Source organism: Marinobacter sp. SS5-14b (assembly GCF_030541005.1).
In the GTDB taxonomy this organism is placed as follows: domain Bacteria; phylum Pseudomonadota; class Gammaproteobacteria; order Pseudomonadales; family Oleiphilaceae; genus Marinobacter.
This window is the reverse complement of the sequence record NZ_JASSVM010000002.1, coordinates 346,030-461,372: the sequence shown is the minus strand read 5'-3', so window position 1 is coordinate 461,372 and position 115,343 is coordinate 346,030. Positions and strand designations below refer to the sequence as shown.

Below are 115,343 nucleotides of genomic sequence, written 5' to 3'. Positions count from 1 at the left end.
TCGCCAGCATCAGCGTAATCACGGCCCCCCAGCCTGCGGCAACCACCACGCCGGTCAGTAAAAGGCGCGAGGGTGTCCAGCTGCCGGTTCCGTGAGCCAGGCCGAACACCATTAGAGTGGCCAACATCGCCCCGGCAAACGCCGAGCCGGAAACAATGACACCACCAAGCCCTGCCAACATGGCAAGCAAAGCCCCCACCGCCGCGCCACCGGACAGTCCCAGAACGTAGGGGTCAGCCAGCGGATTGCGCAGCAACACCTGCATCAAAGCGCCGGCCACCGCCAGTAAGCCTCCGGTTGCAAAAGCCGAGAGGGTTCGGGGCAGTCGGAGCTCAAGCACCAGGGTGCGCTGCAGGTCGGCCCCTTCTCCCATAAAAACGGACACAACCTCCATAGGAGCGATGGCGACGCTGCCAACACCGACCGAAATCACCATAGCCAATATACTGGCCAGTGCCAGCAGCAGGAGTGGCAGGGCGATCGGTCTGATCACAGAATCACTCCACTAGGGTCGACGGCCACGGGCCACCTCCAGTTTGTCGCAGAACAGTCGCGTTCCTTCCAGCATTCTCGGCGTTGGCCGTTGTACCAGTGATGGCGGAATAAAAAACAAGTTATAGCGAGCCGTCGCCGTCAGGCTCGGAAAGTTCTGCCAACGGGTCAGCCAGTGGCGGTTCTCTTCGCCCATACCACCCGCCAGTATCGCTTCCGGGTTGGCCGCAACCACCGCTTCGGCGCTGATTCTTGGCACCAGCCTGCCCAGGTGACCAAACACATTGTCACCACCACAGAGCTGGATCATTTCGCCAATCAGGTGTTGGCTGTTTACCGTCATCAGCGGCTCGTCCCATACCTGGTAAAACACCGGCACAGGATCGGCCTTTTCGAACTGCGCCCGCAGTCCGGCAATGCCTTGGCGAAACCGCTCCGCCTCTGCAAAGCCCTCGCTTTCAGTGCCTGCCAGCGTAGAAAGACGCTCAATGGTTTGAGAGACCGCCTCGAAGCTGCGGGGTTCGATGGAAAAAACCGGGATATCCAATGCCTTGAGCGTCGCCAGCTGCTCGGTGGGATTGCCGGTCACCCAGCCAATCACCAGATCCGGCCGCAACTGCAGCAACCGTTCCATATCCATTCGGGTGTGACTGCCGACTGACGTGACTTTCCGGGCCGCAGGCGGATAGTCGCTGTAGGCAACCACCGCCACAACCTGATCACCCGCACCGGCGGCCCAGGCCAGTTCGGTGGCTCCGGGTGAAAGTGCAGCGATGCGCTTTGCCGGGCGATCGAGGCAGATTTCTTCACCCAGATCATCTGTGGCACAGACCGAAGCCCCCAGCACCGGTGAGGCGAGCAGCATCCACCCCAGCATCGCGACCACAATCTTCAGCTTTACCACAGGCACCTCTCCGGCATGGTTTTCGCGGTTATCGGATATCGTAACGAACCGTCAACATGGCGGTGCGCCCGGCAGCAATGTAGTCCAGATCATTGCTGCTATCGTAGCGAGCCGTGCTGTATTCCTTATCCAGCACGTTAGCCAGTGTCAGCCGGGTTGACCAGTCCGAAGCAAAGCGCCAGCCTGCCCGTAGGTCCAGGGTGGCAAAGCCCGGTAGCCGGTCGTTGTTGCTGCGATCATCATAACGATAGCCTTCGGCAACCACCGTACCACCGAAGTCCCAGGTGCCTACCTGCTTGCTCAGGTCCAGCCGCAGGGTTTTACCACTTCGGCGCTGGAGCCGGTTTCCGCTTTCCCGATCTTCGGGATCAAGCAGGGTTAGAGCGGCATCGGCACGCCAGCCGTCCGATTCGAAACCGGCACTTAGCTCCGCGCCGCGAATCCGGGCCTCATTCACGTTCATCGGGGTCCAGAGGCCACTGGGCGTTGGGCTCCAGGCAATCAGGTTGTCCACATCCAGCTGGAACAGAACGGCATCCCAGAACCAGTTCTGGTAGTGGCCACTGGCACCCAGTTCAACGGTGCCTGACTCTTCCGCTTTCAGGTCCGGATTAGCACCAGGGAAGTACAAGTCATTAAACGTGGGTGCACGGAAAGCGGTGGCATAACTGACACGCACACGGTGCGAACGATCCAGGGCGTGGCCCAGGGCGATCCCGCCGGTTTCATTTTTGCCGTAGGCTTCGTTGTCATCGCCACGCAGGCTGAGTTGCAGGTCTGTCGGGCCAAAGTTCAAACGAAGCTGACTGTACAAGGCCGAGTTGGTTCGGCTGCTTTCGGCGTAGTCCGTGGTTCCGCTGACTTCATCGGTCATCAGTTCAGCACCGACCACCAGTTCGTGCACGTTCCAGGTAAAGGTGTTGTCCCAACGGGCTGCCCGTGAGCGGGTGTTGAAGGCGGCAAAATAGGTAGGCGTGATGTTGTCTGTATCATCACGTGATTCGGAGAACTGCAGTGACTGCCGCCAGTACTCGCTCACGGGCGTTTCGAGGCCGAAACCGATGGTACGGATCATGAAATCGATGTCGCCGCCTTCGTATTCGGTGCTGCCCTCACTCTGCACCATCACCAGGCTGGCTTCTCCCCCGGACTCCAGCTCATGAACCACCCGGCCGATACCGGCGGTGTTCCGGAACCCTCGGTCTTTGCCACCGGTAATGACCGCCGTGCCGTCGGTTTCCTTGTGCAAACCACTCAGGCTGACTCGTGTGTTACCGGCGCTGGCCGCAATACCGGCGCTGCCTTTTTGCGTGTTGAAATTACCCGCGCCGGCTTCTACCCAGCCTGTCGGTGTCTCTTCCGGGTCCAGGGTAAAGGCCTGGACCACGCCACCTACGGCATCGGAACCGTATAGGGAGCTCCGTGCGCCCCGGACGATTTCTACCCGCTCAATCAGTTCAACTGGAAAATATTGCCAGGAAGGGCCTCCGGACGTGGCTGAGCGCAGGCGCACCCCGTCAACCAGCAGCAACGTTGAATCGTTGGCTGTACCGCGGGTATACACGCTGGTGGTTTTACCAAACGATCCATTACCGGTGACATTGATCCCGGCCTGACCTCTCAACAGCTGGCTGAACTCCGAGGGGCTCTGTTGCCGGATGGTTTCCTCATCGATCACGGTCACCGAAGACAGGCTTTCACCAGCCGTTAGCGGTCCCAGTGTGGCGGTCACCACGATGGGTTCAAGTCTGCGATCTTCGGCTTTTGTTTCGGCGGCACCGGCAGAGAAGGCCAGCGGCACCAGCATCAGGGCAGGAAGGGCCTTAGAATATGTCATGTCTTCACTCGCTGTTCACCGCACGCACCCGCACGGCTGATTTTGGTTACTGCGGAGGAAGACTGCTGGAAATAACGGAGGGTGGAGGGGCGATGTTCAGTTGAAAAGGCCGGATTCACCCACCGCCGCTGCCCTCCGCAACGTCTGGTGTCTGGAACCGTCAGGCTCCGTGCGTTCAGGCCGGTCTCCGGGCTGGCAGGTGGAGCCTTTGCTCCGGGGCAATCACCTTCCCATGCCGTGGGCACAGTGGCGCATTGGATTGCCTTTGACCTGCTTACCGTTGCGGGGGCAGCGCCGGTTTCTCACCGGCTTCCCGTTTCACTCCGTATATCCACACGACTATCGCCAGCCTGCGCGGACAGGGGAGCACCTGAAAGCGGGGGCAAGGCTATCAACCGGCCTCCGATTGGTCAATGAGATACGACAATTCCTTCAACTGGCGGCTCAGTTTCTGCCAGCCGGCTTCATCGGGCGGCAAACCAAAACGCAGCGCCGGGGGCGAATCAAACTGGCGTACCAGTATGCCGCAGCGGGCAAGCCCGGCGCTGATCTCAGCGGCGTTTTGGGCGCAAATATACCGGAATAACAGCGTGCCGGAGGGTACGGGGAAACCCGACGCCTGAAGCAAGTCATTCATCCTGATACTGGCCGCCTGCAGTTTTGCAATGGCAGCTGTCTGCCAGTCAACGTCCGCCAGCGCTCGGGCCATCAGATAACGGGCCGGCCCGTTAACCGGCCAGGGGCCAAGCTGCCATGCCAGCTGTTCAGTCAACTCCGGTTCGGCCAATACAGCCCCGGCCCGTACACCGGCCAGGCCGAAGAACTTGCCCAGTGAGCGCAGTACGATAAGACCCGGCACGCCAGCCCGGAAATCCAGGGAGTGGTCCGGATTGCCCTCAATAAACGCCTGATCCACCACCAGCCAGCCACCTCGCTGCTGGAGGCGCTCGCACCACGCCAATAGATGCTCCGACGACAGCAACTGCCCGCTCGGGTTGTTCGGGTGAATCCATACCACCACATCGAACCGGTCCAGCCAGGATAAATCCTGTGCTGCGGCCTGCCCAGGAGTGATACCCGCCACCTCGAAGCCGGCCCGAGCCCAGGCTTGGCCATGTTCACGATAGCCCGGCATAGGGATCGCCACCCGGCCCAGGCTATAAAGCCGGGCCCGCACCATCGGCAACGCCATGATCGCAGCCTGACTGCCCGCCACGGGCAAGCAACCGGCGCCTTCCGATGCCCCGGCCCAGACACGAACAACCTCTTCCAACCCATCATCCGGCTCTGGCAGGCGCTGCCAGACCTCTGGCGGAATCTCCGGAACCGGCCAGGGAATCGGGTTGATGCCGGTGGAAAGATCCAGCCATTGCTCCCGTGGAATGCCCCAACGCTGAACCGCCGCCTGCAGCCGGCCACCGTGCTCGGGCGGCTCAGAGGAAATGAACGGTATCATCCTGCACCTCCGGGCCAGAGTCCTTTCAAGGCCAGCGCCAACGCCATCAACACCAGTAACCAGAGCCATACACCACGCCGGACAAGCGCAATGGCGCCATCCACCGTCTGCGCGGAAGCCGCAGCCCCATCACCCAGCAACGGGCGATGTTTGATACCGGAGGCGTAAGGCGCTGGACCACCCAGGGTGACCCCCAAAGCACCTGCACCTGCCGCCATCACCGGCCCGGCATTCGGGCTGTCCCAGGTTTTTGCCTGGCTGCGCCAGCAGCGCAGGGCCAGTCGGGTATGGCCCAGCACTGCGTAAGTGATTGCCGTGAGCCGGGCCGGCAGCCAGTTCATCAGGTCATCGAGCCTTGCCGCACATCGTCCGAAATAGAGAAACCGGTCATTCCGGTAGCCCCACATGGCATCCAGAGTGTTGATCATACGGTGCAGTACCACACCGGGCAGCCCGGCCACCAGGAACCAGAACAGGCTGGCAAACACCGCATCGGCACCGTTTTCAAGCATGGACTCGGTCGCAGCGGCCGCCACACCGCTATCCGACAGGGCCGCAGCGTCCCGGCTGACAATACGGCCAACCGCCGCACGCGCTCGCTCGCCATCGGCTTGTTGCAAGGCTCCAGACACCGCCTTGCCATGTTCGGCCAGCCCACGCAAAGACAGAGCCGACCAAAGCACAATCACCTGCACCGCCAGCCACAACCCGCCATGCAGAACATTCGGTAGCAACCCGATCAACGCCACTACCGGCGCCGTCAGCAGAACCACGCCAAGCAAACCGCCAGCCAGGCTGCGACCGGGCTGTTTCGGCTGGCGGTTCAGCCAATGTTCCAGCACCGCGGCCCCACGCCCGAAACCCACCAGCGGATGCCACCGACGCGGCTCACCCGCCACCAGATCCAACAAAACGGCGGCCAAACAAACCGCCACGGCCACCAGAAATGTGTCCAAACCCGACCCCCCTGCACCAAGTGCCGGCAAGTCTAACCGACAGACCGGTAACCTTGACACCATTCCGCCACAGATAGACCATCCTCGCTTTCCGCCACAAGGAACACTGCCATGACCCTGCCCAACAGCTGGACACAACAACCGCCCCAACCCTCCAGCAAACACTCCAGCCTTGCAGTGAGTCGTCAGCAAGTACTCACCAAGCCGCCGGGCTCACTGGGCAAGCTGGAGCAGGTTGCGATCACCCTGGCAGGTCTTATGGGTACCGAGACCCCCACGATTGACCCCATTCGCATGGTGGTTTTCGCCGGTGATCATGGCGTGTGTGCCGAAGGCGTTTCCGCGTTTCCCCAGGAGGTCACTGCGCAAATGATCGCCAATTTCGCCAGCGGTGGCGCCGCCATCAGCGTGATGGCAAAAGAGCTCGACGCCAGCCTGGAAGTGGTCAACCTGGGTACAGTCGGTGAGGTACCTGAACTTCCCGGCGTGGTTCATCAGGTCATCGCGCCCGCTACGGCCAATATGGCGGAAACCTGCGCAATGACCAACTCTCAAGTCGAAGCCGCACTCAATAGCGGCGACAAGGCTGCCGAGCGGGCCGCCCAATCCGGCAGCCGGTTGTTTATCGGTGGCGATATGGGCATTGGCAATACCACCAGCGCAGCCGCCATCGCCTGTGCGCTGCTGGGCCACAGCCCGCAACAACTGGTCGGTCCCGGCACTGGCCTGAATGCAGAAGGCGTAGCCCGAAAAATCACCGTCGTTGAAAAAGCACTGGCTCGCCATGGCAACCGTAAAACGCCACTGGAGGTGTTGGCCTCACTGGGCGGGTTTGAAATTGCCGGTCTGGCGGGTGCGATCATGGGCTGTGCCGCCCGGGGTATTCCGGTTCTGGTGGATGGTTTTATTGTGTCGGCAGCGGCGCTGATTGCAGTGAATCAGCAACCCGGCGTCAGGGACTGGCTTCTGTTTGGCCACCGTTCCGCCGAGCCGGGGCACAATGCTGTCCTTGAAGCCCTGGATGCTTCACCGCTGCTGGATCTGGGCATGCGCCTGGGCGAGGGCAGTGGCGCCGCCGTTGCGGTGCCCCTGCTGCGTTCGGCCTGTGCACTCCACAACCAGATGGCCAGCTTTGCTGATGCCGGTGTCAGCAACCAATCCGCGGAGTGATCCTGTGACAACAACCCTCATTGACCTGATTCGCCATGGCGAGCCCGAAGGTGGCCAGATGTTCCGGGGCAGCCAGGATGACCCGCTGAGCGCCCGAGGCTGGCAACAAATGGAAGCGGCCGTGACGTCCGATGACGGCTGGGATGCCATTGTCAGCTCGCCGATGACAAGATGCCGGCTTTTCGCTGAAAAACTGGCCGAAAACCGGGAAATTTCGCTGCATATCGAAGACGATCTTCGCGAAATCGGCTTCGGCGCATGGGAAGGCCTCACCGCGGAACAGGTGCAGCAGCAGTATGGCGACCACCTGAACCGCTTCTGGCAGGATTCGGTGAACTTCATCCCGCCCGGAGGTGAGCCCATTCCCGATTTTTACCGGCGGGTCACCCAAGGCTTTAACCGGTGGCAGGAAAAACTCGCCGGGCAACGGATTCTGGTGGTTTGCCACGGCGGTGTTATCCGCATGGTGCTGGCGGATGTGTTGGGCATTCCTCTGGAAAAGTCATTCACTGGCTTTGCTGTACCTTATGCTTGCCGCAGCCGGTTACAGGTCGATCAATCCGACTTTGGCGTATTTCGCAGCCTGATCAGCCACCAGCCTTGAGCACCAGTGGCAGGCCGGCCACCGACATCACCACCTCATCACACAGCCGGGCCAGATCCTGATTCAGCCAGCCCAGCTCATCCGCAAAGCGGCGGGTGAGCGGGTCCATACCGATGGTGCCAAGCCCTACCTCATTGGTGACGATAATCAATGAACCCGGATAGGCCTCCAGCTGATCCAGAAGTGCCTGTCGCTCCTGCGCGAAAACATCGTCACCCGCAATCAGCAAGTTACTTAACCATAGGCTCATACAATCAATCAGCAGCATCGGCGTTTGCGCTGCCTGTACTCGAAACCCTTTCAGCACCTGCGCCAGCCGAACCGGTTCCTCAACCAGCCCCCAGTCTTCGGGCCGAAGACTCTGATGACGCTTGATTCGATACGCCATTTCATCATCACCGGCGGTCGCCGTTGCAACGTATACAACCTTGGACGTCGCTGCCAGTGCCCTCTGCTCCGCCACGCCGGTTTTACCGGAACGAATGCCGCCGGTGACCAGTAACTTATTTACCATACTCAATCTCCGCCAAGCGCTCGATAAAATGTCAAAGGTACACCATCAAAACAGACAACTGCTATAGTTTGCCCAGACCACGCACTAGCTGGAGATAGCATGCAGGCCGAACTGCTGGACATCCGCAATCACATGACCCAGTACGCCCCCTTTGACGAATTGCCAGACGAATTGCTGGACCGCATCGTCGCGAGCATTGAGGTGGTGTATTTTCGAGCCGGCACTCAAATTGTGGAGCTGGGCCAACAGGCACTCTGGCTGCACTACATTCGAAGTGGTGCGGTCGAAATCTTCCGCCGCTCCGGCGAACTCTACAGCCGGGTGGGGGAAGGTGAAATTTTCGGCCAGTTCGGTTTGCTGATGCACAAAAAAGTGCGTTTTCCGGTCAAGGCCATTGAAGATTGCCTGATTTACAAAATTCCGGCAGAGGTCTTCCAGTACCTCTGGGAGCAGGACGAAAGCTTTGCCGATTTTGTTGAGATCGAAGACCGCAGTCGCCTGCGCTCGGCGGTCTCACGCCGGGAAAAATCCAATGAGCTGATGACCGCCAAGGTCACCCGGCTGATCTCCCGTGAGCCCATTTCCGCGCCGACAACCGTTCGGCTTCAGGAAGCGGCACGAATCATGACCGAAAACGGCGTCTCGGCTCTGCTTTTGATGGACGAAACCGGAGACCGCCCCAGGCTTAAGGGCATCATCACCGACCGCGACCTGCGCACCCGCGCCGTCACCCATGCCCTGGCCTCGGAAACCCCGATCAGCGAGATCATGACCGAAGGCCTGATCACCATCAGCGCTCGCTCATTCATTTTCGAAGCCATGCTCACCATGCTGCACAACAACGTGCACCATCTGCCGGTGATCGATGGTGACGAGGTGCGCGGCGTGGTGGCCTTGTCTGATATCGTCAAATACGAAAGCCAGAGCAGCCTGTTCCTGGTCAGCCACATCTATCAGCAGAAAGACGTGAAAGGCCTTAAAAAGGTCAGCCAGGACGTGCGCGACAGCTTTGTGCGCATGGTCAACGAAGACGCCAACTCCCACATGATCGGCAGCGCCATGGCGGGCATTGGCCGCAGCTTCAGCCAGAAGCTCCTGGAGCTGGGCGAAGAAAAGCTCGGGCCGCCGCCCGTGCCCTACTGCTTCATGGCACTGGGCTCTATGGCCCGGGACGAACAGCTGGTGGTGACCGACCAGGACAACGCCATGATCCTGGACGACAGCTTCATTCCCGAAGAGCACGACGACTACTTCCTGGCACTGGCAAAATTCGTTTCCGACGGACTGGCGGAATGCGGGTACACCTACTGCACCGGCGACATCATGGCCACCAACCCCCGCTGGCGCCAGCCCCTCAGCGTCTGGAAAGGCTATTTCACCGAGTGGATCGACAGCCCTAACGCCCAGACCTTGCTGAACAGCAACATCTTCTTTGACCTGGACGGCATCCACGGCCAGACCGACCTGGCGGAACAGCTGAAAACCCTGATTACAGAGAAGGCCTCCAACAGCCAACGCTTCCTGACCCTGTTAGCCCGCAATGCCCTCAACCGCACGCCGCCGCTGGGTTTTTTCCGCACCTTCGTACTGGAAGAAGACGGCAAGCACCAGAAAACATTCAACCTCAAACGCCGGGGCACCGCACCTCTGTCGGATCTGATTCGCGTCCACGCGCTGGCCTGTGGTGCCCGCTCCCAGAACTCGTTTGAGCGCCTGAAAGACATCGCCAAAACCAAACTGCTGGTCGACGACGATGCCGGCAACCTGCGCGACGCTCTGGAATTTATCTCCATCGTGCGCATCCGTCATCAGGCCCTGGCCATCGAAGAAGGCCGGGATCCGGACAACAACGTGCGCCCGGAAGATCTCTCGCCCTTTGAGCGCAGCCACCTGAAAGACGCCTTCCAGGTGGTCAGCAACGCCCAGAAGTTTCTGAGATTCCGTTATAACGCCGGGACCTCCAGAAATGTCTGACATCAAAAGCCGGAACAACCGACAGAACTGGCCCGAGAACTATCGCCAGCAGGCTGAAATCGCCACGGACCCAAGAATCCGGGCGTTTTACCAAGCGGGCTGCCCAGCGCCGGAAACCCCGATTCAGGACGTGCCACTGCTCGCTCTGGACTTCGAAACGACCGGGCTGGAGGCCGACAAACACTCCATTGTCAGCATCGGCCTGGTTCCATTTACCCTTGAGGGCATTCAGCTTGGCAACTCCTGGCACCAGGTTGTCCGCCCAAAACTGCCACTGCACCAGACCTCAATTACCATCCACGGCATCACCCACGCCGAAATCGACCAGGCGCCGGACCTGGAAGACGTGCTCGACCCACTCTTCCAGCACCTCACCGGCCGAATTCCGGTGGTGCACTTCCGCAACATAGAGCGCCCGTTCCTCAACGCGGCTCTGCAGTGGCGCCTGAAAGAACAACTCAGGTTTCCGGTGATCGACACCATGGCGATAGAGGCCCACCTACACCCCCACCGAAATCCCAGCCGCTGGCAGCAACTGATGGGCAAGCAGCCTGTCTCCATCCGGCTGCCAGACAGCCGAACACGTTACGGTTTACCCCATTACGCCGGCCACAACGCCCTGATCGACGCCATTGCCACCGCCGAACTGTTCCAGGCTCAGGTGCTGCACCATTTCAGCCCGGACACGCCCATCGGCAATTTGTGGGTATAAGGGCCCATAGCCCCGGCTGCCCGCAACCGCTAAAATGACGGCAAACCTACTAAAGAGCTTAAAGTGACGGGAAACATCAGCAAAACCACACCACTGGACGCCTTCAAACGCGCCCGCCGAATGTGGTTGAAAGGCGAAAAAATCAGCCTGGCCGCCCTCGCCGACGATCTCCACATCGGCCGCGCCACCCTGTTCCGCTGGGTAGGCAACCGGGATCTGCTGATTGGTGAAATCCTGTGGTCCCTGTACGAACCCCTTTACAAAGAAGCCCGGGCGATTACCCCCGGCCAGGGCGTCGACTACGTTGTGGGCGTATTCCGCCACATCAACACCACCATCCTGCACTTTTCACCGCTGCGGACATTCCTGCATCAGGATCCTGAATACGCCCTGAAGATGCTCACGTCATCCCACTCCACGCTGCACGCCCGCACCGTCGAAGTGAATACCCGCTTACTCAAAGACGAAGTGCGCGCCGGCCACCTGAGCCCGCCGATGAACGTGCAGAGCTTGTCCTACTTCATGGTCCGCATTGCCGAATCCTGCCTTTACAGCGACATCATCGGCGGCCGCGAACCCCAGGATGACGAACTGGAAGACGCCTGTACTGCCGTGCGGATACTGCTGGGCGGAAAGGTCTGAGAGGCTCATTGAGCTGGAAACCTGGCCGGTCTGAGATTACTCTTTGCTAACATTCACAGGAAATTATCAGCAAGGAGCGCACCATGAATATCCGGAATCCCCAACCCCATTCAGGGTTTCTGCAAGCAGGCCTTTTACTACTCAGTCTGGCTCTGGCGCCATTGGCCCACAGCGAGAACCTCACCGAAGGCGATGTCACCTCCTTTATCGCCAGCATGGAAGCCATGCAACCGCTGATTGACAAGCATCAGGACTTTATTGAAGCCCTTGAAGATCCGGCCGACAAAGATCCGGAAGTGGATTTCTCGCGGGTAATGTCGTCCATGGTAGACGACGTGAAAGGCCATGAAATGTACGACGATCTGGACAACCTGGTGGATGACTTCGGCTTCTCCAGCCCGGAAGCATGGGCCCGCAAAGGCGACCGCATCGTCAGCACCTGGTTTGCCATTGAAATGGAAGCCCAGCCGGACATGGCTCCGGATATGGCGGAAATGGAGCGTGCCATCGCCGAGATGGAGAACAATCCGGACATGCCCGAAGCCGCCAAAGCCCAGATGCGCGAAATGATGGATCAGATGATGTCCACCGTTGGCAGCGCCGCCCGGGCCGCCGAGAACGTCAGCGAATCCGACAAACAAGCCGTAAGGCCCCACGTCGAACGCCTCAAGGCGGTGATGGAATCCGAAGACAACGAGTTCGAATAAAGCATACGCTCAGAAATAGAAAAACCCCGGCACGGATCAAATGCCGGGGTTTTTGTTAGCAGGTTCCCGGTATCACACCCGGAACTGCCCCACCTGAGTACTGAGGCCCTCGGCCAGCTTGGCCAGTTCCTCACTGGCGGCAGACACCTGCTCGGTTGAGGTGGCACTCTGCTCGCCCACATCGCGAATCAGCGTAATGTTCTGATTGATGTCCTCGGCTACAGAGCTCTGCTGCTCGGCCGCGGTAGCGATCTGGCTGTTGTACTGGCGAATTTCTTCCACCGCCTCCGCCATTTCACGGATCGTGCTGCCTGCCATTTCGGCTTTCTCCAGCGTCTGCTCGGCCAATTTGGTGCCGGCCTCCATGTTGTTGACGGAGCTCTCAGCACTGCTCACCAGATTGTTGATGAGTGTTTCGATCTCCTGCGCAGAGGTCTGAGTTCGCTGGGCCAGCGAGCGAACTTCATCGGCCACCACGGCAAAGCCCCGGCCCTGCTCGCCAGCACGAGCCGCTTCAATCGCCGCGTTCAACGCCAGCAGGTTGGTCTGCTCCGCCACCGATTTGATGACATCCAGCACAGTCACAATATTCTGGGTATCACTCTGCAGGCCACGGAGTTTCGCCATGACTTCGCCGTTTTTGGTATTGAGGTCGGTCACGTATTCCAGAGTCTGATTAACCGCAGACTGGCCTTCACTGGACTTCTGGCTGGCGCGCTGGGCCGCCTCGAAGGCTGCCTCAGCGCTCTTGGCCACATCGTTGACGGTAGCCACCATTTCGTTCATGGCAGTGGCCACCTGGTCGGTCTGGTCGCGCTGCTCTGCAACACCTTGACGGGTCTGGTCAGTCACCGCCGACAACTCCTCGGACGAGGAGGCAATGTTGGAGGCACCGGTGTCGATCTGCTGGATCAGGTCACGGAGTTTGGTGACCATGGTAGAAAACGCGGCCAGCAGAGTACCAAACTCATCACTGCGATCGGCTTTAACCTCGACCGTCAGATTGCCAGAAGCCACTTCGTTCGCCACCTCAACGGTTTGACGGATCGGGCCGGTAATAGAGCGGATCATGAACCAGGCAATGCCAACCGCAACAATCAACGCAATGACCGTTACCGTAATCAACAGAGCGACCGCGCTGCTGAACTGCTCTTCCATTCGCTCGACCTGGACTTCCTGCAGCTCAACGGCCTTGTCCACCATAGCCCTGGCCGTTTTCCGAAGCTCTTCCTCTGCTGCCAGTATGCCATCCGGCCGACCATCCAACGCCCGTGAAAGCGCTTCGAGCTGGCTTTTATAGATCCTGACGTTCTCAATGATAAATTCGACCCGCTCATGGTCCGCAGGCACCACCAACACGTCTTTCAGGGGCAAAACGGTTTCGGCCGCTTTATCCGCCAACTGTTCCGCCGCCTCCAGATACCGGGTCTCGCGCCGAAGCTGGAAGTTTTTCTCGTCCGTACGAGCGTCCAACAGATAACTTTCCGCTGAACTGGCAGCAGCAACGATCAACGAGCGCTCGTTGTAGGCGTTCAGAGTGTTTATCGCGATGATCGCAACCGCGGCAGTAAGAAGCACCAGCACCGCAAAGCCGGCACCGAGTTTCTTTCCAACCGAGACGTCGTTCAGCTTGGCGAGGATCGACATGCACGATTCCTTAATGTCTGTGGTTATTGAGTTTGAGCAGGCAAAGTAGAACCCATAACTGTTTTACGGTCTCGGCGCCTGAACCTTTAGATAAAAGATGTAAATGTGACCAATATCAATGCAATTCTGGTGACAAATGGTTTTTTTGGCAAAAACAAAAACCCCGATGCCGTCTCCAGCACCGGGGTTCTTGTTGCCTGCCTAAGCAGGTTTGCTGTCAGCTATCAGGCCATCAGGTTGTAAACAAACACTATCGCCACAGCAACCGGGGTTACAAACCGAATCAGGTTGAACCACAGGCTGAACGCACCACCCTGCAGCGCCAGGTCGCTCTTCAGCGATTCCTTGGCCACAAACCAGCCCACGAACACGGCGGTCAGCAGGCCAGACAGCGGCAGCATGACGTTGGCGGTGAAGTAATCGAGCAGATCGAACATGGTCTTGCCTTCAAAGGCCGCAAACATACCCAGTGGTGCTACGTCAGACCATACGTTGAGCGACAGAATCGACACAATGCCCAACGCCCAGCACAAGCCGCCAGCCACAATGGCGCTGCCGGTGCGGGACATGCTGGTTTTTTCTTCCACCCACTCCACCACGGGTTCCAGCAGAGAAATGCCGGAGGTCCAGGCCGCAAACAGCAACAGCACAAAGAACAGGGTGCCGAACAAATCGCCCATCGGCATGTTGCCGAACGCCAGCGGCAGGGTGACGAAGATCAGGCCCGGGCCCTCGCTGGCCTCAAGGCCATTGGCGAACACAATCGGGAAAATGGCAAGGCCAGCCAGCAGCGCAACCACGGTATCCATAATGGCCACGCTCACTGCCGTGCGGCCGATGGAGATGTCACGGCCCAGGTAGGAACCGTAAGCCATCATAATCGCCATACCCAGGCTGAGGGTAAAGAAGGCATGGCCCAGCGCCACCAAAACACCTTTCATGGTCAGGGCGCCAAAATCCGGGGTAAACAGGAAGCTGACCGCCTGCCCAAAGTGCCCGGTGGTGGTGGCATAACCCACCACAAGCAACAGCAGGATAAACAGCGCCGGCATCAGAATCGTAACGGCGCGCTCAAGGCCGCCTTTCAGGCCTTGTGACACCACCAGGATCACCAGTGCCATAAAGATGCTGTGCCAGGCCAGCAGCTTCATAGGGCTGGCCAGGAGGCCGCCAAACAAGGCTCCGACGGACTCCGCCGTCGCACCGGCAAAATCGCCCATGGCCGCATGGCCAATGTAAGACGCAGCCCAGCCCCCAATCACCGAATAGAACGACAGAATAATGAACGCGGCCAGCATGCCGACAATGGCGGATATACGCCAGCCAGGGGATGACAGGTTGCGCTCGGCGACCAGCCTGAAACTGGTAATCGGGTTATGGCGGCCATTCCGGCCAATGAAGACTTCCGCCATCATGATGGGAATACCGATGATGGCAATGCAAAGCAGATACACCAGAACGAAAGCCCCGCCACCGTTTTCACCGGTGACATAAGGGAACTTCCATACGTTACCCAGGCCAACGGCCGACCCGGTGGCGGCCAGAATAAACGCCAGCCGGGACGACCAGAGCCCGCGAGCCCCGTTTTCGGCGGATGCGGAGTTAGACTGTGTCATGTGTTTTCTTCCTGTGCTTTTGGCTGAGGAAACTACGAACGTTGGGCGCCGGAGCGGTGACTCCGGGCAGTTGGGGCGGGATTCTGCCAGCACAGGCGCCGTGATGCCAGTGCCGGGACACGGTTCAGAGTTCCGGTACAGGGCCGTTTCCGGCCCAACTCTTGGTCATTTAACGGCTTTTGCTGATGAACCGGGAAATCAGATCTTTTAGCCCCTGGGCCATGCCACTGAGGGTATCGCTGCTGGTACGGGCGGCCTCGGCCTGCTCATTGCTCTGATCGGCCAGGCCCGCGATGTTCACAATCTGTTGATTGATTTCATCGGACACCTGACTTTGCTGTTCAAACGACGCAGACATCGTAATGAAGCTGTCGGAAATCGCGTCCACCGAGCTGACAATGGCATTGAGTGAATCCGCGGCGCCTTTCACCTTTTCCAGCCCTTCACCAGCAATCGTTTCGCCGGTACGCACCGCGTTGATGGTCTCGTCCACTTGCGTCCGGAAACCCTCCACCACCTCATGAATTTTCACTGTCGATTCCCGGGTTCGCAGCGCCAGTGAGCGTACTTCGTCAGCCACCACGGCAAAGCCACGGCCCTGTTCGCCCGCCCGGGCGGCTTCAATCGCCGCATTCAACGCCAGTAGATTGGTCTGCTCTGCAATACCGGAAATCAGATCGGCCGCCTCACCAATGGTCCGGGTCGACTCACCCAGCCGGGTGACCGACTCACCAATGCTACCCACCCGCTGCACCAGCTGCTCAATAGCGGCCAGCGCCTCACCGCTGCGTGCACTGCCATCGTGGGCCAGGCGATTGGCCTGCTCCGCTTCCCGGGCATTGTCCACCACCGCGCCTGCCACTTCCTGGATAGACGCGGTCATTTCATTGATGGCCGAAGCGGTCTGATCGGTTTCCGCCCGCTGCCGGGCAATGGCGGCCGCGCCTTCGGTGATGTAGCGGTGAGAGGCCCGGGCCTGCTCAGACAAATGCTCGGCCTGGTCATCAATTCTGGCCAGCGCTGTTCGGATGCGCGCCTCTTCGCTGAGCATCACCAGCCCCAGCCGGGACATGAAGCCCCGCTCATCGCTGTAGGTTCGGGCTATGATCGGGTCCTGGAAGGCATCCGGGCGGAGCGCCAGCAAATTGCCCAGCCGCCGGGACAAAGACCCGAACACCAGCCCGAACGCCAGCGCATGCCCGCCCACCACCAGGGCAGGCGACCAGACCGGAGACGCCAGTTGCAGCGCAACCAGCGTCAGCAACAACGACACCACAAACGGCCAGCCGGAGCGCAGCATGGAAACCGCTCGAGTCCCTAATGACGATGGCACCGCACCCTCAGAAAGTTTGGCGTACAGGCGCTCTGACCGGGCGATCTGATCACGGGTTGCGGCGACACGAACAGACTCATAGCCCACCATCTGATTGTTCTCCCAGATGGGTGTGACATAGGCACTGACCCAGTAATGATCGCCGGATTTTGCCCGGTTCTTCACCACGCCCATCCAGGCCTTTCCCGCCTGCAGATACTCCCACATGTTCGCAAACGCCGCCTGGGGCATATCCGGGTGGCGAATCAGGTTATGAGCCTGGCCAATCAGTTCGTCCCGCGAGTAGCCGCTGATGGTCACAAAATCATCATCGCAGTAGGTAATCACCCCTTTCAGGGAGGTGGTGCTGATCAATCGCATACCGGCAGGTATGTTGATTTCCCGCTGGGTAACAGGCAGGTTCTTGCGCATGAAAATGAGTATCCGCTGGGCTTGGAGTTATTTATCCAGTGATAGGGTACGTCTGGATATATATCAAGGAAATATAGAAAGGTAACGCCGTGTCACTGAGATGTAACGGCGCCCTGGGCGGAATCTTTAGCCTGCGACCGATCAGGCAGGGGCGTGCAACCGGGCACGGGGATGGAATCGGGCATTTACCCACAATGAAAAACCGATCACCACACCGCCAAGCGCCAGGCGTAGCAAGTCTGCATCCCGATTCCAGATCAACAGATTCACCAACAGGCCGGCAGGCACCAGCGCATTGTTCATCACCGCCAGCGTGCCGGCATCCACTTCACAGGCACCCCGGTTCCATAGGTACAATCCGAGACCCGAGGCCGCCAGGCCCAGCCAGGCCAGAATGCCCCACTGTAGGGCGGTCGCCGGTAATTTTTCCGGGTTGCCGAAGATCAGGAACGAGGGCAGGGCTATCACCAGCGCACCGAAGAAGAAATAGCCAAAGGTGCGATAACCCGGTATTTCCAGCGGGTAACGGCGCATCACATGCTTGTATCCCACCTGGCCCGCTGCGAAGGTCATGTTGGCCACCTGCAACAGCAGGAATCCGATCAGAAAATCCTCACTCAGGCCATCGTAACGAATGATCCCGGCGCCCAGGGTGGCAATCACCGCGGCAAGCAGTGCAACGGGTGAAAAGCGCCGGAACAGCGCATCATCCACCAGGGTGACGTACAACGGGGTGAAAATCGTAAACAGCAGTACTTCCGGCACACTGAGGTAGGCAAAAGAGCGATACAGGCAAAGATAGGTAATCCCGAACTGCAGCATACCGGTGACCATAATGCCCAGCTTCAGACCGCCGGGCACGCCACGCCAGCGGGTGAACGGCAAAAACACCAGCGCCGCCAACAGCACCCGGCTCAGTACGGCAAAGTCACTGTCCACTCGCCCAGCAAGAAATTCGCCGATCAAACTGAACGAGAAGGCCCACAGCACGGTCACCAGAATCAGAAACGCCATATCACCACACCTGAAAATATCCGGGCCGATACTGTACTCGTTTTACCGGGCCAATGCAGCGCCTGACGCCGTGCAAACCCCTATAAGCCAGTGCCGGGTGAATCGAGTAAGATGACCGGTCACATCAGACCGATATGTTCCATACACCCGCAGCCAAAGCCCTGAATGCCATGGATGAAACCCACCAGCCATTACCGGAAGTGCGCAAACCGCTGATCAGCCGCACGCTGACTGAATGGAAAACCCTCGCCATTCTGGGTGGCCCCATTCTGATTGCCCAGGTAGCGCAAATGGCCAACGGCGTCATCGACACCGTGATGGCGGGCCATGCCAGCGCAGAAGATCTTGCGGCGGTGGGTATCGGCAGCAGCTTGTGGATGCCTTTGTTTCTGTTTTTCATGGGCATGCTAGGCGCCCTTCAGCCCATCATTTCCGGCTATAACGGCGCCCGCACCACCCACAAGATCATGCCCGCGACCTGGCAGGGCATCTACATTTCGGCGGCAGGCACCCTGGTGATGGTGCTGTTGTTGACCAACGTACATCCGGTGCTTGCTCTACTGAACATGGAAACCAACACCGCCGGCATCACCCAGGGCTATCTGAACGCCTTCGCCTGGGGTATTCCGGCCATGCTGCTGATGAACTCGCTGCGCGGACTGACCGACGGCCTTGGTCACACCCGGGTGATTATGGCGTTTTCGGTCCTCAGCACGCTGATCAATCTGCCGCTGAACTACATCTTCATCTACGGCAAACTGGGGTTGCCTGCTATGGGTGGCGTTGGCTGTGGCTGGGCAACCTCCGTGTCGAACGGCGTCGCCGCCCTGGCCTTGCTGGTCTATCTCAACCACAGCAAAACCTTCCGGCAATTCCACTTAATTGAGGATTGGGTGAAGCCCAATCTGGAAGGCATCCGTTACATACTTCGAATTGGCGTACCCATCGGCTTCACCATTTTTGTCGAAGCCAGCATGTTCTCGGTGATTGCCCTGTTCCTTGCACCGCTGGGGCCGGTGACCGTTGCGGGCCATCAGATCGCCCTGAATGTCGTGTCGCTACTGTTCATGCTGCCACTCAGTATCGGCATGGCGCTGACCTTGCGGGTCAGTTTTCTGATCGGAGCCCGGGCACCGGATACCGCGCGGCTGATTTCTCGCAGCTCCCTGCTGCTGGCGTCAGCGGTAGCGCTGATTTTTGCCACCCTCCTGTTTGTATTTGCCGGCCAGATTGCCGCCCTGTACACCATTGATCCGGAGGTGCGGGCGGTTACTATTCGGCTGCTCACCTTTGCCGCCATGTTCCAGATTGCCGATGTTATCCAGGTGACCTGCATCAGTGCCCTGCGAGGCTACAAAGACACCCGCATCCCGATGTTCATCATGCTGTTCTCATTCTGGGGTGTAGGGCTGCCACTGGGCTACCTGCTGACATTTACCGACTGGCTTCTGCCTGCACTTGGCGCCGCTGGCTTTTGGGTAGGGCTTACTGCCGGGCTGACGTCCGCCAGCCTGTTGCTCGGCTGGCGACTGTTCCGCTTCCGGCCTGAGGACGGCGGCCGCGGCAACAGGAACAACAAAGCCATTGCTCAGGCCGGTGCCGCAACAACCTGACCCGACTCGTCCGCAAAGATAATCCGGTCCCGGCCGGCTTCCTTGGCTTTGTAGAGCGCTTCATCCGCCCGGGTTAACCAGCTCTCAACGCTTTCACCGTGGCGCAACAAAGCCACGCCGAACGAAGAGGTAACCGGGCCTCCGGGGTACTTCAGGCGCTTGCGTAGCACCTGCTGCAGGTTATTCATGACCGACTGCAGACCGTCGCCGTCCACGCCGGGCAACAGCAGCACAAACTCCTCACCGCCGTAGCGAAAGAGCTGATCAGACCTGCGAGTATTGTGTTCGATCAACGACACCAGGTCGGTCAGTACATTGTCGCCAACGCCGTGGCCGTACACGTCGTTAATCTGCTTGAAGTGATCCAGGTCCAGCATCACCAGGGCATAGGGCAAACCGGTCCGTTCGGCGTTCGCCGCAGCCAGATCCAGCTCCTCATCCATCGAGCGCCGGTTCTTGACTCCGGTGAGGGGATCAATAGTGGCCAGGTGCTCCAGCCGTTCCCGCTGATCCTGATTGCGGTAGGCAAACACGTAAGCACAGGCACTGACGACCGTCGCCGTGGCCGCGAAGGTCCACATCTGCACAGGCGAGCTGTACGCGGTTTCAATGGACATCAGCGCCAATACCGACCCAAGGTTCAGAACCGCGGCAACCCAGCTCGATACCAGAAAAAAAGTGGTCACCAGGCAGGGAAACAGCCAGAACAGCCCGGCCTCGCCCATCACCGCCCCCACCACCACGGCACCGGCACAGATGATGAACGCCAGGAACATACCGCTGCGCCGGGTATCGCCGGTTACCCAGGCATACACAAGGCTGGCTACGATGCCTGACAGAATACCCAGATCAACCCAGCCGGCAAGCGGATTACCCTCAACAAAGCGCATGATCGCAAAGGGCGAAATACCCAGAATCGCACTGATGCCAAGCAGTGTGATAATGGATAACCGGAAGTCGTTTTTAAGGCGGTGAAGCATGAACGTGGGTGTCCGACAAAAGTCTTATTTAGCGTACGAGAATAGCGCAAGCTCATGGTCCGGTCGCTAAGGCGCTACGATTCTTAACAATTCTGCATGGGAAGACACAGTTTTGTGAGGCTCATCACAAAACAGGGCCACGACACTCGATGCAGGCCAAACAGAGACTTATGAGTAAATTGCAATCAAGCGGAAAGGCAATATCCACATAATCCATATGGAATTAATAACTTAAGCCCCTTGAACAGATACCAAAATTAACCGAAACCTGAATTCTACGAGTCTATACTTGTTCCAGATCAAAATTATTTGAATTTACAGGCTTGCCCGGTCCGGCCGATACCGGACGGTACAAATACAACAACGACTGCCCAGTCCGCGCACCTGCAGGTACCGCTATGACACATGCTGCTCCTACCAATGCCGACCAGGAAGCCCTGAACGCGAAGCTCGAGCAAGCCAACCGGCAGCTGCTGCAGTCGGAGAAGCTCGCGGCCATCGGCCAGTTAGCCGCCGGTGTCGCCCACGAGATCAACAACCCGGTGGGCTATGTCTATTCCAACCTGCAAAGCCTGGAGAGTTACCTCACCGACCTGTTCCGGCTGACCGATGCGGTCGATTCCGCAAAATCTCTGGAAGACCTGCGGCTGATCAAACAGAACATTGACTACGACTACCTTCGCGACGATCTGAAAGACCTGCTGGCAGAATCCAGAGAAGGTATCGAGCGGGTCAAAACCATTATTTCCGCCATGAAGGACTTTTCATACATCGAGGATGAGGAGTTCAAACTGGCCGACCTGCACCGAGGCATCGAAACCACCCTCAATGTGGTCAACAACGAGCTGAAGTACAAAGCCGAAGTGATCCGCGAGTTCGGTGAGCTGCCAGAGATCGAGTGCATCATGTCCCAGCTCAATCAGGTGATCATGAACCTGCTGGTGAACGCGGCCCACGCCATCGAAGAGTTTGGGAAGATCACGGTTCGCACGCGCCACACCAACGGCAACGTGGAGATAGAGGTGGAGGACACCGGCAAAGGCATTTCCGAAGAGCACCTCAACCGCATCTTCGAGCCTTTCTTTACCACCAAACCTATCGGCAAGGGTACCGGGCTTGGGCTTTCACTGTCGTTCAACATCGTCGAAAAACACAACGGCAAGATTGAGGCCAGCAGCACGCCTGGGCAAGGCACCCGTTTCAGAATAACGCTGCCCGTAACCCAACCGGACCCGGACAACCATGGCTGACTCCACCCCCCAATCCGGCACCGCCCAGGAGGGCTCGCCTGCAAACGCCAGGCTGCTGTTGGTGGATGATGAAGAAAACATCCTCCGCAGCCTGAAGCGCGTGTTACGGCAGGAGCCCTGGCAGCTGACCATTGCCCATTCCGGGGAAGAAGCGCTGGAAGCCATGGCTGCGGACAAATTCGACCTGGTGATTTCCGATGCCCGCATGCCCGGCATGGACGGCCCCACCTTGCTGGCAGAAATTCGCCGCAAATACCCCTGGTGCATCCGGATCCTGCTCACCGGCTACGCCGATATTACGTCCACCGTCAAAGCCATCAACGATGGTCAGATCTATCGTTACATCAGCAAGCCCTGGGATGACGACGAGCTGCGCCTGATCATTCGTCAGGCTCTGGCATTCCAGTATTCAGAACGACGCCGGCTGGCCCTTGAGAAACTCACCCGCAAGCAGAACAAAGAGCTGCAGGATCTGAACGTCAGCCTGGAAGACAAAGTTCGCGAACGCACGGAAGAGCTGAAAGAAACCGCAGACATGCTCGACCTCGCCTACAAGGAACTGAGCCAGAGCTACGTGACCACCACCGAGGTGTTTTCATCCCTCATCAACAAACGCCTGCCCGCCAACCGGCAACCCAACGCCAAGGTCATCACTCTGGTCAAGGTGTTCGGCGAGTTTATCGGCCTGAACGCCGAGCAAATCCGCAACCTGGCCATGGCAGCGGCCCTGTACAACCTGGGCAAGCTGAGCTGGCCAGACGATTTGTTTATGGCCCCCTCTGACCTGCTCAGCAAGGATCAACGCCTGGAATACCTGAAATACCCTGTAGCCGGCGAACAGATCCTGATGGCCCTGGAACCCCTGAAAGACACCGCGAAGATCATTCGGCATCATCAGGAGAAATGGAACGGTTACGGCGTGCCCGAGCGTCTGGAAGGCAGCGAGATTCCCTTGGAATCTCGCATTCTCAAACTGGCCGTGGACTTTATCGAGCTCCAGTTCGGCCTGATCCTGGAGCGCAAGGTCAACCGGGACAACGCCATCAAACTGCTCAAGCGTTACCGGGACAGGCTCTACGACCCGGAGCTGACCGACCGCTTTATTGAAATGCTGATTGAGCTGGCGCCGGACGTCGATCACGAAGACCCGTCCATCATGATCCTCGACACCCTGCGCCTGAAGCCCGGCATGGTACTGGCCAAAAACCTCTACGCGGCCTCCGGCATGCTTTTGCTGAACGAAGGCAAGGAAATGACCGCCATGCTGATCGACAAGCTCGCTGCCTTCGAAAAAGGCGAGCCCGACGGACACCGCTACACTCTGTATGTACACCGACCGGACGACGACGAAACGGAGAACCCGGCATGATCAGAATTCAGCTGGTAGACGACGAACCGAACATCCTGAACAGCCTGCGGCGGTTGCTGAAACCCCAGGGCTGGCAGATAGATACCTACAGCAAGGTAGAAGATGCCCTGAGTGGCCTGCTGGAGCACGAATACGCGGTCATTGTCTCCGATTACCAGATGCCCACTGCCGATGGCGTTACCTATCTGCAGTTTGCCAAACAGAAGCAGCCCCACGCCATTCGACTGGTGCTCAGCGCCTACGGCGATCGCGAATCCATGATCAAAGCCATCAACCAGGCCGAAGTGTACCGGTATCTGTCCAAGCCCTGGGACGATTACGAGGTGGTTGCTGCCCTCAAGTCCGCCATCGATCTGTACCAGCTGCACAAAGAAAACCAGCGCCTGCGGGAAGAGAACGACGCCCAGCGGGCACTGATCAAAGCCAGGGAGGACGAACTGTTGAGGCTGGAAGCCGACAATCCGGGCATCACCCGGGTACAGCGCGATGCCGATGGCTCCGTGCTTCTGAGTGACGACTGAACCAAGTGAGATCCAATGCCTGACTTCAGCCCGGACGACAACAAGCTTGCACTGAAAGTGGTGTTCTACGGCCCCGCCCTGAGCGGCAAGACCACCAACCTGATGCAGCTGCATTCCCTGCTCAATCCCGAGCGCAAGGGCGAATTGATGGTGCTGGAAACCCGGGATGACCGAACGCTGTTTTTCGACATGCTGCCCATTGGTCTGCGCGGCAGTTCCGGCCTCGACCTGCGCCTGAAACTGTATACCGTGCCCGGTCAGGTTCAGCACGACAGCACCCGCAAAGCGGTGTTGTCCCGCGCCGACGGCGTGGTGTTCGTGGCCGACTCCCAGCCCTCACAGCAAGACAACAACGCCACCGCGTTCGGCAACCTGGAGGAGAACCTGGAAAAGGTCGGCCTGGATATCGATACCCTGCCCATGGTGGTGCAGTTCAACAAACGGGACATACCCGGCGTGGTGCCGGAAGAGGAACTTCAAACACGCTGGGCAGGCACCCCCTGGTCACCGCTGGTCATGGCAGCGGCTTTAAAGGGTGACGGGGTGATCGAAACCTTCCGGATACTGCTGGACCGGCTGTACACGGTGATCGATGACGAGTTCCGGCTTGCCACCGATCATGACATCAGCCGGCAACAGTTTGTGGAGAGGCTCAGCCGCAACAACCCGGAGGCGTCCGGTGCGTAATTTCGAAGACGACCCAACGCTCAATGATCTCCTGAGCAACGACCAGCTCGACCGGCTGAACCGCTGCCTGAGTGACCTGTGTGCTAAACCGATAGCCCTGGGCGCAAGCCGCCCCGGAGCCGATGCCGTGCCGGTGGAGTTCAACCTGGAAACTGTCGGCTGGCTTAGCGGCGGTGAACATGAGCAGGAGCGTCAAGCGGCAGCCGACATGGTGGGCTTCCTGATGATGTTCGTCGCCAAATACCGACTGGCCGCCAACCTACACCACGATGCCACCGAAGCAGGCTACGCCGAACTGCAGCGACAGAATGAGGCCCTGAAGGCGTCTGAAGCCCGCTACCGGGCCCTGTCCGATCAGCTGCAGCAACAGGTGGATGAACAGGTCAGCGTGATCAAGCAAACTCAGCAGGAACTCTACGAAAGCGCACGCCTGCGTTCGGTTGGCCAGCTGGCCGCGGGTGTCGCCCACGAGATCAATAACCCCATTGGCTTCATCAGCAGCAATCTGCGGGTGGCCCGGGAGTACGTGAAAGATCTGGCGGAAGTACTTCCGGAGACCCCTGCCAACCAGGACCTGATGGCCGATTTCAACGATCTGCTCGCGGAATCCATTGACGGCGCCAAACGCATCGCCAGCATTGTTTCCGATCTCAAAACCTTCTCCAGCATCGATCAGGCTGACTACACCCGCTGCAACATCAACAGTTTGCTGACCAGCGCCATTCACCTGGTCCAGACCGAATACAGCCACGGCCTTGAAATCGTCGAACGGCTTGAGAACGTGCCGGAGGTTTCCGGGCATCCATCAAAGCTGTCGCAAACGTTTTTCAACCTGTTGGATAACGCGGCCCAGGCCATTCGGGATGCCGAGCCGGACAAGGGCCCCGGCCGCATTCTGGTCAAAACCCTGATCCAGCAGGGAGACATTCACATCGTCATCCAGGACAACGGCAGCGGCATCCCGGAAGACCAACGGCCCAAGGTGTTCGACGCCTTTTTTACCAGCCGTCCGATTGGCTCCGGCACGGGCCTGGGTCTCACCGTTGCCCTGGACACCGCCCGAGCACATGGTGGCCGGCTTCAGCTCGACTCCCGCGAAGGCACCGGCACTCGCGTGCTGATGACCTTACCGATTAACTAAGGAAGTTTGATGGCAAAACGTTACGCGTCACTGTTCTACGGTAAAGAAGCCGGCGCCCCCGAGGCCGGCGCCACCGCAGACCAGAAAAAAGCGCCCTACCGGCTGCTGCTGGTAGACGACGAGCCAAACATACTGGCCTCGCTGCGGCGGGTCTTCCAGCGGGAAAACTACGAGTTGCTGTTCGCCCAAAACGGCAAAGAAGCGCTGACCATTATGGAAAAGCAGCCGGTCGAATTGATCATGACGGACTTCATGATGCCCGGCATGAACGGCAGCGAGCTGCTGAGTGAGGTGCGGGAGCGTTGGCCTCAGACCATTCGTATCATGCTGACCGGCCATGCGAATACCGATGCCGTAATGGGCTCCATCCGCGATGGTGCGGTATACCGCTTTATTCTCAAGCCCTGGAACGACGACGACATCCGCCTCACCATTGCGCTGGCACTGGAGCAGTACGAACTGATTCAGCGCACCCGGGCCCTCGAACAGCAAACCAAAAAGCAGAGCAAGGATCTGGAAACCATCAGCAAGCTGACGGCCACTAACCGCAGCCAGCTTGCCATCATGCTGCACAAAAAAGGCTGGCTGAATGCCCAGCAGATTCAGCAGCTGCACCGGGAAATGCAGAGCAAGAAGAGCCCGGTGATTCGCACCCTGCTGAAGTACGACTGGGTCGAGTTCCGTAAAGTGTTTGAACTGCTCCGTGACGACATGATGTTCGAAGATGTCGATCTGCGAGAGTTCCAGGCCGACCCCAGCGTGCTGTCGCTGATCCCCCAAAAAATCTGCACTCGACAGCTGGTACTTCCCATGCGCGTGCAAGGCCAGCGCCTGCGCCTAGCCATGGTGGATCCGATGGACGTGAACCTGATTGACGAGCTCGGGTTCATGACCGGCTACACCATTCACCCGCTGCTCTGTGAAACCTCCCAGATGCAGGCCAAACTGACGGAACTTTTTGGCGAAACCAGCGATCTGGATGACATCGCCACCAAAGTAGGCACTGACGACCCTTACGAGGGTGTCGAAATTGTTCTCGACGACGACGGCGATCAGGAATCCCTTGAACAATTACTCGGCAGTTCGGAAGAACCGCCCGCCATTCGCCTGGTCAACGCCATCATCCTGGAAGCCCTGCGACTGGGCGCCAGCGACATACACGTTCACCCCCGCACCAAGTCACTGGTGGTTCGCTACCGGATTGACGGCGTGCTGCAAGACAAAATCCAGATACCGACCAACCTGTTGATGTCGGTGGTTTCCCGCATCAAGGTGATGGCCGAAATGGACATTACCGAGCGCCGCAGGCCCCAGGATGGCCGGATCACGGTAAAAACGCCGATGCGTATCGTGGATTTGCGGATATCCACCCTGCCCACCATCAATGGCGAAAAAGTGGTGATGCGGGTTCTCGAACGGCAGTCATCCGCTCAATCCCTGGAAGATCTCGGGTTATCAACCCACAACCTGAAGCGACTGATGCATGTGGTTGCCCAGCCCCAGGGCATCATTCTCGCCACTGGCCCTACAGGCAGCGGCAAAACCACGACCCTGTATGCGCTGCTGCAACATAACGCCAGCTCCGAGCGCAACTACGTGACCATCGAAGACCCGGTGGAGTTCCACGTCGACATGGCGGGCCAGGTGCCCGTGAAGGACCGCATCGGCCTGAACTTTGCCAGCATACTGCGAGCCATACTGCGGCAGGACCCGGACGTTATCCTGCTGGGCGAAATACGGGACCAGGAAACCGCCGATGTTGCCTTCCACGCAGCCATGACCGGACACCTGGTGTATTCCACTCTGCACACCAGCTCGGCATCCGCCACCGTCGCGCGGTTACTCGACCTGGGGCTCAAGCCCTATGTGGTGGCCTCCGCCCTGGAAGCCATCATCGCCCAACGCCTGGTGAGGCGAATTTGCAACCACTGCCGGGAAGAAGTGCCGGCCCCCGTCGAGGTGCTGGAGCAGCTCGGCCGACAGTTCATCGATGCAGAACTCACCTTCTACCGTGGCAAAGGCTGTGACCAATGCCACAAAGGCTATAAGGGCCGGGTGGCTATCCATGAAGTCCTTACCGTCGACGAACAACTGCGCGCTGCGATCACCGAAGGCGCCAGTGCCCTGCAAATTGAAACCCTGGCCAGGAATCAGGGCATGCGGGTGCTGCTGGATGACAGCCTGGAAAAGCTGAGGGATGGCCTGACCACCCCGGAAGAAATTCTGAGATTGCTCGGGCCGCAGGTGCTTAATGGTTAACTCTCACAACACCGGAGTTTTCTGGCTCTGTGCCGTGCTGGCCCTGGCCATATCCCTGGGCACCGTCGGCCTGGTGATTGTTTATGATGCCGCGACCATAAACCCGGACGCGGCCGGACGGCTGAGCCTGCGGCCTGGAGGCGGGCTGTTGGCGATACTGATCAGTGCCAGCCTGCTGGCCATTGCCTTCCGAATCCGCTGGCTCGCGACCCCGCTGCCACTGGCCACCATGGTTACCGGTGTGGCGTTAGCGCTGTTGCCGGCCATGGCAGGCGCAGAACCTGCCCGCTTGTTTGCCATTAACTACCAGCTGCTGATCGTCACAGGTCTGATGGCCGCCAGCGTTCTCGCGGCGGCGCACTTGCGACACAGCAGGTTGGTCACCCTCCCTGCCGCTGCGCTCTGTTTCACGGCCGGGCTGCTGTCGCTTCTGTCTACCTGGTACCCGGCTCTGGAAACGTTCAGCCTGGGCAGCATTGTTGAATCCACCGGTTTCGTCAGCCCTCTGGTGATACTGACCAGCCTGACACTGCCTTTCCTGAACCGGGTTTACCAGCTGGATGCCGAGGTGTCTTACAAGGGGCTGATTGCCGTAGGCGCTGTTGGCATTCTCATTACCACCGTCAGTTGGCATATTTTACGAATACAGCACAACAACTACTTGCTGGATCAGGCGAACACGCTGGCTGACCAGATTGAGTCCTCCACCGTTTCCGCTTACAGCACAAAAATGTCACTGATCCAACGTCTGGCGCAACGCTGGGAGTCACTGCAAAGCGTTCCCGGTGGCGCCATTTGGCAACAAGAAGTGAGCAGTTACCTTCGAGACTTTCCCGAGCTGCAGCTCATTTCAGTTCTGGACCCCAAACACCGCCCGGTGATTACCGAAGCAAGAAGCATCGAGGATCGGTTCTGGTTCCATCATTTTTTGCGGGAGGCGGAGTATGCGGAATGGATGACACACGTTGCAGAATCCGGTGACCCGCACCTGGGCAGGCCGTTGGTCGCAGCCACAAACAATCATGCTCTGGCCGGCATTGCTGTACCGTTTGTACCCACAGCAGGTTCCACCTGGTTTGTCCTGGCCATTGTCGACCTGACCTACCTGTATCAGGACCTGACCCGCCACATCGACACCAACCTCGGCATTCACATAACAGCCTACGGACAGCCACTGTTCAGTTCCGTTTCGACAGACAATCCCCTGGTGCTGTTATCACGCCACATCGATACCCATCACGATAACCAGTGGCGCCTTCAGATCAGCATTCCCAGGGGAAAACTGCTGCCCGGCGAGCTCTATTTGCCACCACTGGCTCTGTTCAGTGGCCTCGGACTGAGCTTTCTGGTGATGCTCAGCCATCTGCTTTGGCGGGAGTCCGAAAAGCGCTCCGGGTCTCTGGAGCAGGTAAACAGCGCACTCAATTTTCACCTGGCCCAGGAGCGGGCGCTGCGGTACACCAATGAGCGCATTCTGGAATTTTCCCGGGATATTCTGTGTTCCATCAGCCGCGAAGGGGTGTTCCTCCGAATCAGCCCTGCCTGTGAGGGAATACTGGGGTATCGCCCGGAGGAACTTCAGGGCCAGCACTACGACATACTGCTCACCCAGGAAGACCGGGCCGCCACCGAAGAGGAGGTGCGTAACCTGCTGCTTGGCGAGCAGGAAATGTCTTCCGGCTTCCGCACCCGCCTGCGCCACCGCGACGGCCAGATTGTCACCGTCTCCTGGACCGCCGAATGGTCTCGGGAAGACAACGCCCTGTTCTGTGTCGGCCGTGACATCACTAACGAACTGATGGCCGAAACCCTGACCCGGGAGCGTGACCAGTTCTTCTCGCTGTCACCGGACATGTTCTGCATTGTCGACTTGAACAGCTACTTCTTCGAAATGAACAACACCTTTGTGGATACCCTGGGCTATTCACGGGAAGCACTTCTCGGCACCTCCTACATGGGCCTGGTTCATGAAGAGGACCGGCCTCTCGTGACCGCTGCCGTTCAGTCCCTGACCGAAGGCCACGATGTCACGGAGCTTCTGATCCGGGTTCTGGATGCCAGCGGCACCGAGCATTGGCTCAATATCAACGCCATTCTCAGCGCCGACGACCTGATCTACGTGGTCGCCAGGGACACCACGGAACAGCGCCTGATTGAGCAGAAGCTGAGAGAAAACGAAGCGCTGCTGAAGATGGCGGAGAGAGTGGCCATGATCGGCGGTTGGGTGGTCGATGTCAGCACCGGAAAGTCTATCTGGTCGGATGCCGTCTGTGCCATCCACGACATGCCACCGGGGCATGCACCGGATGTAGAAGAGGCTATCAATTTTTACCTGCCCGAGTACCGCGAGGTCATTACCCAGGCGGTACAGACCTGCATAGATACCGGCATACCGTTTGATGAAGAACTGCAGATCCGAACCGTCAAAGGTCGTCAGCGCTGGGTAAGGGCCATCGGCCATGCCGTCAAAGGCCAGGACGGCAAGATTGCCAAGCTGCAGGGGGCTTTCCAGGACATTACCGCTTCCCGACAAGCCATCGAACAGATTCGGCGCTACGCGGAAAGACAAGCCACCATCTTCGAAAGCATTACCGATGCCTTCTTTACTTTGGATCGGGAGTGGAACCTCACCTATGTAAATCGCCGGTCGGAAGAGCTTCTGCAAAAATCCCGAGATGAACTACTGGGCAACAACGTGTGGGATATGTTTCCTGCCGCTGTAGGTACAGAATTTGAAACCAACTACCGTTACGCCATGGCAACCGGCAATTCGGTGTCCTTTGAAGCCCATTACGCACCCCTTGATTTGTGGTTGGACATCAGTGCCTATCCCTCTGACGAAGGCCTAGCTGTCTATTACCGGAGCATCAACGAACGGAAGCAGGCCCAGGCACAACTCGACGCCACCATGGCAGAGCTCGAGCGCAGTAACCGGGAACTGCAAGACTTCGCATTCGTTGCCTCCCACGACCTTCAGGAGCCGTTGCGAAAAATACAGGCCTTCTCGGACCGGTTAATCACCCGCTCGGACAAATTCGATGAGCAGGAGAAAGATTACCTGAAGCGTATGCAGTCGGCTGCTGGCCGCATGCAGAATCTGATTGAAGATTTGCTGACCTTTTCGCGGGTAACCACACAGGCCAAATCCATGAAGGTCTGTGATACCGGAGCTATCCTTGGCGAGGTGTTACAGGATATGGAAACCAGCATCAGCCGCGAACAGGCGCGGATCCATGCCGGTGAGTTGCCAACAACCTGGGGTGATGCCACCCAGCTGCGACAGGTGCTTCAAAACCTGTTGAGCAACGCCATCAAGTTTCACGCCCCCGACCGCCCGCCGGAAATACGGGTAACGGCGGAAGACATCACCAAAGAGCACTGGACACTGGCGGTCAGCGACAATGGCATTGGCTTTGATGAGCGCTATGCCGAAAAACTGTTCCACCCGTTCCAGCGGCTGCACCAGAAAGAGGGTTACCCCGGCACAGGTATTGGCATGGCCATCGTCAAAAAGATTCTCGACCGCCACGGCGCGACGGTTACCGTAAACAGCACACCCGGCGAAGGAACTACGTTCCGGATCCGGCTCAGACAGAGCTAGGGATAAAGACTGTATGGCTCAGCCACTGAAACCACCGATCATACTCATCGCAGACGACGACCCGGATGATCAACTGATGATCCGCGACGCCTTCGCCGAACGGTGTAACGAGTGCCAGTTGTGCTTTGTCGCCAATGGCGTTGAGCTGATGACGTGGCTAAAGGCGCAGGGTGAAGCATCCGTGCCGGCTGACTGCCCCATGCCGGATTTACTGCTTCTCGACCTCAACATGCCCTTGAAAGACGGGCGGCAATCACTGCTCGAGATACGCGCCAATCCAGAGCTGAACACGCTGCCCACCGTCGTGCTCACAACCTCCAGAAACGATGAAGACAAAAGCTATTGCCTCGCCAACGGCGCGAATGACTTTATTGTCAAACCGGCCCGGTACACAGAGCTGCTGAACATCGTGGAGTCTCTGAAACCCTACTGGAGTGACCGGCAACCGAATCAACCGGAAGGTAACCATGACTGATCCGATTCTACGTGTCCTGCTGATTGAGGATGACGAAGACGACTACCTGATTACTCGGGATCTTCTTGAGGAAGTCAGCCCGGTCAGTACACGTTTGACCTGGCGAGACAACCTCGACGACGGATTGGCAGCACTCCGGGAAAACATGGTGGACATCGCGCTGATCGATCTGCGCCTTGGGCCGGATTCAGGGCTCGATCTGATTCAACAAGCTCAGGCCGAGGGCATCACCACGCCGTTTATTCTCCTGACCGGCCAGGGAGACGCCGAGCTGGATGCCAGGGCGGTTGAGCTCGGTGCAGCGGATTACCTTGTCAAGGGCCGCCTTGATGGCCATGTTCTGATGCGCAGCATCCGCTACGCCATCGACCGCGCCGCTGCCACAGAAACCCTGGCCAGCAGCGAAGCCCAGTACCGGTTGTTGTTCGAAAGCAACCCTACCCCCATGTGCCTGGCCAACCCGGAGAGCGAACAGATCAGCGCCTTTAACGAGGCGGCACGCAAACTCTACGGCATCGATAGCCGGGAACTTGCAAGCCTGACCATTGCAGACCTGCGCGCCTCCGGTTCCAATTCCGCGCCGGACAACGAGGGCATCGTACTGCAGCCCGGTGCCAGGCTGGAGAGCCACCGGACAACTACCGGACTCGCCCTGATTGTGGAAGTGGCCTCTGAAGACATTACGATCAATCAGAACAGACTCGCACTTTACACGCTCACCGACCGAACGGCTCAAATCGCCAACAATCGCCAGCTAAAGCTGCTGAAACGCTGCATTGAGTCCAGCTCAAACGGTATCGTGGTGGCCGATGCTGTGGCACAAGATATGCCTCTGGTTTACGTGAACCCGACGTTTGAGCGCATTACGGGCTACAGCAAGGACGAGGCTCTGGGCAGAAACTGCCGCTTCCTGCAGGGGGATGACTTCGACCTCACCAATGAACAGGCCCTGGGCCAGATTCGGAAAGGCATCGCCAATGGCGAAGACGTATCCGTGGTACTTCGCAACTACCGAAAAGACGGCACGCCATTCTGGAACGACCTGTATCTGTCGCCCATACGCAATGACAATAATGAAACCAGCCATTTTGTCGGCGTGTTAAACGATATTTCAGAACGCAAATCCATCGAAAACCAACTTGCTTATAACTCCAGCCACGATGTGCTGACCCACCTGCCCAACCGCGCTTTGCTGGAAGACCGGCTGCTGCAGGCCTGCAAATTTGCCATCCGTTACAACCGCCACGTCGGCCTGTTGTTTATCGATCTGGACGGCTTCAAGCTGATTAACGACTCCCTTGGCCACCGCACCGGTGACCTGATTCTGATCGAGGCTGCCGAACGGCTGAGAGCGCTGGTTCGCGCCGGTGACACGGTTGCGCGAGTGAGCGGCGATGAATTTGTCATTGCACTGGCGGATCTCGCCGACAGCCGGGACGCCCAGCTGGTGGTAGATCAAGTGATCCAGACTCTCTCGGTGCCCTACCAAATCGGCACTGAGAACCTGCACCTGACCGCCAGCATCGGCATTACCACCACTGACGGCAGTATCAACGAACCCGCAGAGCTGATTCAGCAGGCAGACCTGGCCATGTACCAGGCCAAACAGCTGGGCCGCAACACCTGGCAGTGGTTCTCAGAAAAACTGAACACCGAAGCCAATCACCGGGTAAAACTGCGCAACCAGCTGCAGGATGCCATCGACAACGAAGCCCTGACGCTGTTCTATCAACCCCTGATTGATGCCCGAACCGGCCAGGCCAAATCGGTAGAAGCGCTGGTGCGCTGGGAGCACCCGGAACAGGGGCTGGTGTCACCGGGCGATTTCATTCCTCTTGCGGAAGACACCGGCCAGATAATCCCACTCGGTGTATGGGTACTGAATCAGGCTTGCCGGGATCTGGTGAGGTTGCATGCGGCCGGCTTTCGGGACTGCAGCGTGGCGGTCAATGTATCGCCGGTTCAGATCCGAAAAGCCGGTTTTGTCGAGGTCGTTCAGGAAGCACTGCAAGCCTCCGGCCTGGCCCCGAATGCGTTGGAGCTTGAAGTGGTCGAGTCGGCGGTGTTGTATGACACCGACCAGGTCATTAAAACACTCTACGAGCTTCGGGATCTGGGCGTTCGTATTGCCATCGACGATTTTGGCACCGGGTTTTCAAGCCTCAGCTACATCAAGCTGATGCCTGCCAACAAGATCAAAATAGACCGGTCGTTCATCAAGGACGTTATTCAGAATAGAAGCGACGCTGCCATCACCCAGGGCGTGATTTCCATGGCCCACCACCTGTCCCTGGAAGTGGTCGCTGAAGGTGTAGAAACAGAAGCCCACGCAGCCTTCTTGCGCCGTCACCAATGTGACCTGCTGCAGGGTTTTGCCTTTGCACGGCCTATGCCCTATGCCAATCTTCTGGAGTACATGAACCTTCATGGGCGCAGTCGCGACCCTGCCGGACACGCGCCGGAGAATGGTGAGAAAACACTGCTTTTGCTGGATGACGAGGCCAATATCCTTCGAGCCCTTACCCGTGTGCTGCGCAAGGATGGCTACCGCATTCTGTCGACCACCAGCGTCCGAGAGGCGTTCAGCCTGCTCGCCGAGCACAAGGTTCAGGTTATTATTTCCGACCAGCGCATGCCTGAGATGTCCGGCACCGATTTCCTCAGCCAGGTAAAAGCCATTCACCCAGATACCGTACGCATCGTGCTGTCGGGTTACACCGACCTGAAATCCGTGACCGAGGCCATCAATCAGGGCGCCATCTACAAGTTTTTGACCAAGCCCTGGGACGATCAGCAGATCCGTGATCACATCAAACAGGCGTTCCAGTACTATGCCGCGATGTGTGAATAGCCATGTCAGGCAGGCGCGTTCGCTTGTACCTTACGGCTGGCGATCCTAGAAGGTTGGCGGTTACACTTGTTGTTTAAAGCTGTATTCAGGAACCCTGATTTTGTCTGATTTAATACGCATCGCCCCCGGCGCACTCACCATTGGCCGGCCACTGCCCTGGGACGTTTTCGACGCCGAGGGTAACGTGCTGTTGCGCCAGGGCTACGTAATCCAGACCAACACTCAGCTCGAGCAGTTGTACGAGCGCGGCAAGTTCAAGCCCCGAAACATAGGTCGGCCGAAGGAGCAGCTTGAGGAAGACCTGCGCCCCTGCAACCCATTTGCGGACTACGCCGACCTGCTGGCCACACTTGAAGCCACTCTCAACGCCATTACCTCTGAAGACCCCACCGCACAGAAGCGGCTGCTGGGCCTTACCCGAATGCTGGAGCGCACCTGTGAGCAAGCCCCGGATGCCGCGCTGGCGCTGGTTCACCTGTATTCCATCAACCCCAATATCTACGAGCAGATTCTGTTTTACGGGATTCTGTGCCACTTTATTGCTCAACAGTTCGGGCTGGAACGGAAGCGGGCCAGCGTTCTGACCGCCTCGGCGCTCACTGCAAACCTGGCTCTGGTGCCCGTTGCAGACCAGCTGAATGCATCAAACCATGTACTGACCAGTGATCAGCGGGCGGTGATCCGCAAACACCCACTGCGCGCCATTCAGGCGCTGCAAGCGGCCGGCATTACCAACAAGCTGCTGCTACGCATCATTGCCCAGCACCACGAGCAGTACGATGGTTCAGGGTATCCGGGCGGCCTGGCCGGCTCGGACATTCTGCCCGAAGCGGAGATTCTGGCGCTGTCAGAGCGGTACATTGCGATGATTACCAAACGCGCCTACCGCAGCCGGATGACCATCACCGAAGCCCGCAAGCTGATTGTCACCCTCAGTGACGGCAAGTTCCGGCCGGCGATTCCGCGATCATTGCTGGAGGTGCTTGGCGACTATCCACCCGGCATTCTGGTGCGGCTGGACAACAACGAGGTAGGCGTGGTCACCAAACGGGCCGTGCGCACCCGGGGCCCGTTTGTCAAAGCCATCATTGGCCCCCGGGGCAACCGCTACAACGGCACTTTCGAGCGCGACACCAGCCAGCCTGAATACGGCATCACCCGGCCGGAAGAACCCGAGGTGATGCCATCCATGGATTTCAGTCTGATGTGGGGATTCCGTAACTGACCGGTTTTGCGTCAGACCAGGCCCAGCGCCCGGGCATGGTGGTGCAGATGATCATCAATGAACGAAGCAATGAAAAAGTAGCTGTGATCATAGCCCCGGTGCATGCGCAGGGTGATGTGATGATGGAACGTCTCGCACACCTCTGCCAGCGCTTCCGGGTTCAGCTGGCTCTCCAGGAATTCATCGGACGTGCCCTGGTCAACCAAGAGCGGTAAGCGCTCTTTGGCGGTCGGGATGAGCCGGGTGGCATCCCAGGCTTCCCAGGCTTGTTGGTCAGGCCCCAGATAACCGGTAAACGCCTTTTGGCCCCAGGGACAAGCCATAGGGTTGGCAATCGGCGCAAACGCCGACACCGATTGATAAACCCCCGGGTTCTTCAAGGCACAGATCAACGCACCATGGCCACCCATGGAGTGCCCGCTGATGGCTCGTTCAGCGCTGAGCGGCAATTCGCTCTCGACCAGTTGTGGCAGCTCTTTCACCACATAATCGTGCATGCGGTAGTGAGGCGCCCAGGGCTGCTCCGTTGCGTTGAGGTAAAAGCCGGCGCCAGTGCCGAAGTCGTAGCTTTCATCTTCACCGGGCAGATTCAGGCCGCGAGGACTGGTGTCCGGGCAAACTATGGCCAGGCCGAGCTTCGCCGCGAGCTTTTGGGCCCCGGCTTTCTGCATGAAATTCTGATCGGTACAGGTCAGGCCCGACAACCAGTACAACGCGGGAACCGGCTGGGCTTTCTCGCCCAGAGCGGCGGGCGGCAGAAAGACCGCAAACTCCATATCGCATTGCAGTGTGGCGGAGGCATGGCGATAGCGCCGATGCTCGCCCTCGAAACAGATATTGGTGGATAACAGTTCCATAGTGTTCCTGTCAGTGACTTTGGAAATTGAGTGGTGCTTCAGTCCTCAGCATCCGCAAAGCGGGACCGTTCCATGGTTTGCCCGGCCTTTGCCAGCTGGGACAAAATAGCCGCGCGGGTAACAATACCCACCAGTTTCCCATGATCAACCACTGGATACACTTTCGGCTTACCAGCCCCCAGATTCTGGGCCAGATCCACCAAAGACATGTCTGGCGAAACCGTCACCGGTTTGTGAAACATCACATCGTCAACGTTCGGATCGCCTTCACCGTGATAATTGCTCACCAGCAAGGCATGAATGCAATCCTGTTCAGACACAAACCCCAGTACCCGGCGCTGGTCGTCTACCACCGGCAACCCGCTCACGTGATTGCTCAGCAGAGCATGTACCACTTTGGTCAAAGGGGTTCCGCAGCGGATCGGTTCAATGTGGTTCCACATCACTTCAGAGATCTTCAGTGTATGCATCGGCAACTCCCATGTAGTCGATTAAGCCCATTCCGAACAGCGCGCCCGGACACTTTAACCATAGGCAATCGGCCGGCAAATGGGAAACGTCATCCCGCAAACGGTTTACAGGTGAAAATTTTCGACTAAACTCAACAAGTTATGCCGTTAATGGCAAAGCGTGTACAACCGATCCGTGGCGAACGCCGGGAGATTCCATGGAAGCTATTTCTACTTTTGTCAGTGAAATCAATGGCCTGGCCTGGGGACCACCCATGCTGGTCATGATTCTGGGCGTGGGGCTCTTTCTAAGTCTTGGCCTGAAGTTGATGCCGATCATGAAACTGGGCGCCGGTTTCCGTCTGATGTGGAACGGCCGCGCCCGCGGCGGCGATGATGACGGCGACATTCCCCCGTTCCAGGCCCTGATGACCGCACTTTCAGCGACCGTGGGAACCGGTAATATTGCCGGAGTGGCAACCGCCGTATTCCTGGGTGGCCCCGGCGCATTATTCTGGATGTGGCTGACAGCCCTGGTGGGCATGGCCACCAAGTACTCTGAAGCCGTTCTGGCCGTTCGTTTCCGGGAGGTCGACGAGCGCGGTAATCACGTGGGCGGCCCGATGTACTACATTCGCAACGGTTTGGGCAGCAAATGGGCCTGGCTGGGCGTGCTGTTCGCGCTGTTCGCGTCCATCGCCGCATTCGGCATCGGTAATACCGTTCAGGCCAACTCGGTGGCCGACGTATTGGAGGTGAATTTCAGCATCCCCCACTGGGCCACCGGCCTGGCCCTGATGGTGCTGGTTGGTCTGGTACTGGTTGGCGGTATTAAACGGATCGGTCAGGTGGCCAGCGCCCTGGTACCCTTCATGGCCGTGTCCTACGTGCTGATCGGGCTGGTCGTACTGGCCATCAATGCCAATGAGATCCCCGAAGCCTTCAGCAAGATCTTCAGCTACGCCTTCAGTCCGTCCGCGGCAGAAGGCGGTTTTGCCGGCGCTGCGGTCTGGGCAGCCATCCGTTATGGTGTGGCCCGGGGTATTTTTTCCAACGAAGCCGGCCTTGGGTCCGCGCCCATCGCGCACGCCGCGGCCCAGACCAAAGATCCGGTCAGGCAAGGCATGGTTGCCATGCTGGGCACCTTCATTGATACCATCATTGTGTGCAGCATTACCGGCCTGGTGATTATCACCTCCGGCGTGTGGACTTCCGGTGAAACCGGCGCTGCGCTCACGTCTCTCGCCTTTGAAACCGGCCTGCCCGGCTTTGGCAACTACGTGGTCGCCATTGCTCTGGCCATTTTTGCTTTCACCACCATTATCGGCTGGTCGTTCTATGGTGAGCGCAGCATCGAGTTTCTGTTCGGCGTAAAGGCAATAGTGCCTTACCGGATCGTCTGGGTTCTTGCCATTCCGTTGGGTGCTACGGTAAACCTGGGCTTTATCTGGCTGGTGGCCGACACCCTGAATGCGATGATGGCCCTGCCCAACCTGATCGCACTGCTTCTGCTCAGCCCGGTCGTATTCCGGCTTACCAAAGACTACTTTGATAAGCAGAAAGCTTTGGGCATAAAGTAACAGATCAGCGATGGCGCAAAGGTTGCGCCCGATGACAACTGAGTCACCCGAAAACCGAGCGAAAGGAGAGTAACTATGAGTCTGCGTCTTGGAGATACCGCACCGGACTTCGAACAGGATTCCAGCGAAGGTACCATCCGTTTCCACGAGTGGCTGGGCGACGGCTGGGGCGTTCTGTTCTCACACCCTGCGGACTTCACCCCGGTGTGCACCACGGAGCTGGGCCTGACAGCAAAGCTGAAAGAGGAGTTCGCCAAGCGAAATGTGAAAGCCATTGCGCTGAGTGTTGATCCCGTTGATTCCCACCATGAGTGGATCAAAGACATCAACGAAACCCAGGGCTGTGCGGTCAACTTCCCGATCCTTGCCGATCACGACCGCAAGGTTTCCGAACTGTACGACATGATTCACCCCAATGCCGACAGCAGCCTGACCGTTCGGTCACTGTTCGTTATTGATCCGAACAAAAAGGTGCGGCTGATGATTACCTATCCGGCTTCCACCGGTCGCAACTTCAACGAAGTGCTTCGGGTGATCGACTCGCTGCAGCTGACCGACGAACACAAAGTCGCGACACCGGGTAACTGGGAGCGGGGCGGTGATGTGGTCATCGTACCGTCGTTGCAGGATGAAGACGAAATCAAGAAGCGCTTTCCGAAGGGCTATAAAGCCGTTAAGTCTTACTTGCGGATGACGCCAGACCCGAAGGCCAACTGGAGTGGTGATTGATCACCAGAGGTTAAAGGCGAATAACAACAAGGGCAGGTTCAACCTGCCCTTGTTGGTCTGGCTTACCACTCAGATGCGTGCCGGTTACCAGTTGGCTGGCACCACACCTTCCCGAATCCTCTGCGGATGGTCGCCCACATCAACCCGGGCAATCTCTGAAGCGGTATCGATATCAATCACGGACATCTGATCGGTGCCGCTCCAGGACACATAGCAACGGTCGCCCGCCTTGTTGGTGGTAACCCAGTAAGGCTTCTCACCCAGGCCAGTCAGCACCTGGTAGCTGAAGGTGTCCTTGTCCACAATCGCCACATAGTCGCTCATGGTGCCGGCCACACACAGGGTGTCGCCCCGACCGTTCATGGCGATACCGTGGTGGGCGGAATCGTTGATGTAGAGCTCCCGCGGCATGTCAGGCACCAGGTTCGGTAACTGCGCCAGGCGAGTCACCACACCTTCCTCCATGTCGTACTCGACAAAGCCATGCAGGAAGGACAGCTGGAAGTAGAAGAAGCGTTCGTCAGGTGAATGCGCCATGGGCCGGATAGCCGGGCTCAGCCTGTGATAACCGGCCGCTTTGAGTTTATCCGCGAAGTCGAACTGCTCGATGATTTCCAACGAGTTGGCATCCACCACCTGGAACCGCCGCTCACCCTTGGTAAAATCCATCAGGTTCTTGTCCAGCGGGGTAAACACGTGACCAATGCTGGCGTGGTAAATCTTGCTGCCATCCTTGGAGTAGACGTTCTCGTGAGGGGAGTTGCCGGTGGGGAACTGGCCGATTTCCTGGCCGGTGTTCACATCCAGAACGTGTACCACGTTGCCGGTCGATGCCGACACCGCCACCTGGGTACCATCCGGGGAGATGGCCATGTGGTCTGAGCGGTAACCCTCTACCTGGAAGCGCCAGGCAATCTTTCCTGTTTCCGTTTCAATGGCGACCACATCGGCAAAGCTGGGGCGCGACACGATCAGCAGCTTGCCATCCTGGGTGCTGTACATGTCATCCACGAACTGGTCGTTACCTTCGCCGATCAGATAGCGCACGGCCTTGAACAGAACCAGGCGCACCGGATTGAACAGGATTTCCATCATCCGCTTGCGCTTGTCCGGGATGCCGTTGATGCGGCCCAGGTGCATGTAGGTTTCGGCATCGACCACGTCGATCATGCCTTCCCAATTGTTGCCAACATAGATCACATCCCGGGTATCACTGGCGTACGCCTGTGTTCCGGTAAATGCCAGCATGCAGGAGAGTGCCAAAGCCGCGGCGCCACCGCGACTTCGATGGGGTTTCATTCGTAACATAGTGTGTTCTCCGAACTGTTGTTATTGCTTTTTATCAACTTCGGCGAACACTTGTACCTTTTTTAACCAGGCAGGCACATGACACTGCTGACATCATCTACGTCATTTCGGCCAATAAGGTGCATAAAAAAAGGACAGGTTTTCACCTGTCCTTTTTCATTCATGGGGTTAGCCAGGGCGTGGTTTCAGAATGCCGGTACCACGGCGCCTTCGTACTTCTCCATGATGAAGTCTTTTACCGCGTCGGACTTCAGTGCGTTCGCCAGTTTCTGCATGGCGTCGCTGTCTTTGTTGTCCGGGCGGGCAACCAGGATGTTTACGTAGGGCGACTCAGAACCTTCGATGATCAGAGCGTCTTCAGACGGGTTCAGGCCGGCTTCCAGCGCGTAGTTGGTGTTGATCAGGGCAACGTCCACCTGGTTCAGGATGCGGGGCAGGGTTGCGGCTTCGAGTTCTTTGAAGTCCAGGTTCTTGGGGTTGTCAGCAATGTCACGCGGGGTAGCCGTGATCTTGCTTTCGTCTTTCAGAGTAATCAGGCCAGCCTTTTGCAGCAGCAACAACGCACGTCCGCCGTTGGTGGGGTCGTTGGGGATGGCTACGACGCCCCCGTCTTCCAGCTCGTCGAGGGATTTGATTTTGGTGGAGTAGGCGCCGAAGGGCTCAACGTGGATGCCGGCTACGGTGACCAGGCTGGTGCCACGGCCGTCGTTGAATTCATCCAGGTACGGCTGGTGCTGGAAGAAGTTGGCGTCCATCCGCTTCTGGTCAACCTGGATGTTCGGCTGTACGTAGTCGGTGAAGACTTTCACATCCAGCTCCACACCTTGCTCGGCCAGAGTCGGTTTTACGAATTCCAGCAGTTCCGCGTGAGGTACGGGAGTGGCAGCTACTGACAGTTTTTCTGCGACAGCGGCAGTGGAGAAGGTTGCTACGGCAGCGATGGCTACCAGGGTTTTCTTGAAGTTCATTTTTGCGTTCTCCTGTGGATCATCAATTTTGCGACGTCATCTTGTTCTGGAGTACGGCTCCCGAATGGCAGCGGCCTCCCGAAAAACGCCCGTAAATACATCCCTGTAGGGCTTCGTCGCGCCATCCCTGGCGCTCCAGATTTTCGGGAGGCCGCTGCCACTCGTGCGCCTATGCCGGACTGGTTCCTTTCATCCGGTCTGTACGTCCGATTATTTACGGCTGAAATACAGCACCAGGCGGTCACCCGCCATCTGCAACAGTTGTACGAAGATCACCAGCAAAGCGACGGTAATCACCATTACGTCGGTCTGGAAGCGCTGGTAACCGAAACGAATGGCCAGGTCGCCCAGACCGCCGCCACCGATAACACCCGACATCGCCGCGTAGGACACCAGCGTGATGGCTGTCACAGTTATGCCTGCGATGATGCCCGGAAGTGCTTCCGGCAGCAAGGCACCGAAGATGATCTGGCGGATGTTAGCGCCCATGGCCTGGGTGGCTTCGATGATGCCGCGGTCGACTTCGCGCAGGGAGGTTTCCACCAGGCGGGCGAAGAAGGGAGCACCGCCGGCGACCAGCGGCGGGATGGCGCCGGCTACACCCAGCGATGTGCCGATGAGCATGACGGTGAACGGGATCATAACGATCAGCAAGATGATAAACGGTACAGAGCGCAGCACGTTCACCACAAAGGACAGAACCGCGTAAGCCACCGGCTGTTCGAGCAGCTGGCGTTTGCCGAACAGGAACAGCAGTACGCCAATGGGCAGGCCGATGATGATGCTGAACAGCAACGACATGCCAACCATTACCAGGGTGTCCCAGCTGGCCACACCGATTTCCAGCCAGTCTACATTGCCCATCAGGTTTTCCATGAGAGCTTCCATCAGCGCACCACCTCCACGTGAACATCGGCGGCTTCCAGCGCCCGCATGGCAACGTCCAGGTCGCCCCCTACCAGTGACAGGGTGAGCTGGCCGTAGGGTGTGTCTTTGATGTGGTCAATCCGGCCCGACAATATGCTGAAATCCACGCCCGACTGGCGGGCGACGCTGCCCAGCAGGGGTTTGTAGGTGGATTCGCCCTTGAAGGTCAGGCGCAGGATACGGCCTTCGGCTTTTTGCAGGTCTTCCTGCAGTTCGTCCCGGTCCACACTTTCGCTTTCAAACACGAAATCCCGGGTGGTGGGGTGCTGCGGGTGCAGGAACACTTTGCTGACCGGGCCCATTTCCACCACGCGGCCGGCGTCCATCACGGCTACCCGGTCGCACACCCGGCGCACTACGTCCATTTCGTGGGTAATCAGTACGATGGTCAGGCCGAGTTCTTTGTTGATGTCTGCCAGAAGTTTCAGCACCGACTGGGTGGTTTGCGGGTCCAGGGCGCTGGTGGCTTCGTCACACAGCAGGATGGTGGGCCGACACGCCAGGGCACGGGCAATACCGACACGCTGTTTCTGGCCGCCGGAGAGCTGCGACGGGTATTTATTTGCGTGTTCACTCAGACTGACTCTGGCCAGCAGTTCTTCAACCCGGCTGCGGATTTCCGGCTTCGAGTAGATGCCCGCCAGTTTCATCGGGAAGGCGATGTTGTCCGCCACGGTTTTTGAGGACAGCAGGTTGAAGTGCTGGAAGATCATGCCGACTTTGCGGCGAAACGCGCGCAGATCCGCGGAGGAATAGCGGGTGATGTCTTCGTCATCAATCAGGATTCGGCCGCCGGTGGCTGGCTCAAGTTTGTTGATCAGCCGGATCAGGGTGGATTTACCCGCGCCGGAGTGGCCGACGATGCCGAATACCTCGCCGGTTTCGATGGTCATACTGGTAGGGTGCAGCGCGGGGATTGCCCGGCCGCCTACCTGGTACGACTTCTGTACCTGGTCAAATACAATCATGGTCAGTGCCTTGGATAAGCGCCTTGGTCGATGCGTTGTGGGGCCACATGAAAACCGGCGATTATAGCTTATTCGGTGACCAAACCCGAATCACGGACTAAGCTCAGGTGTGGGTAGTTGCCCTTACACAAAAAGCTACCTGACAGTATCGGCAAAGCTCGGCTAAACTGGTAAGCGAAAAGAACATTAACAAATTCAACACGCTCGAGGCGCGCTCCATCCGTGACACATCCGTCCGAAAATACGCCCTCAAGGATGACCTCCACCCAGGCATGGGTGTCCTACCTGAGCAAGGTAGAGTTGCCGGTATTGGCAAACACACTGAAGCAAATCAATGAACTGACCGACAGCCGCAACAGCACGGTGAATGAGCTGGCGAACGTGATTCTGAACGACGCCCAGCTGACGTCCCAGGTACTTCGGTTATCCAACACGGTGTTCTACAACCAGACCCGCACCCAGGTAAGTACGGTGAGCCGGGCAATCACGCTGATTGGCTTTGATTCCGTGAAATCCATGGCGATTTCCTCTCTGATTGTGGATTCGCTGCTTAAGCGCAACGACCGCCCGCATCTGCTTCGCTGCCTGGCCCGAGCCATTCATGCGGCGGTTCAGGCCCGCTGTCTGATGCCGAAACGTACGGAGCATGCGCTCGAGGAAGTGTTTATCGGTGCGCTGTTGATGAACATTGGCGAACTGGCCTTCTGGTCCTGTGAAACCGAACAGGCCGGAGAGCTTGAGGAACGGCTGCGGCTGGAAGAACCGCCGGTCGAGGCCCAGAAAGCCGTTCTGCACACCACGTTCACCGAGATTACCCGTGGGCTGGTCGACGCATGGTCTCTCGGCCCGTTTATCCGGGAGGTGGTAGCCCCCGGGCAGCCCGGCTCGATGGCCAGCAGCCTGGTGCGCAATTCGGTCGAAATGGCGAGGGTGTCCGAAGCCGGCTGGAGCGGGCCGGAGATGGATAAGGTGCTGGATAAGCTATCCAAGGATGTTGGCGAAACACCCGCCGCTATCCGTGATCAGCTTAAACTGAATGCTCAGGAAGCCACCAAGGTGGCGGTGTCGCTGGGCATTCCGCAGGTCACAGCTTTGATGCCGGGCAACCAGGGCAAGGGCGACACCGAGGCTGAAGCACCATCCATGGATCCAGATCTGCAACTGCAGATTCTACGCGATCTGACTCAGACCTTGGCCGAAAAGCCGGACATCAACGAAGTCTGTCAGTTGGTGATTGAAGGCATTCACCGGGCCGTGGGCATGCAACGGGTCGCGCTGCTGATGAGCGATCGCTCCGGCCTCGATCTGGTGCCACGTAAAGTGGGCGGCCGGGGAACGGAAGAGTGGCGGCAACAGTTGGTGATTCGCAAAGATGGCACTGGCCCTCTGGGGGAACTTCTCCCTCACGGCACCTGCGCCGTTTATAAGCCGGGAAAGCACGCGGAAGGTGTGCCCTATGATCGCTGGCTGGGCAAAGTGCCGGCTCTGGTCGGGTCGCTCACGGCGAAAGGCCGACTGGTGGGCCTGTTTTACGCCGATAATGCGTCCGCTGGCTATACCCCTTCAGAGCAGCAGTTGTCGGCGTTCAGCCATTTCATCCAGAACGCTCAGCTGTGCCTCACCCTGATGTCCTTACGCTGACCTCAGGGTGAGGTTTGTTGAGCGTCAGTGCAAGGCGCGCAACTGGCGAGGGTAGAGCGCGGCACTGACCTCCGGCTCTTCCAGCAGGTTTGCCAGTTCCCTGTCGATGTCGCTTTCTTCGCCTTCATCGGGTAAGGGTTCGAACAGGGTGCTCAACCAAGAGGCGATGGTTGGTGCATTGTCCCTGTCATAATCGGAAGACAGCGCTTTGATGCGACGAAAGCCGATGATGCGCTGATGCTTCGGGTCCCGGATTTGCTCGAAACCCCGCCAGTAAATTCGCTCCCGGGTGTGCAGCTGTACAAACAAGGTATCAATCGGGCCCTTGTCGTCGTCCGTGGTGTCTTCGTCTTCTGCCTGAACTTCTACCGCCATTTCTTCTGCCGGCTTGCGCCGGATGGTGGTCCAGGCCGGGTAGAGTACGGCTACCGCATCGGCTTCGACATGCTCGCGGGCTGCGCGAAGAATCAGGCCCCAGCGGGCCTTATCGGCATCGGTTTCAAGTGAGTTGATGGGCAGGTCATAGCTTTGGTCACTGGACAAAACGATTGCCATCATCGGGGCGTCCAGCTCCCCCATGGCTTCGGCCTGTGCTACGGATACCAGATCGTCGATTGCCATCGATTGGTTCATAAGATGCGTGCCTCCTCGATGCCATCAAAGTATTCAGGGAACCAGATCCCTGACTTACAGCATAGCCTGTTCGCGACAGAAAGATAAACGTGGGGATTGCGGGCGCGGATCACAACCCCGCGCCCGAAATTCATCTGAGGGCTCAGAACGCGCTTTCCAGGCGTTCGTAGTTTCCGAACCAGGGGTTCACTTCTTCAAGCTGTGCCGCCAATTGCAAAAGACGGTCTTCGCCACCGTGGGCGGCACCGAACTGGACACCGACCGGCAGCCCGCTTCGTGTCCAGTGCATGGGCACTGACATTGCCGGTGTGCCGGTCAGGTTGGCCAGCTGGGTAAACGGCGTTCTGGCCAGGCTTTCCATGGCCATCTGATCCACCTGGCCGCTGCGGTGCACCAACCGGCCGGCTTTCAGAGTAAGCATCAGCTTCGCCACGAGCTTCATGTGGGCCGGGGTGTCCAGCTCACCGATTTTGGCGGGCAACTGGCCAGCGGTTGGGCACAGGTACATGTCAAAACGGTCAAAATAGGCACCCAAAGCCCGGGCAAAGTCGTTCCACTGCTGCCGGCGCCGCACATAATCCGGCAGCGGCATGGTCTGGCCCAGCATGGCGAGCAGGCGGGTTTCCAGTTCGAAGTCTTTGTCGGTGGCGCCAAACTGTTCGCGGGCGCGTTCAGCCATCGACGATACCTCGCCGAAATACAGCGCAAGGTAACAGCGGGCAAGCGCCAGGCCATCAAACTCCGGACGGGCATATTCCACCTGGTGGCCAAGGCCTTCGAGCATACGAGCGGTTTCTTCCACCGCCGCCACGCATTCCGGCGCGACTTCGGTGCCGTAGGGTGACGACGTAAATACTCCGATCTTCAAAGTGCCGGGTGACTGCTGCATGGCGTCGAGCCAGGAGGATTCCGGCGATGGAATCCGGAACGGGTCACCACTTGCAGGACCTGCCAGCACATCCAGCATGGCGGCACTGTCTCTGACCGTGCGGGTCACCACATGATCGGTAGAAGCACCGGTCCAGGCCTCGCCAACACCGGGGCCGGATGAAATGCGGCCCCGCGAGGGTTTCAGTCCGAACAAACCATTGTAGGCCGCCGGTATGCGAATGGAGCCACCGCCATCGTTGGCACCGGCCATGGGCACAATGCCTGCCGCCACCGCGGCGCCCGAACCTCCGCTGGAACCGCCGGGCGTAAGACCGGTGTCCCAAGGGTTACGGCTTGGGCCCCAGAGTTCGGATTCGGTGATGCCCTTGAGCCCGAATTCCGGCGTGGTGGTCCGGCCCAGAAACACCAGGCCACCGTCGCGCGCACGGCGCACAAATTCAGAATCCCGGGCCGGAACATTCTTGCGCAGGGCGCGACTACCATAGGTGCAGGGGTGCCCGGCTTGCTCCTGAGCCAGATCTTTGAGCAGGATCGGCACGCCGGCAAAGACGCCATCCTCCGGAAAAGACTGAACGGTGGCTTCGCTGAACTGCGGGTGGCATATAGCGTTCAGCGTACCGTTGACCTGGCTGGCGCGATCGACCGCTGCTTCAATCACTTCACGGGAAGATACCTCCCCCCGGCGGATCAGATCAGCCAGTGCAGTGGCATCGTATCTCAGGTATTCGGATTGTTTCATCGGTAACCCTGTTTATTGTTTTCTATCCAAACACCCCTGGACATTCGGGGTATAAACCGGAAACTCAGGAGCTTACGCCATAACCTGAGCAAGTTCCATGGACCTTACCCTGTTCCCCGAGGCCCTCAGCCCGGCCATCATTGTGTTCCTGTTGGCGGCATCTGCCGTCACCTCGATGCTGACCGCCGTTCTTGGCGCCGGTGGCGGTGTTTTGCTGCTGGTTCTGATGGCTTCCTGGATGCCTGCAGCCGCGATCATTCCGGTGCATGGCATGATTCAGCTAGGCTCCAACTCAGGCCGGGCGGTGCTTACCCGGGCTCACATCGACTGGAAAGTCATTACAGCCTTTGCGCCCGGTGTCATTGCGGGTGCCGCGCTGGGCGCCTGGTTGCTGATCGACCTGCCCGCCCATCTCTGGCAGCTCTCCATTGCGCTGTTTGTGCTGTACCTGTGCTGGGGCCCAAAACTGCCCAAGGCCTCATTCGGGCCTATCGGTATATTTGTAGCCGCAGGCATCACCAGCTTTGTCAGCCTGTTTGTAGGGGCGACCGGGCCGCTAGTGGCGGCGTTTGTGAAGCAGATTCACCAGGACCGCTTCAAAACCGTAGCCACCTTTGCAACCGCCATGACCCTGCAGCACGCCCCCAAAGCCGTCGTTTTCGGGTTTGCCGGTTTCGTGTTTTCCGAGTGGTTGATGTTTATCCTGGCCATGATTGCCTGCGGCTTCGCCGGCACCTGGCTCGGGCTGCGGTTGCTCAAAACCATCACCAATCGCTGGTTCAGCCTGGCCTTCAACCTGGTGCTTACCCTGCTGGCTTTGAGGCTGCTGTGGCAGGCAACGATATCAGCGGGCTGGGTGGGTTAGAGGTCGTCGTCATCCGGCGGTGCCGGTACCGACACCACCGCATTGCGCCCCCGGGACTTGGCGATGTAGCAGCCTTCATCAGCCCGCGACATGACTTCTCTCGGGCCGTTGTCCCCGGGAGATACCGGCGTCAGCCCGATACACACGGTCACACCGTATGCCCTGCCGTCGTGTTCAACTTTCAACGCCTGGACTCGACCCCTTAATGTTTCCGCCAGCGTTTCCGCCCGTTCCAGTCCACAAGCGGGCAGCAGAATCGCGAACTCATCTCCACCCAGCCTCGCCACGGTATCCGACTGGCGAACGGCACCACGGAACAGGTCCGCCAGTCGCCTCAGCAGGTCATCCCCCAACAGGTGGCCGCCTTCATCATTGATCGGCTTGAAATGATCAAGATCCACCATCATCAGCACCGATGGCACCGCCTGATGGGGCGCATCGGCCAGGGCTTTCAACAAGGCGGCTGTAAAAGCTCTACGATTCAGCAGCTGGGTGAGTGCATCGTGCGTAGCTTCCCAGGAAAGCCGCTCTTCTTCCCGTCGTCGCTCGCTGTCATCTCGCAGCACAAAGACCAGGCGTTCCTGGCTGTCGCCCCGGCGCAAATGCAGCATGGTGAGGTCTATGTCGTAGACCTTGCCGCTGGGGTTTTCGAGCGTCACATAGCGATTGTCAATTTCGTTCCCCGCGAGAAACGCGGCCGGCGTCATCTCATCGCCACCATAGCGAATGGTGACGGTTTCGAAGAAATTATGACCGGTGCACTCTTCACCCAACGCCAGAAAGCCGCAGGCGGCGCCATTGGCATAACGGATCAGGCCAGCGGTATCGACCATCAACACCCCTTCCTGGAGGACATCGAGAATGGAGTCCGCACGCTGCTGTTCTTCTCTGAGCGCCTGTTCGAACCGCACTTCCCGGGTGACATCACGCACCACCGTGATGGTGCCCAGGTCCTGGTCCGGCAACTCGATCACCGAGGTCATCACATCGACCCAGACATGACCGGGTGGCCGACGGCTTATAAACTGCAACCGGCCACGATACGAACTGCGCCGGGTCAATGCCGTGCGCCAGCCGGCCATAGCGCGTTCCCGGTCTTCCCGGGCCACAACTGAAATCAGATATTCACCGGTCAGACTACCCTCCGGCTGCCCAACGATCTCGAGCAAGGCCGGGTTCACAAACTCCATTCGACCAAGAATGTTGGTTTGCACGATACCGATGGGCGCATATCGGGTCAGGGACCGGAAGAACGCTTCTCGCTCAACCAATGAGCGCATGATCTCGTCCCGTTCCTGACGGACCAGATTAAAGACACTTGCAACATTGCGAATTTCCCGGCCACCGGCCTCAGACACCGGACGTGACCGTTCACCCGTGTGGCGTTGATAGATCTCCACGCTCAGGTTGCGAAGCGGCGCCATCAGGCGGTGGAAAAACCAGAACGCCAGTGGTACCAGCACGGCAATGACACCCAGCAATGTCCAGATCAGTGCGTCCCGCATGCGGATAACTGGCGCAAACGCTTCCGGCTCAGGCCAGATGGCCGCCACAAACCAGGGCACCTGGACCATCTGCTGATAGGCGGTGATGGTGGCGGACATCGTGCCGGTTCGGTCCCTGGCCACGCCTTCAAAGCCCTCCATTGCTCTGATAACAGATGGCGTGCCAGACGTGATCGGCACCATCACTTTGCCGGTTTTACCATCCGCCAACACCACCCCGTCCCGGCTGATCAGGCGTACATAGCCCGTATCACCCACCCGGACATCGGCGAATTCGCGCATGAAATTGTCACCCTGTAACAGAATGAGGCCACCGAGCACACCGATAAATCGCTTCTTCTGGTCAAACAGCGGGACAGCAACCATCACGCCAGGCTCGTTATCGATAACGGTGACATAGGGCTCGCTGATAATGGGTGTGAGTTGGGCTGACACTTGCGTGAAATAGGTGCGGCTCGAGGCATCAAAATCCGCCAGATGGTAGCGCGCCGGATTGGCTGCAAGGATACTGCCGCGGGCGTCCAGCACGAAGGTTGCATCAAACAGGTGCAGCAGGGCCGACTGGTTTCGGAGTAGCACTCTGGCCCGGTTCTGCAGGAGTATATCGGAGGCAGGTAACTCGTCGGCAATCAAAGCCAGCACATCCAGCCTTTGGCTCAGCTTCAGGTCCAGCTCACGGGATACCATCTGAGCAATCGCCCCTACCTGATCGTGGGCCTGGCGTTCCAGTTCCGCACGGCTGAGCTCGGTTCCGATTGCCGTGACCACCACTGCCGAAACAACAACGAACATGACCATCAGAGCTACCGCCCGATTTACCAGGCTGTCAAACCACCTTCTTATCAAACGCATTGCTCCGGCCACACTTCACCACTGATGTTTCTGCACTTTGACGGCAGCTTTCACGGGCAGTTAGTTGATTAACTCATGAAAATTGTAGCAAACCTGCCCATCGACGTCAGATCATCACTTGTAATTTTAGTGATAATCGTTATTATTTAGTTCTACTTTCAAGCTTGCCGAGTAAACCGCATGAACGCAACGAGTGCTGCCACCAACGCCCTGTCTGAACATGGCCCCTTGGCCCAACTGGTTGAGATGGGCGGCCCTGTGATGATGGTCCTCATTGCCATTGCCCTGGTCGGGGCAGCCACGTTCATTTACCTGATGTTGTTCGGAGCGTTCTACACGCCCCGCATGAACCGGAAGCTTCACAACCTTATTCAGCAATGGCAAGCCGCACCTCACGAGACCAAACCGGAAAAGGTACGCGCACAGTCCGGCTTTCTGGATAGCAAAAACCCGCTCATGCACCTGCTGGTCAACACCATGTCATCATGCCAGAGCAACCACAACACCGCCGCTGTGCGCGAAACCGCCGTGCGGGATGCCCAAAGCACCCTTGAACCGTTCGAGGCACCGCTCAAAATCATTGAAGTCATTGCTGCGCTGGCACCGCTGCTGGGTCTTCTGGGCACGGTCATGGGCATGATGGAAGCCTTCAGTGCCATGGCGGCCACCGAAGGCCGCGCCAATGCCAGTCAGCTCAGCGGCGGCATTTACGAAGCCCTGACCACCACCGCCGCCGGACTGGTCGTTGCCATTCCCTTTGCTGCCCTGGCAGCCTGGATTGAGTTCCGCCTGCGCCGAATTCACAAAACCATCAACAGCACACTGGTCAGCGTTTTCAATATCATGCCGGTTGCTGAAACCGCCTTTAAGCCCGAGAGCCACGAGCGTCAGCCCGCCGCAGCATCACAAGCGCCACAGGGCTACGCCGCTAGCGACAACCCGCGGTTTGCCCATGCAGCTGGTTGACCCCCGGCCCAGCCGGCCCATTCCAATCCGGATCACCCCGCTGATTGATGTCGTCTTCATTCTGCTGGTGTTTTTCATGCTGACCACACGATTGTTGCCGGTGGACCATCTTGAACTGAGCAACAACACCCGTGACCGCAGCTCCGCAAGCGGTGATCCACTGCCAGAACTTCAGGTCACCGCAGGGGGCATGATTCGCTGGCAGGATAGCCGCTATGCCCTTGCAGAGTTATTGCCGGCACTGAACCGCGCCGGGGTCAGTGAAGCCAACCTCACCACCACACCGGAAGCCAGCCTGGCGGACTTCACGCTTGCACTGAGCGCGCTGGATGATGCCGGCATCAAGCCTCACTGGAAACGCAACGCGTCGTCTGAGCTATGACACTACTCGTCCCTCCACCGCCCACCTCAGGCAAAGGCCTGCTGGAACGTGTTGAAGATGCCCTGCTGCCGCTGATCAACCTGGTATTCCTGCTGTTGATGTTCTTTATTGTGGCGGGACAATTGACCGAAGAGCCTCTGCCCGAGCTACCCGGCACAGCCAGGCCCGAGCAGGAGCGCTCACCGGAGAGTGATCTGCTGGTCAAGCCTGATGGCCAGTGGCAGGTTGATGGTAAGACGGTGGGAAAGGACCAATTACTGGCGTCCCTGCCAGAACCGAATCCCAATAACGTCCTGAAAATCGCCGCCGATCAGTCCCTGTCCATGGCGGACCTGGAAAGCCTTTTACAACTGCTGGAACAGGGCGGCTATACCGACGTCCTGCTGCTGACGGAGCCCGGTGCATGAATCCGGTGCGCAAAGGGCCCAAAATTCTGTTTATGGCGATTGCTGTCTGCACGACAGCCGTGACCCTGGTGCTCGCTGCACCGGATAAACCGATTGTGTTGGCCACACTCGGCGACAGCGCCGTCAACACCGCTCCAGCCATCAAAATCAGCCTGGCAGGCCGAACCGCTCCCGAACCAACCGCTCAGCCAGAACCTGCACCGGCGCCCGAGCCGATCCCGAAGCCAGAGCCAGAGCCAGAGCCAGAGCCAGAGCCAACAGAAAAACCCGAACCGGAACCCGTGGCAACGCCGGTTCAACCACCGGTGCAAGCCCCTGCCCCACAGGAATCAGCCAAAGCCGACGAGCCATCCGGTGAAGAAGCCGACGCCCGGGAAAGCCAGAGTTCAGTCCCGCTGCAAACCGCCGGCAACGCTTCAGACGTAGACAGCTACCTGAGCAAACTCAGCCGGCATCTGGCCCGCTACTACGAATACCCGAGGCGCGCACGGCGGCTTGGACAGCAGGGCACACCGGTGATCATTTTCGAGTTCCGCCGTGACGGCTCCCTGGTCGATCACCGACTGCGCGACAGCTCAGGGCATTCGCTGCTGGACGATGCTGCTCTGAAGATGCTGTCCGAGGCCGCGCCCCTTCCCGGCGTGCCGGAGGATATGCAGGGCAACACCTTCACCTATGCTCTGCCCGTTCGGTTCAGCCTGCGCTGAGGCACTCGCACCACTCAGGCGCAATTTGCACTAAGCCGGTGCATTCTCAAGCACCACTCGCTCCTTACCTCACCACCAAAAATGCAATGACTGCCTGATAAAAAAGGGAATTCAAAAGAATTTCCCGGACTGGCACGGTGCCTGCTGAGTACCCCGTCAGCAGAATCGGTTTTCTGCCCACACTCAAGAATCATTCAGACGACGGCGTCTGCTCACATCTGCCCCACAGCAGTGTGTGAGCGCGCCGTTATTTTTTGTCTGTTCGAACGATGCCAAGCGCTCAGGGGACTACCTTATGTCGTACATCATGCCTTCGGAATTCGTCACCAAAATGGTGGACGCCGGTGAATCGAAAATTTACATGGCCACCCGGGATGTGCTGATCCGGGCTTTCATGGCCGGTGCCATTCTGGCCCTGGCTGCCGTCTTTGCCATTACCGTTGCGGTGCAAACCGGCAGTCCGCTGATTGGCGCCATACTGTTCCCCGTCGGCTTCTGCATGCTCTACCTGATGGGCTTTGATCTGCTGACCGGGGTGTTCATGCTGACCCCGCTGGCACTGCTGGACAAACGCCCTGGCGTTGATGCCAAGGGCATATTGCGCAACTGGGGCTGGGTGTTCCTCGGCAACTTCGGCGGCGCACTGACCGTCGCGGTGATCATGGCCTTTGTGTTCACCTACGGCTTCAACACCGACCCCGGCGCAGTCGGCGATAAAATTGCCAGTGTCGGTAAAGCCCGCACCCTCGGTTACGCCGAATACGGCGTTGCTGGCTGGATGACCATTTTCCTGCGCGGCATGCTGTGCAACTGGATGGTGTCTATGGGTGTGGTAGGCGCGATGATCTCCACCACGGTACCGGGCAAGGTACTGGCCATGTGGATGCCGATCATGCTGTTCTTCTACATGGGCTTTGAGCATTCCATCGTCAATATGTTCCTGTTTCCGTTTGCCCTGATGATGGGCGGCGAATTCTCCATTATGGATTACTTCATCTGGAACGAGATCCCGACCGTACTGGGCAACCTGGTGGGCGGCCTGTCGTTTACCGGACTGACCCTCTACGCTACGCACATTCGCACCGCGCCCAAGCGCACTGCGGCAGCCCGCTATGACGGCGAGCTGGCCCGCTCCAACTAAGTAACGGCAGAACGCACAAAGCCCGGTGGCCGCACCCATCGGGCTTTGTGCCGTTGTTTGAGGCGAACCCAACCATGAGCAGCCCACTTTCCGTAAGTACCGGCCAGCATTCCGACAAGGGCCGCAAACCGGTCAATCAGGATTTTCATGGCCTGCTGGTTCCGGGCGACCATCAGCTCCGCTCCAAAGGCATTGCCGTGGCCATCGCTGATGGCATCAGCTCCAGCAACGTCAGCCAGATTGCCAGCGAATCCGCGGTGGCGGGGTTTCTGAGCGATTACTATTCGACACCCGAGAGCTGGTCGGTCAAACAGTCGGCTCAGCGGGTGCTGAGGGCCAGCAACGCCTGGCTGCACGCGCAAACCCGGCAGAGCCGCTACCGGTATGACCAGGATCGGGGTTATGTCTGCACCCTCAGCGTTCTGATTGTGAAATCCGCCACCGCGCACCTCTTCCACGTGGGCGATGCCCGCATTTACCGCATGCAGGGCCAGTCGCTGGAGCAACTGACCACCGATCACCGGGTCTGGTTATCCGCGGATGACAGCTGCCTGAACCGGGCCATGGGGCTGAGCCAGCAAGTCGACATTGACTACCTGACGGTTCCGGTATGGCCGGGTGATACGTTCATACTGGCAACCGATGGCCTCTATGAGCACCTGCCTGAACGCACGATCACCGGCACGATAAAGACTGCAGGTAACGACCTGGACTCGGCTGCCCGCCAGCTTATAGCCAAGGCAGTGGCCAACGGCAGCGATGACAATCTGACGGTACAGATCGTACGGGTTGATTCGGTACCCGCCAGCCAAAGCAGCAAAGAGATTACTCAGCAAGCACGCGAACTGCCGTTTGCCCCGGACCTGGTGCCCGGGCAGGTACTGGATGGCTACCGAATTGTCCGGTCGATTCATGCCAGCAGCCGCAGCCATGTTTATCTGGCCGTGGACGAAGCCAGCAACCAGCAGGTCGCCCTGAAAGTGCCGGCCACCGACCTACAGAACGACCCCATGGGTCTGGAGCACTTCGCCACCGAGCAATGGGTGGCCCAGCGCATCAACAGCCCCCACGTGGTTCGGGCATTTGCGCCAGAGCGACAGCGCAGTTGCCTGCATCTGGCGACGGCTTACGTGCAGGGTACCAGCCTGCGGCAATGGCTGCTGGATCACCCCAAACCCGAACTGGAAACCGTGCGCCAGCTGGTCGAGCAAATTGCCCGTGGACTGAGGGCCTTTCACCGGCTGGAAATGGTGCATCAGGATTTAAAGCCAGAGAACATCCTGATCGACGAGCAGGGTACGGTGGTCTTGATTGACTTCGGCGCCACCCGGATTGCCGGCCTGCAGGAATTGCACGAACACCAGGAGCCACACTGGCCCCGAGGGGCTGCCCTGTACAGTGCCCCCGAGAGCTTTCTGGGGGAGTCCACAGGCTGGCAGGCGGATCAATTTTCCCTTGGCGTGATCACCTACCAGCTGCTGACCGGGCAACTGCCCTACGGCACCCGAATACCAGGCATCCGCAATCAGCGGCAGTTGCGCCAGCTGAACTATCATCCCGCCCGCCTGCACCGGGACACCTTGCCGGAATGGGTAGACCAGGCCCTGGCCCGGGCTCTGCATCCCGAGCCTCACAAGCGCTACCCGGCGCTGTCTGAGTTTCTGTTTGATTTGCGCCAGCCCAACCCGCTCTGGCAAAAACAGCACCGCCCGCCACTGATCGAACGCCACCCGGTGGTGTTCTGGCAAGGGCTGTCAGCCCTGTTGCTGTTCGCCTTAATGCTGTCCTTCGCCTACCGACCCTGAGCCGGGCAATTAATTGCCCGGCCAGCAAAAGCTCGCCCGGCGGTTAAGCAAAGGTTTGCTTAACCGCCGCCCCGGAACACACCGAAAACTCACAACCTGCTGTATTTGTTATTTTTTTCATGGTTGGCACGCACCTTGATACCTATTTACCCGTCCAGGGAACACCCCGGGGACGAACATTCACTCAAACGTCATGGAGCAGACTATGCCAACTCCTTGTTATATCAGCATTGAAGGTAAAACTCAGGGCAACATCACCGCCGGCGCATTCACGTCCGATTCCGTGGGCAACATCTACGTTGAGGGCCACGAGGACCAGGTTCTGGTTCAGGAATTCAGCCACGTTGTAACCGTTCCGACTGATCCTCAGTCCGGCCAGCCTTCCGGCCAGCGCGTACACAAGCCGTTCAAGTTCACTTCAGCCCTGAACAAAGCCACTCCGCTGATGTACAACGCCCTGGCTTCCGGCGAAATGCTGCCGAAGGTAGAGCTCAAGTGGTACCGCACTTCCGTTGAAGGCAAGCAGGAGCACTTCTTCTCCACCATCCTGGAAGATGCCACCATCATCGACATCAACTGCAACATGCCCCACTGCCAGGATGCAGCCAACGCTGACTTCACTCAGCTGGTGACTGTTTCCCTGTCTTACCGCAAGGTTACCTGGGAGCATGCCGTTGCCGGTACTTCCGGTGCAGACGACTGGCGTACCCCAATCGAGGCTTGATTTTTCAGCGTCGATTACCAAAAACGGCTGGCCTTCGGGCCGGCCGTTTTTGTTTTTGCGCGGCAATTACCGGAGAATACGGTCTGTACATTACCCCGCCGCAAGGGCTACTCCGAACCGATGAACTCTCTCGCACCCCCACACCCGCAGATTACAAAACAACTCGGCACTCTCATGTGCCAGGCCACCCGGGAAATCCTCTGGGCACCCGCCGAAAGCTGGGTGCGGGAGCAAAGCCGGGGTGCAGGGCTGGCATTGCGGGTAGGGTCCGGTCAGGCCACCTATCACCGTTACGATCCGGCACAGAATCAGCACCTGATTACCTACGGAGTCCGGATGATTGCCGCCAAACATCAGCCCGAAACCGCACAGGGCTGGTTATCGACGCGGGAAATTCGCGGCCGGGGTTATTTTGGGGGTGAGGTGAGTGTGCTGAACCTGTTGGCCCATACCTGCTGCCATGAATTTGCCCATTTGCTGCAGCACAGCGCGGGGCAGCGGCGTTATGGGTCGGTGCACAACCGACATTTTTATGAAGCGCTGGATGAACTGCACCGCAGCGGAGCGGCCAATGCTACCCGACAGTATCTGAGCGAGGGGGCTGAGAAAGCTGGCCTTGGGCTTGCCAGCACAGTCTTTGAGTTGCCCAATCCGGTGCAGCAACGCCGGCAATGGCAGGTTGGAGATCCGGTGTGTTTCGGCGAAGGCGCCCGGCAGAAGCAGGGCAAGGTGCTGAGGGTCAACCGAAAAACCTGCACAGTGGAAGGCACCCACAATGCCCGTGGGTTGCGATACCGGGTGCCATTATCCATGTTGCAACAGCCTGTCTGATATCGGGTTACGCCGTCTCCGGAGTAAGAGCTTCGGTCAACAGGCTCCGGATTTCCGGGATGCAGGAGCCACAGTTACTCCCACACTTGAGCTGCTCTGACAGGGCCTCAACACTCACCAGTCCCTGGCCGATGGCCTGCGAGATCTGTCGTTCGCCCACCTGAAAGCAGCTGCACACCACCGGGCCAGAGTCTTCCGCATCCACCGTACTGGCAACCAGCAAAGACCGGCGCTGCTCCGGCGTCAACTCGCGCTCTCCAAAGCAGTCATCGAGCCAGTCAAGACCCGGCATGGATTGGGCGCAGGGTTCCACCAGCAATACACCGTCTAGTCGACCGCCATTGAGCCACACCGCCCGGAACCGGCAGCGAGCGGTGTCGTACATCACCAGCTCTGGCTCCCGGCCAAAACACTGCTCCCCCCAGGCCGGCCAATCCATTAGCTGCTTACCGGCCAGCCACCAGGCACGACTGTTAGGCAACACCTGGCGGCTCCAATAGTCCGACGAGCCAGTTTCCGGCGCTTTCTCGCTGCCCGCGGAGATCATCACCCTCGCCTGCCATCGTGCAATCAGCGGTCGCACCGTGGCGGTGCCGTGTTTAGCCTCAGGCTGCCCCGAAACCGGATCAACCACCGGCGCGACCAGGTTGCAGGCCAGCGCGGAAGAAGCAAACTGGCGGTTCCAGTGGATCGGAACAAACACCTCTCCGGGCCGTTGGCCTTTGTTGGCGCGAACACGCCCGGTGAATGCCGTTCTGGCTGGGCCAGACAGCGTCGCCAGGCCGCCTTCGACCAGTCCAAAAAGGGCAATGTCCGCCGGGTGCATATCCATGAACGGCTCCTCCCGATGACTGAACAGTCTGGGTGCGAGGGCGGTTCGGGTCATGGTGTGCCACTGATCCCGGATGCGACCGGTATTGACGATCAGCGGGTATCGTTTACTGGCACGTTGACCCGGCGGCAGCGGAAATACCGGTACCAGTCTGGCCCGGGTGTCCGGGGTCGGAAATCGACCGTCGGAAAACAGCCGGCGAGTCTGCAGCCAGGCGCCGGGATTTCCCGCAGTAACCGGCCATTGCACCGGTTGTAGCTGGTCGTAGTCTTCTTCACTCAGCTGCGCCATGGCGGAGATATTGAACACGCGCTCACCGCCATTGCCATATCCAGACAGGGCCGCGTGTTCCCTGAAAATGTCCACCGGGCCTTGATAATCAAAGGCGTGACCGTAACCAAGTGCCTGCGCAACATCGCGCAGGATCTGCCAGTCTGGCCGCGCCCCGGACGGCAAGGGTAAGAAGCCTCGTTGCCGGGAGATACAGCGCTCGGAATTGGTCACGGTTCCGTCTTTCTCGCCCCAGCCGGCTGCCGGCAGCAGAATGTCGGCAAAGGCCGTGGTGTCGGTATGGGCCACGCAGTCCGACACAATCACCGTCTCACACTGGGCCAGGGCCTGGCGAACCCGGTCACTGTCAGGCAGGCTGACGGCAGGGTTGGTGCCCATCACCCAGAGCACCCGGATATCGCCCCGGTGCACCGCCTCAAACAGCTCCACCGCTTTATAACCCGGTCCGGCGGCCAGTTGCTCACTGTGCCAGAAGTCGGCCACCCGCTGCAGCGCCCCGGGGGTGTCGTAATCCATGTGGGCGGCCAGGGTGTTGGCCAGGCCACCTACTTCCCGGCCACCCATGGCATTGGGCTGCCCGGTCAGAGAGAACGGGCCGGCGCCCGGACGGCCGACACGGCCGGTGGCCAGATGGCAGTTGATAATAGCATTGCCCTTATCGGTTCCGGCAACGGACTGATTGATGCCCTGGGAGAACGCCGTTACCGTGCGGTCGGTGTTGGCAAACCACTGATAGAACTGTTCCAACTCGGCGACGTTCAGATCGCAGCCTTTGGCCACTGCCGCCAATGACGGCGCGCTTGAGCGGGCAACACTGAGAGTTTCCTCAAATCCGTTACAGTGTTTTGCCAGATACTCGTCCGCCAGTGCACCCTGATCGGACAGCCAAACCAACAGGCCGTTAAAAAGCAGGGTGTCTGAGCCCGGGCGCAATTGCAGGTGGAGGTCCGCCAGTTCCGTGGTGGCCGTCTGCCTCGGGTCGATCACCACCACCTTGCGTCCCGGCCGGTGCGCTGCTTTCATGCGCTGGTAAAGCACAGGGTGAGCCCAGGCCGCATTGCTGCCGGTCAGTACCAGCAGGTCCGCCAGCTCAAGGTCTTCATAACAACCGGGCACGCAATCCTCACCAAACGCCCGCTTGTGTGCGGCCACCGCTGACGACATACAAAGCCGGGAATTGGTGTCGACATGGGGCGTCCCAATAAAGCCTTTCGCCAGTTTGTTGGCGATGTAGTAGTCCTCGGTGAGCAACTGACCGGACAGATAGAAAGCGACTGAACCCGGGCCGTAATCCCGCACCGAGTCGCGGATGGCCTCCGCCACCCGGTTAATGGCCTCTGGCCACTGGACCTCACGACCATTCACTTGCGGGGCCAGCAGGCGATCCGCGTCAGCCAATGTTTCATGCAAGGCAGAACCTTTCACACAGAGGCGACCGGCATTGGCGGGATGATTCAGATCACCATGGACGGCATCGGGGCTGGCCAAAACCCCGCAGCCAACGCCGCAATAGGGGCAGGTCGTGGCCGTGGTCCGGGACGCAGTCTGGTGGCGTGTCATCATCATTCCTCTTCTGTTAGCCATAAAAAAACCCGCCATCCGGTGCCTGTTTTCAGGGCCGGGGCGGGCTTCTTTGCCGATGTTGTCTGACTTCTGTCTAACAGAAGAAAGCAATTACAGGGCCACAAGGCAGCGTAGCTTGCACATTCCTGCTGAAATGGCGCTTTGGCCATTGCTGGCGTGGATTTCAACAACCCTGTCAAATCTGGATCGGGATAGCGTCGGCCACACGGGCTGGCCCGACATGGTGCAAAAATCACGATTTCGCACCAAAACCAGACCGGGTTAACCGGAGATCACTTAACTGACAACTCCCATGAAAACCCTAACCTATTGAATAATACCAGCTTTGATAGATGGCACGGCTTATGCTGAGTCTTTGGTGAACCATCAAGACATCACATCTCTTATCAGGCATCGGCGCCTGCTCTTCGGTAACGGAGGCAGGCGCTTTTTTTTGCGCCAGAGAAAGAGGAGGCAACGAGGTACGAGTATGAACACATTCCAACAGCAACTACGACGATGCCTGGGCATCGCTTTGCTTAGCCTGGGCGGTCTGGCTCAGGCGGATATCGGCCCGGCAGAGAAGCCTGACTTGAGGCTGGGCTTCATCAAACTGACCGATATGGCCCCCCTGGCCGTAGCCTGGGAGCAGGGCTACTTCCTGGATGAAGGTCTCTTTGTGGAGCTGGAAGCCCAGGCCAACTGGAAAGTGTTGCTGGACCGAGTCATCACCGGCGAGCTGGACGGCGCCCATATGCTGGCGGGCCAGCCTCTGGGCGCGTCCATTGGCTATGGCACCCAGGCCAACATCATCACCGCATTCAGCATGGACCTGAACGGCAATGGCATCACCGTTTCCAATGATGTTTGGCAGGCGATGAAACCGCATCTCGATATGGACGGCGACCGGCCCGTTCATCCTATCCCTGCCAGCGCCCTCAAACCGGTGGTGGAGCAGTCTCGCGCCCGGGGCGAGCGCTTTCGTATGGGCATGGTATTCCCGGTGTCTACCCATAACTACGAACTCCGCTACTGGCTGGCCGCTGGCGGCCTGAATCCCGGCTTCTACGCCCCACAACGGGGTGATACCAGTGGCACCTTGCAGGCCGATGTTCACCTGTCGGTGACGCCACCGCCGCAAATGCCAGCAACCATGGAAGCCGGCACCATTCAAGGTTACTGCGTGGGTGAGCCCTGGAACCAGCAGGCCGTGTTCAAGGGCATCGGCGTGCCGGTCATCACTGATTATGAGATCTGGCCGAACAATCCGGAAAAAGTCTTCGGTGTGGCCGAAGAGTGGGCAGAAAAGTACCCGAATACTCACCTGCGGCTGCTGCGGGCGCTGATCCGCGCGGCCTACTGGCTGGATGAAAACGACAACGCAAACCGCGAGGAAGCGGTGGAGATACTGGCCCGGTCCAGCTATGTGGGCGCCGACAGAGAAGTGATCGCCAACTCCATGACCGGCACCTTCGAGTACGAAAAAGGCGACGTACGCGAGGTGCCGGATTTCAACGTGTTCTTCCGCTATCACGCCACCTATCCCTACCCCTCAGACGCCATCTGGTATCTGAGCCAGATGCGTCGCTGGGGGCAGATTCCGGAAGCCAGGCCCGACGACTGGTATATGCAGACGGCGGCCCGGGTCTATCGGGGTGACCTCTACGCCCAGGCGGCGCAGTCACTGATCGACGATGGCCTGATGTCCGCCAGTGATTTTCCGAACTTCGAAGAAGACAACTTTGTGCGGCCCCACCAGGGTGAGTTGATTGATGGCGTTGCCTTCACGCCCCGTGAACCCAACGCCTACATCGATCAGTTTGCGATCGGCCTGAAAGGCACCGAGACGCCGTAAGGGAGCATTGAGATGACGACATTAAGCGTAAGGATTGGCGAGTCGGTGGCGGGTAACAGCCGTAAGCTGTTGGCCAGCCTGAGCCCGCCCCAATTAGCGTCGGCCGGCAAGCATGCGCTGTTGCCGTTGATCGGGATTCTGCTGTTCCTGGGGTTCTGGCATCTGGCCGCACCTCAGGTGCAGACCTCTCTGGGGGCTTTTCCCGGGCCGGCGCAGGTCTGGGAGCAAGCCGGCCAGTTGTGGCAGGAGCACGCTAACCAGCGGCAGCGGGCAGACAAGTTTGTGCTGATGCAGGAAGAGCGCAACGCCCGGATTCTGGCGGACAATCCGGATGCCGACGTGCGTATCCGGTCTTATCCCGGCGCGCCGACCTTCATTGATCAGATCGGGACCAGTCTGGTGACGGTGTTGGCTGGCTTTACGCTGGCCACGCTGATTGCGGTGCCGCTGGGTATTCTGTTTGGCTTGAACCCGTATTTTCAGTCCGCAGTAAACCCGCTGATTCAGATCTTCAAGCCGGTGTCGCCGCTGGCCTGGCTGCCTCTGGTGACCATGGTGGTGTCGGCCACTTATGTCAGCGACGATCCGATGTTCGAGAAGTCGTTTCTCACTTCGATGATTACGGTCACCCTGTGCAGTCTGTGGCCAACGCTGATCAACACCAGTGTTGGGGTGGCGGCGGTCAATCCGGATCTGCTGAATGTGTCGAAGGTGCTGAAGCTGTCGTTCTGGACCCACGTGCGCAAGGTGGTGTTGCCGTCGTCGGTGCCGATGATTTTTACCGGGCTGCGGGTGTCTTTGGGTATCGCCTGGATGGTGCTGATTGCGGCGGAGATGCTGGCGCAGAGTCCGGGGCTTGGCAAGTTTGTGTGGGATGAGTTTCAGAATGGCAGCAGTCAGTCTTTGAGTCGGATTATGGCGGCGGTGCTGGCCATCGGGTTTATCGGGTTTTTGCTGGATCGGGGGATGTTGTTGATTCAGAAGAAGGTGGCCTGGAATGAATAACCCACTTCGATCACCTGCACGGGGCGGCCTTAAATTCTTCGACGGCGGAGCATACCGCACCGGGTGGGCATTGCCTCCCGGGACGCGCGGCGAGTACATCCCTGTACGCTCCGCAAAAACATCCATGTTTTTGAGGGTCCCGGGAGGCAATGCCCACCCGGTGCTCGTCTGACCTGTTTAGGGGATTCTGTTATGGCTAAATCACATCTTGAATTAACCGGCGTCGAAATGGCCTTTGATACGGCCAAAGGGCCGTTTATTGCGCTGGAGAATGTCGATCTTAAAATCCAGAAGGGCGAGTTTGTCTCTCTGATTGGGCACTCGGGCTGTGGTAAGTCGACGGTGCTGAATATTGTTGCCGGGCTGCTGCAGGCCACCAAGGGTGGCTGTGTGCTGGACGGGCATGAGGTGAATTCGCCGGGGCCGGAGCGGGCGGTGGTGTTTCAGAACCATGCGCTGATGCCGTGGCTGACGGTGTATGAGAACGTCGAGTTGGCGGTGCGTCAGGTGTTTCGCAAGTCGATGAGCCGGCAGGAGCGCAGGGACTGGATCACGCATAATCTGGAACTGGTGAATATGGCCCATGCCGCCAGTAAGCGGCCCGGGGAGATTTCCGGAGGGATGGCGCAGCGGGTGGGTATCGCCCGGGCGCTGGCGATGAAGCCGAGTGTACTGTTGATGGATGAACCCTTCGGCGCGCTGGATGCGCTGACCCGGGCGCATCTTCAGGATTCGTTGATGGAGATTCAGCAGGAGCTGAACAATACGGTGATCATGATTACCCACGATGTGGATGAGGCGGTGTTGTTGTCTGATCGCATTATTATGATGACCAACGGGCCGGCCGCGACGGTGGGCGAGGATCTGTATATTGATCTGCCCCGGCCCCGGAATCGGGTGGCGCTGGCAGACGATGCAAAGTACGTTCGTTATCGGCAGGAGGTGTTGTCGTTTCTGTATGAGAAGCAGCGCAAGCTGGAATCATTGAGTACCCGGCGCAGCAACAAGACATCGTCACAAGAAAACGAGGGGCAGGCAGTGACGCAGGCGTCTGCTTGAAGTTCCGGGGCTGTCGTCAGCCCCGGCTTTTAGCGACCTTAACGGGGCCGTCTTAACCAAGCACGCCGGCCATGGCGATCAGGGCGCGGGCTGCGTCGGGCAGTCGTTTGCCCTGGTCCATGGCCAGTTTCCGCAGTAACCGATGAGCTTCGTCGTTGCTGATGCCACGATGCTGCATCAGCAACAAGACGGCTTTTTCCTGAGTGCGGCGGTCTTCCAGGGCCTCTTTGGCGCTCTGCAGCTCTTCTGACATCTGCTGGAGCCGGCGCGTCTGTTCCTGCACCAGATCAAAGATTGAGCGGCCAGACTGCGGACCGACGCCTTCACCGCCCCAGGCATCCACTGGATGAGTTTCCATACCACTGTCGCACACCACCAGCATCGGCGTGTCTCCGGCCGGGCGCTGCTCCAGGGAAGCCAGCAGTGTTTCCTGATGGGCCAGTGAGTGACGGGCTTCGGCATAACGCTCGGCGCAGCGGTGATGAAACGCACTTTCCACGGAGTCTTCGATTTTTTTTAGTTCGTCCATCCGCTCGGTCATCAGCGTGAACCAGCGGTCCGCCAGCGCTTCATCCAGCTGTTTGTAGGGACCAACAGAGACGCCCATCTGGCGCATGCGCTCGATGTCCAGCTCTCTTGGGTGTGCGCGCAGCTTGTACCAGAGTGCCAGACTTTCCTCGTTGGCGAAGGAAACAAACACCTCAAAACACCGCTCCTGCGCCTCAACCAGGTGCACCATGCGCCGTGATAGTGCACTGTCAAACCGACGACTGGAAAATCCGGCAGAGCCGGCCGCTCGTTCCTGACCGCAGTATTCCTTGCCGTTCATGACATGCACCATGGCAACCAGCAGGCCCGCAATAGACGGCTCCACAACCGTGTCTGCGGCCTCAAACACCACTGTGATCAGTTGATGAATGGTGTCGCAGAACCAGTCTGTCGCCTCGGTCACCGTAAGCTTCTGGCCTGACACCCTGGCGCGCAGCTCAGGCAGCTGATCCAGACAGTGCAGAGCACTGGCAATGTGCCCCAATAACGAGCTACTGACAGGGTGAGTGGTCAGCTCTTCCTGAACGTCCGCCAGCGCGCCACCAAAGTCCGCCACCAGCTGGTCAGTCTGTTTGATGATCTCTGCCCGTTCAGCCTCAAACCGTTCGCATCCGGAGCCAACGTACAGGTTGGTAACACCCCGCTCCCACTGCAGGCCGTGCACCAGGTTCCCGACACTCTGCACCAGTCGCCCCATCAACAAAAAATACTCCAGGTTGCGAACTTCGCATTGCCGGGAGGCAATCAGAAAATCCGCTGCGGTCGCGGCTTTAGTCGGCCTGGGGTGGGGTTTGGTATTCATGGTCCTGCTCCTGCTAATGCAACGCCTGCTTTTAATGCCGCCCAGCTCAATAACGAACGGGGTACTGAGGCCTTGAGTTCCGGTTTTGGAATAACCCGAGCAATTAACAGGCCAGGCTTTTCGGCGTCACTTTCGTGCACAGCGCCCCATCGGAGGGCAACAATTCGGGGAAAAGCAAATGCACTGACATTGAGGAAATACTTAACTTATTGATTATGTAGCTTTTAACAAACTGGCACGGAGATCGCATTGTAAAATTCAAGGACGACTGTCCCGGCCAAGGAAAAGGCCGGACCATCAGATCATTGTTGTTGGCATTGGCGCCGGACCATCTGTTCTCTCACGAGGGCATGATGCTCCGGCTTTTTTCGTTTGGCTCGGGAGCAAGGTTGACCATGCGCACATCTCAAGACGCCCCACTGGTGATCTGCGGCCACGGCATGGTGGCACAACGCCTGATTGAGCGACTGGTCGCCCTTGGCCATCCCTTCAACGGAATTGTGGTGTTCAATGCTGAGCCCTTTTCAGCCTACAACCGGATTCAGCTGTCGGCCTTTCTCGCCAACGACATGCCCGAAGCTGATCTGGCGCTCAAGCCCCGGTCCTGGTTTGCCCGGCACAAGGTCACCGTGTTCAACCACGAACCGGTCACCGGTATCAGTACTGATCAGGGCACAGTGATTACCGCCGCTGGCCGAGTGCAGCCGTACAGCAAACTGGTGCTTGCCACCGGATCACGACCGTCCAGCCTGGGCATTCGCGGCGAAGATCTTGAAGGCGTCTCGAGCTTCCGCGATCTTGCTGACACCCGGGCTTTGATCAAGACAGCGAGCCTGCATAAGCGCGCCGTCGTCATCGGCGGTGGTTTTCTGGGACTGGAAGCCGCCGAAGGTCTCCGGGCCCGGGGCATGGCAGTCACGGTGTTGCACCGCAGCGATTACCTGCTAAATCGCCAACTGGATAAGACCGCTGGCGAATTGCTCAAGGGGCTGCTGGCACAGCGGGGCCTCAATATCCTGACCGGGCAGTCGCCTGCTGCGCTGTTGGGCAAGGACCGGGTGACCGCCATTCAACTGCAGGATGACACCGTGCTGTCCACCGACCTGGTGGTCATCGCCACCGGGATAACGCCCAACATTGACCTGGCACTGGATGCCGGACTGCAGTGCGACAAAGGCATTTGTGTCGACGGCCGGATGCGCACGTCCCACCCAGCCGTTTATGCGCTCGGTGAATGCTGCCAGTTCGGCTCGCACACATTTGGACTGGTGGAACCCGGGTTTCAGCAGGCTCAAGTGCTCGCGCAGCATCTTTGCCAGCCATCCGAGGCCACAGAATTCTCACCCGGCGCCATTGCCACTCGCTTGAAGATCAGTGGCATTCCGATTTTTTCCTGCGGCCGCGTGCAGTCAGGACCTGCCACCGAAGATATTCAATGGCATGACCGACCCGAACACCGTTATGGCCGACTGTTGATCGAGCAAGGCCAGCTGGTGGGCGCCGTGTTTATGGGCGACACCGCCAACGGTCACTGGTATGCGGATTTGATTGATTCTGGCCAGGACATCTCCGGGTACCGGGACACCATCGCCTTTGGCCAACCCTATTGCGAAGCATCAGCCTGAGCGCTGCCATGAGAGAGGAATACACCATGAGTAAACAAACCCTGATCGTGATCGGCAACGGCATGGTTGGCCATCACTTCCTGGAACAGTTCAGCCAGTCCCCGGCGGCCGAGGCCTACCAGGTGATTGTGTTCGGTGAAGAAAAGCAGCTCGCCTACGACCGGGTGCACCTGTCGGAGTATTTCAGCGGCTCCAGCCACGCAGATCTCGCCATGGGCACCGCGGACTGGTATGCGGAGCAGGGCATTGACCTGCATTTGAACGAACCTGTCACGGCTATCGACCGGGACAATCGGGTCGTCACCACACCAAAAGGCGCCTACCCCTACGATCAGCTGGTGCTGGCCACCGGCTCCTATCCCTTTGTACCGCCCATTGCCGGCAATGATCAGAGCGGCTGTTTTGTCTACCGCACCCTGGACGACCTGGACGCCATTCAGGCCAGCGCCAAAGGCGCCAAAACCGGCGTGGTGGTCGGTGGCGGCCTGCTCGGGCTGGAAGCCGCCAACGCACTGAAGAGTCTGGGCCTGCAGGCCAGTGTGGTGGAATTCGCCCCGCGCCTGATGCCGGTGCAGCTGGACGACCAGGGCGGCGCGCTGTTACGTCAGAAAATTGAAGACCTGGGCGTGCAGGTGCACACCGAGAAGGCCACCACGGCCATTGCCCCAGGCGAAAACGCCCGGTTACGGATGAAGTTCTCCGACGAGAGTTTCCTGGAGACCGATCTGATTGTGTTCTCCGCCGGCATCCGCCCCCAGGACACCCTGGCCCGGGCCTGCGGACTTGAAGTGGGCGAACGCGGCGGGATTGTGATCAACAACCAGTGCACCACGTCTGATCCGCACATTCATGCCATTGGTGAGTGCGCGCTCTGGAACAACTTTGTCTTCGGTTTGGTGGCGCCGGGCTACACCATGGCCCGCACGCTGTCGGCGGCGCTGAACAACGACACCAGCGCAGCCTTTACCGGTGCCGACATGAGCACCAAGCTTAAGTTACTCGGAGTAGATGTAGGCTCCATTGGCGACGCCCACGCCAAGACTCCCGGCGCCCGCAATATCCGCTTTCACGATGAGCAGATCGGCCATTACCGGCGCATGGTCGTCAGCCAGGACGGCAAAACCCTGCTGGGGGCCATTCTGGTCGGCGACAACAGCCACTACGATACCCTGCTGCAATACGCCCTCAATGGCATTGAGCTGCCGAAGAATCCGGAGGCGCTGATTCTGCCGGAGAGCGAGGGTGGCGCACCGGCTCTGGGCGCCGATGCCCTGCCAGATACCGCGTCTATCTGTTCCTGCCACAACGTCACCAAGGGCGATATCTGCTGCGCGATTGATGCCGGCTGTTCCGATCTCGGTGGCGTAAAAGCCGAAACCAAGGCCAGCACCGGCTGCGGCGGCTGTACGGCACTGCTCAAAAAAGTGGTGGACAGTGAGCTGGAAAAGCGTGGCGTGGAAGTGTGCACCGATCTGTGTGAGCACTTCTCTTACACCCGCCAGGAGCTTTTCCACCTGGTAAAAGTGAACGGTATTCGCACCTTCCGGGGCCTGCTCGAACAACACGGCCAGGGCGACGGCTGCGACATCTGCAAGCCTACCGTCGGTTCGATCTTGGCCACCTGTTGGAATGAGCACATCCTGGCCACGGATCATGTGCCCCTGCAAGACACCAACGACACCTTCATGGCCAACATGCAGAAGAACGGCACTTACTCGATTGTGCCGCGCATTCCCGGCGGTGAGATCACGCCGGACAAGCTGATCGTGCTGGGCGAAGTGGCCAAGGAGTACGACCTGTACACCAAGATCACCGGTGGCCAGCGGGTCGATCTGTTCGGCGCCACTCTGAGCCAACTGCCCGAAATCTGGGAAAAGCTCATCGCTGCCGGGTTTGAGACTGGTCACGCCTACGGCAAGTCGCTGCGCACGGTGAAGTCCTGCGTGGGCAGCACCTGGTGCCGCTACGGCGTGCAGGACAGCGTGGGCATGGCGATCACCCTTGAGGATCGCTACAAGGGCCTGCGGGCACCTCACAAGGTGAAGATGGCGGTGTCTGGCTGCACCCGGGAGTGTGCGGAGGCCCAGAGCAAGGACTTCGGGGTGATAGCCACGGAGAAGGGCTGGAATCTGTACGTGTGCGGCAATGGCGGGATGCGGCCTCGCCATGCGGATCTGTTCGCGACCGATCTGTCGGATGAGGAGCTGATCCGGACCATTGACCGGGTGGTGATGTTCTACGTGCGCACGGCGGACCGGCTGCAGCGGACGTCGGTCTGGATGGAGAATCTGGAGGGCGGCCTGGAGTATCTGAAGCAGGTGGTGCTGGAGGACAGCCTCGGTATTGGTGAGGAGCTGGAGCAGCACATGGCGGATCTGGTGGGTACTTATCAGTGTGAGTGGAAAACCGCCGTTGAGGATCCTGAGAAGCGCAAGCGGTTCCGGGAGTTTGTGAATGCGCCGGAGCAGACAGACCCGGTACAGCAGTGGACTTCGGAGCGGGGGCAGCGTCGGCCTGTTTTGGAGTCTGCGTAACCTTATGGTTCTGGGGGCGGAGCGCGGGGGCCGGATTCATTTTCTTCTTGAAAAAACAACTCGCTTCGCTCAGACATCTTTTTTCCTGCCAGAAAATGAATCCAACCCCCACGCTCACAAACATGAGTGGGATAGGCAACTGACTTAAATTGAGACTTGGGAGACTGTTTATGAAAGCTCGGACTTGTTGGGAAGCGGTTTGTACGGTGGACGATCTGGTGGCTGACTCCGGCATTGCGGTGTGGACGGAGGACGGACCGGTGGCGGTGTTCTACCTGCCCCGTCGGTTGCCGGCGCTTTTTGCTATCAGCCACACCGATCCTTTCAGTGGCTCGAACGTGCTGGCCCGGGGGATTACCGGGGATATCAACGGTGAGCCGGTAGTGGCATCGCCGTTGTACAAGCAGCATTTCAGCTTGCGCACCGGTGTCTGTCTGGAAGATGACAGTGCCCGGGTGAAAGTGTACCCGGTGTTGCTGGACGGTGATCAGATCCGTCTGGAGGTGCCGTTGGCTCAGGCGGCGTCGGTGGCCGCCTGAGGTCGGAGAGCCGCTTACGTCAGTTAACGAACTCGACGACTTCTTCCAGCGGCGCCCTTGGGCTGGTGATCTGGTTCACCGGGCTGTCCGGGTTGGCGTAGCCGATGGCCATGCCGGCGAAGACTTTTCGGTGTTCGGGCAGGCCCAGGAATTCGCTGATGGTTTTCGGGTACACCGACCAGGATTCCTGGGCGCAGCTGTCGAGGCCTTCGGCGCGCAGCAACAGCATGATGGTTTGCAGGATCATGCCCAGGTCCGACCACTGAGGCGGGCCCATGTTGTCGTCGACGGTGCAGAACAGGCCGACCGGGGCGCCGAAGAATTCGAAGTTGCGTTTGAACCATTCGAAGCGGGCGGCTTTGTCCTCCCTGGGGATGTCGAGCTGGCGGTACATGAGTTCGCCGATTTCGAAGCGGCGGTCACGGTAGGGTGACTGCAACTTTGGCGGGTAGATTTCGTATTCCGGCACTTCGTTGAAGCCTTTGCTCACTTTCTCCCGCATCAGGGTTTTCAGCCGGGCCAGGGCATCGCCGGTGACGACGTGCAGGTGCCAGGGTTGCAGGTTGCCACCGGAGGGCGCTCGGATGGCGGTTTCAAGCACGTTCCGCAGTACCTGCTCCGGGACCGGGGTATCGAGGAAGTCCCGCACGGATTTGCGGGTGGTCACAGCCAGCTGTATGTCCATTGTGTTCTCCACGGGGCGTTCTGTTGTCGGTATTTTTTTAGCCTGAAGTAGAGGATGTGGCCACAGGTTTAGCCGCAATGCAATTCAAGGCTCGGCACCCCCGATTATTGCGGCAATCCGGAAGCCCGGGGCGGCTTGACCAGCTTTCAGACCGGGTATAGTCTGCGGCGACCTCTCAACGGATTCGGAGTGCCCCGGGTTATGGAAGATCACAGCCAGTTTCGCTTGTTGTCGGAGCGGCGGTTTGCCCCGTTCTTTGTTACCCAGTTTGCCGGGGCTTTTAACGACAACCTGTTCAAGAATGCGCTGTTGTTGCTGGTGACTTACAACGCCGGCGGTTTGTTTGGCTTGTCTTCCGATGTGGTGGTCAACCTGGCGGCCATGCTGTTCATTCTTCCCTTTTTCCTGTTCTCCGCCATAGCGGGCCAGATCGCAGACCGCTACGAGAAATCCGGCGTGATCCGCTGGATCAAGTTCGCGGAGGTTGTGATTATGGGAGTAGCCGCGGTTGGGCTGTGGTTTGGCTGGCATGAGATGTTGCTGCTGCTGTTGTTCCTGACCGGCGTGCAATCCGCGTTCTTCGGCCCGGTAAAATACGCCATTCTGCCCCAGGCACTGGACGACTCGGAACTGGTCGGCGGTAACGCACTGGTTGAGATGGGCACCTTCGTGGCCATTCTGTTGGGCACGCTGGTGGCCGGCGTGATGATGAAGGCCCCATTACCAGGGCCAATGATGGCGCTTGCGGTGGCGGTTGTGGCCGTCATCGGCCTGGTGTCTGCCCTGAAGATCCCGAAAGCGGAAGCGGCAGCTCCCGATCTGAACGTCCGTTTCCGACCGCTTCAGGAAACCTGGAAGCTGATGGCCATTGCCAGGGAAAACCACAATGTTCTGCTGAGCGTGCTGGCGATTTCCTGGTTCTGGTTTCTGGGCGCGGCCTACCTGACCCAGTTTCCCGGCTTTGCCAAAGATGAATTGCTGGGCGATGAATCCGTGGTCACTGTCCTGCTCGCCATTTTCACCGTTGGCATCGCCCTCGGCTCCATGGCCTGCGAGCGACTGTCCGGCCACAAGATCGAACTGGGCATTGTGCCCATTGGCTCTATCGGCCTGAGTTTTTTCGGCATTGACCTGTACCTGAGCATGCCGGAGCAGCCGGTGCCGTCCGACTGGTGGATGATCATCAGCGATGGCCAGTACCGCCGGGTGGCGCTGGACCTGCTGGCCATCGGCCTTTTCGGTGGCCTGTTCATTGTTCCTTTGTATGCGTTCGTGCAGCAGGAAACTCCGCCGGAAACCCGGGCCCGGGTGATTGCGGCTCTGAACGTGTTCAACGCGCTGTTCATGGTGGTCAGCGCACTGCTGGGCATGCTGGTGCTGGGGGTGATCGGGCTCAGCATTCCGGAATTCTTCCTGGTGCTGTCCATCATGAACCTGGTGGTGGCGGGCTATGTTTACCAGCAAATGCCGGAGTTTGCTCTGCGCTTTGTCATCTGGCTAATGTCGCACACCCTCTACCGCGTGACCCACCACAACCTGAACCGGATTCCGGAGGAAGGACCGGTGCTGCTGGTGTGCAACCATGTGTCCTATATGGATGCACCGGTCATAGCGGGCGCGGTGCGCCGGCCAGTGCGTTTCGTGATGGACCACAACATCTTCTCAACGCCGGTCATGGGCACCTTCTTCAAAATGGCCAAAACCATTCCCATTGGCCCCAAACTGAAAGTGCCTGAGATCTACCACACCGCCTTTGACCGCATTGACGAAGAACTGGCCGCAGGCCACGTGGTGTGCATTTTCCCGGAAGGCCGGCTGACGTCGGATGGCGAGGTAGCTCCCTTCAAATCCGGTGTCGATCTGATTCTTCAGCGTCGGCCGGTCACTGTCGTGCCACTGGCGCTTCGGGGGCTGTGGGGCAGTTTCTTCAGCCACTGCGGCGGGCCTGCCCTGAGTCATCTGCCCAAACGGTTCTGGTCTCGCATTCACCTTCTGGCGGACCACCCGGTCAGCCCCGATGCGGCAACGGCTGAAGCTCTGGAAAACAAGGTCAAAACCTTGCGAGGCCCCCATCCTTGACCATGATCAACCGGGCACTCGCCTCCCGAGCGGAATCCGGGGGTAATACAGTCAATCAAGCAAGCCCCAACATGCGCTATTATCGGCCCAGAAACCAATAACAAGAGAGCCACCGTGAAGCCTCTGAACCCTACCGATCAACTGTTTTTATGGCTGGAAAAGCGCCAGCAGCCCATGCATGTCGGCGGCCTTCAGCTGTTCTCCTTTCCGGAGGGTGCCCCGGACGACTACGTGGCACAATTGGCAGAACAACTCCGGAACCACGAGGTTGTTACCCCGCCGTTCAACCAGCACCTGAGCTACAAGCTGGGCCAACCGGTCTGGGTAGACGACAAACACCTGGACCTCGAACACCACTTCCGGTTCGAGGCCCTGCCAACCCCCGGGCGCATCCGGGAGTTGCTGGCGCTGATATCGGCCGAGCACTCGCACCTGATGGACCGCGAACGGCCCATGTGGGAAGTACATCTGATTGAAGGGCTGAAAGACCGGCAGTTTGCGCTCTACACCAAAATTCATCACTCCTTGGTGGACGGCGTGTCAGCCATGAAAATGGCCACCCGGATGCTCAGCGAAGACCCCCACGAATCCGGCATGCCGCCGATCTGGGCCTTGCCGGAACGGATTCGCTCGACCGAAGGTGATGGCGGGCCATCATTATGGCGCAGCGTGGCCCACTTGCTCGGCAGCTCCGGGCGACAACTCGGCACCCTTCCAACCGTCGCAAAAGAGTTGCTGAAGACCATCAATCAGGCCCGCAAAGATCCGGCCTACGATTCCATTTTTCACGCGCCGAGAAGTGTGCTGAACCAGAAGATCACCGGTTCGCGACGATTTGCGGCGCAGTCTTACTGTTTGAAGCGCATCAAAGCCGTGTGCGAGGCTTACGGCACCACGGTCAACGACGTCGTCACCGCCATGTGCGCCTCGGCGCTACGCACCTATCTGATGAACCAGGATGCCTTGCCCGAAAAACCGCTGATCGCCTTTGTGCCGGTATCCCTGCGCCGGGACGACAGTGACGGCGGCAACCAGGTAGGTGTTATCCTGGCCAACCTGCACACAGACGAAGCAGACGCCAGTGAACGCCTGCTGAACATTCACCACAGCATGCAGGAAGCCAAGGACCGGTACAGCCACATGTCGCCAGAGGAAATCGTGAACTACACGGCCCTGACCCTGGCCCCGGCGGCGTTTCACCTGTTGACCGGCATGGCTCCGAATTGGCAAACCTTCAACGTGGTCATTTCCAACGTACCCGGCCCCTCTACGCCCCGGTACTGGAACGGCGCAAAGCTGGAAGGCATGTACCCGGTGTCCATCGACATGGATCGCCTGGCGCTGAACATGACCCTGACCAGCTACAACGACCAGGTAGAGTTCGGCCTGATCGGCTGCCGCCGAACCCTGCCCAGCCTGCAACGTATGCTGGACTACCTGGAAGATGGCCTGGCGGAGCTGGAAGCCGCTGCCGGGCTGTAAATCAGCGGAATCGCACTTCGTGGTTACGCTCGGAGACCTGGCTGTTCAGGGTCCAGAAATCGTACAACACACCCAGGAAGAACAGACCGCCGGTGAACAGGTAGATGATGCCGGTGATCCACTTGCCCATATACATGCGGTGCAGACCAAACACGCCCAGAAAGGTGAGCAGTATCCAACTGATGTTGTAGTCGATCTCGCCGTCCTGAAAGCGCGCGTCGGCCTCCCGATCCATGGCCGGGATCAGGAACAGGTCGATAATCCAGCCAATGAAAAACAGCCCCAGGGTGAAGAACCAGATGGTGCCGGTAATGGGTTTGCCGTAGTAAAACCGATGCGAGCCCAGGAACCCGAAGATCCAGAGCAGGTAGCCGATGACTTTGCTGTGGGTGTTTGGTTTTGTTTCCATCTTCGGTGGTTTCCTTCTGGGTTGGTGCTTTGGTTCTGGCTTGGGCCCAAACCTGCTGGTTTTGGGGGCGGGACTGGGGGGTGGGTTATTTTTCCCCTTGGAAAAAACAACTCGCTGCGCTCAGACATCTTTTTTCTGGCGGGGAAAAATAACCCACCCCCCGTCCGTCACAATATCGGGGCATAGGCAAGGAAAGACAACAGCAAAAAAATGAAGAAGGCAAAAAGCGGTCAATGAGTTCAAGGTACGCCTTCTCAGGGGCTAACAGGGCGTGGGGTGGTCAGAGAATTTTTTCTGTGAAAAAGATGTCTGAGCGAAGCGAGTTGTTTTTCGCAGAAAAAATTCTCTGACCACCCTGCGACCAAGCTCCCAAGAACAAGGCACCACAAATCAGGGCCCCAAATCCGGCGCCGGATCCGGCCCGCCCTCGCGAAACTCAGAGGCCGATTTCCCGGTCCATTTGCGAAACGCCCGGCTGAAGTTGGACAAGTCGGCATAACCCAATTCGTAGGCGATCTCACTGACCGACTGATTGGTATACCGCAACAACTGAATCGCCCGATCTTTCAGAACGGCTTCCACAATTTCCCGGTAGTTGGTATCCCTGTCCGCCAGCCGACGCTTCAATGTTCGGGACGACACACAGAACCGCTCGGCCATCGCCTCCAGCGACGGCAGCGGCCCTGGCGTCATTCTCAACATGTTGCGAATCGCCAGCACAATGTCGCCCTGTTCTTTCAGGGCTTTCTGCAACTCGAACTCGCATTGATCCCGGGCCATCCTTGAAGCCTCAGCATCCGCCAGGCGCATTCGCACATCCAGCAGGTTGCGCGGGAAAACCAGCATTTCCTCCGGCTGGCCATAGTCAAAACGCACTGGCAGCTGGCCGGCAAAGCGCCGGTAGTAGGCCGGTTCCGGGGTGGTCAAGCGAACCGACACACCCGGCAGCTTGCCATCTTCGAGGGCAAAGCCCCTGGCTTCCGCATCAGCGCGATCAAGCAGCTGCTCAGTGAGCAGAATCAACGTCGCACTCACCGTTTCAGCGAGAAAGCCATACAAATCCGGCACATCAAATTCCGTGCATAACTGAACCAGCACCTGATCGCCCGCCAGCGATTGCTTCATACTCAGAAAAGGGGCCCTGAGCTGCAGATAACGGCGAACGGAATCCAGGGCGCCCTCGAAGGTGGGGCTGGTCAGCGCGGCAAAACCCAGAGTGCCGTGGATGGTCAGCCGCAACTCCTTCGCCAGCAGAAAACTCAGCCCGTCATTACCCGCCAGCTGCAGAGCACGCTGGGCCATCACGATGGCATCGGTCACAAAAATACGGCTGTCGTTGGCCTTGAGATCCTCTGCAGTGAAATCCAGCCCTTCATACAGAAGCCGATCGTTGTAACCTAACTGGCGCACGGTTTCGGCCAGTACCCGCAGGTAGACGCCCGGCACCAGAAACAAGCCCAGCATCTGACGCTCGGTGTCTGCTCCCGTTACTGCCATAGTGTGCCTCTGAACGTGTTATTGATCTTGAGCCTGACTCTACCAGAAGCATTGCCCGGCCACAGTGGGGCGGTTCGCACCTGGCAGCGCGTCGCTCAGGCCAATCGTTTATCACGGGTTGGCCTATTGTGAACGATGGCCGTCCCATTCGAGCATTCCGATATTCCCTTGCCTCCACCACACTGGCCCTATGACATCAGCCAGGCGTTCAATCGCAAAGGAGTATAAACATGCTGACAACAACATCCTCAAACCATCCGGCTAAGGCCTCTCACACCCCGGACAATGTGGCGATCAAACCCCAGCGTATGGGCTTTGAATTCGGTAAGGAAGTGCCACGCTACTGGCTGGATAACAGCTACCTGATCAGTCACACCATGAACGCACTTTCGGTCCTCTTCCCCGAAGGCGAACAGTTCTTTGTGGATTCCGTGCGCGCCTTCCGGGATCAGATCCATGATCCCAAGCTGAAGGAGGATGTGCGGGGTTTTATCGGCCAGGAAGCCATGCATTCTCTCGAGCACATCGCCATGAATCAGCATGTGCGCGACCAGGGCATGCCGGTCGAGGAGATGGAGAAAGACCTGAAGGTCATTCTGGACCTGGCCCGTAAGCTGCCCAAGCGCCACCAGCTGGCGATCACCTGCGCCCTGGAGCACATTACGGCCATGATGGCTGACATGCTGCTGGAGCGGGACGACGTGCGTGAAGATATGCACGAATCCATGCGCCCGCTCTGGGTGTGGCATGCGATTGAGGAAACCGAACACAAGGCGGTTGCCTACGACGTGTTCCAGCAAGTAGGCGGCACCTACGCCGAGCGGGCGTTTTACCAGCTGTTCGCGACGACCGCCCTGGGCGTTGTCGCTACCTGGTATACCGGTCGGATGGTGGTGAATGACCGCAAACACTTTTCCGTGAAAGACGCGGCCAAAGGCATGTGGCGGATGTGGGGCAAGAACGGTACCTTCTCAAGCCTGATTCCCGCCTGGGCAGAATACTTCAAGCCCGGCTACCACCCCTGGGACAAAGACAACAGCGAGCTGATCGCCCGCTTCAAAACCCAGATCCAGCAGTACATTGCGCCGCAATACCAGAACGGTAACCGTCGCACCCTTCAGTGATTCAATACGGCCATTAACCACCGCGATCAAAAGCCCCTGCCGCCTGTGCGCCAGGGGCTTTTAACTCATCAGGCCGAGTTCCCGGGCCCGGGAGATCGCCCGCACCCGGTTATCCGCCTGCAGCTTGCCGTAAATATTGCTGAGATGGGATTTTACCGTGGCCACGGTGATGCCGAGCTGTTCACTCATCGCCTTGTTGCTCAAGCCGGCAGACAGCAGCTCCAGCACATCCTGTTCACGCTGGCTCAGGGGTTCAGGCATATCCGCTGTCAGACAGGTCGGCTCAGCAGCTGGCTCCGGCCCGGCAAGCCCGCCTTCTCCCCGGCGCAACGCAAGTATCCGGCTGGCCTCCGGCTCAGACCACCCCTGTCGCTGACACGTTTCCAGAATCTGATCAAACCGTGGTTCAGCATCCACGAACGGGCGCAGCAGCCCTCTGGGCACGGAAACAGCCAGCAGTGCCGCTAGCTGACGCGCAGCGCCGGTCAGGTCCTGATCACGAAAGGCGCAGACCAGAATCCGGATCAGCTGAACATGGCAGACCACCAGCTGCACGGCTCCCGCGCTTGCATCGCGCTCCAGTTGTTGCAGTTCTTCATCTACATCCATACCCGACAATAGCCGCCCGACCAGCCCCAGCAAACGCTCATGCAGACTGCTGAAGCGACTGGTGCTTCGGGTCGCGCCATCATTGGCGGCCCAGGCGATCATCGCGAAAATATTCCCTGCACTGAGCTGTGCCAGTGCCTCCAGGGCGGAAGGCTGAGGGATGTTATGGGACCAGTGCTCCGAGGCCATCAACTGGTGCAGTTCGGTCATGTCCTGCAACTGACTGCGCCACTGTTCCTCGTTGCCGGTGATCATACCCAGCCGGAACAGCTCGAACGCCAGGTAGAGCCGGTCCAACAGGGTCATTCGTTCACGGGCTAACTGACTGGCTTCTTGCAGGCTCTCACCGGCCCGTTGAAGATCATGCCTTTCGAGCGCCAGCAGACCGTCCAGATAGGCCAGCAAACCAGCCTGCTCTCGCGCCGGCGGGCCTTCCGCCAGTCGTTCACAGGTGCGTTGAAAGCACCGGCGGGCATCGTCTGCACAGCCGCGCTGAATCAACACCGGCACCAGAATAGCCAGGCAGCGAATGGCACACAGACCGTCTTCCAACTCCAGCGCACCCGCCAGTGCCTTGCTGAGCAGTGTCTGGGCGGAATCCAGCCGGGCCTCCATGAAGGCATCGGCGCCCAGGGTGTACAACCCCCAGTTGTGCAGGGTGCCACGCCCGGGCGACAGTTGCTCCGATACCTGAACGATTGACGATTGCGCGGCGGCTTCCCGACCGGTAAACCGGGCCGCGGGCCAGGTCAGCAGTAATGCTATGAAGCGCAAGCTCTCGGTCTCGGCGTAAGGCTGCCGATCCAGCAGGTCAGTGGCATGTTCCACCTTCTCCAGGACATCGTCATACCGGCCATCCATGAAAGCCGTCAGCGCTTGCAGCAAGGCGATCGCCGGAGATGCTGCCCGAACCGCATCCGGAAAACGATCCGGTAAGGCCCGGTGCCCGGCCAGTTCGTCACTCTGCAGCAGCTCTGGCACCAGGGCTTCAGCCTCCGGGTAACATTGGGTCGCCAGATACAGCTCAAGCGCCTCGTTAATCAAACCCTGTTGTTCAAAGGCACTGGCCCCAGCAATCCGGATCTGCCGAGCCCTTTCAGCATCAACCTGGCGGGTGCGCAGCCATTCCCCAAGCAGATCGTGCAGGCGATACCAGTGATGACCCGAACCATAGCGCTGAAAAAGCAGGTTGCGCTCACGCATTACCGCAATCAGCGCAGAGCCATCATCGGCTCCCCGAGCCTGATTGGCGATATCGGCCGAAAACAGCGGCAACAGGCTCATGTCCATCAGAAACTGCTGCAGCTCCGGCTCCAGGCCGTTAAAAACCTCCTCCAGCAGATACTCAGCGAGCGCAGTCTGGCCCCGGCGTGCTTCCGCACCTTGCCCGGTATCGCTTAACCGGCCAGACAGCGCCGACAGTTGAAGGGCGGCCGGCCAGCCTCCGGTTCGTTCGTGCAGCTGGGTAATGTCCGCTTCCGAAACGCCGGGCCACCGGCCCTGAACAAACTTTCGGGTGAGATCCAGATCAAAACACAAATCGGCCGGCCCCAGTTTGACCATCCGGTCCCGGGCCAACAGCTGAGCCGTCCGGATCGGTGGATCGATTCTGGACATGCACAGAATCCGCAGCAGGCCGGGGGAAAAATCGATAAACCGACGAACCTGTTCCAACAAATCAGGCTCATCGATCAGGTGAAAATCATCCAGTACCAGATAGAGCCGTGTGGGCGCCTGCCAGGTACGGGCGTAATCCGCCAGACGGTTGACCAACAAGGCAACCGGGTCCACCACGGCGTTGGGTTCCAGGGCTGCCAGCAGTGTGCTTTCCCGAATCGCAAAACGAGTATCTACGCGGGCCAGAGCACTGGCCACGGAGTTCCAGAACAAAGCCGGGGTGTTGTCCCGCCGGTCCAGACTGAGCCAGGCAAAAACCGGTTTTCGATAGTCCAGCCACTGGCTGACCAACGTCGTTTTGCCAAACCCGGCAGGTGCCGAAATCAGTGTAAAGGGCACCTCTTCCGAGCAGTCCAGCAACAGCACCCGGGAGGCTTCATACAGTAATCTGGAAGACAATCCCGGCCGGGACAGTTTGGTTTCGGCAACCATAGGGCTCATCGTCGGAAGTGGATGAGCCCCAGCATAGTCACAGCCTTGCCGGCCAGCCAGAAGCACGGCCTCATTCTGAGAGCCAGGTTCAGAAATCCTGCTCATGGTATGGGTAGCAGGCCGGTTCCCTTGAGAAGCGTAGCAATCACACGAACACTGCTCATGTTCCGTGCGCAGACGAACCAGGGTGTTTCCCGGCCCCGATAACGGGATTTGTGATACGCAAGGGGAGCAAAGGCATACAGCCGGTTGCCGTAGCGGTAAAGACCATGCTGAACCCAACGCAACCCTTGACGGTCACCGGCCCAAGGCCGCACACCGTGCAGCGGAGCAATACCCAGAGACACCTCGGGTACGCCCTCGCTTCGGAACTGGCTCATGGCCTGAAGTACGATGTGGTCCAGCACGCCCAGACGATTCATCTCTGGCGATGCTCGCAAAATATTGGCGCAGTAACCGGCCACCTGACCATCCTGAAACCAGGGGTCAAAGAACACATAGCCGGCGAGCTTGTCATCAATGTAAGCATAGAACTTACGGACACCCCATTCATCGTTGAACACCGGCGGCCGGGTCAGCAAACCCAGCTCTCGCTCTTTCACCGCCTTGCGCTCTCGCCAGGCTTCAGACACACCGGCCTCCTGATGCCAGTTCACGTCCTGCCCTTGCTGCTCGACAACCGAGACCGCGCAACGCCGGTGCAGGTTGCGGGCATGGCGAAGTTGCTTCATGGCTTTACCGCGTACAGAAAACCCGGCCAGGTCTACCGAAAACTCGGTACCCATCATGGTGGCATCGTAGCCCATGGACTGCAGCGGTTTGAGCACCGGCTCGTCGACACCCACATACATCGGTTGCCCGGGCAGGTTCTGCTCAAACTCCTGCAGCAATGCTGCCATGGCATGGCTTGAAGCCAGGGGACGGGTAGGCACAACATTTACCCGTTGACCAAAGACCGACACCGGCACGTAAGGTACAAACCCCAGGCCCGGACTGTGGTAATGACGGCAAGCGGGTTGCAAGGCGAAATAGCTGCTGGACTGACTACCATGCTGGCGTATGAGTTGTTCAGACGTTCGCGGATCGCACTGCCCGGCTTCCGGAGCTCCCGGGAAGTCGAGCAGCTCGGCCGGATGCCGGGCGAGCGTTACGGACAGGTTGGATGCAGGCATGGAAAGTCCCTTTCTTGTTCTGATACTGCCATTGGGCAAAGCACTTGGCATCATCCTAATGCCAGGGCATAGACCAGCCATCCGCCAAAGGGTTGAGACGGGGTAGGGAAAAGCACGATCAGATCACAGTTCGGGAGCGACCCCGGGTTCCGGGCCGCCCGTCATAACCACCTGACCTTTGCGCCACAAGCGCCACTCTCCGGGCTGATAGATATCCCAGGTTTCATCGGTGGTGAGCGGTTCGGTCACGATCACGCTGACGATATCGTTGGGCGTGGTTTCGGCCTCAAAATCCACCGTGACATCGGTGTCTTTCAGGCGGGCCGGGCCGAAGGGCGCACGGCGAGTGATGCTGGCCATCTTGGTGGTGCAGTAGGTGAACAGCCAGTCGCCGTTACTGAGCAGCAGATTGAACACACCTTCGCGGGCATAGCGGCGGGACAGCTCAACCAGGCGTTCAACAACTTGCGCCACGGAGGCATCACGCGGGCAGTGACTCCGCAGGTGGTTGAGCAGATCGCAGAAAAGGGCTTCGCTGTCGGTACTGCCAACCGGCCCATAGAAGCCTTCGGCCGCCCGGAACCCAGACAGCTGGCCATTATGGGCGAACACCCAATACCGGCCCCATAGCTCGCGGATAAAGGGGTGGGTGTTGGCCAGGCAGATCTCGCCAACATTCGCCTGGCGGATGTGGCAGATGGCCACTTCGCTTTTAATCGGGTGGGTCTGCACAACCTGGGCGAGGCGGGAACTTGCGCTGGCATCGGAATCGTGAAAACAGCGAACCCCTTTGCCCTCGTAAAACGCGACGCCCCAGCCATCCTTGTGGGGCCCGGTCTCGCCACCGCGCCGGGTCAGGCCGGTAAAGCTGAAACACAGATCCGTGGGGGTATTGGCGCTCATGGCCAGCAGTTCACACATGGGCAGTTTTATCCTTCGCTGAAAGGGCAGTCAGCCTAAGGATACCCGATTCCGCCGACACCACCAGCCAGGGTTTCTGCCGAGGCTTCCTGCTGAGCCTGGCCGGCCGGCAGCACCCGGTTACGGCCTGCCCGCTTACCGCTGTAGAGGCAACGATCCGCCGCACAGAACAGGGTTTCAGCGGAGCGGCCATGCTCCGGCCACTGAGCAATACCGAAGGACGCCGTTACCCGAATCCCGGCTTCACCGTACCGGAGTTCCCGGCGGGCAATACGTTCCCGCAGCTGGTCCATCAGTTCGAACGCATCCGCCGGCTTTACATTCCGGAGAATCAGGCCAAACTCTTCACCGCCCAGGCGGCCGACAAAATCGGTCGTGCGCAGGCGTTCGCTCAGACACTTACCGATATCGTGCAGAACATGATCGCCGGCATCGTGACCAAGCGTGTCATTGACCAGTTTGAAGTGATCAATATCCATCACCACCAGGGCAAAGCCATCACCACTTCGATCGCATTCGGCAATGGTCCGGGCCAGGGTCGCCTGAAAGCTGGCCCGGTTAGCCAAGCCGGTTAGGGCATCGGTTTGGGCCATTTCAACCAAACGCTGCTCGGCTTCTTCTCTGCGAGCCTCATACATGTGCATGAAAACCTGCATCAAGGCACCGCATAACAGCATATTGAGCAGATCGATCATGCCACGAGCACTGCCCACCTCTTCAAGGAAGAAGTAATAAATAACCAAACCGAGCACCATGAACGGCATACTCAGGATCAGCCCTTCATCTTTTCCTAACAACAGGTAAGCCATTACCGGCATCATCAATACCCAGACAAAAGCCGCGATAGAGGCCTCTGGCAACAACATGATGATCATAAAAAACGAGAAGACCGATACCAGGTAGAGGTAGATCCACTGCTGCAAATGGGGTGTGGTTTTAAGACGAACTGCACCGATCAACAGTATGGCGCTGGCCAGCAGCTCGGCCGCAGACACCCACGGATAACCGTTGAAAAACTGCAGCACGCCAAACACCGCCAGCGCAGAACCGGTGATGACAAACAAAAGCCAGGTGAGTGACCGGCGGTGGTTATCCCGCAGACCTGAGCGGCTCTGTTCCAGCGTCGCGCCCAGATCGGGGTGTTTTGATGGTTTCATGCTGACTCTTCCTTGGATCAGCCTCGAGTATAGACCCTCTGAACTGGCTGTAAAATAGACAGCCAGAATAAACAGGAAAACCGCCTTTCCGGATCAGACGTACAGATTCTTCCGTGAAAAACGCTCAACCAGCGGTTGGTACGCGGAACCCAGCAGCCGGTTGATGGCATCAATCCCCCAGGCATCCGGGCCCACCAGAATGCGGGATTCGTTTTTCAGGATGCCTCTGACGATGATTTCCGCAGCCTTGTTCGGGGTGGTCATGGCAATCTTATCGAAGCCTTTGCGTTGGGCTTCACCGTTTTCGGATTTACCCATGCGGGCGGAATTGGCAATGTTGGTGCGAATACCACCCGGATGCACACAGCTCACCTGCACCGGCTGGTTTTCCAGTTTCATTTCCTGGCGCAGAGATTCGGTAAACCCGCGCACGGCAAACTTGGCCGCGTTGTAGGCACTCTGCTTGGGCACACCGATAAGGCCAAACACGCTGGAAATATTCACAACATGACCATCACCGGAGGCAATCAGATGCGGCAGGAATGCGCGCGTACCGTGGGCAACGCCCCAGAAGTCGATGTCCATAACCCATTTGAAATCGTCGTCCGTCATCTCCCGCACGGTGGCAGACAGCGCCACACCGGCGTTGTTAATCACCAGGTTAACCTGGCCAAAGTCTGCCCGTACCTGCTCGGCATGGGCGTAAATAGCGTCACGGTCGGACACATCCAGGACGTAGGATCGTACTTCGGCACCGCCACACGCTGCGACCGTTTCAGCCAAACCGGCTTCGTTAACATCAGAAATCGCCAGCCGGCAGCCCCTGGCAGCCAGAACACTGGCGAGGGCCCGACCAATACCGGAACCGGCGCCGGTGACCACGGCCACTTTGTTGTTAAGATCTTTCATCAATACGACCCTCAGTCTTGTTGTTGCAACGGATGCAGACACTTTAGTACTCCGGCACTGTAACAGGTAGCAAGCGGGGCAAAATGGCATCAGGTGCGGCCCGCGCCGGGCGCTCCGGCCACTTTCACATTTTCCGGCCAGTCCGCGTCCCGAAGCACAGACGCCAGCAGGCGCATTGGTTACAATCGCGGATACTCTGAATTCACGCCTACTTGATGGAACTGACTATGGAATGGAGTCTTACCCACTTCTGGCTGATTCTGGCCCTGGTGTTGGGCCTCGCCGAACTGACCTCCGGAGTCCTGCTGTTGCTGGCCCTGGGTGTGGCTGCGGCAGGAACCGCACTGGTGGCCTTTCTTGGCGCTTCGTTTGAATGGCAGCTGGTGGCTATGGGGGCGCTGTCCGGCATTCTGGTGCCGGTCGCTATCCGCTGGATACGGCCCAGATTCTCGCCCAAAGGGGTTGCCTATGGCACCACGGGCACGGGCGTGGAGCACGGCAAACGTTACCAGACACTGCTCCGTGATTTTGACGGCGCCACCGGCATCAAGATCAACGGCGACTTCTATCGACTGAAACTGGAAGATGGCAGCAGCCCGAGCCTACCGGCAGGTACCCAGGTGGTCTTTGAAACCTTTGATGGCACCACCGCCATCGTGCATCTCACATCACCCCACAAGGAACCGTAAACATGGAAGCATTTATCACCCCCGGTCTGGTGATCAGCCTGATCGTTGTCGCCGTCGGTATTTTCATCATCGCCAAAGGACTGGTGATTATCCGGCAGTCTGAAGTGATGGTGATTGAACGGCTGGGTTCGTTCAACCGCGTACTGGAAAGCGGCATCAACATCATCATTCCGTTCATCGAGAAACCCCGCCCGATCAGCATGATCCGCTACATGCGCATGGGCGATGAGTATCACCCCGTCACCAGTGACGAGATCCGCATCGATCGCCGGGAAACGGTGATGGACTTTCCCGGCCAGCCGGTGGTGACCACCGACAACGTCACGGTAAAAATCAACGGTGCGCTGTATTACCAGATCATCGACCCGCGCCGGGCCGTGTATGAAGTCGCCAACATGAGCCAGGCTGTCGAGGTGCTGGCCAAAACCACCCTGCGTTCGGTGGTGGGCAAGATGGAGCTGGACAAGCTGTTTGAATCCCGCAGCGAGGTCAACAGCGCCATTCAGGCCGAAATGGAAGAAGCCGCCTCCAAATGGGGGGTCAAGCTGACCCGGGTAGAAGTTCAGGACATCAGCATGCCGGAGGAAGTAGAAGAGGCCATGCGCCTGCAGATGGCGGCTGAGCGTAAACGCCGGGCCACCGTCACCGAGGCGGAAGGCGAGAAATCCGCCGCCATTGCCATGGCCCAGGGCCAGCGCGAATCCGCTATTCTGAACGCTCAGGGCGACAAGGAATCCGCCATCCTGCGCGCCCAGGGTGAGCAGGAGTCCATCCGGCTGGTGCTGAGTGCCATCGGCGAGTCCGAGGAAAACAAGCAGACCGTTATCGGCTACCTGCTGGGCCAGAGCTACATCAAGGTGCTGCCAACCATGGCGAAAGACGGCGAACGGGTGTTTGTGCCTTATGAATCCACAGCGTTGCTGGGTTCCATGGGCATGTTCCGTGAGCTGGCGGGCAGCCCGGAAGACGCCGTTCGCAGCGGCTTGCGCGGCGGTATGATTGGCTCTGCAGGCAACAACTGATTCAGCACCGCACCTGCCAGCGATCACTCGCCCAGCAAGTGGTCCAGTGGTCGCTCGTAACTGGGTGCAAAGACTTCCAGGAAGTACAGCACCTCCGGCAAGGCCTGTACTTGCAGGCGGTGGAGAATTTGCTCCGCCGCCGGCAGAAACTCTGTGTTACCGGTCTGGATCTCGGCCCGGCACTTCAGTAGCGCTGACAGGCGGTCTGCCGCCTTGATCAACTCGCTTTCGGCCTCAGCAAGCTGCGACTCACGCACATAGGGTGCAAAATCCGCCCTGAGATCGTCCGGCAACAGCGCCAGCAACTCGGCTTCTGCCTTGTGCTCGATATCACCAAAGGCTTCCCGCATCACCTTCGAGTGGTACTTGACCGGCGTTGGCATATCGCCCGTGATCACCTCGGTGGCATCGTGATACAAGGCTGCGGCGGCAATACGGTCGGCATTGACCTGCCCCCCGAAATACCGGTTGCGAATCAGAGCCAGCGCATGGGCGATGGTCGCCACTTCCCAGGAGTGTGTAGCCACGTTCTCTTCAATGGCATTGCGCATCAGTCCCCAGCGCTTGATCCAACGCAGGCGCGAGACATACGCAAAAAAATGGCTGGTGGCACGAACTTTCAAACTGGCCATGGATTTTCCTGTTCAGACACGGGTTAGCGGACATCCAGGGTAAACGGCACAATCACATTACCCTGACCATCCAGTTCCGCTTGCCGGGCCGGATCAAGCGTAAACAACTGTTCCCCGGGGACACCGTGGGTGCTTTCCAGCAGCTGCCGAACCGCCCGCCCCCGCTGAGCCGCCAGCTGCCCCAAAGCCTCCGGTGGCAACTGTCGCTCACCGGACAGAAACGCCTGCCGGGCCTGGGCCCAGGCTTCTTCCGTGAGCGCCTCGCCTGAAGCGGCCATTTGTTCTCGCAACAGCGCAAGGCCATCGGCCTCCGGTGCAATACCACCCCGGATATTCAACAGCAGATCTGGCCGGTCGTTCATCGCCTTGGCCAAGGCAGAGAGCTTTTCCGCCTCACCCGTTGCCAGTTCTACGCGGCCAGGCACAAAGCTTACCCGACCCAGCTCCTCACTGCTCAGGCCCGCCAGATCCGCCAATGAACCCAACATGCTGAACGGCGAGGCCGCAGCTTTAACCATCAGATTAACAAAGGCGCGCATGACAATCTGCCCCACGCTGAACTGAGGGTCGCTCATGTCACCCTCGATCGGCAGATCCACCTCAATGACGCCGTCACGGTCTGTGAGCAGGGCCAGGCCAAGTTTGACCGGCGCATTGACCGCATCTTCACTGGCCACTGACTGGCCCAGCTGCATGCGGTCCAGAACCACCTGATTGGAGGCTTTGAGCCGGGTACCAGTAATCTCATAATCCAGCGCGAGCATCAACTTGCCACCGTCCACCGCATAACCCAGATATCGGCCAAGGTAAGGTGATAATACCGGCAGTGCCAGATCATTCATGGTCAGCTGCAGGTCGCTGGGTTCTTCAGTACCCAGGGCGCCCAGGGTTCCCTCAAACATCACCGGCGCGCCACCGGCCAGCTGACCCCGCAAACTGACTTGCCCTTCTTGCGGGGGCACATTGCTGATGCCGGTCACAGAGCCGGAAAGCGCATCAAACGTGGTGCTGAACACTGGCTCCAGAGTCCGGTCTGTATAGCCAACCGCCCCGTCTTCAATCAACAGCTCACCCACCCGGAAGATAAACGCCGGCCCGGAGGACTCAGCAATCTCTGCCCCTTCTTTTGCGCTGGCTGCCTGATTTTCAGCCGTCTGATCAACCGACTCCGGAGTGGCCCGGGCAATCCGCTCGACATTATGGAGACCCTGGGCCGAGCGCACGATGTTGACCGATGGCTGGGCCAAAGTGACGGTGCCAATCTCAAGCCGGGCGGGATTCACGTTGAACTCAACCGGTGCGAGCCTGAGCAACTGCCAGGACACCAGCCGGCCTTCGTCATCGGGCAGCCGAAGATCCATGCCGGCGATCTGCGCCGTCCCACTGAAGGTACCGGTAACGGGATCGTCCTGACCATCGAGATCGAGATTGCCATCAAACCCCAGCTTGCCGTCGGCCACCGACAGGTTGGCGCCCAGCTGCAGGTAAGGTTCAGCAACCGCCAGAGCTATATCTGTGCCAGAAAGCGCGGCCTCAAAGTTGAAAGGAGCCGGGGTGACCTGACCGTTAGCGGTGAACTGGCCGCCACTGGCCAGCGCGGTCGACACACTGTACGACACAGGCTCGTCCATCTGATGCGAAAGCCCACCCAGGGTGACTGCCAGATCAACCAGCTCGACCTCCGCCGGCTGCTCCGTCGCCCGATCCCGCCAACGTACCCGGCCCTCGTTCAGCTCCAGCCCCTGTACCGACCAGCGAAAAGCTGCGCCAGGTTCCGGGTTACTTTGCGCCGCTTCGGGTTCCGGCTCACTGGCCGGTAATGAGTCGAGCCAGTCAATTCCGCCTTCGGCGTCCCGGGTGGTCGAGACAAACGGCTGATCAAGCGAAACCATGCCAACACGCGCTTCACGGGAGGACAGATCAAAGCCAACACCTTCCACAGACAGGGCCGAAGTCGTCAGCGCGGGCTCTGCATCACCTGCAGCGAGCGCAACCGCCAGGTCTCGGATGTTCAGCATGCCGTTAGACGTCACCAGCTCAAAGCCATTATCGTTCGACAGCCAGTAATCGGACTCCACCGTCAGGTAACCATCCCGCAACTGCCACGGCAGGTGTGGTGCCAGAAAGTGCGCCAGGGTGCCGTAACCAATATCGGAAAATTTGAGCCGGCCCTCGGAATACAGCGGGTTCACGCTCAGCTCTCCCTCCCACTCGATGGTCTGCGAGCCCAGAGCCGCCATCACTGAATACCGGCTGTCGTTGTCACCTCTTGGCCAGGTCGCGAGATCGCTGATCGTCAGATCCAGCGGGGCAATCTGAAACTCGGCCGGCTGCTCCTGACTGAAATCCCTGAACAGCAACCGGCCGCCATCGATCGCTACCTGCTGAAAATACAGCTTGGGCGGCCCGGCACTGGCGTCGTCCTCCACAGGCTCTCCATCCTGAACCGGCGGGTTGGCTTGCCGCCAGTCCCGGGCATAGTTCACCGAATAGTCTTCAAGAAGATCGAGGCGAAGGTCGGGTTCCGTCAGCCGGATTTCATCAAAGCCAATGACGCCCCGAAACAGGCTCAGAACACTCAGATCAACACGCAGCAACTCAAAGGCCGTGACGGGCTCATCTCCGGTATCACGGGCCGAAAAACCCTCGGCTTCCAGGCTGAAGCCAAATGGATTAAAACGGATGGCAGATACCTCTGCTTGCCAGCCCATCCTCTGCTCCAGCTGCTCGGGCAGCGCCTTCTCAAGCCACCAGGGCAACAGCAGAAATCCCACCAGTGCGTAGAAGGCCAGCAAGCCACACAACCCAATCAGCAGGTTTCTCGCCAGATGACTTTCCGCCTTTGCTTCGGCCACAAAATACTCCCTTTGTCACACATGGTTTGACGCAGTTAACACCACCAAGCATAGCCCCGGGGGCCTGCCTTTGTCAGCCAGGCCTGACACCGGCCACTGAACCCGTTATCCTCCCCTGACGTATCACTCCCTTTGACGGTAACCGCGAACAGAGAGGCAGTATGGACATCGGCGATATGCGTCGGGACTTTGAAAGCGAAGGGCTGGACCGGGAACACCTGAACGATGACCCGGTGGTGCAGTTCCAGAATTGGTTCGAGGATACCCGCAAGGCCGGTATTCTGGAACCCAATGCCATGTCTCTGGCCACCGCTGGCGCGGATCGGATGCCGGATATTCGTACCGTGTTACTCAAGTACTTCGACAACCACGGGTTCGTTTTCTACACAAACTACGGCAGCCGCAAGGCACGGGAACTTGAAGAAAACCCACAGGCGGCGCTGCTGTTCCCCTGGATTGGCCTGAACCGACAGGTTCGCATTCAGGGCGCCGTGGAGAAGGTCAGCAAGACCGAATCCCTGAAGTACTTTTCCTCAAGGCCCAGGGGGAGTCAGATAGGCGCCTGGGTTTCCGAGCAGAGCAAAGCGATTACATCACGGGGATTGCTCGAGCAAAAAGTGGCGGAGATGAAACGCAAATTCAGCTCCGGGGAAATTCCGCTGCCCAGCTTCTGGGGCGGGTACCGGGTGGTTCCGGAGCGAATCGAATTCTGGCAGGGACGGCCAAGCCGGCTTCACGATCGATTTGAATACGTGAGAGACGGCGATGGCTGGACTATCCAACGACTACAACCCTGAGCGACCGTGTATCTGGCTGTGCCACCAGATCCAGAAGGACACGGCAGAGTCACCAGCCTGGCTGACGCCCGCCGAAACCGAAACCCTGGCGAAACTGGAGGGTTCAAGGCACAGAGAGTATCTGTGCAGCCGCTGGCTGATTCGCCAAAGCCTGAGCAGGGTCAGCGGCCTGCCTCCGGAGCGGTGCGAACCTGTGGATGGCCGCCCTGTGGCCTCCCGGACACCGGAAGGCTGGCATATGTCGCTAAGTCACAGCAGGGTTCTTGCTGCCGTGGCCACCGGCCGGAGGCCTGTGGGCATCGATATCGAGCCCAGCCAGCGCAAACCTGACTGGATTGGCGTTGCGCGGCGCTGGTTCTCTCCGGTCGAACAGGAATGGTTGCTCAGGGCAGACGATCCCTTCAACTTCCTGAAGGTATGGACGCTCAAAGAAGCCTGGCTCAAGGCAACCGGGCGGGGTATCGCCGGCAACCTGCAAACCCTGGAAGTTCGCAAAGACTTCGAACTCTATGGTGATCAGCCAGACCGGGCATGGCTCGCCAGTTGTTTTTACATTGAAGGCTACCTGGCCACACTGGTGTACCAGGCAGATGACACGACAACATCCGGGGCCTGGCCAAGCATCACGCTGCTGGAACCGCCACCGGAAGACTTTAGACTGACCACTACGGCGCCAATTCAAGTGAGCTGGGAACCCATGTTCCACAGGGTGATCCGGGCAAAACGCTGAACCTCGACCGGGAGTAAAAATGAGCCAGCCCCACGAGCGCTGCCCCTGGTGCGGCACGGATCCTCTCTATGTGCACTACCACGATACCGTGTGGGGTCGTCCGGAATATGACGACCTGGCTCTGTTCGAGAAGCTGTGCCTGGATGGCCAGCAGGCCGGTCTGAGCTGGATCACCATTCTGCGCAAGCAAAACAGCTATCGCGAGGCTTACGCCGACTTTAATCCAGAGGCCATTGTGCGCTTCACCGAGCAGGACCAGGCCCGGCTACTCGAAAACCCCGGCATCATCCGTAACCGACTGAAGGTACAGTCGATCATACGAAACGCCCGCAGTTATCTGGCGTTAAAGGACCAGGGCGTGGGCTTCTCCGATTTCCTCTGGCAGTTTGTGGACCACCAGCCCCGTCAGAATCACTGGCAGTCATTCACACAAGTGCCGGCAACCACACCAGAATCCGACGCCATGTCCAAAGCCCTGAAAAAGGCAGGCTTCAATTTTGTTGGCCCCACCATCGTGTACGCCTTCATGCAGGCCACAGGTATGGTCAACGACCATCTGGTCAGCTGCCCGGCGCATCAGGAATGCCTGAGACTCTCACGATGATCCTGGCCAGGTGATCCAGCGTATTTTCTGTCTGGACACAATGGCAGGAGTCTTATCGTGCGAATAACCCTGGATGAACTCAAACAGCTCGAACAACCGGATATTGATCTGCTCGAGATCCTTTCTCTGGAAGGCCAGCAATATATGGCACGACTGCACGCCCGGGACGGCATGAGGGTGTTGTCTGACAAACACGGAAAGACCCGGCTGTTTCGCAGCGCCTGGCAACTTCAGGATGCCCTGTCCGGCTTCAGTATCAGGGAAACCCAGGTAGTACATGCCTCCGCTTACCATGAGATGGTTGGTATGACGCCTGCACAGATTGACCCCCTGCGAATAAAGGTACAGCGGGAAAGGTCGTAAGCGCTGGTTTCGGCTCTGGCGCTTCAGGCACCGCTTTGATCCGCAGCCAGTTGCCGCAGCTTTTTCAATGCCGCTTTTTCAATCTGGCGCACGCGCTCGCGGCTGATTCCCAGCTGATCTGAAATGGTCTGGAGCGTCTCTGGCTCGGCCAGATTCAGGCCATATCGACGCGCCAGAATCTCCCGCTCCCGATCACCCAGCTCGTCCATCAGGCTGCGTAAGGTGATGACCCTGTCCCGCTGTCGCAACGGGTACTCCGGTGTTGTGGCAACACCGCCATCCAGGTTGTCGCCCAACGTGATTGATCCGTCTTCCACCAACGGCACATCGGTAGAGATCTCCCTGGCTGCCAGCGCCCGAAGTTCACCAATTCGGGACGGTGAGGCTTCCATCGCCTCAGCCAGCTCAGACTGGGAGGGCGCCCGACCGAGCGACTGGTTCAGGCGCATGGAGGCCTTCTGCAACTGTCGGATCTCATCGATGACGTTCTCCGGCGTATGCACAACCCGCGTGCCGCGCTGAAGGCAACGCCGGACTTCTTCACTGATCCACCAATAGGCATAGGTAGAAAAACGGAAGCCCTTGCCGGGGTCGTACCGCTCCGCCGCCTTGATCAGGCCAACGTTGGCATCCTGAATCAGATCATTCATTGACATGCCCTGGTGGCCATAACGCCGGGCAATATGCACCGCCAGCCGGAGATTGCACTGAATCAACTTACGACGACAGGCCATTGCCAGGTGATAGGCCCGGCGACAGCGGGTGGAGAAAGCACAGGCATCTCCGAGGCTGCCAACCACCTCACGCAACGTCTGCGGGGTGTCATCGGGCAGGCCAAGTTCCTGGCTGATGATTCTGAGACTGCGGATCAATTGACGGGCGAGGCGACGCTCGTCGCGCTCACTGAGAAGTTGATGCCGGGACGCATCCCTGAAATACAACCCGACGAGGGAGTCCCTTTCGCCAACGACAGGAGAAACCGGAGATGGTCCTGACCGCTCGCTTGTCTGCATGGGTCATAGTACCTGTGGTTACTTTTTCAGAGATACGAGTGAACAATCGGCTCGGATTGCAGCACGTACAGCAGGCAAGGGAAGGGTGGGGAGGCCGGAAAAGGGATCGGCCACGCCCGGCCATCTTACTCATCCCGGATCAGTGTTCTCACTCGGGATGAAACGGCCGACCGGGCGCCCGATCAGGAGGCAAGACAACCTCCATTACCCGCAAGCCAAGCGACCGGTTCGGCCTGCGGGTAATTCTTCAGACGGTAGTAGACGCCGCCACAATCGCATATTCGTGGTTATGGGGTTCAATCAACGCGGCGTGCAACGCCACAATGGCCTTCTCGTAGTTGTCCTCATCCACCACGAACTGGATGTCTACCTGACGCATGCACTGGTGCACCGCCAGCACGCTGATTTCCTGATCTGCCAGTGATTTCACCGAGCGGGCCAGAATGCCAGGCACTTTCATGTCGCTGCCGCAGGCCGACACCAGCGCCACTTTACGGGTACTGATCTCGGCGTTGGGGAACTCTTCTTCCAGCGCCTTGACCACACGCTTCACATGCTTGAGCGTGGTGTCCACGTAGTGGGTGATGGTATTGGCATTGGTGTCTTTGGACATGAAACGCACTTTGAAGCGGGTCAGCACGTCCAGAATTTTGCGGTCGGAGCCCGGTTCACCCTGCATGTCCTGATCAAAGACTTCGATGGCAAACACGCCCTTGGCACCCGCCACGATTTCCACCTGCGGCTTTTCGCAGACGTAATCTCCGGTGATCAGTGTACCGGTGTGTTCCGGCTCGAAAGTGTTCATCACCCGCAACGGAATTTCATTCTGGCGCAGACCCTTGCCGGCCCGGGGGTGGATCGCCTCCATACCCAGGTTCGCCAGCTGGTCGGCCACGTCGTAATTGGTGCGCCCGAGAGGTACCACCTTGTCCTGGCCGACGATATTGGGGTCAGCGGAACTCAGGTGATATTCCTTGTGAATGATGGCTTCACGGGCATTGGTCATCACTGCCACCCGGCTGAAAGTCATCTCGCTGTAGCCACGATCGAAGGTACGCATCAGCCCTTCTTTGCACTGGGCATAGCCTGTCACGATGGGCAGCTCGCGGGTCAGATCGACGCTGTCGAACGCCTGCTTGAGCTTTTCGTCCAACGGCAGCAGTTCACTGTCACGCCAGCCGGTTAGATCAACAAACCTGGCATTGATGCCTTCCTGCTGTAACTTCAAGGCGGTATTAAACGCACTGTGCGCCTCACCAATCCCTGCCAGCATCTCGCGCACGGTCAGTAAGTGCTCTTCCAGCTGGAACTGGCCGTAGGAACAAAGACGCTGCAGGTCGATCAGGCAGCCCCGAACGCCCTCAATCCGGTCGGTGATGAACTGATCCGCTTGCTGCTTGAGCATGGGATCTTCGAACAGCTCGCCATTGATGTCGGTGAGGAACTTGATCAACTTGGTGAGGTCATCGCCCCAGGCCCAGTCGGATTCCGCATCGGCAAACAGGGCATAGACGCCCGGCTCACCGGTTTTTTTGTGTTCCAGCAGTTCGTTGGTTACGCCGGCATAGGCCGACACCACGAAAATCCGCTGGTAGAGGTCGCTCTTCTTGCGCTTGCCAATAATGATATTGTCACGCACGGCCTCGTAATTGCTCATGGAAGTACCGCCGATCTTCTCGACGGTATGCTGTGCCGTAGTCATAGTCTTGCCTTCGTCATCTGCAGAATGAATGGGTAAAAAAACGGGCGCCTCAAGACGCCTCGTTCAAACCTTCCTGCATGATTTCATCGACACATTCAGCCAACAGACTGGCACCCAGGCGCAGGTCGTCTTCGCTGGTGGTCAGCGGCATCAGGCACTTGATGACTTCATCGTTCGGGCCACTGGTCTCGATGATCAGGCCTTTCTCGAAGGCACGCTTGGTAATCGGACCGGTCACGTCGGCATGCCTGGCTTCGATACCGCGCATCAGGCCACGGCCTTTCATCTTGAACTCACCCGGATACTTGTCGCAGATGGCCTGCAGGGCGTCGCCGAGCACCTTGGTTTTGGCTTTCACTTCGTTGGCGAAGGCATCGTCTTTCCAGTAGGTTTCCACAGCCGCCCGCGCCGTCACAAAGGCCATGTTGTTACCGCGGAAGGTGCCGTTGTGCTCACCGGAGGTCCAGACATCCAGTTCCGGCTTGAACAATACCAGCGCCATCGGCAGGCCATAGCCACTCAGAGACTTGGAGACGGTCACGATGTCCGGCTTGATGCCCGCAAACTCAAAGCTGAAGAACTCACCGGTGCGGCCGTTGCCCGCCTGGATATCATCCACAATCAGCAGGATGTCGTGCTTCTTGCACAGCTCGGACAAACCTTTCAGCCATTCGGCACGGGCTGCGTTCAGACCGCCTTCGCCCTGAACCGCCTCAACGATCACGGCCGCCGGCAGCTCAACACCGGAGGAGCTGTCAGACAGCACCTTGTCCATGATGGTCAGGGTATCGACATCTTCACCCAGGTAGCCGTCGTAGAACATGAAGTCCACATGGCCAAGAGGTACGCCCACACCACCTCGGTGATGCTCGTTACCGGTGGCGGCAACGGCACCGGCGGTTACGCCGTGGAAACCGTTGGTGAAGGAAATGATGTTGGTACGGCCTTTTACCTTACGGGCCAGTTTCATGGCCGCTTCCACACAGTTGGTACCGGTGGGACCGGTGAACTGCATCTTGTAGTCCAGGCCACGAGGATCAAGGATGTACTTCTTGTACGATTCCATGAAGTCGTGCTTGGCGGTGGTGAACAGGTCCAGGCCCTGGCTCACGCCGTCTGCCTCGATGTATTCAAGCAGCGCTTTCTTCAGGATGTCGTTGTTGTGGCCGTAGTTCAGGGAACCGGCGCCGGCCAGAAAGTCCAGGTATTGCTTGCCGTCTTCGGTGTACAGGTGCGCGTTCTTGGCACGGTTGAAAATCACCGGAAAAGCACGGGAATAAACACGAACTTCGGATTCAGTAGACTTAAAAATTTCCATTGTCTTGCCTCTTAGCATGTCAGGTTCGAGGTAAATGCGCGGTGGCCTGCTGGTAAAACGTGTCGGTCGCAACAGGCCCGCCGTGCGTTGATGTCAGCCATCTGACAGGCCCACCTCGGGTGGCCTGCCGGCTGTTCAGATTCGCAATCAGCAATTCACTCTTCGTGAATCAGGGCTCTCAGACAGGCTTCGTGAAAGGTCCGATGCGCAGCAGGAACTCGGGGTCGTGCTTGCCGCCAAAGTGAGTCTCTTTCTCGAAGTGCTCGTGATAGGTGAGCTCGGCTCCCAGATCACGGGCAAATGAGCGGAACAGCGCCCAGGAGGCCTCGTTGTCTTCGGTAATCGTGGTTTCCAGGTGCGTGACCTTCTTGCACGCGTCCCGGCCTACGATCTCCTTAAGCATCCGCTTGGCGAGGCCTTGGCCACGACCTTTCTCGTGAACCGCCACCTGCCAGACAAACACGGTCTCGGGCTGTTGGGGAGGGATGTATCCGGAGATAAAGCCGACCAGATCGCCGTCCTTCTCCGCCGCCACGCCGGTCTCGGCAAAGTGGCTGCACTGCAACAGGTTGCAGTAAATCGAGTTGGGGTCCAGCGGCGGGCATTCCGCAACCAGCTGGTGGAGCCTGTAGCCATCATCCTTGGTGGGTTTCCGCAAGGCGATGGCGGTGGTATTCGATCCTTCTGAGGTCATATCGTTATCAATTCGCGTCAAAAAGTTAGAGGTAAATTATATAGACCACGAAATATATTTCAAGTCAGGCACCCGGGCTGGCCGTAAAAGGCACCCGCTCCTGTTTTTCAGAATAGACCGAATTGCACCATCTGCCAGTGACAAAGTGATTAAACAGGCGAAGGGAAAATGATGTCCTCCGGGCGAACGGAACCACCCTTGAAAATCCGGTTACGGTAAGAAACCGCCGCAGCCGAGCCGGCCGGCCAGAGTTGATCGAACTCTTGCCGCCAACGTTGGACAGAGTAGGCGACTGGCATTAACGAAACATGCAGCCCGCCGCGTTCGATCCCAGCCGCGGGCTCGGCAAAGTGGCTTGAAAAACCGATCCGGGTAATCAGTCCGCGTGGGTCCGACACCAGATTACCCATGCCCGCAGAGCCATTGTTGACCACCACTCGACTGCGGCCACTAACCTCGCCCGACCAGAGTAAGGGCACGCAGGTATGGGTCGATGCAATCACATCGGCACCGGACGCCAGAAACCATTCCGACAGCCTTTTCTCGTTTCCAGCAGCAAAAGACTCGTGCGCCAATCCCCAGCCTGCCAGGGACTCTGGATCCCCATGCACCACCAAAACCTTTAGGCCTCCAAATATCAGGCATCGATAGCGTGGCAACACAGACAGGCGCTTTTGGATATCCGGGTGCCTCCCGGCAAACCCTTGCAGCTGCTCCATGATGAGATTGGAGCGCTCCACCACGCCCTGATCAACAGAATCCGGGTAAGCACAACCACACCCGGCCCCCGGGCTCGGGTTGGCCAGCTCGTATTCCACGTTTCCAAGACTGGCTGAATGATCCAGCACCCGGTTATTGATTTGCCTGAACAGCGCATCACTGGCATTGAACCAATTGAAATCCCCGTTGAAGACCAGCTTTACCCGATGTCCACGCTTCTCTTCGGCAAGCGCCATCTGTTCGATTTCATCCAGAGCATAGGGGTTGCCATAGAGGCCACCGACCACAAAAATCACATCTTCCGCCACCACCATACCGTCATCACACAAACGTTCCGGCTGATAGCGATACGCCAGTGGACAACTGCGGCCTTTTTCACTCATTGCTTTATCCTTGTGCGTCACCGGCGGTCAGTGAACGGCCCGCAAGCATGCGCACAACCAAGGGTAAGAAAAATCCAGCCGTGCAGACCAGAAAGCCATAGGCATTAACGCCAAGGAGCATGGCATATTGGCCATCACCAATGGCCCAGCCCGGGGGAATCAGACCCACCGCCAGCAGAACCCCCAGCCCCAGGCCAGTCCAGAAACTCAGATGAAAACTCCAGGGTGACCAACGGGTGAAACCGTAGAACAGGAACACCGGTGCCAGGCCCATTACCATGGTGCCTGAGATGGTGGTGGCCTTGAGAATGTCAGTGCCGGCAAACATCGGCAAATTGCCGAGAAAGGCAAAGATAATCATGATCACGGCACCCACCCGCACACTCGGCAACCGGTCCTTTGCCCGTTTAGCCAGCCGCGGCAAATCCACCGCCAGGGATTTCGCCAACGAACTAAAGGTGGAATCCAGTGTTGAGCCGGCCGAGGTCATCATGATCACACTCATAAAGAACAGTGCCGCCAGCCCAAGCGATTGCCCGACGGCTGCCGGTGCATTGCCCATGGCTTCAATGCCATTCAGGCGAGCATGCACCCCCACCAGACTGAAAATAAACACCGCGACAAAGCCCAGTAAACCGGCGACCACGAAGCTCTTGAGCATGGTCTTTTCCCTGTTCACAAAGCCCCGGTCGGTCAGCACCGGATCGTGGAACGGATAGCTGAACATCTGCAGCAAAGCCACCAGCAAGAGATCAAAGCCGGCACTAAGCCGGAACTCGCCGTTGGTCAGCAGGGCGCTGGTGTCGTTGGCCGGAATGATCAAGAACAACACCGCCCCCACAAAGAACACAAACACAAAAGCCTGAATGACATCGGTAAAGATCGACGAACGCAGCCCCCCTTTCAGGCTGTAGGCTAGGGTAAACACGGTAAACAGCATCGCCGCCGCGTAATACTCCCACTCACCGGGCAGCCCGAAATAACCGCCCACAACCGCAGTGTTGCTCCACACCTCGTTATAAAGCCGGATCAGAATCGCCGCCGCAAACGCCAGGCTCGCCAGCCGACCAAACCGGGAAGTCAGAAAATCCTGCAAACTCCGCGCCCCGGTCTGCGTCCGGATCAGGTAAATCACATACCCCGCCACCGGAATCGACAGCCAGTAGCTGGCATAAGCCAGACCGCCCACCACACCATAAGCCGCACCCAGGTTCGCCGCATTGGTCACCGACTTGGCAAAGATCCAACTGATAAAAATACTCGCCGTCAGCGACCACTGCCCTACCGGGTTGCCCTGGTCATCAGCGCCTTTATAGAACGAATTGGCGTTCTTGCTCTTCGGCGACAGCAGGTACATCACCACGCCGTACACCAGCAGAAATCCCCAGAACAGGTAGGCTTCTGTGAAGTTCATGTTCTCGTACCTTATTTTATGTTCCGGGATCTCCCCCGGGATTTCTGGTTTGGGCGGTTTCGGCACTGGCAGGCAGGGGTTCAAAAAAACGCCCGTTAACCCATCCATGGGGGGCTTGGTCGCGCCGTCCATGGCGCTCCACATTTTTTGAACCCCTGCCTGCCAGCGCCTCGTTCAACTTCAATCGTGCCTGCCCCGACAAAGGAGTAACTGCCAAGAAGTGAAGCTCCGGTGCTCTTTCTTTTCCTTAACCATCAGTTACGAATAGCAAAGCCACATCCGCGGTCTGGGTGGTGAGGTTATTTTCCCGCCAGGAAAAAGATGTCTGAGCGAAGCGAGTTGTTTTTCCCAAGGGAAAATAACCTCACCACCCAGGCCGCCAATGACCAGCTATCAGTCCTGAAGAATCCAGGACCAAGCCTCAGGCAGGCGCCGAACAACTGGCCCCAAAGCGGTAACAGGAAAAACACCTGTGATGCCGCAACATGATGCGCTCATCCATGCTCTCAGCCAGCGTACCCCCGAGGTCATACTGAGGATCATCATCCACCAGCGTGCAGGCATACACTCGAACCTGATCCCCCTTCTTCACCAGCATTCGGGTATACGTACACATGAAATGAGAGCGCGCTTCCGGAGTCGGATACTTCTCCATGCAGGTCTCGGTAATCTCCGGGCTGCCATCTTCCGACCCGGGCGTGCCCAGGTCCGGAAACGCGGTAAACGCCAGGTTCTCCGGAACGTTCCATTCCCGGAAGATGTCACGGAAGGCCGCCTCGACATCGGCAGGAGTTTCCCCCGGATCGGTCTGACGGGCGATGGACACCTTAAAGCCCTGTTCAATCAGCCAGCGGATACCTTGCAGGGCCTCATCAAAGCTGCCCTCGCCGCGGTCCTTGTCATGCCGAGCGCGGTCGGGGAAATCCAGGCTGACCCGGAAGTGAATCGGGTAGGGGTTGTTCAGTAAGGGCAACACTTGATGTTGCCGTTTATGCAGCGGCTCGGTGGCGTTGGTCAGCACAAAACAAGGCCGGTGCTGGCTGGCGTAATCCAGGATATTCACGAAATCACGGATCACGAACGGCTCGCCGCCAGTGAAGGAGAACTGCTCCACGCCCATGTCGATGGCTTCGTGGATAAACGGTTTTACATCACTGAGCTTCATGCCCGGAATTCGGCCGTCGCCCGGGTGGGAGCCTTCCAGGCAGAAGGGGCAGGCCAGGTTGCAGGCGGTACCGGTGTGAATCCACAGCTCTTTGAGCCTACCTGCATCAATGTAACCCCGGGGGTCACCGTTGCGGGTGTGGGTCCAGCTGTCAAAAGCCCGGGGTTCCAGCACTTCCACGGCCGGAATGCGTTTACTGCGGGCCGGTGGGGTTTCGGTCAGGGGCATAACGGCTCCTCAATGCTTTGGTATTTTTGCCACGGCGCCAGCCATGGAGCTTTTCCAGCAGTTTCAGCAGGCCTTCGGGCGCATGGGCCCGCCTCCATTCACCGGCGGCGTATTTCGCCGATTCGTTCCAGGTTGGATACGGGTGAATGGTGCCCAGGATCTTGTTCAGGCCCAGGCCGTGCTTCATGGCCAGGGTGAACTCGGCCAGGATTTCGCCCGCGTGGGTGCCCACCACAACGGCACCCAGGATCCTGTCCTTACCCGGCGGAGTCAGCACCTTGATGAAGCCATGGTCCTCGCTCTCGGCAATGGCCCGGTCCAGGTCGTCCAGGCCGTAACGAGTAACCTCGTAGGCCACGCCCTTTTCCTTTGCTTCAGCCTCACTCAAACCAACTCTGGCCACTTCCGGCGAGGTGAATGTCACCCAGGGCATTACCCGGTAATCCACCTTGAAGCGCTTGAACTGCCCGAACAGACCGTTGACGGCCGCGTACCAGGCCTGGTGGGCCGCAGCGTGGGTGAACTGATAGGGCCCGGCCACATCACCGCAGGCGAACACGTTCGGATAACGCAGGCTCATGTCCTCGTCCACCGGTACGGTGCCATTGGGCAAGGTGTCCACACCGATCTGCTCCAGGTTCAGGCCAGCGGTATTGGCGGCACGGCCAACCGCAACCAGCACCTGATCGAAAGGAATGCGCACCTGATCACCCTCGTGCTCGCAGTAGGCAACCTTCTCTCCATCTTCTATACGGAATTCCACCGCAGAATGTTTCAACCGGACATCGATTCCGTCGGCTTCAAACTGCTGGAGCACCAATGCCGAGACATCCGGATCCTCTTTGGCCAGCAGCCGCTCCCCTTTTTCTACCTGGGTGACCTGACTGCCCAGCCGGGCAAACGCATGGGCCAGCTCGGAGCCAATAGGACCACCTCCCAGCACCAGCAAACGTTCCGGTTGTTCCTGAAGATCCCACAGGTTATCGGATGTGAGCGGATGCATATCCTGAAGTCCGGGAATAGGCGGCACCGCCGGCTTACCTCCGGTGGCAACAATAATGCTACGGGCGGTCAGGCGTTCGGTACGACCATCGTTGTGCTGCACTTCAAGCTCCCAGGGCGACACGAAGCTCGCTTCTCCGGCAATACAATCCACGCCCAGCTTGCGGTAACGCTCGGGGGAATCGTGGGGCTCCACTTTCGCGATGACATCCCTGACCCGGTTCATGATGCTCTTGAACGAGCCTTTCACGGGCACGGACTCCAGCCCGTAACGATTGGCATGGCGCAGGGTATCCGCCGCCCTGGCGCTGCGGATCAAGGCTTTGGAGGGCACGCAGCCGGTATTCAGGCAATCGCCACCCATCTTGTGTTTCTCAATCAGCGCCACCTTGGCTTTCACGGCGGCGGCGATATAGGCCGACACCAATCCGGCGGAACCGCCGCCGATGACCAGCAGGTTGTAGTCAAAATGCTCAGGCTTCTGCCAGCCGGCATACACCTTGCGCCGGCGAATTAAGCCCACTACAAACTTGGCCATCAGCGGGAACATCGCCAGTAGTGCGAAAGACAGCACCAGGTTAGCCGAGAATATGTCATCGGTAGATTGGATCTGCCCCAGTTGGGTGCCCGCATTCACATAGACAAAGGTCCCGGGCAACATGGCAATCCAGCTCACCAGCGCATAGGTACGCAGCTTCATGGCCGTGAGGCCCATGGCCAGGTTAATCAGGAAGAACGGGAACACCGGCACCAGGCGCAGAGTTGCGAGGTAGAACGCCCCGTCTTTTTCAATGCCCCGGTCCATTTTCGCCACGGTTTCCCCGTAGCGCTTGCGCAACGTGTCCCGCATCAGAAACCGGGCCACCAGGAAGGCCAGGGAGGCACCGATGGTTGAGGCAATGGAGACGGCAACCAAGCCATAGAGATTTCCGAAGAAAGCGCCGCCCGCCAGGGTCATGATCGTAGCACCGGGCAGGGACAGAGCTGTTACCGCCACATAGATCAATGCATAGCCCGTTACTGCCAGCAACAGGTTGCGGTCAATCCACTGTTCGATTGCACTCTGATGGGACTGCAGATTTTCCAGGGTAAGCAGTTTATGCCCGTCGAAACCCAGGAAGATCCCTACGATGGCGCCAATAATCAGAAGAAGTAATAGCTTGCTGCGATTCATATCCATGCCTGTCTGTGGTGTATAGACCATACGCTGTTATAGCAAAGACACGATCACACGCTGGATGTTACAGCGTTCCTGAATTATTATTTTTGAACATTCGCTACAAAATAACCGAAATTTGGTAGATTCGGCAACGATAAACAGTAGCACTCGCTCAACACAGACCGGTAAGAAAGGAACCCTCATGAATTCAGTGATGCCTCGGATTCAGAAACCCGTCCTTGTCTTCGACGTTATCGAAACCATTTTCTCTCTGGAAGCACTGGCCCAGGCGTTGCGAGCCGAAGGCCTTCCGGAACACGCAAAAGACCTTTTCTTCGCACAGCTGCTGAGGGATGCCTTCGCCACCTCAGCAACCGGAACCTATGTCCCTTTCGTCGAGCTGGCCCGAGGCACTTTGCAGGTGTTGTTGGCCAACTACGGGGTTGTTAACCGAGAAGCTGCAGCTGACCCCATCATCGATCGTATTTTGCCGGTCTTCGGTAAGTTGGATTCACATCCGGATGTCAAAGAAGCACTGACCCTGGCGAAAGACAAAGGGTTTCAGGTGTTGTTCTTCACCAACGGTTCGGAACGTAACACACAAGCACTGATCGCCCGGAATAGCTTGGAACTCCTGGTCGATCACGTGGTTTCAATCGATGCCTTCGGGCAATGGAAACCGGCAAAAACGGCTTACCAGAACGCCGTTCAGCATATCGGCAGCACACCTGAACAGTGCGCCATGATTGCCGCCCACGCCTGGGATACTGCAGGAGCACAGAACGCGGGCATGGTGACCGGCTGGATAAGCCGACAGGACAGCGTGTTCCATCCGGCGATGAAGGCACCGTTCTGTCAGTCGGATAATCTTGTCACATTGGTTGATGAGGTTTCTGACCAACTACTAACCGGGATTCAGAGGTAAACCCAATGCCAAGACCCCCAAGCTACGACCGGGAAACGGCCCTCGCCAGAGCGGTCGGTCTGTTCTGGCACAAGGGCTACCATGGCAGCTCCATGAAGCAGATTGAGCTGGCGCTGGATATGCGCCCGGGCAGCATCTACGCCACATTTGGCAGTAAAGACGGGCTGTATTCAGAAGCCCTGGCACGGTATGCGCACCAGGGCGGTGAAGACCTGGCCCAACATATGGCGGGCTACAACAGTGTGCTGGATGGCCTGCAGGCCTATCTGTTGAAGCTCGCGAGGAACTGTTCTGACCCATCGTGCGTGCCTGCACGGGCCTGCCTGATTGTCAAAACGCTGCTTGAAGCCAGCAGTACCAATACCAAACTGTATGGGCAGGCAAAGGCAGTGCTGGAGGCCATTGAGGATGGCTTTACCGAGCTGCTCGAAACGGCAAGAAAGCAGGGTGAACTCATACCAGAAACCGACTGCCGCCGGCTGGCACGGCTGATTCAGGGGCAGATCATGGGGCTGCGTTCCATGGCGGAGCGTGATCTTTCAGCCATGGAACTGGAACAGTTGGGTCAGGATATGGCGGCCATTCTGGACGCCTACCGGGTCAAAAACTAACCTGGCCGGTATCCACGCTAGGGCGCGACAGCGTTTGTCGCCATCGCCGCCAATGCGCTTTCGAGCTTGTCGACAACGGCTGTCCAGTGGCCCGGCTGGTTATCGGGCCGGACTGTTTAGCTGCTCGAGAAACGCAGCCGGCAGAGTATCGACAACCGGCCGGGTATCGCCGGAGAGTTCCGGGCTGGGCGCGTCGGGTTCCCGGCTGAGGGTGACCGGAGATTCTGACCAGTGCAAAAGTTCCAGCCGGCCATCCGCTTGCTCCACCAGCGCTGTGCAATGCTCAACCCAGTCGCCATCGTTGCAATACAGGCCGTCTTCGCTACGCAGGAAACCCGCAGAATGGATGTGGCCGCAGATAAACCCGTGATACTGGCCTTTCTCGGCGGCGGTCAGGGCAGCCATTTCAAATCGCTTGATGAAGGTTCGTGCTTTTCCTATCCGGCTCTTGATCCAGGCCGCCAGCGACCAGTAGGGCTTACCCTGGAGCCGGCGCACGGCATTGAACCACCGGTTTAGCCGAAGCAACAGACCATGGGCACGATCACCCACCAGCAACATCAGGGGACTGCAGCGCACCACCTGATCGAACTGGTCACCGTGGCATACCAGAAACTGACGGCCATCGGCGGTTGTGTGCACGGCTTTGTACAGCAATTCGATACCGGAAAAAGTCTGCCCACAGAAACGCCGGAAGAATTCGTCATGATTACCCGGAATGTACACCACCCGAGTACCCGTTGCGGCCAGCGCCAACAGTTTGTGGATGACTTGCCAGTGGCTGTCGGGAAAGTGGGCCCGGCGCTGCATGGCAATCAGGTCAACGATGTCGCCCACCAGATAAAGCGTTTCGCACTGGACGTTATTCAGGAAGTCCAGAAGATAGTCTGCCTGGCAATCTGCGGTACCCAGGTGAACATCGGATATGAATACGCTGCGATACTGTCGCATGGTGCCTCCCGTGCCATCAGGCCTGTTTTCAGGTTCCTGACGACACCTTGGCAAGGCCCGGTGACACCCGGGTGACAACCACAAGACAGTTTCATGAAGCAAGCCGGGGCCGATGTTCACCGGCTCAGGCTTAAGGGGGCAACGGTCAGCGAAGCTCCGGATTAAGGGTGTAAGTTCCGGTCACCCGGGCACTTGCCAGCACGTGACCCGCCATGGCCTCACGAACGTCATTGCCGTCAAATTCGCCATCCAGCTCCAGGCTGCTCACATCCAGTGCGTGCACTTCAAAGTGATAATGGTGGATGATCTCATCATTCCAGGGCGGGCAAGGCCCATCGTAGCCGGCGTAAGTACCTGCCATGTCAGGATTGCCTGCCAGAAACTGGGTGTAGTTGTTCACGCCCCGGACGCCAATCGGGCCCGGCCCGTGGTTCTTGCCCTTGGGGCTGACCCCATCACTGTCTTCACCTTCCGGAATCCGGCTGACACTGGCCGGGATATCCACCAGTAGCCAGTGGAAGAAGTCTACCCGGGGCAACTCGGCAGCAACCGTCTTGCCTTCCTGATTCACGTCATCCGCAACGCTGGGCACATCCGGATCGAACATCATCACGACAAAGCTTTTGGTCGCTCCGGGCGCGTCTTCCCAAACCAGTTCCGGATTACGGTTAGGACCAAAGTTCATGTGGTCCTGTTCGTTAAACACGCCAAAGGCGAATTTCTCCGGAACAGGCTGGCCTTCCTCAACGCCTCGAACTTGCAGCTTCACAATCGGATCTCCTGTCGGCTTGTTGATCGGTGGATTACAAGGTTTTAGCAGTGGCAGCCACATCGTGTCCAGTATCGCTGCCGCCTTGTTAAGGCCATACTGTGGGACAAACGGTCGGCGATTGTCTCTCCCTGACTACGACGTTAGTATAAAGGGCGAAGATAGCTCCCTAACCAAGCAAAGATGGATACCGTCTTCAAGCCAGTGGCGACAGCCAAGCGTTTTCCCCGAGAGCGTTTGGCTCTCATCACTTAAGGGTCGGACGTTTATGGATAACCTTCATCACATTGTGGTTGTCGGCGGTGGCGCCGGGGGACTCGAACTGGTCACCAGCCTGGGCAACAAGCTTGGCAAGAAGAAACGGGCCAGAATTTCGCTGGTGGATGCCGGCCTGACCCATGTCTGGAAACCCCTGCTACACGAAGTGGCCTCTGGCTCTCTGGATGCCAGCGCCAACGAAATCAATTATCGGGCTCACGCCCGCAAGCACCACTACGAATTCCAGCTCGGCCGGATGACCGGTCTCGACCGCACCGCCAAAGACATTGTGATTGCAGCCTTCCACGACGAGGAGGGCAACGAGGTGGTTCCCGAGCGTCGTATCCAGTACGACACCCTGGTGATTGCTGTGGGCAGCACCGCCAACGATTTCGGCACGCCCGGCGCCCAGGACCACTGTCTGTTCCTCGACAGCCTGCGCCAGGCCCGGCGCTTTCATAACCTGATGCTGAACGCCTTTCTGCGAAAAAATCACGAGGCCCTGCAGGGTAAACCCCACGCGCTGAACATCAGCATTATCGGTGCCGGTGCCACCGGCGTGGAGCTTGCGGCGGAGCTTCGGCTGGCGTCCCGCGAATTGCCGGTTTACGGCATGAACCACCTGCAATCCTCGGATGTATCGATCAGCGTGATTGAGGCCGCCGACCGGATTCTGCCCGCGCTGCCGGGGCGACTCTCAGCGGCGGCAACCCGAGAGCTGGAAAAACAGAAAGTGACGGTGCTGACCGGGCAGCCGGTTAATGAAGTGCGCCAGGACAGCCTGGTTATGCAGGACGGCACCGAGCTGCCCTCCGAGATGACCATATGGGCGGCCGGCATCAAGGCGCCAGCATTTCTTGCCGGGCTCGAAGGCCTGGAAGCCAACCGCAGCAATCAACTGGTGGTCGAGCAAACCTTACAAACCACCAATGATGCCGACATCTTCGCCTTTGGCGACTGCGCCGCCTGCCCGCAACCGGATTCTGACCGGCCCGTGCCACCCCGGGCACAGGCCGCCCACCAGCAGGCAGACGCCTTGTTCAAAACACTCTGCAATCGCCTGGAAGGCAAAGACGCCGTGCCTTTCGTGTACAACGATCACGGCTCGCTGATCAACTTCAGCCGCTACACCACGGTAGGCAACCTGATGGGCAATCTGTCCGGTCGCAGCATGTACATCGAAGGCAAGGTGGCGCGGCTGTTCTATGTCTCCCTGTATCGGATGCACCAGGTGGCCTTGCACGGGTTTCTCCGCACCGGCGTCATCTGGCTGATGGATAAAATCAGCCGGGCGATGCATCCGCGTTTGAAGCTGCACTGAGGTCAATCGTCAGGACTGGAGCGGGCGATGGGAATCGAACCCACGTCATCTGCTTGGGAAGCAGAGGCTCTACCATTGAGCTACGCCCGCCTGCATAATGGCTGTTCACGCAATATAAGCCCGGGGCCACGCTCGGGCAAGCCCTCTGGTCTGGAGTCTGATGGATCCCACGTTCACCCTCATTGGCGCCCTGATGCTGGTTTTCAGCATCGTTCTCAGCCCGCTTTCCAGCCGGGTGGGCATGCCGGTACTGCTGATTTTTCTGGTGGTCGGCATGCTGATGGGCGAGGACGGCCCTGGTGGCATTGAGTTTGACAATGTCGAGCTGGCTTTTCTGATTGCCAATCTGGCGCTGGGCGTCATTCTGCTCGATGGCGGCATGCGCACCCGGGTGGAAACCTTCCGCGTAGGACTCCGGCCAGCCATGGTGCTGGCAACCCTGGGAGTCGCCATGACCGCCTGTGGTGCTGCCGTGGTGGCCTGGTGGGTGTTCGACCTGCACTGGTTAATCGCACTGTTGATCGGCGCCATCATCTCATCCACCGATGCTGCAGCCGTGTTTTCTCTGTTGCAGGGCCGTGGCCTGCACCTGAACGAACGGGTCAGCGCCACACTGGAAATCGAGTCCGGCAGTAACGACCCGATGGCCATTTTCCTTACCCTGATGTTGGTGACGTTGATCAGCGAGCATCAGGACGGCGCCTTCGTCTCGGGTTTGGTAATGCTGGTAAAGCAGTTCGGCATAGGCGGGGCGGCCGGCTTGCTGGGCGGCTTCGTGATCGTGTCACTGGCGAACCGAATCCACCTCACGCCCGCTCTGTACCCGCTTTTGGTGGCGGCGGCGGGCATCGCTGTATTTTCTGCGACCAACGCCATCGGCGGCAGTGGTTTCCTGGCGATCTATCTCAGTGGTGTTGTCGTCGGCAACCGGCAGGTCCGAATGATGCCGATGATTTTGCAGGTACACGACGGCCTGGCCTGGCTCGCCCAACTGTGCCTGTTCTTGATTCTGGGGCTGCTGGTGAATCCGTCAGACCTGATACCACTGGCCGGCGGCGGGCTGATTCTGGCGTTCGCACTGATTTTTGTTATCCGTCCATTGACCGTGGCACTGACACTCTGGCCCTTTGGCTTCAACCGGCGGGAACTGGGCTTTATCAGCTGGGTCGGTCTGCGGGGTGCGGTGCCGATTGTACTGGCGCTGTTCCCGGTCATTGCCGGGCTGCCCGATGCCCAGCTGGTCTTCCACGCGGCCTTTTTTATCGTGCTGGTATCACTGATTGTGCAGGGCACCACCATGGCGCCCCTGGCCAGAAGGTTGCAACTCGAAGTCCCCGCCGGGGAAGACCCGTTCCGACGGCTTCCGCTGGATGCCCCGGCGGCCGGTGACCATGAGCTGATGCTGTTCCCGCTGCGCGGAAAGAACTGGCAGTCGCCAAGAAAGCTCGGCACCTTGCGGCTACCGGAAAACACCGCCGTCGCCGGCGTATTCCGGGACCGGAAATGCCTTCAGCCTACCAAGGATCTGGAGGTCTGCTCCGGTGATGTTGTCGCCATGTTTGCCATCCCTGGCGTGGTTACTGAGCTGGGCAAAGCTCTGAGCGGCAGACAAGCCCCCAAACATCTTGCGGAACGAGCCTTCTTCGGTGATTTCGTACTGAATGGGGACGCCATGCTGGGTGATGTGGAACAGGTTTACGGCATCGAGTTTGATGAGTTGCCACCGGAGCTTTCCCTCGCCGAATGCTTCGCCCGGCGCACCAAAGGCCATCCGGTGGTTGGCGACAAGGTCACCCTTGGCCCTGTAACGCTGGTAGCGAGAGCCACCGAGGCAGACCGTGTCACCAAGGTCGGCCTGAAGATGGATTCGTGACCGACATCCAACCCGGGATAACGAAAGCCAAGAAAAGTAACAAAACCCCTTATCAAAGCCCCCGCCGGCTATGTTATAAACACTGTGAACAAAGTTTAACCATTATCCCAACAGTGCTGGCGCTATGATTTTTCGAATAATTCTGACAACCCTGATCTTCTCCCTGACAACCTTGGCTCAGGGCTCTGAGTTCCTGGCGCGGGCAGATACCCGCATGGTGATCCCTGATCCGGCACCCACCGCCGACCCGCAATTTGCCATAACCGAGGTGCTGGTAAAGAAGGGGGAGCGCAGGTTATATCTGCTCAACGGGGATGAGAAGGTACGCAGCTACCGCATATCGCTTGGCGAGAACCCGGTGGGACACAAGCTGTACGAGGGCGACGAGCGCACACCCGAGGGCAGCTACCTTCTGGACTGGCGCAACTCCAACAGCGACTTCTACAAGTCCATGCACATTTCTTACCCCAGCCCGGAAGACAAAGAGCTGGCTGAAGCCTGGGGCCTGGACCCCGGTGGCAGCATTATGATTCACGGCCTTCCCAACAACGCCGGGGATCTTGCCTTTGCATTTACCGGGCTGGACTGGACAGATGGCTGCATTGCCGTCACCAATGAAGAAATGGATGAAATATGGACACTTGTTGACGACGGCACGCCGATCCGAATTGTGCCCTGACGCCCCCTTTATTCTGCAAACCTTTGCTGGACAACGCATTACGTTGTTGTCATAAGCTAAGAAAAATCACCTATACTCAGTTAACATTCTGTCTCAGAGTGTTTTACACTGTTTAACGACTCCGGTAGTCAATGCCTGCTGGGCTTGATTGACAGGAAGTCGTCCGAATGACTTCCGGATCACAGGAAATAACACGACCAATAAGGGGATTTACAATGCGTAAACTGACGATCGCTGGGTTTGCACTGGCCACTGCTCTGACTGCAGGTTGTGCCACAACTGAACAAGCTGCTATCGACGAAGCAAATGCAACTGCAAGCTCCGCCGAGCAAACCGCTAACAACGCTCTGAACACAGCTAACAGCGCTGCCAGCTCTGCTCGCACTGCTCAGCAAACTGCTGAGGAAGCGCTGGCTGCCGCCCGCGCTGCTCAGAAGTCCGCTGACGAAGCGAACGAGCGCGCCAAGCGTATGCTGGAGCGTGCCAGCCAGAAGTAAGGCTGACGCTTAGCGAGAAAAGGCCGGTTCAACCGGCCTTTTTTGTGCGCGTTTGAAAGCCTCGCCTTTACGGGTCGGGCTTGTCGGTCGCCTTGTCGTTCTGATTCTGCATAAAGGTTTTCATCATATCCATCGGCAACGGAAACACGATCGTCGAAGAGTTGTTGTTGCTCATATCGGCCAGTGTCTGCAAATAGCGAAGCTGCATGGCTCCGGAATTAACCGACATGACCTCGGCCGCCTCAACCAGTTTCTTTGATGCCTGCAATTCACCCTCAGCGTGAATCACTTTCGCCCGGCGCTCCCGTTCGGCTTCCGCCTGGCGTGCAATGGCGCGAATCATCGATTCGTTCAGGTCCACGTGTTTGATTTCGACGTTAGCCACCTTGATACCCCATTCCTCGGTCTGGGCGTCAATGATTTCCTGAATGTCTTCGTTCAGTTTGTCTCGTTCGGACAACATCTCATCAAGATCATGCTTGCCCAACACCGAACGCAGGGTGGTCTGGGCTAACTGACTGGTTGCCGCACCATAGTCCTCGACCCGGATGATGGCTTTTTCCGGATCGACCACCCGGAAGTACAGCACAGCATTCACGCGCACCGTCACGTTGTCCTTGGAAATCACATCCTGACTGGGCACATCCAGGGTAATCACCCGCAAATCCACGCGGGTAATCTGTTGAATGCCCGGAATCACAATGATCAGGCCCGGGCCTTTCACGCCCTGGAAACGCCCCAGGAAGAACACCACGCCACGCTCATACTCCGGCAGGATCTTGATGGCAGAGCCAATGATCAGCAGCAGTACCACCGTCGGTGCGATGTAGGGAATCAGGTCGCCGATATTCATACAGCCTCCTTGTTTTACCTTTCGTGGTTACCCGTTGTTAGGAATATCCGGGCCGGATTCGGGCGCCACCTGCAAGGTTAGCCCACTCACCCCAAGTACCCGAACCTGTGTTCCCTGGAGTACCTCCGATTCACTGACAGCGTTCCAGCGCTCACCGCTGACTCTTATATGGCCACGGAACTGCTGGTGATGCGGCGTGAAGTCGTCCAGCGCCAGTCCGGTTTCATGCACAATTTGCTCGGTGCCGGTGACCGGGTGACGCCGCCTGAGCCCGATAAAACGAGAGACCGTCCAAAGAATAAAACCAGCCGCCACCAGGGCCGTTCCGCCTATGGCGGGCAAGGATATCTCCCGATGACTGCCATCCATCAGGATCACCGAGCCGGTGACAAAGGCCACAATGCCGCCGATTCCCAGAATCCCGAAACTGGGCACGAAGGCCTCACCGACAATAAACGCCAGCCCCAACAGAATCAGCGCCAGGCCGGCGTAATTCACCGACAACACCTGAAACGCAAACAACGCCAGCACCAGACAGATGGCACCAATCACTCCAGGCACCACCGCGCCGGGATTGGCCAGCTCAAAAATGATGCCGTAGAAGCCGATGATCATCAGGAAGTAGGCCACATTGGGATCAGTAATCACCGACAACAGCCGGGTGCGCCAGTCTGGCTCTGAACGAACCAGCGCCAGACTGGTGGTTTCCAGCACGCGTTCACCGGAGGCCATCCGCACCGTCCGGCCATCAATGGCGTCAACTAGGGCGCGAAGATCCGGCGCTACCACGTCGATGACATTCAGCTCGAGGGCTTCAGAGCTGCCCAGGTTAACGGCTTCGCGCACCGCCTCCTCGGCCCAATCGGCATTGCGGCCATGGCGCTCTGCCAGCCCGCGAATGTAACTGACCGCGTCTTCCAGAACCTTGCGCTCCATCGCGGTTTCGCCACGGCGCTTATCCGGCTCCTCGATGCCGCTTTCAGTCGATTCAGAGCCGGCATCGGGCTCAGCGTCGGGAGGGGCCGCCGGCTCAGAGCCCGGCAGACCGCCCATCTGCACCGGCGTTGCCGATCCGAGATTGGTCGCAGGCGCCATGGCGGCAATGTGACTGGCATAGAGAATGTAAGTCCCGGCACTGGCGGCTCGGGCGCCTTGGGGAGATACATAGGAAACGACGGGCACTTCGGAGGCGAGGATTGTCTTGATGATCTCCCGCATGGAATCCATCAGGCCACCCGGCGTATCCATTTCAAGAATCAGCAGGCTGGCGCCTTCCTGCTCCGCCCGCTGGATGCCACGGGTTACGTAATCCATGGTGGCCGGACCAATGGCACCCTGCACAGACAGTACCAACGCGGTTCGGGTGCGTTCCTGCTGGGCCAGCACCTGCCAGGACAGGCTGGCCAGAGCCAGCAGAGCGCCAGCCAGAAACACCCCGAGCCAGAAACTTACCCGGCGGTTGTGTAGCCAGGCTTTGTTGCGGTGTGTCAGCATCTTGCCCTCCCACAAAGGTGGTCAGAACATTTTTGCCAGCAAGGCCTCCGGCAGGCGCCTCAGAACAAAGCCAATCGGAGTCCATGGCCAGGCCGGTACAAAATGTTCCGCTTTCCCGGCCTCTATGGCTTTCACCATAGCACGGCAACCGGTTTGTGCATCGACGATGAAAGGCGTGTTCTTAACCTTCTCGTTGATTTCGGTACGGATATATCCCGGGTACAACGTGGTTACCCGGATTGGTGACCGGTGCTTTTTCAGTTCGACCCTCAAGCCTTCACAAAGAACCGCCAGCCCGGCTTTGGTGGCCGCGTAGGTGGTGACATTTCCCGGCATTCCCCGCACAGCCGTCACAGAAGATACGGCCACCAGATGGCCCCGGTTCTGTTCCCGGAAGATTTCCATCGCCGATTCGATCTGTGCCAGGGCGGCCACAAAATTGGTTTCAGCGGTTTGCCGATTGGCGTCGAAGCGGCCGGTCCCCAAGGGCTGCCCCTTGCCGATGCCGGCGTTTACAATGATCCGGTCCAGCGTGCCGAAGTCCGCCCGAAAAGCCTGAAACACCTCGCGCACCTGGGGATGATCGTTTACATCCAGCGCCCGCACACCGATGGTAATGCCCGGATGGGCCTTCTCAAGCTCGGCTTTCAGGGTATCCAGCCGCTCAGTCCGGCGGGCACACAGCGCCAGATTGTCGCCCCGGGCCGCAAACTCCCGGGCCATGCCTTCTCCAAGGCCGGAGCTGGCACCGGTAATCAGAATAGTTCTGGTCATCTCAAGGGTTCCCTGTGGCAGTCCCACTCAGGACGGTCAAAAGTACAGTGTTTGCTCGGGTTTGGTGTCGGCTTCCGGCGTATCACCGCCTTCCTCCGCAGCCACCCGGGTGAGCTTCTCACCAATCATAGTCGGTATGCCATCCGCCTGATCCACGGCCACTTCAATAGACTGGCGCTTCACCTGAATCTCCGGGTGCCTTTGCTGGAAGGCTTCCACTTTTTCCATCACCTCCCGCCAGAGCTGTTCCCGGTCTTTCGCGGTGTAATCCTCACGGGGCCGATGCACTTCAAGCCAGATTTCGCCTCCGGATACTCCGATTTTCACCGGCTCACGGATAACCTGCACCGGCGTGCCTTTTTCAACCTGGTAGACAAACCGGGATATGTCCTCGTTATACATACGGAAACAGCCATGGCTGACCGCCATACCCACACCGAATTGCTTGTTGGTACCGTGTATCAGGTAGCCTTTCTCACTCAACATCAACGCATGCGTGCCGAGCGGATTGCCCGGGCCTGGCGGGATCATTTTGGGAAGGTAATCGCCCGACGCCTCATACTCGGCCCGGATGCTGGCAGGGGGATACCAGGCTGGAGACTCAAGGGGCATAGTGACTTTTGCGTTGGTGAGCGGCGACGGGTTCTCTTCGGTGCCCACCCCGACCGGGTAAACCTGTACGCCATCTTCGGCAAAATAGTACAGCCGGTATTCCGCCAGGTTGATCACAATGCCTTCGCGGGGCGTGTCCGGCATGATGTACATCCTGGGCAGAGTGATCATGGTGCCTTCGCCCGGTAACCACGGATCTATACCCGGATTGGCCTTGACCAGTTCCAGATAGCCCATGGCCTGTTCATTACCAATGCCGGCAAAGGTGTCTTCATAGGACGTGGTAAACACTTGCAACTCACCCGCCAGATCGCCCTTCACCGGGAAGGTTGGCACTCTTGGAGAGCGGTCCGGCTTTGTTTCCGACTCTGCGCCAGCCGCCTGTCCGGGGGCTGGCTGATCACTGGCCTGAAGCGTCGGTACAGCCAACACCAGGCTCAGCATCAGGGCGAAACAGTATTTCAACTGCATAACACTCGGTTCCTGTTTATATTCATTCCGTACTGAGAGACCTGCACAAGGCTCAGGAGTTCACCACGGTTATCCCGATGATACCCCAGATCGGCCTGGCGTACTGTGCTGGCCATCAGGCC

Annotated in this window: 97 protein-coding genes, 1 tRNA gene and 1 riboswitch (2 of these 99 only partly in view); of the genes, 50 read left to right on the top strand and 48 right to left on the bottom strand. The window is 58.6% G+C overall.

What is annotated here, in order from left to right; genetic code table 11:
- The 5 genes from QPL95_RS06045 to cbiB all read right to left on the bottom strand — a co-directional run.
- A protein-coding gene (locus tag QPL95_RS06045; RefSeq protein WP_368389732.1) for a FecCD family ABC transporter permease crosses the window boundary here: on the bottom strand, positions 1–436 show its 5' end (the start). 479 nt of this gene lie to the left of the window's left edge; 436 of the gene's 915 nt are visible here — the first part of the coding sequence; its start codon is at positions 434–436; its stop codon lies beyond the left edge, outside the window.
- A gap of 69 nt (positions 437–505) precedes the next feature.
- Positions 506–1,396 (bottom strand): cobalamin-binding protein, encoded by an 891-nt coding sequence (locus QPL95_RS06040; protein WP_303290104.1) that lies wholly within the window; start codon positions 1,394–1,396, stop codon positions 506–508.
- A gap of 28 nt (positions 1,397–1,424) precedes the next feature.
- The gene (locus QPL95_RS06035; RefSeq protein WP_303290103.1) at positions 1,425–3,233 is read right to left on the bottom strand and encodes a TonB-dependent siderophore receptor; all 1,809 of its coding nucleotides are present in this window, start codon (positions 3,231–3,233) and stop codon (positions 1,425–1,427) included.
- Positions 3,234–3,407: 174 nt separating this feature from the next.
- Positions 3,408–3,607: riboswitch (cobalamin riboswitch) on the bottom strand.
- Between the two features lie 17 nt (positions 3,608–3,624).
- Positions 3,625–4,689, bottom strand: coding sequence for a threonine-phosphate decarboxylase CobD (gene cobD, locus QPL95_RS06030; protein ID WP_303290102.1), 1,065 nt, complete (start codon positions 4,687–4,689; stop codon positions 3,625–3,627).
- Positions 4,686–5,645 carry an adenosylcobinamide-phosphate synthase CbiB gene (cbiB, locus tag QPL95_RS06025; protein WP_303290101.1) on the bottom strand — a complete coding sequence of 320 codons (960 nt, stop codon included), beginning with the start codon at positions 5,643–5,645 and terminating at the stop codon, positions 4,686–4,688. The genes cobD and cbiB overlap by 4 nt, the downstream gene beginning before the upstream one ends.
- A gap of 111 nt (positions 5,646–5,756) precedes the next feature.
- On the opposite strand from cbiB, the gene cobT reads away from it, so the two are divergent.
- The gene (gene cobT, locus QPL95_RS06020) at positions 5,757–6,815 is read left to right on the top strand and encodes a nicotinate-nucleotide--dimethylbenzimidazole phosphoribosyltransferase (protein WP_303290100.1); all 1,059 of its coding nucleotides are present in this window, start codon (positions 5,757–5,759) and stop codon (positions 6,813–6,815) included.
- A gap of 4 nt (positions 6,816–6,819) precedes the next feature.
- On the top strand, positions 6,820–7,419 hold the full coding sequence (locus QPL95_RS06015) for a histidine phosphatase family protein (protein ID WP_303290099.1): 600 nt from the start codon (positions 6,820–6,822) through the stop codon (positions 7,417–7,419).
- Here QPL95_RS06015 and cobU read toward each other — a convergent pair.
- Positions 7,403–7,933, bottom strand: coding sequence for a bifunctional adenosylcobinamide kinase/adenosylcobinamide-phosphate guanylyltransferase (gene cobU / locus QPL95_RS06010; RefSeq protein ID WP_303290098.1), 531 nt, complete (start codon positions 7,931–7,933; stop codon positions 7,403–7,405). The two genes, QPL95_RS06015 and cobU, sit on opposite strands and share 17 nt — an antisense overlap.
- 99 nt (positions 7,934–8,032) lie before the next feature.
- Between cobU and QPL95_RS06005 the strand changes: the two genes are divergently transcribed.
- From QPL95_RS06005 to QPL95_RS05990, 4 genes are all read left to right on the top strand, one after another.
- A complete protein-coding gene (locus QPL95_RS06005) occupies positions 8,033–9,907 on the top strand; it encodes a putative nucleotidyltransferase substrate binding domain-containing protein (RefSeq protein ID WP_303290097.1) in 1,875 nt (624 codons plus the stop codon).
- Complete coding sequence (locus tag QPL95_RS06000) at positions 9,900–10,619, top strand: 3'-5' exonuclease (RefSeq protein WP_303290096.1); 720 nt, start codon at positions 9,900–9,902, stop codon at positions 10,617–10,619. Before QPL95_RS06005 ends, QPL95_RS06000 begins: the two co-directional genes overlap by 8 nt.
- A 63-nt stretch (positions 10,620–10,682) precedes the next feature.
- The gene (locus QPL95_RS05995) at positions 10,683–11,261 is read left to right on the top strand and encodes a QsdR family transcriptional regulator (protein ID WP_303290095.1); all 579 of its coding nucleotides are present in this window, start codon (positions 10,683–10,685) and stop codon (positions 11,259–11,261) included.
- An 83-nt stretch (positions 11,262–11,344) separates the two neighbouring features.
- Positions 11,345–11,968 (top strand): hypothetical protein, encoded by a 624-nt coding sequence (locus QPL95_RS05990; RefSeq protein ID WP_303290094.1) that lies wholly within the window; start codon positions 11,345–11,347, stop codon positions 11,966–11,968.
- 72 nt (positions 11,969–12,040) lie between these two features.
- Here QPL95_RS05990 and QPL95_RS05985 read toward each other — a convergent pair whose 3' ends face one another.
- The 4 genes from QPL95_RS05985 to QPL95_RS05970 form a co-directional block, all read right to left on the bottom strand.
- Complete coding sequence (locus tag QPL95_RS05985; RefSeq protein WP_303290093.1) at positions 12,041–13,615, bottom strand: methyl-accepting chemotaxis protein; 1,575 nt, start codon at positions 13,613–13,615, stop codon at positions 12,041–12,043.
- 224 nt (positions 13,616–13,839) lie between these two features.
- Entirely contained in the window at positions 13,840–15,231 is a 1,392-nt protein-coding gene (locus QPL95_RS05980; protein WP_303290092.1) for a sodium-dependent transporter, read from the bottom strand.
- 169 nt (positions 15,232–15,400) lie between these two features.
- Positions 15,401–16,975: a PAS domain-containing methyl-accepting chemotaxis protein gene (locus tag QPL95_RS05975; RefSeq protein ID WP_303290091.1), complete on the bottom strand. Its 1,575-nt coding sequence runs from the start codon at positions 16,973–16,975 to the stop codon at positions 15,401–15,403.
- 141 nt (positions 16,976–17,116) lie between these two features.
- On the bottom strand, positions 17,117–17,989 hold the full coding sequence (locus QPL95_RS05970; RefSeq protein WP_303290090.1) for a carboxylate/amino acid/amine transporter: 873 nt from the start codon (positions 17,987–17,989) through the stop codon (positions 17,117–17,119).
- Positions 17,990–18,159: 170 nt separating this feature from the next.
- On the opposite strand from QPL95_RS05970, the gene QPL95_RS05965 reads away from it, so the two are divergent.
- Complete coding sequence (locus QPL95_RS05965) at positions 18,160–19,602, top strand: MATE family efflux transporter (protein ID WP_303290388.1); 1,443 nt, start codon at positions 18,160–18,162, stop codon at positions 19,600–19,602.
- On the opposite strand, the gene QPL95_RS05960 is transcribed toward QPL95_RS05965, so the two are convergent.
- Positions 19,578–20,582, bottom strand: coding sequence for a GGDEF domain-containing protein (locus QPL95_RS05960; RefSeq protein WP_303290089.1), 1,005 nt, complete (start codon positions 20,580–20,582; stop codon positions 19,578–19,580). The genes QPL95_RS05965 and QPL95_RS05960 overlap by 25 nt on opposite strands.
- A 398-nt stretch (positions 20,583–20,980) precedes the next feature.
- Here QPL95_RS05960 and QPL95_RS05955 point away from each other — a divergent pair, with 398 nt between their 5' ends.
- The 10 genes from QPL95_RS05955 to QPL95_RS05910 all read left to right on the top strand — a co-directional run bounded on the left by QPL95_RS05955 (position 20,981) and on the right by QPL95_RS05910 (position 35,961).
- Complete coding sequence (locus QPL95_RS05955) at positions 20,981–21,832, top strand: ATP-binding protein (RefSeq protein ID WP_303290088.1); 852 nt, start codon at positions 20,981–20,983, stop codon at positions 21,830–21,832.
- Entirely contained in the window at positions 21,825–23,201 is a 1,377-nt protein-coding gene (locus tag QPL95_RS05950; RefSeq protein WP_303290087.1) for an HD domain-containing phosphohydrolase, read from the top strand. The genes QPL95_RS05955 and QPL95_RS05950 overlap by 8 nt, the downstream gene beginning before the upstream one ends.
- Positions 23,198–23,722, top strand: a complete 525-nt coding sequence (locus QPL95_RS05945) for a response regulator (RefSeq protein ID WP_303290086.1) — start codon at positions 23,198–23,200, stop codon at positions 23,720–23,722. The genes QPL95_RS05950 and QPL95_RS05945 overlap by 4 nt, the downstream gene beginning before the upstream one ends.
- Positions 23,723–23,737: 15 nt before the next feature.
- Entirely contained in the window at positions 23,738–24,409 is a 672-nt protein-coding gene (locus QPL95_RS05940; protein ID WP_303290085.1) for an ATP/GTP-binding protein, read from the top strand.
- Complete coding sequence (locus QPL95_RS05935) at positions 24,402–25,550, top strand: sensor histidine kinase (RefSeq protein ID WP_303290084.1); 1,149 nt, start codon at positions 24,402–24,404, stop codon at positions 25,548–25,550. The genes QPL95_RS05940 and QPL95_RS05935 overlap by 8 nt, the downstream gene beginning before the upstream one ends.
- 9 nt (positions 25,551–25,559) lie before the next feature.
- Complete coding sequence (locus QPL95_RS05930) at positions 25,560–27,809, top strand: ATPase, T2SS/T4P/T4SS family (RefSeq protein WP_303290083.1); 2,250 nt, start codon at positions 25,560–25,562, stop codon at positions 27,807–27,809.
- On the top strand, positions 27,802–31,410 hold the full coding sequence (locus QPL95_RS05925; RefSeq protein WP_303290082.1) for a PAS domain S-box protein: 3,609 nt from the start codon (positions 27,802–27,804) through the stop codon (positions 31,408–31,410). Before QPL95_RS05930 ends, QPL95_RS05925 begins: the two co-directional genes overlap by 8 nt.
- 13 nt (positions 31,411–31,423) lie before the next feature.
- Entirely contained in the window at positions 31,424–31,885 is a 462-nt protein-coding gene (locus tag QPL95_RS05920) for a response regulator (RefSeq protein ID WP_303290081.1), read from the top strand.
- A complete protein-coding gene (locus tag QPL95_RS05915; RefSeq protein ID WP_303290080.1) occupies positions 31,878–34,736 on the top strand; it encodes an EAL domain-containing protein in 2,859 nt (952 codons plus the stop codon). Before QPL95_RS05920 ends, QPL95_RS05915 begins: the two co-directional genes overlap by 8 nt.
- A gap of 100 nt (positions 34,737–34,836) precedes the next feature.
- Positions 34,837–35,961 carry an HD-GYP domain-containing protein gene (locus tag QPL95_RS05910; RefSeq protein ID WP_303290079.1) on the top strand — a complete coding sequence of 375 codons (1,125 nt, stop codon included), beginning with the start codon at positions 34,837–34,839 and terminating at the stop codon, positions 35,959–35,961.
- 11 nt (positions 35,962–35,972) lie between these two features.
- Here QPL95_RS05910 and fghA read toward each other — a convergent pair whose 3' ends face one another.
- A complete protein-coding gene (gene fghA / locus QPL95_RS05905; RefSeq protein WP_303290078.1) occupies positions 35,973–36,818 on the bottom strand; it encodes an S-formylglutathione hydrolase in 846 nt (281 codons plus the stop codon).
- Between the two features lie 38 nt (positions 36,819–36,856).
- Complete coding sequence (locus tag QPL95_RS05900) at positions 36,857–37,288, bottom strand: CBS domain-containing protein (protein ID WP_303290077.1); 432 nt, start codon at positions 37,286–37,288, stop codon at positions 36,857–36,859.
- Between the two features lie 197 nt (positions 37,289–37,485).
- Here QPL95_RS05900 and QPL95_RS05895 point away from each other — a divergent pair, with 197 nt between their 5' ends.
- Both QPL95_RS05895 and QPL95_RS05890 read left to right on the top strand, forming a co-directional pair.
- Positions 37,486–38,847 (top strand): sodium:alanine symporter family protein, encoded by a 1,362-nt coding sequence (locus tag QPL95_RS05895; protein ID WP_303290076.1) that lies wholly within the window; start codon positions 37,486–37,488, stop codon positions 38,845–38,847.
- A 75-nt stretch (positions 38,848–38,922) separates the two neighbouring features.
- Positions 38,923–39,576, top strand: coding sequence for a peroxiredoxin (locus tag QPL95_RS05890; protein WP_303290075.1), 654 nt, complete (start codon positions 38,923–38,925; stop codon positions 39,574–39,576).
- A gap of 84 nt (positions 39,577–39,660) precedes the next feature.
- On the opposite strand, the gene QPL95_RS05885 is transcribed toward QPL95_RS05890, so the two are convergent.
- The 4 genes from QPL95_RS05885 to QPL95_RS05870 all read right to left on the bottom strand — a co-directional run bounded on the left by QPL95_RS05885 (position 39,661) and on the right by QPL95_RS05870 (position 43,747).
- Positions 39,661–40,884 carry a YncE family protein gene (locus QPL95_RS05885; RefSeq protein ID WP_303290074.1) on the bottom strand — a complete coding sequence of 408 codons (1,224 nt, stop codon included), beginning with the start codon at positions 40,882–40,884 and terminating at the stop codon, positions 39,661–39,663.
- Positions 40,885–41,069: 185 nt separating this feature from the next.
- Positions 41,070–41,852 carry a MetQ/NlpA family ABC transporter substrate-binding protein gene (locus QPL95_RS05880; RefSeq protein WP_303290073.1) on the bottom strand — a complete coding sequence of 261 codons (783 nt, stop codon included), beginning with the start codon at positions 41,850–41,852 and terminating at the stop codon, positions 41,070–41,072.
- Positions 41,853–42,062: 210 nt separating this feature from the next.
- Positions 42,063–42,740 (bottom strand): methionine ABC transporter permease, encoded by a 678-nt coding sequence (locus QPL95_RS05875; RefSeq protein WP_303290072.1) that lies wholly within the window; start codon positions 42,738–42,740, stop codon positions 42,063–42,065.
- A complete protein-coding gene (locus QPL95_RS05870; RefSeq protein WP_303290071.1) occupies positions 42,740–43,747 on the bottom strand; it encodes a methionine ABC transporter ATP-binding protein in 1,008 nt (335 codons plus the stop codon). The genes QPL95_RS05875 and QPL95_RS05870 overlap by 1 nt, the downstream gene beginning before the upstream one ends.
- Positions 43,748–43,969: 222 nt before the next feature.
- On the opposite strand from QPL95_RS05870, the gene QPL95_RS05865 reads away from it, so the two are divergent.
- Positions 43,970–45,388 carry an HDOD domain-containing protein gene (locus QPL95_RS05865; protein WP_303290070.1) on the top strand — a complete coding sequence of 473 codons (1,419 nt, stop codon included), beginning with the start codon at positions 43,970–43,972 and terminating at the stop codon, positions 45,386–45,388.
- Between the two features lie 24 nt (positions 45,389–45,412).
- Here the strand turns inward: QPL95_RS05865 and QPL95_RS05860 are convergent, their stop codons facing one another.
- The gene (locus QPL95_RS05860; protein WP_303290069.1) at positions 45,413–46,021 is read right to left on the bottom strand and encodes a hypothetical protein; all 609 of its coding nucleotides are present in this window, start codon (positions 46,019–46,021) and stop codon (positions 45,413–45,415) included.
- 142 nt (positions 46,022–46,163) lie between these two features.
- Positions 46,164–47,651, bottom strand: a complete 1,488-nt coding sequence (locus tag QPL95_RS05855; RefSeq protein ID WP_303290068.1) for an amidase — start codon at positions 47,649–47,651, stop codon at positions 46,164–46,166.
- Positions 47,652–47,748: 97 nt separating this feature from the next.
- Here QPL95_RS05855 and QPL95_RS05850 point away from each other — a divergent pair, with 97 nt between their 5' ends.
- Positions 47,749–48,516: a sulfite exporter TauE/SafE family protein gene (locus QPL95_RS05850; RefSeq protein WP_303290067.1), complete on the top strand. Its 768-nt coding sequence runs from the start codon at positions 47,749–47,751 to the stop codon at positions 48,514–48,516.
- On the opposite strand, the gene QPL95_RS05845 is transcribed toward QPL95_RS05850, so the two are convergent.
- Complete coding sequence (locus QPL95_RS05845) at positions 48,513–50,873, bottom strand: diguanylate cyclase (protein ID WP_303290066.1); 2,361 nt, start codon at positions 50,871–50,873, stop codon at positions 48,513–48,515. The two genes, QPL95_RS05850 and QPL95_RS05845, sit on opposite strands and share 4 nt — an antisense overlap.
- Before the next feature lie 180 nt (positions 50,874–51,053).
- Between QPL95_RS05845 and QPL95_RS05840 the strand changes: the two genes are divergently transcribed.
- From QPL95_RS05840 to QPL95_RS05805, 8 genes are all read left to right on the top strand, one after another.
- On the top strand, positions 51,054–51,839 hold the full coding sequence (locus QPL95_RS05840) for a MotA/TolQ/ExbB proton channel family protein (protein WP_303290065.1): 786 nt from the start codon (positions 51,054–51,056) through the stop codon (positions 51,837–51,839).
- Positions 51,826–52,221, top strand: a complete 396-nt coding sequence (locus QPL95_RS05835; protein WP_303290064.1) for a biopolymer transporter ExbD — start codon at positions 51,826–51,828, stop codon at positions 52,219–52,221. Before QPL95_RS05840 ends, QPL95_RS05835 begins: the two co-directional genes overlap by 14 nt.
- Positions 52,218–52,628: a biopolymer transporter ExbD gene (locus QPL95_RS05830; RefSeq protein WP_303290063.1), complete on the top strand. Its 411-nt coding sequence runs from the start codon at positions 52,218–52,220 to the stop codon at positions 52,626–52,628. Before QPL95_RS05835 ends, QPL95_RS05830 begins: the two co-directional genes overlap by 4 nt.
- Positions 52,625–53,335 (top strand): energy transducer TonB, encoded by a 711-nt coding sequence (locus QPL95_RS05825; protein ID WP_303290062.1) that lies wholly within the window; start codon positions 52,625–52,627, stop codon positions 53,333–53,335. Before QPL95_RS05830 ends, QPL95_RS05825 begins: the two co-directional genes overlap by 4 nt.
- Before the next feature lie 295 nt (positions 53,336–53,630).
- Positions 53,631–54,476 carry a formate/nitrite transporter family protein gene (locus QPL95_RS05820; RefSeq protein ID WP_303290061.1) on the top strand — a complete coding sequence of 282 codons (846 nt, stop codon included), beginning with the start codon at positions 53,631–53,633 and terminating at the stop codon, positions 54,474–54,476.
- A 74-nt stretch (positions 54,477–54,550) separates the two neighbouring features.
- Positions 54,551–56,281, top strand: coding sequence for a bifunctional protein-serine/threonine kinase/phosphatase (locus QPL95_RS05815; RefSeq protein WP_303290060.1), 1,731 nt, complete (start codon positions 54,551–54,553; stop codon positions 56,279–56,281).
- Positions 56,282–56,486: 205 nt separating this feature from the next.
- Positions 56,487–57,005 (top strand): Hcp family type VI secretion system effector, encoded by a 519-nt coding sequence (locus QPL95_RS05810; protein WP_303290059.1) that lies wholly within the window; start codon positions 56,487–56,489, stop codon positions 57,003–57,005.
- Between the two features lie 174 nt (positions 57,006–57,179).
- Positions 57,180–57,836 carry a hypothetical protein gene (locus tag QPL95_RS05805; protein WP_303290058.1) on the top strand — a complete coding sequence of 219 codons (657 nt, stop codon included), beginning with the start codon at positions 57,180–57,182 and terminating at the stop codon, positions 57,834–57,836.
- Positions 57,837–57,843: 7 nt separating this feature from the next.
- Here QPL95_RS05805 and QPL95_RS05800 read toward each other — a convergent pair whose 3' ends face one another.
- Entirely contained in the window at positions 57,844–60,519 is a 2,676-nt protein-coding gene (locus QPL95_RS05800; protein ID WP_303290057.1) for a nitrate reductase, read from the bottom strand.
- 493 nt (positions 60,520–61,012) lie between these two features.
- Here QPL95_RS05800 and QPL95_RS05795 point away from each other — a divergent pair, with 493 nt between their 5' ends.
- The 3 genes from QPL95_RS05795 to QPL95_RS05785 all read left to right on the top strand — a co-directional run bounded on the left by QPL95_RS05795 (position 61,013) and on the right by QPL95_RS05785 (position 64,441).
- On the top strand, positions 61,013–62,377 hold the full coding sequence (locus QPL95_RS05795) for a CmpA/NrtA family ABC transporter substrate-binding protein (RefSeq protein WP_303290056.1): 1,365 nt from the start codon (positions 61,013–61,015) through the stop codon (positions 62,375–62,377).
- Between the two features lie 12 nt (positions 62,378–62,389).
- Positions 62,390–63,382: an ABC transporter permease gene (locus QPL95_RS05790; protein WP_303290055.1), complete on the top strand. Its 993-nt coding sequence runs from the start codon at positions 62,390–62,392 to the stop codon at positions 63,380–63,382.
- Positions 63,383–63,574: 192 nt separating this feature from the next.
- Positions 63,575–64,441 carry an ABC transporter ATP-binding protein gene (locus QPL95_RS05785; protein ID WP_303290054.1) on the top strand — a complete coding sequence of 289 codons (867 nt, stop codon included), beginning with the start codon at positions 63,575–63,577 and terminating at the stop codon, positions 64,439–64,441.
- Between the two features lie 52 nt (positions 64,442–64,493).
- Here QPL95_RS05785 and QPL95_RS05780 read toward each other — a convergent pair whose 3' ends face one another.
- On the bottom strand, positions 64,494–65,792 hold the full coding sequence (locus QPL95_RS05780) for a nitrate regulatory protein (protein WP_303290053.1): 1,299 nt from the start codon (positions 65,790–65,792) through the stop codon (positions 64,494–64,496).
- A 395-nt stretch (positions 65,793–66,187) separates the two neighbouring features.
- Here QPL95_RS05780 and QPL95_RS05775 point away from each other — a divergent pair, with 395 nt between their 5' ends.
- The 3 genes from QPL95_RS05775 to nirD all read left to right on the top strand — a co-directional run bounded on the left by QPL95_RS05775 (position 66,188) and on the right by nirD (position 70,490).
- Positions 66,188–67,417, top strand: coding sequence for an NAD(P)/FAD-dependent oxidoreductase (locus QPL95_RS05775; RefSeq protein WP_303290052.1), 1,230 nt, complete (start codon positions 66,188–66,190; stop codon positions 67,415–67,417).
- A 26-nt stretch (positions 67,418–67,443) separates the two neighbouring features.
- Complete coding sequence (gene nirB / locus QPL95_RS05770) at positions 67,444–69,951, top strand: nitrite reductase large subunit NirB (RefSeq protein ID WP_303290051.1); 2,508 nt, start codon at positions 67,444–67,446, stop codon at positions 69,949–69,951.
- A gap of 170 nt (positions 69,952–70,121) precedes the next feature.
- The gene (gene nirD, locus QPL95_RS05765; RefSeq protein ID WP_303290050.1) at positions 70,122–70,490 is read left to right on the top strand and encodes a nitrite reductase small subunit NirD; all 369 of its coding nucleotides are present in this window, start codon (positions 70,122–70,124) and stop codon (positions 70,488–70,490) included.
- Positions 70,491–70,509: 19 nt separating this feature from the next.
- Here the strand turns inward: nirD and QPL95_RS05760 are convergent, their stop codons facing one another.
- Positions 70,510–71,175, bottom strand: coding sequence for a nitroreductase (locus QPL95_RS05760; protein WP_303290049.1), 666 nt, complete (start codon positions 71,173–71,175; stop codon positions 70,510–70,512).
- Between the two features lie 201 nt (positions 71,176–71,376).
- Between QPL95_RS05760 and QPL95_RS05755 the strand changes: the two genes are divergently transcribed.
- Positions 71,377–73,254 (top strand): MFS transporter, encoded by a 1,878-nt coding sequence (locus QPL95_RS05755; RefSeq protein ID WP_303290048.1) that lies wholly within the window; start codon positions 71,377–71,379, stop codon positions 73,252–73,254.
- Positions 73,255–73,368: 114 nt separating this feature from the next.
- Entirely contained in the window at positions 73,369–74,736 is a 1,368-nt protein-coding gene (locus QPL95_RS05750; RefSeq protein WP_303290047.1) for a wax ester/triacylglycerol synthase family O-acyltransferase, read from the top strand.
- A 1-nt stretch (position 74,737) separates the two neighbouring features.
- On the opposite strand, the gene QPL95_RS05745 is transcribed toward QPL95_RS05750, so the two are convergent.
- Positions 74,738–75,145, bottom strand: coding sequence for a TM2 domain-containing protein (locus QPL95_RS05745; RefSeq protein ID WP_303290046.1), 408 nt, complete (start codon positions 75,143–75,145; stop codon positions 74,738–74,740).
- Positions 75,146–75,535: 390 nt separating this feature from the next.
- Positions 75,536–76,642: an AraC family transcriptional regulator gene (locus QPL95_RS05740; RefSeq protein ID WP_303290045.1), complete on the bottom strand. Its 1,107-nt coding sequence runs from the start codon at positions 76,640–76,642 to the stop codon at positions 75,536–75,538.
- Between the two features lie 230 nt (positions 76,643–76,872).
- Between QPL95_RS05740 and QPL95_RS05735 the strand changes: the two genes are divergently transcribed.
- A complete protein-coding gene (locus QPL95_RS05735; RefSeq protein WP_303290044.1) occupies positions 76,873–77,766 on the top strand; it encodes a metal-dependent hydrolase in 894 nt (297 codons plus the stop codon).
- 60 nt (positions 77,767–77,826) lie between these two features.
- Here the strand turns inward: QPL95_RS05735 and QPL95_RS05730 are convergent, their stop codons facing one another.
- The 5 genes from QPL95_RS05730 to QPL95_RS05710 form a co-directional block, all read right to left on the bottom strand.
- Positions 77,827–80,484 (bottom strand): LuxR C-terminal-related transcriptional regulator, encoded by a 2,658-nt coding sequence (locus tag QPL95_RS05730; RefSeq protein ID WP_303290043.1) that lies wholly within the window; start codon positions 80,482–80,484, stop codon positions 77,827–77,829.
- A 101-nt stretch (positions 80,485–80,585) separates the two neighbouring features.
- The gene (locus tag QPL95_RS05725) at positions 80,586–81,656 is read right to left on the bottom strand and encodes a DUF2156 domain-containing protein (protein ID WP_303290042.1); all 1,071 of its coding nucleotides are present in this window, start codon (positions 81,654–81,656) and stop codon (positions 80,586–80,588) included.
- A 123-nt stretch (positions 81,657–81,779) separates the two neighbouring features.
- A complete protein-coding gene (locus tag QPL95_RS05720) occupies positions 81,780–82,577 on the bottom strand; it encodes a class II glutamine amidotransferase (protein ID WP_303290041.1) in 798 nt (265 codons plus the stop codon).
- A gap of 35 nt (positions 82,578–82,612) precedes the next feature.
- Positions 82,613–83,734, bottom strand: a complete 1,122-nt coding sequence (locus QPL95_RS05715) for a GGDEF domain-containing protein (RefSeq protein WP_303290040.1) — start codon at positions 83,732–83,734, stop codon at positions 82,613–82,615.
- A gap of 93 nt (positions 83,735–83,827) precedes the next feature.
- Positions 83,828–84,643, bottom strand: a complete 816-nt coding sequence (locus QPL95_RS05710; protein WP_303290039.1) for an SDR family oxidoreductase — start codon at positions 84,641–84,643, stop codon at positions 83,828–83,830.
- Between the two features lie 227 nt (positions 84,644–84,870).
- On the opposite strand from QPL95_RS05710, the gene QPL95_RS05705 reads away from it, so the two are divergent.
- Both QPL95_RS05705 and QPL95_RS05700 read left to right on the top strand, forming a co-directional pair.
- Positions 84,871–85,332 carry an NfeD family protein gene (locus QPL95_RS05705; protein ID WP_303290038.1) on the top strand — a complete coding sequence of 154 codons (462 nt, stop codon included), beginning with the start codon at positions 84,871–84,873 and terminating at the stop codon, positions 85,330–85,332.
- 2 nt (positions 85,333–85,334) lie between these two features.
- Positions 85,335–86,354, top strand: a complete 1,020-nt coding sequence (locus tag QPL95_RS05700) for an SPFH domain-containing protein (RefSeq protein ID WP_303290037.1) — start codon at positions 85,335–85,337, stop codon at positions 86,352–86,354.
- A 23-nt stretch (positions 86,355–86,377) separates the two neighbouring features.
- Here the strand turns inward: QPL95_RS05700 and yfbR are convergent, their stop codons facing one another.
- Complete coding sequence (yfbR, locus tag QPL95_RS05695) at positions 86,378–86,986, bottom strand: 5'-deoxynucleotidase (protein WP_303290036.1); 609 nt, start codon at positions 86,984–86,986, stop codon at positions 86,378–86,380.
- 23 nt (positions 86,987–87,009) lie between these two features.
- Positions 87,010–89,841 carry a DUF748 domain-containing protein gene (locus tag QPL95_RS05690; RefSeq protein ID WP_303290035.1) on the bottom strand — a complete coding sequence of 944 codons (2,832 nt, stop codon included), beginning with the start codon at positions 89,839–89,841 and terminating at the stop codon, positions 87,010–87,012.
- Positions 89,842–90,002: 161 nt separating this feature from the next.
- Between QPL95_RS05690 and pdxH the strand changes: the two genes are divergently transcribed.
- From pdxH to QPL95_RS05670, 4 genes are read left to right on the top strand one after another with little or no spacing between them, the layout of a single operon-like run.
- Positions 90,003–90,638, top strand: a complete 636-nt coding sequence (gene pdxH / locus QPL95_RS05685; protein WP_303290034.1) for a pyridoxamine 5'-phosphate oxidase — start codon at positions 90,003–90,005, stop codon at positions 90,636–90,638.
- Entirely contained in the window at positions 90,607–91,368 is a 762-nt protein-coding gene (locus tag QPL95_RS05680; RefSeq protein ID WP_303290033.1) for a 4'-phosphopantetheinyl transferase superfamily protein, read from the top strand. Before pdxH ends, QPL95_RS05680 begins: the two co-directional genes overlap by 32 nt.
- A 19-nt stretch (positions 91,369–91,387) precedes the next feature.
- On the top strand, positions 91,388–91,972 hold the full coding sequence (locus tag QPL95_RS05675; protein ID WP_303290032.1) for a DNA-3-methyladenine glycosylase I: 585 nt from the start codon (positions 91,388–91,390) through the stop codon (positions 91,970–91,972).
- Between the two features lie 57 nt (positions 91,973–92,029).
- Complete coding sequence (locus tag QPL95_RS05670) at positions 92,030–92,335, top strand: DUF6482 family protein (RefSeq protein ID WP_303290031.1); 306 nt, start codon at positions 92,030–92,032, stop codon at positions 92,333–92,335.
- 23 nt (positions 92,336–92,358) lie between these two features.
- Here the strand turns inward: QPL95_RS05670 and QPL95_RS05665 are convergent, their stop codons facing one another.
- From QPL95_RS05665 to QPL95_RS05630, 8 genes are all read right to left on the bottom strand, one after another.
- Complete coding sequence (locus tag QPL95_RS05665; RefSeq protein WP_303290030.1) at positions 92,359–93,348, bottom strand: RNA polymerase sigma factor RpoD/SigA; 990 nt, start codon at positions 93,346–93,348, stop codon at positions 92,359–92,361.
- Between the two features lie 247 nt (positions 93,349–93,595).
- Complete coding sequence (locus QPL95_RS05660) at positions 93,596–95,050, bottom strand: aspartate kinase (protein WP_303290029.1); 1,455 nt, start codon at positions 95,048–95,050, stop codon at positions 93,596–93,598.
- Positions 95,051–95,099: 49 nt separating this feature from the next.
- Positions 95,100–96,368 (bottom strand): diaminobutyrate--2-oxoglutarate transaminase, encoded by a 1,269-nt coding sequence (gene ectB / locus QPL95_RS05655; protein WP_303290028.1) that lies wholly within the window; start codon positions 96,366–96,368, stop codon positions 95,100–95,102.
- Between the two features lie 178 nt (positions 96,369–96,546).
- Positions 96,547–97,062: a diaminobutyrate acetyltransferase gene (ectA, locus tag QPL95_RS05650; protein WP_303290027.1), complete on the bottom strand. Its 516-nt coding sequence runs from the start codon at positions 97,060–97,062 to the stop codon at positions 96,547–96,549.
- A 149-nt stretch (positions 97,063–97,211) separates the two neighbouring features.
- Positions 97,212–98,165, bottom strand: a complete 954-nt coding sequence (locus QPL95_RS05645; RefSeq protein ID WP_303290026.1) for a hypothetical protein — start codon at positions 98,163–98,165, stop codon at positions 97,212–97,214.
- A 4-nt stretch (positions 98,166–98,169) separates the two neighbouring features.
- Entirely contained in the window at positions 98,170–99,579 is a 1,410-nt protein-coding gene (locus QPL95_RS05640) for a sodium:solute symporter (protein WP_303290025.1), read from the bottom strand.
- Between the two features lie 421 nt (positions 99,580–100,000).
- Positions 100,001–100,972 carry a radical SAM protein gene (locus QPL95_RS05635; protein WP_303290024.1) on the bottom strand — a complete coding sequence of 324 codons (972 nt, stop codon included), beginning with the start codon at positions 100,970–100,972 and terminating at the stop codon, positions 100,001–100,003.
- Positions 100,938–103,148, bottom strand: a complete 2,211-nt coding sequence (locus tag QPL95_RS05630; RefSeq protein ID WP_303290023.1) for an FAD-dependent oxidoreductase — start codon at positions 103,146–103,148, stop codon at positions 100,938–100,940. Before QPL95_RS05630 ends, QPL95_RS05635 begins: the two co-directional genes overlap by 35 nt.
- Before the next feature lie 187 nt (positions 103,149–103,335).
- On the opposite strand from QPL95_RS05630, the gene QPL95_RS05625 reads away from it, so the two are divergent.
- Both QPL95_RS05625 and QPL95_RS05620 read left to right on the top strand, forming a co-directional pair.
- Entirely contained in the window at positions 103,336–104,058 is a 723-nt protein-coding gene (locus tag QPL95_RS05625) for a haloacid dehalogenase type II (protein ID WP_303290022.1), read from the top strand.
- Positions 104,059–104,063: 5 nt separating this feature from the next.
- Positions 104,064–104,669 (top strand): TetR/AcrR family transcriptional regulator, encoded by a 606-nt coding sequence (locus QPL95_RS05620; protein ID WP_303290021.1) that lies wholly within the window; start codon positions 104,064–104,066, stop codon positions 104,667–104,669.
- A 99-nt stretch (positions 104,670–104,768) separates the two neighbouring features.
- Here QPL95_RS05620 and QPL95_RS05615 read toward each other — a convergent pair whose 3' ends face one another.
- Both QPL95_RS05615 and QPL95_RS05610 read right to left on the bottom strand, forming a co-directional pair.
- Complete coding sequence (locus tag QPL95_RS05615; protein ID WP_303290020.1) at positions 104,769–105,620, bottom strand: UDP-2,3-diacylglucosamine diphosphatase; 852 nt, start codon at positions 105,618–105,620, stop codon at positions 104,769–104,771.
- A gap of 145 nt (positions 105,621–105,765) precedes the next feature.
- On the bottom strand, positions 105,766–106,389 hold the full coding sequence (locus QPL95_RS05610) for a YbhB/YbcL family Raf kinase inhibitor-like protein (RefSeq protein WP_303290019.1): 624 nt from the start codon (positions 106,387–106,389) through the stop codon (positions 105,766–105,768).
- Between the two features lie 268 nt (positions 106,390–106,657).
- Between QPL95_RS05610 and QPL95_RS05605 the strand changes: the two genes are divergently transcribed.
- A complete protein-coding gene (locus tag QPL95_RS05605; protein WP_303290018.1) occupies positions 106,658–107,968 on the top strand; it encodes an NAD(P)/FAD-dependent oxidoreductase in 1,311 nt (436 codons plus the stop codon).
- Positions 107,969–107,984: 16 nt separating this feature from the next.
- On the opposite strand, the gene QPL95_RS05600 is transcribed toward QPL95_RS05605, so the two are convergent.
- Positions 107,985–108,058 (bottom strand) — tRNA-Gly (locus QPL95_RS05600).
- 70 nt (positions 108,059–108,128) lie between these two features.
- Here QPL95_RS05600 and QPL95_RS05595 point away from each other — a divergent pair.
- The 3 genes from QPL95_RS05595 to QPL95_RS05585 all read left to right on the top strand — a co-directional run bounded on the left by QPL95_RS05595 (position 108,129) and on the right by QPL95_RS05585 (position 111,017).
- Positions 108,129–109,841, top strand: coding sequence for a potassium/proton antiporter (locus QPL95_RS05595; protein WP_303290017.1), 1,713 nt, complete (start codon positions 108,129–108,131; stop codon positions 109,839–109,841).
- A 124-nt stretch (positions 109,842–109,965) separates the two neighbouring features.
- Entirely contained in the window at positions 109,966–110,520 is a 555-nt protein-coding gene (locus QPL95_RS05590; RefSeq protein WP_303290016.1) for a murein L,D-transpeptidase family protein, read from the top strand.
- Between the two features lie 215 nt (positions 110,521–110,735).
- Positions 110,736–111,017 (top strand): Lpp/OprI family alanine-zipper lipoprotein, encoded by a 282-nt coding sequence (locus tag QPL95_RS05585; RefSeq protein ID WP_303290015.1) that lies wholly within the window; start codon positions 110,736–110,738, stop codon positions 111,015–111,017.
- Between the two features lie 67 nt (positions 111,018–111,084).
- On the opposite strand, the gene QPL95_RS05580 is transcribed toward QPL95_RS05585, so the two are convergent.
- The 5 genes from QPL95_RS05580 to QPL95_RS05560 form a co-directional block, all read right to left on the bottom strand.
- Positions 111,085–111,870, bottom strand: coding sequence for a slipin family protein (locus QPL95_RS05580; RefSeq protein ID WP_303290014.1), 786 nt, complete (start codon positions 111,868–111,870; stop codon positions 111,085–111,087).
- 27 nt (positions 111,871–111,897) lie between these two features.
- A complete protein-coding gene (locus tag QPL95_RS05575; protein WP_303290013.1) occupies positions 111,898–113,364 on the bottom strand; it encodes a nodulation protein NfeD in 1,467 nt (488 codons plus the stop codon).
- Positions 113,365–113,385: 21 nt separating this feature from the next.
- A complete protein-coding gene (locus QPL95_RS05570; protein WP_303290012.1) occupies positions 113,386–114,138 on the bottom strand; it encodes an SDR family oxidoreductase in 753 nt (250 codons plus the stop codon).
- A gap of 36 nt (positions 114,139–114,174) precedes the next feature.
- Positions 114,175–115,221, bottom strand: coding sequence for a L,D-transpeptidase family protein (locus QPL95_RS05565; protein WP_303290011.1), 1,047 nt, complete (start codon positions 115,219–115,221; stop codon positions 114,175–114,177).
- Positions 115,222–115,336: 115 nt separating this feature from the next.
- Positions 115,337–115,343 carry the final stretch of a DHA2 family efflux MFS transporter permease subunit gene (locus tag QPL95_RS05560; RefSeq protein WP_303290010.1) on the bottom strand. The gene runs 1,385 nt beyond the window's last position, so the window shows 7 of its 1,392 coding nt (coding positions 1,386–1,392); its start codon lies off the right edge, out of view — the gene reads right to left on this strand; it ends in the stop codon at positions 115,337–115,339.

What these genes read in the sequence shown, in the direction of transcription:
- QPL95_RS06035 (WP_303290103.1), bottom strand. Translation starts at nt 3,233, where the DNA reads ATGACATATTCTAAGGCCCTTCCTGCCCTGATGCTGGTGCCGCTGGCC.
- cobD (WP_303290102.1), bottom strand. Translation starts at nt 4,689, where the DNA reads ATGATACCGTTCATTTCCTCTGAGCCGCCCGAGCACGGTGGCCGGCTG.
- cobT (WP_303290100.1), top strand. Translation starts at nt 5,757, where the DNA reads ATGACCCTGCCCAACAGCTGGACACAACAACCGCCCCAACCCTCCAGC.
- cobU (WP_303290098.1), bottom strand. Translation starts at nt 7,933, where the DNA reads ATGGTAAATAAGTTACTGGTCACCGGCGGCATTCGTTCCGGTAAAACC.
- QPL95_RS06005 (WP_303290097.1), top strand. Translation starts at nt 8,033, where the DNA reads ATGCAGGCCGAACTGCTGGACATCCGCAATCACATGACCCAGTACGCC.
- QPL95_RS06000 (WP_303290096.1), top strand. Translation starts at nt 9,900, where the DNA reads ATGTCTGACATCAAAAGCCGGAACAACCGACAGAACTGGCCCGAGAAC.
- QPL95_RS05990 (WP_303290094.1), top strand. Translation starts at nt 11,345, where the DNA reads ATGAATATCCGGAATCCCCAACCCCATTCAGGGTTTCTGCAAGCAGGC.
- QPL95_RS05985 (WP_303290093.1), bottom strand. Translation starts at nt 13,615, where the DNA reads ATGTCGATCCTCGCCAAGCTGAACGACGTCTCGGTTGGAAAGAAACTC.
- QPL95_RS05980 (WP_303290092.1), bottom strand. Translation starts at nt 15,231, where the DNA reads ATGACACAGTCTAACTCCGCATCCGCCGAAAACGGGGCTCGCGGGCTC.
- QPL95_RS05975 (WP_303290091.1), bottom strand. Translation starts at nt 16,975, where the DNA reads ATGCGCAAGAACCTGCCTGTTACCCAGCGGGAAATCAACATACCTGCC.
- QPL95_RS05970 (WP_303290090.1), bottom strand. Translation starts at nt 17,989, where the DNA reads ATGGCGTTTCTGATTCTGGTGACCGTGCTGTGGGCCTTCTCGTTCAGT.
- QPL95_RS05965 (WP_303290388.1), top strand. Translation starts at nt 18,160, where the DNA reads ATGGATGAAACCCACCAGCCATTACCGGAAGTGCGCAAACCGCTGATC.
- QPL95_RS05960 (WP_303290089.1), bottom strand. Translation starts at nt 20,582, where the DNA reads ATGCTTCACCGCCTTAAAAACGACTTCCGGTTATCCATTATCACACTG.
- QPL95_RS05955 (WP_303290088.1), top strand. Translation starts at nt 20,981, where the DNA reads ATGACACATGCTGCTCCTACCAATGCCGACCAGGAAGCCCTGAACGCG.
- QPL95_RS05950 (WP_303290087.1), top strand. Translation starts at nt 21,825, where the DNA reads ATGGCTGACTCCACCCCCCAATCCGGCACCGCCCAGGAGGGCTCGCCT.
- QPL95_RS05945 (WP_303290086.1), top strand. Translation starts at nt 23,198, where the DNA reads ATGATCAGAATTCAGCTGGTAGACGACGAACCGAACATCCTGAACAGC.
- QPL95_RS05940 (WP_303290085.1), top strand. Translation starts at nt 23,738, where the DNA reads ATGCCTGACTTCAGCCCGGACGACAACAAGCTTGCACTGAAAGTGGTG.
- QPL95_RS05930 (WP_303290083.1), top strand. Translation starts at nt 25,560, where the DNA reads ATGGCAAAACGTTACGCGTCACTGTTCTACGGTAAAGAAGCCGGCGCC.
- QPL95_RS05925 (WP_303290082.1), top strand. Translation starts at nt 27,802, where the DNA reads ATGGTTAACTCTCACAACACCGGAGTTTTCTGGCTCTGTGCCGTGCTG.
- QPL95_RS05920 (WP_303290081.1), top strand. Translation starts at nt 31,424, where the DNA reads ATGGCTCAGCCACTGAAACCACCGATCATACTCATCGCAGACGACGAC.
- QPL95_RS05915 (WP_303290080.1), top strand. Translation starts at nt 31,878, where the DNA reads ATGACTGATCCGATTCTACGTGTCCTGCTGATTGAGGATGACGAAGAC.
- fghA (WP_303290078.1), bottom strand. Translation starts at nt 36,818, where the DNA reads ATGGAACTGTTATCCACCAATATCTGTTTCGAGGGCGAGCATCGGCGC.
- QPL95_RS05900 (WP_303290077.1), bottom strand. Translation starts at nt 37,288, where the DNA reads ATGCATACACTGAAGATCTCTGAAGTGATGTGGAACCACATTGAACCG.
- QPL95_RS05895 (WP_303290076.1), top strand. Translation starts at nt 37,486, where the DNA reads ATGGAAGCTATTTCTACTTTTGTCAGTGAAATCAATGGCCTGGCCTGG.
- QPL95_RS05890 (WP_303290075.1), top strand. Translation starts at nt 38,923, where the DNA reads ATGAGTCTGCGTCTTGGAGATACCGCACCGGACTTCGAACAGGATTCC.
- QPL95_RS05885 (WP_303290074.1), bottom strand. Translation starts at nt 40,884, where the DNA reads ATGTTACGAATGAAACCCCATCGAAGTCGCGGTGGCGCCGCGGCTTTG.
- QPL95_RS05880 (WP_303290073.1), bottom strand. Translation starts at nt 41,852, where the DNA reads ATGAACTTCAAGAAAACCCTGGTAGCCATCGCTGCCGTAGCAACCTTC.
- QPL95_RS05875 (WP_303290072.1), bottom strand. Translation starts at nt 42,740, where the DNA reads ATGGAAGCTCTCATGGAAAACCTGATGGGCAATGTAGACTGGCTGGAA.
- QPL95_RS05870 (WP_303290071.1), bottom strand. Translation starts at nt 43,747, where the DNA reads ATGATTGTATTTGACCAGGTACAGAAGTCGTACCAGGTAGGCGGCCGG.
- QPL95_RS05860 (WP_303290069.1), bottom strand. Translation starts at nt 46,021, where the DNA reads ATGAACCAATCGATGGCAATCGACGATCTGGTATCCGTAGCACAGGCC.
- QPL95_RS05855 (WP_303290068.1), bottom strand. Translation starts at nt 47,651, where the DNA reads ATGAAACAATCCGAATACCTGAGATACGATGCCACTGCACTGGCTGAT.
- QPL95_RS05850 (WP_303290067.1), top strand. Translation starts at nt 47,749, where the DNA reads ATGGACCTTACCCTGTTCCCCGAGGCCCTCAGCCCGGCCATCATTGTG.
- QPL95_RS05845 (WP_303290066.1), bottom strand. Translation starts at nt 50,873, where the DNA reads ATGCGTTTGATAAGAAGGTGGTTTGACAGCCTGGTAAATCGGGCGGTA.
- QPL95_RS05840 (WP_303290065.1), top strand. Translation starts at nt 51,054, where the DNA reads ATGAACGCAACGAGTGCTGCCACCAACGCCCTGTCTGAACATGGCCCC.
- QPL95_RS05835 (WP_303290064.1), top strand. Translation starts at nt 51,826, where the DNA reads ATGCAGCTGGTTGACCCCCGGCCCAGCCGGCCCATTCCAATCCGGATC.
- QPL95_RS05830 (WP_303290063.1), top strand. Translation starts at nt 52,218, where the DNA reads ATGACACTACTCGTCCCTCCACCGCCCACCTCAGGCAAAGGCCTGCTG.
- QPL95_RS05825 (WP_303290062.1), top strand. Translation starts at nt 52,625, where the DNA reads ATGAATCCGGTGCGCAAAGGGCCCAAAATTCTGTTTATGGCGATTGCT.
- QPL95_RS05820 (WP_303290061.1), top strand. Translation starts at nt 53,631, where the DNA reads ATGTCGTACATCATGCCTTCGGAATTCGTCACCAAAATGGTGGACGCC.
- QPL95_RS05815 (WP_303290060.1), top strand. Translation starts at nt 54,551, where the DNA reads ATGAGCAGCCCACTTTCCGTAAGTACCGGCCAGCATTCCGACAAGGGC.
- QPL95_RS05810 (WP_303290059.1), top strand. Translation starts at nt 56,487, where the DNA reads ATGCCAACTCCTTGTTATATCAGCATTGAAGGTAAAACTCAGGGCAAC.
- QPL95_RS05805 (WP_303290058.1), top strand. Translation starts at nt 57,180, where the DNA reads ATGTGCCAGGCCACCCGGGAAATCCTCTGGGCACCCGCCGAAAGCTGG.
- QPL95_RS05800 (WP_303290057.1), bottom strand. Translation starts at nt 60,519, where the DNA reads ATGACACGCCACCAGACTGCGTCCCGGACCACGGCCACGACCTGCCCC.
- QPL95_RS05795 (WP_303290056.1), top strand. Translation starts at nt 61,013, where the DNA reads ATGAACACATTCCAACAGCAACTACGACGATGCCTGGGCATCGCTTTG.
- QPL95_RS05790 (WP_303290055.1), top strand. Translation starts at nt 62,390, where the DNA reads ATGACGACATTAAGCGTAAGGATTGGCGAGTCGGTGGCGGGTAACAGC.
- QPL95_RS05785 (WP_303290054.1), top strand. Translation starts at nt 63,575, where the DNA reads ATGGCTAAATCACATCTTGAATTAACCGGCGTCGAAATGGCCTTTGAT.
- QPL95_RS05780 (WP_303290053.1), bottom strand. Translation starts at nt 65,792, where the DNA reads ATGAATACCAAACCCCACCCCAGGCCGACTAAAGCCGCGACCGCAGCG.
- QPL95_RS05775 (WP_303290052.1), top strand. Translation starts at nt 66,188, where the DNA reads ATGCGCACATCTCAAGACGCCCCACTGGTGATCTGCGGCCACGGCATG.
- nirB (WP_303290051.1), top strand. Translation starts at nt 67,444, where the DNA reads ATGAGTAAACAAACCCTGATCGTGATCGGCAACGGCATGGTTGGCCAT.
- nirD (WP_303290050.1), top strand. Translation starts at nt 70,122, where the DNA reads ATGAAAGCTCGGACTTGTTGGGAAGCGGTTTGTACGGTGGACGATCTG.
- QPL95_RS05760 (WP_303290049.1), bottom strand. Translation starts at nt 71,175, where the DNA reads ATGGACATACAGCTGGCTGTGACCACCCGCAAATCCGTGCGGGACTTC.
- QPL95_RS05755 (WP_303290048.1), top strand. Translation starts at nt 71,377, where the DNA reads ATGGAAGATCACAGCCAGTTTCGCTTGTTGTCGGAGCGGCGGTTTGCC.
- QPL95_RS05745 (WP_303290046.1), bottom strand. Translation starts at nt 75,145, where the DNA reads ATGGAAACAAAACCAAACACCCACAGCAAAGTCATCGGCTACCTGCTC.
- QPL95_RS05740 (WP_303290045.1), bottom strand. Translation starts at nt 76,642, where the DNA reads ATGGCAGTAACGGGAGCAGACACCGAGCGTCAGATGCTGGGCTTGTTT.
- QPL95_RS05735 (WP_303290044.1), top strand. Translation starts at nt 76,873, where the DNA reads ATGCTGACAACAACATCCTCAAACCATCCGGCTAAGGCCTCTCACACC.
- QPL95_RS05730 (WP_303290043.1), bottom strand. Translation starts at nt 80,484, where the DNA reads ATGGTTGCCGAAACCAAACTGTCCCGGCCGGGATTGTCTTCCAGATTA.
- QPL95_RS05725 (WP_303290042.1), bottom strand. Translation starts at nt 81,656, where the DNA reads ATGCCTGCATCCAACCTGTCCGTAACGCTCGCCCGGCATCCGGCCGAG.
- QPL95_RS05720 (WP_303290041.1), bottom strand. Translation starts at nt 82,577, where the DNA reads ATGTGTGAACTGCTGGCCATGAGCGCCAATACCCCCACGGATCTGTGT.
- QPL95_RS05715 (WP_303290040.1), bottom strand. Translation starts at nt 83,734, where the DNA reads ATGAAACCATCAAAACACCCCGATCTGGGCGCGACGCTGGAACAGAGC.
- QPL95_RS05710 (WP_303290039.1), bottom strand. Translation starts at nt 84,643, where the DNA reads ATGAAAGATCTTAACAACAAAGTGGCCGTGGTCACCGGCGCCGGTTCC.
- QPL95_RS05705 (WP_303290038.1), top strand. Translation starts at nt 84,871, where the DNA reads ATGGAATGGAGTCTTACCCACTTCTGGCTGATTCTGGCCCTGGTGTTG.
- QPL95_RS05700 (WP_303290037.1), top strand. Translation starts at nt 85,335, where the DNA reads ATGGAAGCATTTATCACCCCCGGTCTGGTGATCAGCCTGATCGTTGTC.
- yfbR (WP_303290036.1), bottom strand. Translation starts at nt 86,986, where the DNA reads ATGGCCAGTTTGAAAGTTCGTGCCACCAGCCATTTTTTTGCGTATGTC.
- pdxH (WP_303290034.1), top strand. Translation starts at nt 90,003, where the DNA reads ATGGACATCGGCGATATGCGTCGGGACTTTGAAAGCGAAGGGCTGGAC.
- QPL95_RS05680 (WP_303290033.1), top strand. Translation starts at nt 90,607, where the DNA reads ATGGCTGGACTATCCAACGACTACAACCCTGAGCGACCGTGTATCTGG.
- QPL95_RS05675 (WP_303290032.1), top strand. Translation starts at nt 91,388, where the DNA reads ATGAGCCAGCCCCACGAGCGCTGCCCCTGGTGCGGCACGGATCCTCTC.
- QPL95_RS05665 (WP_303290030.1), bottom strand. Translation starts at nt 93,348, where the DNA reads ATGCAGACAAGCGAGCGGTCAGGACCATCTCCGGTTTCTCCTGTCGTT.
- QPL95_RS05660 (WP_303290029.1), bottom strand. Translation starts at nt 95,050, where the DNA reads ATGACTACGGCACAGCATACCGTCGAGAAGATCGGCGGTACTTCCATG.
- ectB (WP_303290028.1), bottom strand. Translation starts at nt 96,368, where the DNA reads ATGGAAATTTTTAAGTCTACTGAATCCGAAGTTCGTGTTTATTCCCGT.
- ectA (WP_303290027.1), bottom strand. Translation starts at nt 97,062, where the DNA reads ATGACCTCAGAAGGATCGAATACCACCGCCATCGCCTTGCGGAAACCC.
- QPL95_RS05645 (WP_303290026.1), bottom strand. Translation starts at nt 98,165, where the DNA reads ATGAGTGAAAAAGGCCGCAGTTGTCCACTGGCGTATCGCTATCAGCCG.
- QPL95_RS05640 (WP_303290025.1), bottom strand. Translation starts at nt 99,579, where the DNA reads ATGAACTTCACAGAAGCCTACCTGTTCTGGGGATTTCTGCTGGTGTAC.
- QPL95_RS05635 (WP_303290024.1), bottom strand. Translation starts at nt 100,972, where the DNA reads ATGCCCCTGACCGAAACCCCACCGGCCCGCAGTAAACGCATTCCGGCC.
- QPL95_RS05630 (WP_303290023.1), bottom strand. Translation starts at nt 103,148, where the DNA reads ATGAATCGCAGCAAGCTATTACTTCTTCTGATTATTGGCGCCATCGTA.
- QPL95_RS05625 (WP_303290022.1), top strand. Translation starts at nt 103,336, where the DNA reads ATGAATTCAGTGATGCCTCGGATTCAGAAACCCGTCCTTGTCTTCGAC.
- QPL95_RS05620 (WP_303290021.1), top strand. Translation starts at nt 104,064, where the DNA reads ATGCCAAGACCCCCAAGCTACGACCGGGAAACGGCCCTCGCCAGAGCG.
- QPL95_RS05615 (WP_303290020.1), bottom strand. Translation starts at nt 105,620, where the DNA reads ATGCGACAGTATCGCAGCGTATTCATATCCGATGTTCACCTGGGTACC.
- QPL95_RS05605 (WP_303290018.1), top strand. Translation starts at nt 106,658, where the DNA reads ATGGATAACCTTCATCACATTGTGGTTGTCGGCGGTGGCGCCGGGGGA.
- QPL95_RS05595 (WP_303290017.1), top strand. Translation starts at nt 108,129, where the DNA reads ATGGATCCCACGTTCACCCTCATTGGCGCCCTGATGCTGGTTTTCAGC.
- QPL95_RS05590 (WP_303290016.1), top strand. Translation starts at nt 109,966, where the DNA reads ATGATTTTTCGAATAATTCTGACAACCCTGATCTTCTCCCTGACAACC.
- QPL95_RS05585 (WP_303290015.1), top strand. Translation starts at nt 110,736, where the DNA reads ATGCGTAAACTGACGATCGCTGGGTTTGCACTGGCCACTGCTCTGACT.
- QPL95_RS05580 (WP_303290014.1), bottom strand. Translation starts at nt 111,870, where the DNA reads ATGAATATCGGCGACCTGATTCCCTACATCGCACCGACGGTGGTACTG.
- QPL95_RS05575 (WP_303290013.1), bottom strand. Translation starts at nt 113,364, where the DNA reads ATGCTGACACACCGCAACAAAGCCTGGCTACACAACCGCCGGGTAAGT.
- QPL95_RS05570 (WP_303290012.1), bottom strand. Translation starts at nt 114,138, where the DNA reads ATGACCAGAACTATTCTGATTACCGGTGCCAGCTCCGGCCTTGGAGAA.
- QPL95_RS05565 (WP_303290011.1), bottom strand. Translation starts at nt 115,221, where the DNA reads ATGCAGTTGAAATACTGTTTCGCCCTGATGCTGAGCCTGGTGTTGGCT.